The organism is Gemmobacter caeni (genome assembly GCF_003054195.1).
Lineage (GTDB): Bacteria > Pseudomonadota > Alphaproteobacteria > Rhodobacterales > Rhodobacteraceae > Gemmobacter > Gemmobacter caeni.
Genome location: NZ_QBKP01000013.1, coordinates 1 through 112,150, shown reverse-complemented (window position 1 = coordinate 112,150; position 112,150 = coordinate 1). Strand labels below are relative to the sequence as shown.

General features: G+C 62.7%; 109 protein-coding genes and 2 pseudogenes (1 of these 111 cut by a window edge). 58 read left to right on the top strand and 53 right to left on the bottom strand.

What is annotated here, in order from left to right; all coding sequences use genetic code 11:
• From moaC to C8N34_RS18215, 6 genes are all read right to left on the bottom strand, one after another.
• Positions 1–248, bottom strand: partial view of a cyclic pyranopterin monophosphate synthase MoaC gene (moaC, locus tag C8N34_RS18240; RefSeq protein ID WP_108129965.1) — the 5' portion only. It extends 238 nt beyond the left edge of the window; 248 of the gene's 486 nt are visible here — the first part of the coding sequence; the start codon lies at positions 246–248; its stop codon lies off the left edge, out of view.
• On the bottom strand, positions 245–1,024 hold the full coding sequence (locus C8N34_RS18235) for a HesA/MoeB/ThiF family protein (protein WP_242013845.1): 780 nt from the start codon (positions 1,022–1,024) through the stop codon (positions 245–247). The genes moaC and C8N34_RS18235 overlap by 4 nt, the downstream gene beginning before the upstream one ends.
• 10 nt (positions 1,025–1,034) lie before the next feature.
• Positions 1,035–1,280, bottom strand: coding sequence for a molybdopterin converting factor subunit 1 (gene moaD / locus C8N34_RS18230; protein WP_108129993.1), 246 nt, complete (start codon positions 1,278–1,280; stop codon positions 1,035–1,037).
• Positions 1,281–1,292: 12 nt separating this feature from the next.
• The gene (gene moaA / locus C8N34_RS18225; RefSeq protein ID WP_108129963.1) at positions 1,293–2,339 is read right to left on the bottom strand and encodes a GTP 3',8-cyclase MoaA; all 1,047 of its coding nucleotides are present in this window, start codon (positions 2,337–2,339) and stop codon (positions 1,293–1,295) included.
• Between the two features lie 4 nt (positions 2,340–2,343).
• Positions 2,344–3,582 (bottom strand): molybdopterin molybdotransferase MoeA, encoded by a 1,239-nt coding sequence (locus C8N34_RS18220; RefSeq protein WP_108129962.1) that lies wholly within the window; start codon positions 3,580–3,582, stop codon positions 2,344–2,346.
• Between the two features lie 62 nt (positions 3,583–3,644).
• Entirely contained in the window at positions 3,645–6,332 is a 2,688-nt protein-coding gene (locus tag C8N34_RS18215; protein WP_108129961.1) for a molybdopterin-dependent oxidoreductase, read from the bottom strand.
• A 112-nt stretch (positions 6,333–6,444) separates the two neighbouring features.
• Here C8N34_RS18215 and C8N34_RS18210 point away from each other — a divergent pair, with 112 nt between their 5' ends.
• Positions 6,445–7,149, top strand: a complete 705-nt coding sequence (locus C8N34_RS18210) for a response regulator (protein ID WP_108129960.1) — start codon at positions 6,445–6,447, stop codon at positions 7,147–7,149.
• Here C8N34_RS18210 and C8N34_RS18205 read toward each other — a convergent pair.
• Positions 7,119–9,854 (bottom strand): ATP-binding protein, encoded by a 2,736-nt coding sequence (locus C8N34_RS18205; RefSeq protein ID WP_158640728.1) that lies wholly within the window; start codon positions 9,852–9,854, stop codon positions 7,119–7,121. The two genes, C8N34_RS18210 and C8N34_RS18205, sit on opposite strands and share 31 nt — an antisense overlap.
• Here C8N34_RS18205 and torT point away from each other — a divergent pair.
• Entirely contained in the window at positions 9,853–10,854 is a 1,002-nt protein-coding gene (gene torT, locus C8N34_RS18200; protein WP_158640727.1) for a TMAO reductase system periplasmic protein TorT, read from the top strand. The genes C8N34_RS18205 and torT overlap by 2 nt on opposite strands.
• Before the next feature lie 144 nt (positions 10,855–10,998).
• Complete coding sequence (locus tag C8N34_RS18195) at positions 10,999–12,066, top strand: IS110 family RNA-guided transposase (protein ID WP_108129958.1); 1,068 nt, start codon at positions 10,999–11,001, stop codon at positions 12,064–12,066.
• A gap of 303 nt (positions 12,067–12,369) precedes the next feature.
• Here C8N34_RS18195 and C8N34_RS18190 read toward each other — a convergent pair whose 3' ends face one another.
• Positions 12,370–12,774, bottom strand: coding sequence for a single-stranded DNA-binding protein (locus C8N34_RS18190; RefSeq protein WP_028030787.1), 405 nt, complete (start codon positions 12,772–12,774; stop codon positions 12,370–12,372).
• A gap of 440 nt (positions 12,775–13,214) precedes the next feature.
• On the opposite strand from C8N34_RS18190, the gene C8N34_RS18185 reads away from it, so the two are divergent.
• The gene (locus C8N34_RS18185) at positions 13,215–13,532 is read left to right on the top strand and encodes an H-NS histone family protein (RefSeq protein WP_108129957.1); all 318 of its coding nucleotides are present in this window, start codon (positions 13,215–13,217) and stop codon (positions 13,530–13,532) included.
• Positions 13,533–13,728: 196 nt separating this feature from the next.
• Here the strand turns inward: C8N34_RS18185 and C8N34_RS26430 are convergent, their stop codons facing one another.
• The 6 genes from C8N34_RS26430 to repA all read right to left on the bottom strand — a co-directional run bounded on the left by C8N34_RS26430 (position 13,729) and on the right by repA (position 20,728).
• Entirely contained in the window at positions 13,729–13,893 is a 165-nt protein-coding gene (locus C8N34_RS26430) for a hypothetical protein (protein WP_165496653.1), read from the bottom strand.
• Positions 13,894–14,284: 391 nt separating this feature from the next.
• A complete protein-coding gene (locus C8N34_RS18180) occupies positions 14,285–14,758 on the bottom strand; it encodes a hypothetical protein (RefSeq protein WP_108129956.1) in 474 nt (157 codons plus the stop codon).
• Between the two features lie 101 nt (positions 14,759–14,859).
• On the bottom strand, positions 14,860–17,025 hold the full coding sequence (locus C8N34_RS18175; RefSeq protein ID WP_108129955.1) for a ParB/RepB/Spo0J family partition protein: 2,166 nt from the start codon (positions 17,023–17,025) through the stop codon (positions 14,860–14,862).
• Between the two features lie 168 nt (positions 17,026–17,193).
• Complete coding sequence (repC, locus tag C8N34_RS18170; protein ID WP_108129954.1) at positions 17,194–18,405, bottom strand: plasmid replication protein RepC; 1,212 nt, start codon at positions 18,403–18,405, stop codon at positions 17,194–17,196.
• 213 nt (positions 18,406–18,618) lie between these two features.
• A complete protein-coding gene (gene repB, locus C8N34_RS18165) occupies positions 18,619–19,551 on the bottom strand; it encodes a plasmid partitioning protein RepB (protein WP_108129953.1) in 933 nt (310 codons plus the stop codon).
• Positions 19,535–20,728, bottom strand: coding sequence for a plasmid partitioning protein RepA (gene repA, locus C8N34_RS18160; protein WP_108129952.1), 1,194 nt, complete (start codon positions 20,726–20,728; stop codon positions 19,535–19,537). Before repA ends, repB begins: the two co-directional genes overlap by 17 nt.
• Positions 20,729–20,937: 209 nt before the next feature.
• On the opposite strand from repA, the gene C8N34_RS18155 reads away from it, so the two are divergent.
• The gene (locus tag C8N34_RS18155; protein WP_108129951.1) at positions 20,938–21,165 is read left to right on the top strand and encodes an AbrB/MazE/SpoVT family DNA-binding domain-containing protein; all 228 of its coding nucleotides are present in this window, start codon (positions 20,938–20,940) and stop codon (positions 21,163–21,165) included.
• Positions 21,155–21,550: a PIN domain-containing protein gene (locus C8N34_RS18150; RefSeq protein WP_108129950.1), complete on the top strand. Its 396-nt coding sequence runs from the start codon at positions 21,155–21,157 to the stop codon at positions 21,548–21,550. The genes C8N34_RS18155 and C8N34_RS18150 overlap by 11 nt, the downstream gene beginning before the upstream one ends.
• A gap of 21 nt (positions 21,551–21,571) precedes the next feature.
• On the opposite strand, the gene C8N34_RS18145 is transcribed toward C8N34_RS18150, so the two are convergent.
• The gene (locus C8N34_RS18145) at positions 21,572–22,456 is read right to left on the bottom strand and encodes a recombinase family protein (RefSeq protein WP_108129949.1); all 885 of its coding nucleotides are present in this window, start codon (positions 22,454–22,456) and stop codon (positions 21,572–21,574) included.
• Positions 22,457–22,681: 225 nt separating this feature from the next.
• Here C8N34_RS18145 and C8N34_RS18140 point away from each other — a divergent pair, with 225 nt between their 5' ends.
• The 4 genes from C8N34_RS18140 to C8N34_RS18125 all read left to right on the top strand — a co-directional run bounded on the left by C8N34_RS18140 (position 22,682) and on the right by C8N34_RS18125 (position 29,230).
• Positions 22,682–23,830, top strand: a complete 1,149-nt coding sequence (locus C8N34_RS18140; protein ID WP_242013843.1) for a hypothetical protein — start codon at positions 22,682–22,684, stop codon at positions 23,828–23,830.
• A gap of 143 nt (positions 23,831–23,973) precedes the next feature.
• Positions 23,974–25,203, top strand: a complete 1,230-nt coding sequence (gene sbcD / locus C8N34_RS18135) for an exonuclease subunit SbcD (RefSeq protein ID WP_108129948.1) — start codon at positions 23,974–23,976, stop codon at positions 25,201–25,203.
• Between the two features lie 3 nt (positions 25,204–25,206).
• Positions 25,207–28,938, top strand: coding sequence for an AAA family ATPase (locus C8N34_RS18130; RefSeq protein ID WP_108129947.1), 3,732 nt, complete (start codon positions 25,207–25,209; stop codon positions 28,936–28,938).
• A gap of 16 nt (positions 28,939–28,954) precedes the next feature.
• A complete protein-coding gene (locus C8N34_RS18125) occupies positions 28,955–29,230 on the top strand; it encodes an oxidoreductase C-terminal domain-containing protein (RefSeq protein ID WP_242013842.1) in 276 nt (91 codons plus the stop codon).
• Positions 29,231–29,546: 316 nt separating this feature from the next.
• Here the strand turns inward: C8N34_RS18125 and C8N34_RS18120 are convergent, their stop codons facing one another.
• From C8N34_RS18120 to C8N34_RS18095, 6 genes are read right to left on the bottom strand one after another with little or no spacing between them, the layout of a single operon-like run.
• Positions 29,547–29,906: a RidA family protein gene (locus C8N34_RS18120; protein ID WP_108129945.1), complete on the bottom strand. Its 360-nt coding sequence runs from the start codon at positions 29,904–29,906 to the stop codon at positions 29,547–29,549.
• A 16-nt stretch (positions 29,907–29,922) separates the two neighbouring features.
• Complete coding sequence (locus tag C8N34_RS18115) at positions 29,923–30,639, bottom strand: DUF3726 domain-containing protein (protein ID WP_108129944.1); 717 nt, start codon at positions 30,637–30,639, stop codon at positions 29,923–29,925.
• Positions 30,639–32,312, bottom strand: a complete 1,674-nt coding sequence (locus C8N34_RS18110; RefSeq protein WP_211317737.1) for a hypothetical protein — start codon at positions 32,310–32,312, stop codon at positions 30,639–30,641. Before C8N34_RS18110 ends, C8N34_RS18115 begins: the two co-directional genes overlap by 1 nt.
• Positions 32,313–32,363: 51 nt before the next feature.
• On the bottom strand, positions 32,364–33,911 hold the full coding sequence (locus tag C8N34_RS18105; RefSeq protein WP_108129943.1) for a BCCT family transporter: 1,548 nt from the start codon (positions 33,909–33,911) through the stop codon (positions 32,364–32,366).
• Between the two features lie 37 nt (positions 33,912–33,948).
• The gene (locus C8N34_RS18100) at positions 33,949–34,962 is read right to left on the bottom strand and encodes a membrane dipeptidase (protein ID WP_108129942.1); all 1,014 of its coding nucleotides are present in this window, start codon (positions 34,960–34,962) and stop codon (positions 33,949–33,951) included.
• The gene (locus C8N34_RS18095) at positions 34,959–36,410 is read right to left on the bottom strand and encodes an aldehyde dehydrogenase family protein (protein ID WP_108129941.1); all 1,452 of its coding nucleotides are present in this window, start codon (positions 36,408–36,410) and stop codon (positions 34,959–34,961) included. The genes C8N34_RS18100 and C8N34_RS18095 overlap by 4 nt, the downstream gene beginning before the upstream one ends.
• Positions 36,411–36,500: 90 nt before the next feature.
• Here C8N34_RS18095 and C8N34_RS18090 point away from each other — a divergent pair, with 90 nt between their 5' ends.
• Positions 36,501–37,373, top strand: a complete 873-nt coding sequence (locus C8N34_RS18090) for a LysR family transcriptional regulator (RefSeq protein WP_108129940.1) — start codon at positions 36,501–36,503, stop codon at positions 37,371–37,373.
• Here C8N34_RS18090 and C8N34_RS18085 read toward each other — a convergent pair.
• Positions 37,349–38,278: a LysR substrate-binding domain-containing protein gene (locus tag C8N34_RS18085; RefSeq protein WP_158640726.1), complete on the bottom strand. Its 930-nt coding sequence runs from the start codon at positions 38,276–38,278 to the stop codon at positions 37,349–37,351. The two genes, C8N34_RS18090 and C8N34_RS18085, sit on opposite strands and share 25 nt — an antisense overlap.
• Positions 38,279–38,374: 96 nt before the next feature.
• On the opposite strand from C8N34_RS18085, the gene C8N34_RS18080 reads away from it, so the two are divergent.
• The 11 genes from C8N34_RS18080 to C8N34_RS18030 all read left to right on the top strand — a co-directional run bounded on the left by C8N34_RS18080 (position 38,375) and on the right by C8N34_RS18030 (position 47,605).
• Positions 38,375–39,481, top strand: a complete 1,107-nt coding sequence (locus tag C8N34_RS18080) for an NAD(P)/FAD-dependent oxidoreductase (RefSeq protein ID WP_108129938.1) — start codon at positions 38,375–38,377, stop codon at positions 39,479–39,481.
• Entirely contained in the window at positions 39,456–39,773 is a 318-nt protein-coding gene (locus tag C8N34_RS18075; protein WP_108129937.1) for a (2Fe-2S)-binding protein, read from the top strand. The genes C8N34_RS18080 and C8N34_RS18075 overlap by 26 nt, the downstream gene beginning before the upstream one ends.
• The gene (locus tag C8N34_RS18070; RefSeq protein WP_108129936.1) at positions 39,770–41,149 is read left to right on the top strand and encodes an FAD/NAD(P)-dependent oxidoreductase; all 1,380 of its coding nucleotides are present in this window, start codon (positions 39,770–39,772) and stop codon (positions 41,147–41,149) included. The genes C8N34_RS18075 and C8N34_RS18070 overlap by 4 nt, the downstream gene beginning before the upstream one ends.
• Positions 41,146–41,910: an ABC transporter ATP-binding protein gene (locus tag C8N34_RS18065; protein ID WP_108129935.1), complete on the top strand. Its 765-nt coding sequence runs from the start codon at positions 41,146–41,148 to the stop codon at positions 41,908–41,910. The genes C8N34_RS18070 and C8N34_RS18065 overlap by 4 nt, the downstream gene beginning before the upstream one ends.
• A gap of 21 nt (positions 41,911–41,931) precedes the next feature.
• On the top strand, positions 41,932–42,714 hold the full coding sequence (locus C8N34_RS18060; protein WP_108129934.1) for an ABC transporter substrate-binding protein: 783 nt from the start codon (positions 41,932–41,934) through the stop codon (positions 42,712–42,714).
• Between the two features lie 51 nt (positions 42,715–42,765).
• On the top strand, positions 42,766–43,455 hold the full coding sequence (locus tag C8N34_RS18055; RefSeq protein WP_108129933.1) for an ABC transporter permease: 690 nt from the start codon (positions 42,766–42,768) through the stop codon (positions 43,453–43,455).
• A gap of 3 nt (positions 43,456–43,458) precedes the next feature.
• On the top strand, positions 43,459–44,220 hold the full coding sequence (locus tag C8N34_RS18050; RefSeq protein WP_108129932.1) for an ABC transporter permease: 762 nt from the start codon (positions 43,459–43,461) through the stop codon (positions 44,218–44,220).
• Complete coding sequence (locus C8N34_RS18045; RefSeq protein ID WP_108129931.1) at positions 44,217–44,561, top strand: RidA family protein; 345 nt, start codon at positions 44,217–44,219, stop codon at positions 44,559–44,561. Before C8N34_RS18050 ends, C8N34_RS18045 begins: the two co-directional genes overlap by 4 nt.
• Positions 44,558–45,484, top strand: coding sequence for an arginase (gene rocF, locus C8N34_RS18040; RefSeq protein WP_108129930.1), 927 nt, complete (start codon positions 44,558–44,560; stop codon positions 45,482–45,484). Before C8N34_RS18045 ends, rocF begins: the two co-directional genes overlap by 4 nt.
• A 9-nt stretch (positions 45,485–45,493) precedes the next feature.
• Entirely contained in the window at positions 45,494–46,549 is a 1,056-nt protein-coding gene (locus tag C8N34_RS18035; RefSeq protein WP_108129929.1) for an ornithine cyclodeaminase, read from the top strand.
• Positions 46,550–46,711: 162 nt separating this feature from the next.
• A complete protein-coding gene (locus C8N34_RS18030) occupies positions 46,712–47,605 on the top strand; it encodes a DMT family transporter (RefSeq protein ID WP_145693644.1) in 894 nt (297 codons plus the stop codon).
• A 269-nt stretch (positions 47,606–47,874) separates the two neighbouring features.
• On the opposite strand, the gene C8N34_RS18025 is transcribed toward C8N34_RS18030, so the two are convergent.
• Positions 47,875–48,492, bottom strand: a complete 618-nt coding sequence (locus C8N34_RS18025; protein ID WP_242013841.1) for a hypothetical protein — start codon at positions 48,490–48,492, stop codon at positions 47,875–47,877.
• Between the two features lie 55 nt (positions 48,493–48,547).
• Here C8N34_RS18025 and C8N34_RS18020 point away from each other — a divergent pair, with 55 nt between their 5' ends.
• Positions 48,548–50,167, top strand: coding sequence for an ISL3 family transposase (locus tag C8N34_RS18020; RefSeq protein WP_422387669.1), 1,620 nt, complete (start codon positions 48,548–48,550; stop codon positions 50,165–50,167).
• Between the two features lie 8 nt (positions 50,168–50,175).
• Here C8N34_RS18020 and C8N34_RS18015 read toward each other — a convergent pair whose 3' ends face one another.
• From C8N34_RS18015 to C8N34_RS17985, 7 genes and pseudogenes are all read right to left on the bottom strand, one after another.
• The gene (locus C8N34_RS18015) at positions 50,176–50,511 is read right to left on the bottom strand and encodes an RBBP9/YdeN family alpha/beta hydrolase (RefSeq protein ID WP_108129927.1); all 336 of its coding nucleotides are present in this window, start codon (positions 50,509–50,511) and stop codon (positions 50,176–50,178) included.
• 167 nt (positions 50,512–50,678) lie between these two features.
• On the bottom strand, positions 50,679–52,307 hold the full coding sequence (locus tag C8N34_RS18010) for a Na/Pi cotransporter family protein (protein ID WP_108129926.1): 1,629 nt from the start codon (positions 52,305–52,307) through the stop codon (positions 50,679–50,681).
• Positions 52,308–52,419: 112 nt separating this feature from the next.
• Positions 52,420–52,716: a hypothetical protein gene (locus tag C8N34_RS18005; protein ID WP_108129925.1), complete on the bottom strand. Its 297-nt coding sequence runs from the start codon at positions 52,714–52,716 to the stop codon at positions 52,420–52,422.
• Positions 52,716–52,832: pseudogene (locus tag C8N34_RS18000) on the bottom strand (transposase domain-containing protein); the annotation flags it as partial. The pseudogene C8N34_RS18000 and the gene C8N34_RS18005, both read right to left, overlap by 1 nt.
• 464 nt (positions 52,833–53,296) lie before the next feature.
• Positions 53,297–54,139 carry a hypothetical protein gene (locus C8N34_RS17995; RefSeq protein ID WP_108129924.1) on the bottom strand — a complete coding sequence of 281 codons (843 nt, stop codon included), beginning with the start codon at positions 54,137–54,139 and terminating at the stop codon, positions 53,297–53,299.
• Positions 54,140–54,354: 215 nt separating this feature from the next.
• The gene (locus tag C8N34_RS17990; RefSeq protein ID WP_242013840.1) at positions 54,355–54,993 is read right to left on the bottom strand and encodes a hypothetical protein; all 639 of its coding nucleotides are present in this window, start codon (positions 54,991–54,993) and stop codon (positions 54,355–54,357) included.
• On the bottom strand, positions 54,990–55,190 hold the full coding sequence (locus C8N34_RS17985) for a hypothetical protein (RefSeq protein WP_108129923.1): 201 nt from the start codon (positions 55,188–55,190) through the stop codon (positions 54,990–54,992). The genes C8N34_RS17990 and C8N34_RS17985 overlap by 4 nt, the downstream gene beginning before the upstream one ends.
• Positions 55,191–55,591: 401 nt before the next feature.
• Here C8N34_RS17985 and C8N34_RS17980 point away from each other — a divergent pair, with 401 nt between their 5' ends.
• The 16 genes from C8N34_RS17980 (at position 55,592) to C8N34_RS17905 (ending at position 71,899) form a co-directional block, all read left to right on the top strand.
• A complete protein-coding gene (locus C8N34_RS17980; protein ID WP_108129922.1) occupies positions 55,592–55,930 on the top strand; it encodes a hypothetical protein in 339 nt (112 codons plus the stop codon).
• Positions 55,839–56,528: a lytic transglycosylase domain-containing protein gene (locus C8N34_RS17975; protein WP_242013839.1), complete on the top strand. Its 690-nt coding sequence runs from the start codon at positions 55,839–55,841 to the stop codon at positions 56,526–56,528. The genes C8N34_RS17980 and C8N34_RS17975 overlap by 92 nt, the downstream gene beginning before the upstream one ends.
• A 12-nt stretch (positions 56,529–56,540) precedes the next feature.
• Positions 56,541–56,840 (top strand): TrbC/VirB2 family protein, encoded by a 300-nt coding sequence (locus C8N34_RS17970; protein WP_108129920.1) that lies wholly within the window; start codon positions 56,541–56,543, stop codon positions 56,838–56,840.
• A gap of 15 nt (positions 56,841–56,855) precedes the next feature.
• Positions 56,856–57,122: a VirB3 family type IV secretion system protein gene (locus C8N34_RS17965; RefSeq protein WP_108129919.1), complete on the top strand. Its 267-nt coding sequence runs from the start codon at positions 56,856–56,858 to the stop codon at positions 57,120–57,122.
• 136 nt (positions 57,123–57,258) lie between these two features.
• Positions 57,259–59,454, top strand: coding sequence for a VirB4 family type IV secretion system protein (locus C8N34_RS17960; protein ID WP_158640725.1), 2,196 nt, complete (start codon positions 57,259–57,261; stop codon positions 59,452–59,454).
• Between the two features lie 242 nt (positions 59,455–59,696).
• The gene (locus C8N34_RS27180) at positions 59,697–60,788 is read left to right on the top strand and encodes a lytic transglycosylase domain-containing protein (protein ID WP_277878302.1); all 1,092 of its coding nucleotides are present in this window, start codon (positions 59,697–59,699) and stop codon (positions 60,786–60,788) included.
• Complete coding sequence (locus tag C8N34_RS17950; protein WP_108129916.1) at positions 60,785–61,582, top strand: type IV secretion system protein; 798 nt, start codon at positions 60,785–60,787, stop codon at positions 61,580–61,582. Before C8N34_RS27180 ends, C8N34_RS17950 begins: the two co-directional genes overlap by 4 nt.
• Before the next feature lie 2 nt (positions 61,583–61,584).
• Positions 61,585–62,064 carry a hypothetical protein gene (locus tag C8N34_RS17945; protein WP_108129915.1) on the top strand — a complete coding sequence of 160 codons (480 nt, stop codon included), beginning with the start codon at positions 61,585–61,587 and terminating at the stop codon, positions 62,062–62,064.
• A complete protein-coding gene (locus tag C8N34_RS17940; RefSeq protein WP_108129914.1) occupies positions 62,046–63,062 on the top strand; it encodes a TrbL/VirB6 family protein in 1,017 nt (338 codons plus the stop codon). Before C8N34_RS17945 ends, C8N34_RS17940 begins: the two co-directional genes overlap by 19 nt.
• A gap of 48 nt (positions 63,063–63,110) precedes the next feature.
• Positions 63,111–63,791, top strand: a complete 681-nt coding sequence (locus tag C8N34_RS17935; RefSeq protein WP_108129913.1) for a VirB8 family type IV secretion system protein — start codon at positions 63,111–63,113, stop codon at positions 63,789–63,791.
• A 1-nt stretch (position 63,792) separates the two neighbouring features.
• A complete protein-coding gene (locus C8N34_RS17930; protein WP_108129912.1) occupies positions 63,793–64,509 on the top strand; it encodes a TrbG/VirB9 family P-type conjugative transfer protein in 717 nt (238 codons plus the stop codon).
• Entirely contained in the window at positions 64,506–65,825 is a 1,320-nt protein-coding gene (locus C8N34_RS17925) for a TraB/TrbI/VirB10 family type IV secretion system protein (RefSeq protein ID WP_108129911.1), read from the top strand. Before C8N34_RS17930 ends, C8N34_RS17925 begins: the two co-directional genes overlap by 4 nt.
• On the top strand, positions 65,825–66,811 hold the full coding sequence (locus C8N34_RS17920; RefSeq protein ID WP_108129910.1) for an ATPase, T2SS/T4P/T4SS family: 987 nt from the start codon (positions 65,825–65,827) through the stop codon (positions 66,809–66,811). The genes C8N34_RS17925 and C8N34_RS17920 overlap by 1 nt, the downstream gene beginning before the upstream one ends.
• Before the next feature lie 64 nt (positions 66,812–66,875).
• The gene (locus C8N34_RS17915; RefSeq protein WP_108129909.1) at positions 66,876–69,035 is read left to right on the top strand and encodes a hypothetical protein; all 2,160 of its coding nucleotides are present in this window, start codon (positions 66,876–66,878) and stop codon (positions 69,033–69,035) included.
• Between the two features lie 2 nt (positions 69,036–69,037).
• A complete protein-coding gene (locus C8N34_RS17910) occupies positions 69,038–71,008 on the top strand; it encodes a type IV secretory system conjugative DNA transfer family protein (protein ID WP_108129908.1) in 1,971 nt (656 codons plus the stop codon).
• 645 nt (positions 71,009–71,653) lie between these two features.
• Positions 71,654–71,899 (top strand): helix-turn-helix domain-containing protein, encoded by a 246-nt coding sequence (locus C8N34_RS17905; protein WP_108129907.1) that lies wholly within the window; start codon positions 71,654–71,656, stop codon positions 71,897–71,899.
• 202 nt (positions 71,900–72,101) lie between these two features.
• Here the strand turns inward: C8N34_RS17905 and C8N34_RS17900 are convergent, their stop codons facing one another.
• Genes C8N34_RS17900 through C8N34_RS17870 form a run of 7 tightly spaced genes read right to left on the bottom strand, consistent with a single transcriptional unit; the run spans position 72,102 to position 75,759 of the window.
• Entirely contained in the window at positions 72,102–72,917 is an 816-nt protein-coding gene (locus tag C8N34_RS17900) for a hypothetical protein (protein WP_145693643.1), read from the bottom strand.
• A 20-nt stretch (positions 72,918–72,937) separates the two neighbouring features.
• Entirely contained in the window at positions 72,938–73,255 is a 318-nt protein-coding gene (locus tag C8N34_RS17895) for a hypothetical protein (RefSeq protein WP_108129905.1), read from the bottom strand.
• A 53-nt stretch (positions 73,256–73,308) separates the two neighbouring features.
• Positions 73,309–73,944: a hypothetical protein gene (locus tag C8N34_RS17890; RefSeq protein WP_108129904.1), complete on the bottom strand. Its 636-nt coding sequence runs from the start codon at positions 73,942–73,944 to the stop codon at positions 73,309–73,311.
• Positions 73,945–74,247: a Dabb family protein gene (locus tag C8N34_RS17885; RefSeq protein ID WP_407645609.1), complete on the bottom strand. Its 303-nt coding sequence runs from the start codon at positions 74,245–74,247 to the stop codon at positions 73,945–73,947.
• On the bottom strand, positions 74,247–74,867 hold the full coding sequence (locus C8N34_RS17880; RefSeq protein WP_199725330.1) for a LysE family translocator: 621 nt from the start codon (positions 74,865–74,867) through the stop codon (positions 74,247–74,249). Before C8N34_RS17880 ends, C8N34_RS17885 begins: the two co-directional genes overlap by 1 nt.
• Positions 74,864–75,391, bottom strand: coding sequence for an anthrone oxygenase family protein (locus C8N34_RS17875; protein WP_145693642.1), 528 nt, complete (start codon positions 75,389–75,391; stop codon positions 74,864–74,866). The genes C8N34_RS17880 and C8N34_RS17875 overlap by 4 nt, the downstream gene beginning before the upstream one ends.
• The gene (locus C8N34_RS17870) at positions 75,388–75,759 is read right to left on the bottom strand and encodes a hypothetical protein (protein WP_233557346.1); all 372 of its coding nucleotides are present in this window, start codon (positions 75,757–75,759) and stop codon (positions 75,388–75,390) included. Before C8N34_RS17870 ends, C8N34_RS17875 begins: the two co-directional genes overlap by 4 nt.
• A gap of 105 nt (positions 75,760–75,864) precedes the next feature.
• Between C8N34_RS17870 and C8N34_RS17865 the strand changes: the two genes are divergently transcribed.
• Together C8N34_RS17865 and C8N34_RS17860 are read left to right on the top strand one after the other, a co-directional pair.
• Positions 75,865–76,491 carry a TetR/AcrR family transcriptional regulator gene (locus C8N34_RS17865; RefSeq protein WP_108129901.1) on the top strand — a complete coding sequence of 209 codons (627 nt, stop codon included), beginning with the start codon at positions 75,865–75,867 and terminating at the stop codon, positions 76,489–76,491.
• Positions 76,492–76,861: 370 nt separating this feature from the next.
• Positions 76,862–78,574 (top strand): patatin-like phospholipase family protein, encoded by a 1,713-nt coding sequence (locus C8N34_RS17860; protein WP_338419722.1) that lies wholly within the window; start codon positions 76,862–76,864, stop codon positions 78,572–78,574.
• Between the two features lie 459 nt (positions 78,575–79,033).
• Here C8N34_RS17860 and C8N34_RS17855 read toward each other — a convergent pair whose 3' ends face one another.
• From C8N34_RS17855 to mobC, 4 genes are all read right to left on the bottom strand, one after another.
• Positions 79,034–82,897 carry an SIR2 family protein gene (locus C8N34_RS17855; RefSeq protein ID WP_108129899.1) on the bottom strand — a complete coding sequence of 1,288 codons (3,864 nt, stop codon included), beginning with the start codon at positions 82,895–82,897 and terminating at the stop codon, positions 79,034–79,036.
• A gap of 182 nt (positions 82,898–83,079) precedes the next feature.
• Positions 83,080–85,173 carry a UPF0149 family protein gene (locus C8N34_RS17850; RefSeq protein WP_145693641.1) on the bottom strand — a complete coding sequence of 698 codons (2,094 nt, stop codon included), beginning with the start codon at positions 85,171–85,173 and terminating at the stop codon, positions 83,080–83,082.
• A 161-nt stretch (positions 85,174–85,334) separates the two neighbouring features.
• Positions 85,335–87,161: a relaxase/mobilization nuclease domain-containing protein gene (locus C8N34_RS17845; RefSeq protein ID WP_146177483.1), complete on the bottom strand. Its 1,827-nt coding sequence runs from the start codon at positions 87,159–87,161 to the stop codon at positions 85,335–85,337.
• On the bottom strand, positions 87,154–87,597 hold the full coding sequence (gene mobC, locus C8N34_RS26930; RefSeq protein ID WP_233557371.1) for a plasmid mobilization relaxosome protein MobC: 444 nt from the start codon (positions 87,595–87,597) through the stop codon (positions 87,154–87,156). The genes C8N34_RS17845 and mobC overlap by 8 nt, the downstream gene beginning before the upstream one ends.
• Before the next feature lie 644 nt (positions 87,598–88,241).
• Between mobC and C8N34_RS17835 the strand changes: the two genes are divergently transcribed.
• The 6 genes from C8N34_RS17835 (at position 88,242) to C8N34_RS17810 (ending at position 91,054) form a co-directional block, all read left to right on the top strand.
• Positions 88,242–88,967, top strand: a complete 726-nt coding sequence (locus C8N34_RS17835) for a nucleotide-binding protein (RefSeq protein WP_158640730.1) — start codon at positions 88,242–88,244, stop codon at positions 88,965–88,967.
• Positions 88,967–89,677 carry a hypothetical protein gene (locus tag C8N34_RS17830; RefSeq protein WP_108129894.1) on the top strand — a complete coding sequence of 237 codons (711 nt, stop codon included), beginning with the start codon at positions 88,967–88,969 and terminating at the stop codon, positions 89,675–89,677. Before C8N34_RS17835 ends, C8N34_RS17830 begins: the two co-directional genes overlap by 1 nt.
• Complete coding sequence (locus tag C8N34_RS17825; protein WP_108129893.1) at positions 89,674–89,910, top strand: hypothetical protein; 237 nt, start codon at positions 89,674–89,676, stop codon at positions 89,908–89,910. The genes C8N34_RS17830 and C8N34_RS17825 overlap by 4 nt, the downstream gene beginning before the upstream one ends.
• 102 nt (positions 89,911–90,012) lie before the next feature.
• Positions 90,013–90,306 (top strand): WGR domain-containing protein, encoded by a 294-nt coding sequence (locus C8N34_RS17820; RefSeq protein ID WP_325048525.1) that lies wholly within the window; start codon positions 90,013–90,015, stop codon positions 90,304–90,306.
• Between the two features lie 125 nt (positions 90,307–90,431).
• Positions 90,432–90,722 carry a hypothetical protein gene (locus C8N34_RS17815; RefSeq protein WP_108129985.1) on the top strand — a complete coding sequence of 97 codons (291 nt, stop codon included), beginning with the start codon at positions 90,432–90,434 and terminating at the stop codon, positions 90,720–90,722.
• A 44-nt stretch (positions 90,723–90,766) separates the two neighbouring features.
• On the top strand, positions 90,767–91,054 hold the full coding sequence (locus C8N34_RS17810; protein ID WP_235858286.1) for a type II toxin-antitoxin system RelE/ParE family toxin: 288 nt from the start codon (positions 90,767–90,769) through the stop codon (positions 91,052–91,054).
• A gap of 206 nt (positions 91,055–91,260) precedes the next feature.
• On the opposite strand, the gene C8N34_RS17805 is transcribed toward C8N34_RS17810, so the two are convergent.
• Both C8N34_RS17805 and C8N34_RS17800 read right to left on the bottom strand, forming a co-directional pair.
• Entirely contained in the window at positions 91,261–91,974 is a 714-nt protein-coding gene (locus tag C8N34_RS17805; protein ID WP_108129891.1) for a lysophospholipid acyltransferase family protein, read from the bottom strand.
• A gap of 45 nt (positions 91,975–92,019) precedes the next feature.
• Entirely contained in the window at positions 92,020–92,262 is a 243-nt protein-coding gene (locus tag C8N34_RS17800) for a DUF982 domain-containing protein (protein ID WP_108129984.1), read from the bottom strand.
• 857 nt (positions 92,263–93,119) lie between these two features.
• On the opposite strand from C8N34_RS17800, the gene C8N34_RS26420 reads away from it, so the two are divergent.
• The 5 genes from C8N34_RS26420 to C8N34_RS26415 all read left to right on the top strand — a co-directional run bounded on the left by C8N34_RS26420 (position 93,120) and on the right by C8N34_RS26415 (position 95,094).
• Positions 93,120–93,296 (top strand): hypothetical protein, encoded by a 177-nt coding sequence (locus C8N34_RS26420; protein ID WP_158589906.1) that lies wholly within the window; start codon positions 93,120–93,122, stop codon positions 93,294–93,296.
• A 120-nt stretch (positions 93,297–93,416) separates the two neighbouring features.
• On the top strand, positions 93,417–94,169 hold the full coding sequence (locus C8N34_RS17795; RefSeq protein ID WP_108129983.1) for a transglutaminase-like domain-containing protein: 753 nt from the start codon (positions 93,417–93,419) through the stop codon (positions 94,167–94,169).
• Between the two features lie 215 nt (positions 94,170–94,384).
• Positions 94,385–94,591: a cold-shock protein gene (locus C8N34_RS17790; protein WP_068768037.1), complete on the top strand. Its 207-nt coding sequence runs from the start codon at positions 94,385–94,387 to the stop codon at positions 94,589–94,591.
• Between the two features lie 56 nt (positions 94,592–94,647).
• Positions 94,648–94,866, top strand: coding sequence for a hypothetical protein (locus C8N34_RS17785; protein WP_108129890.1), 219 nt, complete (start codon positions 94,648–94,650; stop codon positions 94,864–94,866).
• Positions 94,867–94,932: 66 nt separating this feature from the next.
• Positions 94,933–95,094, top strand: coding sequence for a hypothetical protein (locus C8N34_RS26415; RefSeq protein WP_158589905.1), 162 nt, complete (start codon positions 94,933–94,935; stop codon positions 95,092–95,094).
• Positions 95,095–95,526: 432 nt separating this feature from the next.
• Here C8N34_RS26415 and C8N34_RS17780 read toward each other — a convergent pair whose 3' ends face one another.
• The gene (locus C8N34_RS17780; protein ID WP_108129889.1) at positions 95,527–95,931 is read right to left on the bottom strand and encodes a single-stranded DNA-binding protein; all 405 of its coding nucleotides are present in this window, start codon (positions 95,929–95,931) and stop codon (positions 95,527–95,529) included.
• A gap of 767 nt (positions 95,932–96,698) precedes the next feature.
• Between C8N34_RS17780 and C8N34_RS17775 the strand changes: the two genes are divergently transcribed.
• The gene (locus C8N34_RS17775) at positions 96,699–98,087 is read left to right on the top strand and encodes an SNIPE associated domain-containing protein (protein ID WP_108129888.1); all 1,389 of its coding nucleotides are present in this window, start codon (positions 96,699–96,701) and stop codon (positions 98,085–98,087) included.
• Positions 98,088–98,136: 49 nt separating this feature from the next.
• Here C8N34_RS17775 and C8N34_RS17770 read toward each other — a convergent pair whose 3' ends face one another.
• The 4 genes from C8N34_RS17770 to C8N34_RS17755 all read right to left on the bottom strand — a co-directional run bounded on the left by C8N34_RS17770 (position 98,137) and on the right by C8N34_RS17755 (position 105,782).
• On the bottom strand, positions 98,137–99,072 hold the full coding sequence (locus tag C8N34_RS17770) for a DUF2493 domain-containing protein (RefSeq protein ID WP_108129887.1): 936 nt from the start codon (positions 99,070–99,072) through the stop codon (positions 98,137–98,139).
• A 384-nt stretch (positions 99,073–99,456) separates the two neighbouring features.
• The gene (locus tag C8N34_RS17765) at positions 99,457–100,488 is read right to left on the bottom strand and encodes a DUF7146 domain-containing protein (RefSeq protein WP_108129982.1); all 1,032 of its coding nucleotides are present in this window, start codon (positions 100,486–100,488) and stop codon (positions 99,457–99,459) included.
• Positions 100,489–100,499: 11 nt separating this feature from the next.
• A complete protein-coding gene (locus C8N34_RS17760; protein ID WP_108129886.1) occupies positions 100,500–104,870 on the bottom strand; it encodes a strawberry notch family protein in 4,371 nt (1,456 codons plus the stop codon).
• 489 nt (positions 104,871–105,359) lie between these two features.
• Positions 105,360–105,782 carry an antirestriction protein gene (locus C8N34_RS17755; protein WP_108129885.1) on the bottom strand — a complete coding sequence of 141 codons (423 nt, stop codon included), beginning with the start codon at positions 105,780–105,782 and terminating at the stop codon, positions 105,360–105,362.
• A gap of 164 nt (positions 105,783–105,946) precedes the next feature.
• Between C8N34_RS17755 and C8N34_RS17750 the strand changes: the two genes are divergently transcribed.
• From C8N34_RS17750 to C8N34_RS17740, 3 genes are all read left to right on the top strand, one after another.
• On the top strand, positions 105,947–106,243 hold the full coding sequence (locus C8N34_RS17750; RefSeq protein ID WP_108129884.1) for a hypothetical protein: 297 nt from the start codon (positions 105,947–105,949) through the stop codon (positions 106,241–106,243).
• Between the two features lie 83 nt (positions 106,244–106,326).
• Entirely contained in the window at positions 106,327–106,590 is a 264-nt protein-coding gene (locus tag C8N34_RS17745; protein ID WP_108129883.1) for a hypothetical protein, read from the top strand.
• 48 nt (positions 106,591–106,638) lie between these two features.
• Positions 106,639–107,268: a nucleotidyl transferase AbiEii/AbiGii toxin family protein gene (locus C8N34_RS17740; RefSeq protein ID WP_108129981.1), complete on the top strand. Its 630-nt coding sequence runs from the start codon at positions 106,639–106,641 to the stop codon at positions 107,266–107,268.
• 80 nt (positions 107,269–107,348) lie between these two features.
• Here the strand turns inward: C8N34_RS17740 and C8N34_RS26925 are convergent, their stop codons facing one another.
• From C8N34_RS26925 to C8N34_RS17715, 5 genes and pseudogenes are all read right to left on the bottom strand, one after another.
• Positions 107,349–107,954, bottom strand: coding sequence for a DUF433 domain-containing protein (locus C8N34_RS26925; RefSeq protein ID WP_233557363.1), 606 nt, complete (start codon positions 107,952–107,954; stop codon positions 107,349–107,351).
• Between the two features lie 97 nt (positions 107,955–108,051).
• Complete coding sequence (locus C8N34_RS17730) at positions 108,052–108,696, bottom strand: antitoxin of toxin-antitoxin stability system (protein WP_108129882.1); 645 nt, start codon at positions 108,694–108,696, stop codon at positions 108,052–108,054.
• A complete protein-coding gene (locus C8N34_RS17725; RefSeq protein WP_108129881.1) occupies positions 108,689–109,111 on the bottom strand; it encodes a hypothetical protein in 423 nt (140 codons plus the stop codon). The genes C8N34_RS17730 and C8N34_RS17725 overlap by 8 nt, the downstream gene beginning before the upstream one ends.
• 68 nt (positions 109,112–109,179) lie before the next feature.
• A complete protein-coding gene (locus C8N34_RS17720; RefSeq protein ID WP_108129880.1) occupies positions 109,180–109,374 on the bottom strand; it encodes a hypothetical protein in 195 nt (64 codons plus the stop codon).
• A 1-nt stretch (position 109,375) separates the two neighbouring features.
• Positions 109,376–109,681: pseudogene (locus C8N34_RS17715) on the bottom strand (DUF6915 family protein); the annotation flags it as partial.
• Here C8N34_RS17715 and C8N34_RS17710 point away from each other — a divergent pair.
• Positions 109,673–110,905 (top strand): tyrosine-type recombinase/integrase, encoded by a 1,233-nt coding sequence (locus C8N34_RS17710; RefSeq protein ID WP_233557365.1) that lies wholly within the window; start codon positions 109,673–109,675, stop codon positions 110,903–110,905. The pseudogene C8N34_RS17715 and the gene C8N34_RS17710 sit on opposite strands and share 9 nt — an antisense overlap.
• The gene (locus C8N34_RS17705; protein WP_108129878.1) at positions 110,902–112,122 is read left to right on the top strand and encodes a hypothetical protein; all 1,221 of its coding nucleotides are present in this window, start codon (positions 110,902–110,904) and stop codon (positions 112,120–112,122) included. Before C8N34_RS17710 ends, C8N34_RS17705 begins: the two co-directional genes overlap by 4 nt.
• Positions 112,123–112,150 lie beyond the last annotated feature (28 nt).

Below are 112,150 nucleotides of genomic sequence, written 5' to 3'. Positions count from 1 at the left end.
GCGCGGGTCAACGGCAGCGGATGGCAGAGAGGGATGAGGTCGGCCGTGCGCTTGGCCGCCATGATGCCCGCAAGCCGCGCGACGCCCAGCACATCGCCCTTCCGTGCGCGGCCTTCGGTCACGAGGGCCAGCGTTTCGGACTGCATCGTGACCGTTGCCTCGGCCACGGCGATGCGGTCAGTCGCGGGCTTGTCGGAGACGTCCACCATATGGGCGCGGCCTTCGGCGTCGAAATGGGTCAGGGTCATGCAGTCTCCTCTTCGATGGCGGCGCAAACGGGGCAGTCGGGGCGGCGGCGGACGGCGATCTCGCGGCCTTCGCCCCAGAGGATGTCCTGCATCAGAAGCCGACCCCGCAGACTTCTACCCGCGCCGGTGAGCAGCTTGATCGCCTCGGCGGCCATCATCGAACCGACGATGCCGGGCAGCGCGCCCATGACGCCCGCAGCGGCGCAGCTTGGCACCAGATCGTCGGGCGGGATCGTCGGGAAGACGCAGGACAGGCAGGGCGCGCCACGGGCCGGGTCATAGACCGTCACCTGTCCTTCCCACTGGCTGATCGCGCCGGAAAGCAGCGGCACCCGCGCCTCCACGCAGGCGGCATTCAACAGATGGCGCGTGGGCAGGTTGTCGGTCGCATCAATCGCAAGATCGTGGCCCGCGACGGTTGCGGGGGCGGTTCCGGCGTCCAGCCGCGCCCTGACGGGCGTCACCGCGACGAAGGGGTTTATCCCCGCAAGCGAGATGCTGGCGGAGGTTACCTTGTCCATCCCCAGCCGGTCCTGCGCATGGATCACCTGACGTTGCAGGTTGGACAGCGATACGGTGTCGTCGTCGATGACGGTGATGCGCCCCACTCCCGCCGCCGCAAGGTACATTAGAACGGGCGCACCCAGACCGCCCGCCCCGACGACCAGAACCGAGGCACGCTTCATCCGCGCCTGACCCGGGCCTCCGATCTCGCGCAGCGCGATGTGGCGGGCATAGCGGGGCAGTTCCCCTTCGGCATAAAGCGGTCGCGCCATCTCCATCGCCTCAGCCCCCCGTCATCGGCGGGAAGAAGGCGACCTCGGCCACGCCCGCAAGGGGGGCGGCAAAATCGACCAGTTCCTGATCGAGCGCCACGCGAACCGAGGCGGGATCGGCGAAGGCCGCCGCGTGACGGTCGCTGCGGGCGACGAGTTCCGCCACCAGATCGCCCACGGTCGTGGCCGAGGTCTCGATCCGTTCGCGCGGGGTGTCGATGCGCTCGCGCAGCCATGCGAAGTAAAGGACGTTCACGCTTGCCATAACTCACCCGCCCGTATGGTTCATGCCGCGCGGCATTACGCCTTGCGGAACACCGCGCGAATAGTCGAAGTCATGCCCGCGCGGCTTCAGCGCGATGGCGGCGCGGATCGCGCTCTCCAGCGCGGTCGCGTCCGGCGTGTCGCGCAAGGCCGACCGCAGGTCGGATGCGCCTTCCTGTCCCAGACAGGTGTAAAGCTCGCCCGTGCAGGTCAGCCGCACGCGATTGCAGCTTTCGCAGAAATTGTGGCTGAGCGGGGTGATGAAGCCGATCTTCTGCCCCGTCTCGGCCAGCCTAACATAGCGCGCGGGTCCGCCCGTCGTTTCGGTCAGGGGCTCAAGCGTGAACCGCTCGGCCAGCCGCGCGCGCAGGTCCGACAGCGGCAGGAACTGCCCGATCCGCGCCTCGGCCCCCTCTTCGCCCATGGGCATCAGTTCGATCAACGTCAGGTCATGCCCTTCGCTGGCGCACCAGTCGACCAGCGGAAAAAGCTCGTCCTCGGTGAAGCCGTGCAGGGCCACCGTGTTGATCTTGACGCGCAGGCCCGCCGCCCGTGCGGCGGCGATGCCCTCCAGCACGGGGGCAAGCTGGCCCCGCCGCGTCAACGTCGCGAAGCGGCCCGCATCCAGCGTGTCGAGCGAGACATTGACCCGCCGCACCCCACAGGCGGCAAGGTCGGCCGCATGACGGGACAGCTGGCTGCCGTTGGTGGTCAGGGTCAGCTCCCGCAGCGCCCCGCTGGCCAGATGCCGCGACATGGCACGGAAAAATCCCATGATGTCGCGCCGCACCAACGGCTCGCCCCCCGTGACGCGCAGTTTCGTGACGCCCATCCCGATGAAGGCGGAACAGAGACGGTCGAGTTCTTCCAAGGACAGAAGGTCCTTGCGCGGCAGGAACTGCACGCGGTCGGCCATGCAGTAGCTGCAGCGGAAATCGCAGCGGTCGGTGACCGACACCCGCAGGTAGCAGACGGATCGACAAAAGCCGTCCCGAAGCGGCGCGCGGACGGGACTTGCATCGGCGTCGAAGGCGGACGGGGATTGCAGCATGGGCTCAGCCTCCCATGCCGAAGGGTTGCCATTCGATCAGGTCGCCTTCGGTCACGCCTTCGGACAGGGCGGCAACCGTGGCAAGGCCATCCGCCTGCGACAGCGGAAAGAGCGTGGCCGACACACCGTTGCCCAGCCGTTCCAAGAGGGGAAGGCCCGTCCCGTCCGTTCCGAGGCAACGGACGGGAAAGACCTCTTGACGGCCGGGACGGTGCCGCCAGGAAAAGGCCGCGCGCGCCTTGCGGGCGGCGAAGGGGTCGGGGGACCTGCCGGAGAGGCGGTCGATCTGCTGCTTAACGAAAAGGTGGAAACCCACGAAGGCCGCCATCGGATTGCCCGGCAGGCCGGTGAAGGCGGTATCCCCGATGCGGCCGAACATCACGGGCTTTCCCGGTTTCACCGCCACGCGCCAGCCCGCAATTTCGCCGCCCGCCATTGCGAAAGCGGGCCGGATCGGATCGCGCCCGCCCAACGACACCCCGCCCGAGGAAAGCACAAGATCGGCGGTCCCCGCCAAATCGGCCAGCCGGTGCGCCAGTGGCACCACCGCATCGGGCATGGTGCCGCCATCGACGGCCTCACATCCGGCCAATTGGGCGAGGGCAAGAAGCATCGGCCGGTTGGCGTCGAAGATCTGCCCTGCTCCGCGCTGCCCGCCCTGGGCCAGTTCGTCGCCGGTCGACAGCACCACGGCTCGCGGTCTGCGGATCACCGGAACGCGCCCGATTCCGTTGGCGGCCAGAAGGCCGACATGCTGCGGCGCGATACGCGTACCCCGCGGCAGCAGGACCGCGCCAAGGGGTTGGTCGCTACCCCGCATGCGGATGTTCGCACCAGTCTGCGGCAGGAAATCCAGATGGATGCGCCCGTTTGCCTCGGTCACCGCTTCCAGCGCGACGACGCAATCTGCCCCTTCAGGCAAGGGCGCGCCGGTATAGATGCGAAGCGCGGCCCCGTCGGGCAGGGTGTCAGGATAACCGACGCCGGCCGCGACGGTCCCTGCAACGGGCAGGACATGGGGTGTTTCGGCAAGGTCGGCCAGCCGCAGGGCAAAGCCATCCACGGCGGAATTCGTGAAGAAGGGCATCGCGCTGGTCGCAAGGATGTCACGCGCGCAGACATGGCCCAAAGCGGCCGCCAGCGGCAGGTCGCGCAGCGTTCTGATCCCCTCAACCTGTGCGATGGCAATCTCGCACGCTGTGGCGAGATCGATCAGGGACGGAACATCGAGGGCGGCAGTCATGGTCAGGGAACTTTCGGAAGAAGGGTCCGCGGCCGGCTTGATCCGGCCGCGGACAGGTTAGGTCAGTTTGCCGCGTCGGAGGCATTTTCCATCAGGAAGTCCATGATGAGCGCGGCCTCCGCGTCATCCAGACCGGCGCGCGGGAACATGGACGGCGTGATCGCCTTCCATTGCAACTTCGTGAAGGCCCCCACGTCGCGCGGCCCGTGGCAGACGGTGCAGCGTTCGTAGAACATCTTTTCGCCCGGGCTCATATCGTCATAAAGCGCCTCGATAACCGCATCCAGCCGGTCCAGCGCCAGATCGGCATCGTCGATCGCGGCCAGTTCCACGCCTTCCAAGATCGGCGGCTTTTCATAGGCCATGTTCGGACCTTCGGGGTCCTCGCACTTGCGGATCGAGGCAAGGCAGGTGTTCGCCGTGGTCGCCTGGCTCAGGCCCGAGGATTTCTGCGTTGAGGTCAGGAAATTCACCAGACCCGAGTTGCAGCGGCCTTTGCTGTCAAGGCTGGGCCAGCAACCCTCATAGATCGAAATGACGCCTGGCATGATCTCGTCCGACACAACTGCACCGGCGATAACCGTGCCGCGGTCGTTGTAGATTTCGACGAGGTCGCCGTCGGCGATGCCGCGCGCCGCCGCATCCTCGGCATTGATCCGCACGGGTTCGCGGCCCTGCACCTTGTAGAGGTCGCGCAGGCTGGCGGACTGGTCCATCTGGCTGTGCAGGCGATACCAGGGGTGCGGGCTGACGACGTGCAGCTGGCCTTCCTTGGCGTTGCCCAGATATTCGGCGGGCTCCAGCCACATCGGCATGCCGGGACAGTCTTCCAGATTCATCTCCGCGATGGTCTCGCAGAACATCTCGATCTTGCCTGATTTGGTGTGCAGCGGATTGGCTGCGGGATCGCTGTAGAAGTCGCCGTGGCGAACCCACTGCCGCGCTTCCTTCGGCGCGGGTTGCAGGGCATAGCCGCGTTCCCAGAACTCTTCGAACGGCGTGTGTTCGGCGGCCCCGGTCTTGGCATAGGCGAACTTCATGATTTCGATGTATTCGGGGAACTGCTGGTCCTCGACATAGGGCGACATCTTGTAGAACAGATCGGCAAGGCCCGCGAAGATTTCAAAGTCGCTACGGCTTTCGCCGACCGGTTCGATCACCTTCTTCATCGCGTAGATCTTGTCGTTCGAATAGGTGCCGCCGACCGAGATGTCGTCGCGTTCCAGAGGGGAGGAGGCGGGCAGCACGATGTCGGCCCAACGGGTCGCTGCCGTCCACCAGACATCCTGGCTGACGATGGTCTTCACCTTCTGCAACGCCTTGATCAGCCGGTTGGTGTCCTGCTGGTGCGACATGAAGTTGTTGCCGGCGTTGTAGATCATGTGCACGTCCGGGTATTTGCGGACGTTGCCGTTGTAGACAACTTCGGCGCCCGGATTTTCCAGCGCCTCCGTGATGCGCGAGGCCGGAACGATGTAGTCGGTGACAAAGTTCTTGCCCTGGCTCAGGCCCGAAGGCGTGCCCTTGCCCGATTGCGGCATGCCACCGTTGCCATAGTGCCAGCTGAAGCCGACGCCTTCGCCCGGCTTGCCGATCTTGCCGGTCAGCGCGGCAAAGTTGATGATGGCCCAGTGCGTCATCTCGCCGTGGTGGGCGCGCTGCAGCGACCAGGCCCCTGCAATCTCGGTCCTGGACTTGGCCAGCAGCCCGGCCAGCTCGCGGATCTTCGCTGCGTCGATGCCGGTGATGGCCGAGGCCCATTCCGGCGTCTTCGCCGTCTTGTCCTCGCCTTCGCCTTTCACATAGGCGATCCACTTGTCCGAACCGACAGTGTACTTCGCCAGATAATCCTTGTCCTCCAGCCCGTTCTCAAGAACGTGGTAGGCCATGCCCAGGAACAGCGCGACGTCGGTGTTTGGGACGATCCGGACCCAGTCGGCGTTCAGATAGGCATCCGAGGCAGTCTTCTGCGGGTTGATCGAGATGAACTTGCAGCCGTTGTCGCGGATCTGCTCCCAAGGGCCATACATGCCGTGGTCGGCCACCGTGTATTCGATCCGGTTGTTCTTGATCGGGTCGCAGCCGACCAGGACGAAGACCTCGGTGTTGTCGCGGATCACTTCCCACGCGGTCTGCGCGGAATAGACCTCCATGTCGCCGATCACGTGTGGCAGCGAGATCTGGCTGGCACCACCGGACCAGTCGCCCACCGTGTTGGTGCAGCCGCCGATCATGTTGAAGAACTTGCCCTGCAGGACGTTCGGCCGCATGATGCCGGCGTGGCTCCACCCACCATAGGACGTGGACAGGATCGCCTGATGCCCGTGTTCGACGATGGTGTCGGTGATGGCCTTGGCCGTCAGCTTCAGCGCGGTATCCCAATCAACGCGGACATATTCTTCCTTGCCGCGCAGTTCGGGTTTCACATCGCCCGACTTCCAGCCTTCCAGATAGGATTTGCGGACCATCGGATAATCGATGCGCGACTTGTCATAGACCCGGTCCAAGACGCCATGCATCAGCATCTCGGTCGGGCGCTGGTCGAGTTCGATCATGGGCGAGATGCCGACGATCTGGCCGTCGCGCACCACGGCTTCGAAGGGGCCATAGTGGCTGGCGCTGAAGATGCGGCCAGAGAAGGAGTTGGGGTCGATGGCCGCCATGGCCGTAGAGTTCATCAGCCAGCCCGATCCCAACAGGGCGGCGCTGCCCTGAAGGAAATGACGTCTGGTGGGTTGCATCACTTTCATCGCGGACCTCCATCCGATTTCTGCCGCGACCGTGCCGGTTTACCCCGCCGGAAGCCTTGACAGCCGTCAAACCATGTGGTGAAGAGATGTGAAGACATGTAAAGACGCAGCCATGACCGCACATGTTCTGATTGTCGAAGATGATCGCGTCACGCGCATGCGCCTTGCAGCCTATCTGCGCGGCCTCGGCCACCGCGTCACCGAGGTCGAGGATGCCGAGGCGATGCAGGAGGTGATCGACACCGACCCGCCCGAGATCCTGCTTCTCGACATCGGGCTGGAGGGCAAGGACGGGCTGACCATCACGCGCGAACAGCGGGCGAAGTCGCGGGTGGGCATCATCCTGCTGACCTCGCGCGACGAACAGGTGGACCGCATCATAGGGCTAGAGATGGGGGCGGATGACTATGTCACCAAGCCGTTCGACCGCCGCGAACTTGCCGCCCGGATCAAGAATTTGCTCTACCGCATCACCGAGATCGGACGCCGCGCTCCCGTCGCCGATGTGGTCGAGGAGTTCGGACCTTGGCATTTCGACCGCATTCGCCGCCGTCTGGTCTCGGCCGCGCGGGTAGAGACGCTCAGCGCGCAGGAATTCGATCTGCTCGACACGCTGACCCGCAATCCCGGCGTCACCTTCGGCCGCGCGAGGCTGAGCGAGATTGTCGGACGCGGCGAACTGCGGCCCGGCGACCGGACCATAGACGTTCTGATCGGGCGGCTGCGCAAGAAGATCGAGGCGGACCCGGCCCAGCCGGAATTCCTGTTGACGCGAATGGGCGAAGGCTATGTCTTCGCGGGCTTTGCGAAGGGCTGAAGATCAAGGCCTGCGCGGCGCGCGGCAGAGGCCAGTTCATTGATCGCGTTGGAAGCCACGCTGTTCAACGTCTCAAGCGCGGAAGGCTCGCCCGCCTCGATGCGCTGCATCAGGTTGCAGAACGGCTCGAGCCGGAAGTTCGACGCGGCCCCCTTCAGCCGGTGCGCCAGCTTGCGCCTCGTTTCCGGATCGGGAAAGTCCCGCAATAGAGGAACCGCAGCCAAAATGTCGGCCATCAGGGCCGCCACGATCTCGGCCGTCTGCTCGGCACCCAACCCAGCGATGTCGTCGCGCAGGGCGACATCGACAACCGATCCAGGCGCGGTTTCCGCCGCGGGCAGTGGCTCGCCCCCTTCCAGGAACGATGCCAGCGCACGGGGCGAGATCGGTTTGGTCAGCACCCGGTCCACGCCGAACCTCTCCCGCGTTTCGGCATCATCCCGCACGAGGTCGGCGGTCAGGACTGCCACCCGCGCCCCCTTGCGCACGATCTGCGATACGACGGCATCGCCGCTAAGGTCCGGCAGGTTCAGGTCGACGAGCATCGCGTCGAAATCCCCGTCCCGCGCCGCCGCAAGCGCCGCCTGTCCAGTCGCGGCCTCGGTCACTCTGCATCCCATGCGTTCCAGATAGCCGCGCGCCACCAGCCGGTTGACGGGGTGGTCATCCACCACAAGCACTCGCCGGCCTGCCCCTGCTGCCGGCTCGGGCGGCAGGGCGGAGATTGCGTCAGGGTCGGCCTCAGGCAGGCTCAGGACCAGCGTGAAACTGCTGCCGCGTCCCGGCAGGGTGGAGATCCGCAGTTCCGCCCCCATCGCATCGGTCAATTGCCTGACGATGGCCAGACCTAGCCCCACGCCCTTGACCCCGCTCTGACGGGCCGAGCGGCTGCGGCCGTAGATGTCGAAGGCCTGCCGCGTCTCGTCCGCAGTCATGCCGGGCCCCGTGTCGCGCACGCAGAGGCTGAGCTCCTGCTTGCCCGGTGGTATGGGCCTTGCACCAACGCTCAGTGTCACACTACCCCGCGCGGTGTATTTGACGGCATTGGACAGCAGGTTCATCATCACTTGCCGGATCTTGGTAGGCTCGCCCACAAGCGCTGGGGGCAAATCCGGATCGATCCTGACTACGGCTTGCAGCCCCTTTGCCGCCGCGATCACGTCCAGATGCGCAGCAAGACCCTGCGCGACCACGGTCGGGTCGAACGCTGCAAGGCGCTTCTGGTCCTGCCCGTCCTCGCCAACCGAGAAGGTCAGGATTTCCTCGGTCAACTCCTGCAGGTCGCGCGCCGACGTCAGCGCCACCTCCAGCCGCGCGCGCCGCCCCGCGTCTGCTTCATCGGCGCCCAGCAAGTCCAGAAGCCCGATCAGCCCATTCAGGGGCGTGCGGATCTCGTGGCTCATGCGGGCCATGAAGTGGGTCTTGGCTCGGCTCTGCTCTTCGGCATCGGCGCGGGCCGCATTGGCAGACTGCATTTCGGCCACCACTTCGGCAGTGCGATCGAGTACTGCCGCTTCCAGCCGACCACGCAGGGTCATGGCCTCTTCGGCGCGGTCCCGCAGGATGTTCAGCGCCGCTTCCAGTCGCCCGATCTCGTCCGCGCCGCTGATCGTGAGCGCCTGACCCAGATCCCCGTCCGCCATGGCCACCATACGGTCGGCCACGCCTTCCAGTCGCAGGACGACCCGGCGTCGGATGCGCGTCCAGACCATATAGCCGGCAAACAGCGCCAGAAGGATCACACCCGCAAGCGCAGCGGACAAGAGCGTCGCCTGCCAGCCCGAGGCAGCAACCGCGGTTTGCATTCGTTCCCGCGTCTCGACACGTCCTTGCAGCGCCTCTGCGATCAGCAGGTCGAGCTGGCGGCCAAGCTCCAACGACAGCGCATCGAGTGCCTCTTTTGCCTGCAGCGCCGAACGGCGCTGCGCGATCACTCCATCCACCGTCAGGCCCTGTGCGAGTTCGGCCACAATGTCGGAGGCCATCGCCCGTGACCGGGCCGAAAGCATGAAGGTCACGCGGTCCTGCATCAGCGCCACCTCCGCCTGGTAATCACGCTCCAGAGCGTCCAGTTCGGCATTGCGGCCCGCCATTCCGACCCGCGCCAGCAACTGGCCAAAGGTCGAAACCGCCTCGGCCATCTCCGCCAAACGCTCATAGGCAAAGAAGTTCGCATCGGCCAGACGGTCGAGTTCCGGCCGCGTATCCGCCCCCGATGGCAGGGAGTAGAGTTCCCAGATTCCCGCCGTAACACGCAGGCGCGCCAGATCGGCCTCGGTCGAGATAAGGGCCGAAAGCATCGCGCCCGCTTCCGAAAGCGACGCACGCTCGGTGAGCTCCAGTTCCGTCGCCTCGATCAGCACGGCAACGGTGCTCTCCATCTCGGTCACCACACCGCGCACCGGAGTGGCCGAATCTGGCTCTGGCGCACGTCCGAGAAAGGCGCGGGTAACCTCCAGATCGGCGGCGATGCGGTCGATCCGCAGCTGCAACGCCCGCGCCAGGTCTTCGGACTGACGCAACTCCCGCGCTGCGGCCAGTTGACCCGCCAGAGCCGCCGCGAAATCAGCATCCTGCGCCACCCGCTCGGTTCTTTCGATGATCGCGATGCTTTCCGACAGGACGCGCTGCTGGGTTTGGGCAAGGAAGCGGTTGACGCCGAACGATGCCAGACCGACAACGACCATCAGCCCGAAAAGGACCATGAAGAAGGACTTCAGCTGCGTGTCGAACCGTGTGGAGCGCATCAGGAAGGATTACCGCCGGATCATCGGCGCAGCAATCTTCGCCCTCTGCGGCCTTTTCGGCGGCACGGCATGGGCGGACGGACGCACGCTTTGCGTGCTTGTCCCGCATTTCAAGGATGAATACTGGCTCAGCGTCGCCTACGGTGTCGAACAACGGTCCGAAGACCTTGGTTTCTCGGTGCATTTCTTCGAAGCGGGCGGATACGACGCCCTTGAGAACCAGCTTCGGCAGATCGACGCATGCAGGGCGCTTCAGCCCGTGGCAATCCTGATCGGCGCAGTTTCTTCGGACGCACCGGGCCTGCTTACGGCGGTAGAGGTGGCATCCCGAAGCCATCCGGTGATCGGGCTAGTGAACGAACTGCATTCCGACGCACTTGCCACACAGGTCGGCGTGGATTGGGCGAACATGGGCCGCGCGTTGGGCAGCCATCTTGCCGACCGCTACCCAGGTCGGGGCGCACCGGTCGAGGCTGTCTTGCTGTCCGGGCCGCCAAAGGCCGGATGGGTCGCACCGCTTGAACGGGGACTGATGGAAGGTCTAGTCGGATCGTCGGTGACTATCGTTGCCACCTATGGCGCCGATACGGGCACCGCTGAACAGCTTCGCCTGGTTGAAAAAGCCCGCGCAGAGCATCCTCAGGCCGGTCTGGTGATCGGGACCGCCCCCGCCATAGAGGCCGCGATGGCCCTCGAAACGGGCGACGACGGACCGGCGCTCGCGGCCACCTATTCAAGCCACAGCATCGCGCGCGGACTTGTCGGACGACAGGTCCTCGCAGCCCCCTTCGATGATCCGGTGCAGCAGGGTAGGCTCGCAGTCGATGCCGCCGAAGCCATCCTGGGCGGCGCAGCAATCGACAAAGATATCCGCACGGAAATCAGGGTGCTGACCGGAGGACTGGACCCAAGCGACATCGCCCTGTCACCCGCAGATTATTTCCCGCATCTGGACTGAGCCGCTCAACATTTCGCGGGGGGACACGGCGAGCAGGCTCGCGAATGCTCCGCCTCAGAGTCCGCTAATGGGATGTGTCGGCTGCTTCCCCAGCGTTGGGTTATCCTGAAGCAGGATGCCCCCTCATCTGCAGGAGAAGCAGCGATGCATGCGAAGAAGAAAGGAAGCACTGAAGAACTCGCCGTGGTCGGGATCGACATCGGCAAGGAGACTTTCCATCTGGTTGGGTTTGACCGATCCGGTCAGCTGGTCATGCGCAAGCAGATCAAGCGGCTAGCCCTGTCCGCGACGTTCGAACATCTCCCTCGTTGCGTTGTCGGAATGGAGGCGTGCCTCAGCGCCCATTTCGTCAGCCGGACGCTCCGCGGCATGGGCTTCGAACCGCGGATTATTCCGGCGATCTACGTGAAGCCTTTCAACAAGGGCCAGAAGAATGACTACAACGATGCCGAGGCCATCGCAGAAGCAGCACTTCGGCCCAACTTGCGGACCGTTGCCGAGAAGGATCAGGACCAGCTCGATCTGCAAGCCCTGCATCGGGTGCGGGCGCGACTGGTCTCGCGGCGCACAGCGACAATCAACCAGATCCGCGCCTTCCTGATCGAGCAAGGGATTACTGTCCGCTCCGGCCTCCGCGCATTGAAGAACTCCTTCGAAGCGATCCTCGATCAGCGTCGCGAGGAGATTTCGCCACGGATCCGCGGCATCCTGATGGGCCTCTATGGAGACTGGCTCTGGCTGGACCGACGGATCGAAGACGTGTTGACCGAGATCGAAGAGATCAGCCGTACCGAAGAGAACTGCGCAAACATCATGAGCATTCCGGGGATCGGCCCGATGATCTCGACCGCGATGGTGGCAGCGATCGGCAAAGGCGAAGCCTTCGACAGAGGGCGCGACTTCGCAGCTTGGGTGGGGTTGGTGCCCACACAATACAGCACCGGTGGGCGCACGATCCTCGGACGGATCACGAAACGCGGCAGTCGCTACCTGCGCATGCTGTTCGTGCAGGCGGCGAAGGTGATCATGATGCGCCAGCACAGGTGGGCCGACTTCAGCTTCGGTCCATGGCTGACGGGGGCAGTCGCACGAACGCCGCGCAACAAGGCCGCCATCGCCTTTGCCAACAAGATCGCCCGAACCGCCTGGAGCGTTCTCCACCACGGCACTCGGTTCGATGCAAAACAAGATCCGGCTCTGGAAGCGATCTGAAGCAACCAAGGCCGAAACGGAGTTCGCGACGGAGAAGACAGCATGGAACGGAGAAGATACGCCCCCAGAGTCTGACGGCCCAAAAGGTCATCATCGACCTTTCCGCTAATGAGACCACGGCGCGTGCGTAACCCCATCAAGGCCACGGCCCGCGAGCCGATCAACAGGCCGGATACATATGAGCGATTTCCGAAGCCGCGCAGAAACTCAGTTGCGAACAGCAGCCGACACATACATATGGGCCGAAAACGACGGAGCCCGGCGGGTTTCCCCGCCGGGCCCTAGGGGGAGACCCCGTTCTTTTCAGAACGGGATCTCGTCGTCGCGGTCGACCAGCTCGGGGTTTTCGTTCTCGGCCGACTTCGGGCGGCTCAGGAAGTCGACCTTCTCGGCGATGATCTCGCAGCCGTAACGGTCGGTGCCGGTTGCGTCGGTCCACTTGGTGTAGTGGATGCGGCCGTGGACGAGGACCTTCATGCCCTTCTCGCAGTGCTCTGCGACGGTCTTGCCGAGACCGTTGAAGCAGGTGATGCGGTGCCATTCGGTGTCCATGACCCGGTAGCCGTTCTCGTCGCGCATCACGCGACCTTCCGAGAGGCGCGGCCGGGATGTGGCCAGGGTGAAGTTGGTGATCTTCGTGCCGCTTTGGGTCGAGCGCACTTCGGGCTTTTGACCGATGTTGCCGGCGAGGATGACGATGTTCTGCATTTTGTAGTTCCTGTGTTTTCTGTCCCTGGGACCGTCCCTTCGACAAGACCCGGAAAAGCCTGTCGGCTGAGGCGTGCACGGGAGACGGAACGTCGACCGGAAACCTCCAGAGGGCCGGGGTGGAGCGGGCAGGTGACGCGATCCTTCAGGATCGCTAGCCAACACGGCCCGGACTGACGCGGGGTTGCGCGCCAGAGGCCGAACAGGCTTAGGGGATTGTCAGTCGAAGGAATGGCACCGGTGATAGGAGGGGCCCGGGGGCTCTCGCTGAACTCGGCCTTCCTGGCCAAGGCAACGGAGTCAAAGCATTTTCGAAACCGCCGACCCGGCAGCTCAAGCCAACCTTATCCCCCTGCCCTACCCGCAGCAACTTCCATGGGAGTTGCGATGTTGCGACCTGACGGCTATCCCGGACGCATCACTCAGGACACGAGGGACCAATGGCTGATTTCAATCTCGAGGCGACGTCACTTAAGGAACTGCGGCAATTGCAGAAGGACCTCGCCAAGGCGATTTCCACCTATGAGGACCGTCATAAGGCCGAAGCCCGCACCAAGCTGGAAGCCATCGCCAAGGAGATGGGCTACTCCCTCGCCGACCTGATCGGTATTGAGGTGAAAGCCACTCGTGCGCCGGCCCTCGCGAAGTATAGGCACCCTGAGAACGCGGCCCTCACCTGGTCGGGCCGGGGCCGGAAACCGCACTGGTTCGCCGATCACGTCAATGCCGGCAAAGACCCGGCTGAGCTCGCGGTCTAAAGACAGCAAAGTGGGAACGGCCAATTCACCTTTGAAAGTCAGGTGATCACAGCTCCCGTGGGGCAGCGGTGATCGCCCATTTCGCTTGCCGACCGTCGTCGCCTCACTCTGCTGGTCGGCACAGGATGGCAGACAGGCGAAAGGCCCGGATCGGAGCCTTCGCTCCGCCTCCGAGCCCCAGGAGAATCCGTGGGCCTTACGCCCACGGGTCGACCTCAGCGATCACTTGAACCTCGTCGCCGTCGATTTCATCGGCGGGGACGGCGCCGAAGGTACCATCGCCTGCCTGGAAGACGACGATCGAGACCATGAGCGTGGCGGCAAGGGAGGCGGCGAAAGCGTAAGCATCTTTGCGGGACATCTGTTTGGCTCCTGTCTTGGAGGCGGGGGACCATCCCCCGCGCGACAGGACCCCGCAGGCCCGAAGACTGGCTGACATCACCGGGTGCGTTCGGCTTGCCCGAATGCACCCGGCGGCACGGGCATGCCCGTAGTCCGACCCCTCGCGGGTTGATCTCGAAGACGGGATTCGGGGCAAGGAAGGGAATGGCGAGCGGGGGATGGTGCCCCAACGTCAGGAGCCGGTTGTCCCGCTCATGCTTGGAACGCCGCCAGCCTCCCGGGGAGACTCGTGGTTGAAGACTTCCGCCTTTGGGGATGGATCCTTTGGTGCCCCGCGATTTCGCGGGACGAGGTTCAAGTGGTCGGCGAGAGGCCGGCCGGTGAGCAGGCCCCTCACGCATTTTCTGGGCTCAGGCGGCCAGGTCCGCGCCCCCTGCCCTATCGCCGTCCTCGGCACCGACGATCTCGAGCCGCGCGTTGCGATAACCTTCCCGCGCGATCCAGAGCTCCGCTGCGGTGACGGACTCCGCCAGATGCAGCAGTTCGCTGTTGCCGCCAAAGTCCAGCAGCACGCGCACCTGCCCGGGCTTCGGTTCCTCGGCCACTTCGAAGATCAGTCGGCTGTCTGCCGAATGGCTACGCATGATGGTGACGAGAATGACCCCGTCCGAGGAGAAGTTCCCTTCGTGAAGCGTGAAGGAGGGCGGAGCGGTCCAGGTTGGATAAGCCCTTGGCGGTTCCTTCTTCACAAGACGGCCGACGCCGTTCGATCGCTCCCAAGCCGCCAGCTTCTTCTTGAACCGTGCCGGCGGCTTGGGACTGCCGTCGGTGTAACGGATCAGCGCCCCGAGGGGGGCTGTTTCGATTATGGTCGTTGCGGACATGTTTCCTCATCCCGAATGCAAGCGTTCGCATTCATCATATTGATATTGCTGTATTTTGTGGGGTGTGGGGGCGGGTTTTCCCGCCCCCCCGATGGCTCAGATCACTCCGCCGCCATCATCGACGTGGCGTTCTCCGGCAGATCGGCCGTCAGGAAGGCCGGGAGATCGGCATTTTCGGGCTGGCCCGCGTCCTCTTCCTGCCCTTCTGCGATCGCCCCACCGTCCAGTGCGACCAGATCGGCCCGGCGCAGGACCTCGGGCAACCACCCGCTTCCCTTGAGGAGCCGCTCGGCTTCCGTGGCCATCTCGCCCTTCTTCAGGTGATCGAGCAGCTGCGCGGTCCCCTCGCCCTTCGCCTCGCGCACAGCCTCGAGGATCCGGGCCTTGGGCACGCGGTTGAGATAGCCATCGACCGTCGGCTCCCAACCCGCCTCCACCATGTCGAGTTCGACTGCGCGGGCCACGAGATCGGCATGCGCCATGCGACGGGTCAGACCGCTGGCGGAGATACCCGCTCCATAGGGGTTCACCTTCTCATGGAGCGCGTTGATGCCGAAGCTGAGGCAATGCGCCAGGAGCGCCAGACGGCTGCCCTGGTCGAGCACGGCCAGACAGTCCCAGAGCGCGGCATCATCGCCGAGAGGCAGATCAGCCTCCCAGGCCGCGTGCCGCTCGTCGACCAGCTTCGCCACGACGCTGTCCTTGAGATCGGGCGCCTGCGCGGACATGTAGACGTGACGCACGGAGGCCTCGAGACAGCTGCCCGAAGCAGAGGAGGTGCGGAAGGTGTCCGTCACCAGTTTCAGAAGCAGGAGTGTCAGCGCCACGTCAGGCGAGCGCCCGATGGCTTCGCGGAGCGCGAGGGTCCGGTGGGCCGTCAGTTCCATGACCAGCCGCTCGGGCAACGGCTTCAGCGCTCCGTCGTCGTCCTCCTCGGACGGGTCCGCACCGATCGGCTGACCACCCGAGGTGATGATGGTGCCGCCAGCGGGCGTCGCCGATGGTTTCCAACTGGAACCGCCGACATCACCCCCCTGCCCCATGGCATCCACACCATCCTGGACCGCGGTCTCCTCATGCGGCTCGTCTTCGGCCCGGACATAGCCTCGATAGATCGCAAGACTGCCGTCCCGATCCAGTGTCACGAAGACACCCGCGTGCGCAACCTCGGCCGGGTCGTAGTTCAGCGGCCGCTGTTCGAGCGCCTCCATCGCCATCTCGAGCTGCCCAAGCCGGGCATCGATCTCCTCCGGGTACTCGTCCTCGCCGGAGTATTGCTCCTCCAGCGCACGATACTCGGCGAGGAGCGTCGCATGGGCTGCGCTCTCCTCGTCGGTCATCGGCGCTGGATCACCGGCCAGACGCCGCAGGCCGTGGCTGTAGCCATAGGGCAGGTCGGTCGCCACCTCGATCCACTTCCAGCCCTCCGAGACCAGCGCCTCGGCTTCGGCCTGAAGCTTCTCGGAGACCAGCCGGTCGAGCAGTGCAGGGTCCTCGAGCCAGCCACCGTCATCGCCCTGGAAGAGATCGCGCAACACTACACCGCCTGCAGCCTCATAGGCATCGACACCGACGAAGACAGCACGACGATCCGAGGCCCGGACCGAGGTTTCCGTCAGCATGCGCCGGATGGCATAGGGCTCCTTGTTCCAGGAGTTCTTCACCGCGTCCCAGACCTGGTTCTGACGCACATGATCCGGGTTCACAGTGAACGCCATCAGCTGTTCCAGCGTCATGCCATCGTCGGCATAGACTTCGAGCAGGGCAGGGGCCACGGAGGCCAATTTCAGGCGCTGCTTGACGATCTGCGGCGTGACGAAGAAGGCCGCCGCAATCGCTTCCTCGCCCTGACCTTTCTCGCGCAGGGCATGGAAAGCGCGGAACTGGTCGAGAGGGTGCAGGGCAACGCGCTGCATGTTCTCCGCCAGCGAGTCATCCTCAGCCAGGATCTCCGACGCAGCATCCCGCACGATGCAAGGGATCGGCGCGGTCTTCGCCATCCGCTTTTGCTTCACGAGGAGCGACAGCGCCTGGAAACGACGACCACCGGCCGGGATCTCGAACGTCCCGGTCTCGACACCATCGGCATCGAGCACGGGCCGCACGTTCAGGCTCTGCAGGAGCCCGCGCCGCGCGATGTCTTCGGCCAGCTCTTCCACCGAGACGCCGGCCTTAATGCGTCGCACGTTGGACTGGCTCAGGACGAGCTTGTCGAAGGGGATGTCCCGCGAAGGGGACAGGGTGACTTTCTGGGCAGATTTCGCCATCAGATCTTCTCCACGACGGGCGCCGGAAGCCACTCTCCCGATCTCACTCACCGTCACACCTCAAACCCCCAACCTTTTCCTCTCTGTGCTACTGACCCAGCGACGCGTGACTTTACAGCTGTTAAGTCTTGTCGAACTTGGTGATCGCCCCAATAGACTTAACAGCTGTTATGCAGCACTTCGGCGGGAAACCAGCGCCATGACCATCGGCCCGCAAGAGAACTCGCCCGTCGCAGCTTTGGATGTGAGCGCGCGCAGGTACCCCCCAGGCGATCGGATATCGGAGAAGCGTTCCAAGATGGCGGCCAGGACGATGGACGCCTGCTCTGGACCCATGAACCGCTGCGCTTCTTCCCACGCGGATGCACTGATCCCCATTGCGGGCCGGACGTGGCATGCCGCATCGAAAAGCTGATGCCAGTGTCGGATATCGCCCTGGTAGAAAGTCTTGAGGGAAGGGCAGGCCGCAATCACCAGATGGAGTGGAATCTTTGGCAAACTTCTCGTCTCTGCTTCTTCCACATCTGCACCGGGCGCCTCACTATCATCATCTGGCCCGCCGCCCGCCGCCCCGCCTTTTTTCAAGGCAGGTTCAAGATCGATAGTGTCTGTATTTGAATTATGATGGTGACGCTCAAAACGGTCATCATTGGTGTTCATTTCTTCTGTTTCAGGACCATCGATGAGGTTCCGTGCCTGATCCAGGAGGGCTTCGAGTTCACCACGGCAGGCCACGAGGTCATCAAGCGACAACTTGCGGCGCAGAGCGCGCGCTGTGAGGGCCGCCGTGTCGCGAAGCTGATCCCAGAAGCCAAAGCCCGGCTGGATATCCTCTCCAAAGTCCGCTAGGGCCGCGAGATCGCGCCGCATGAGGCTCACGACCTCCCTCAACCGTCTGACACGCTCCTCGGCCTCACGCACGGCCTCAGCGGCCCGCGCAATCTCCTCGGACCGACAGTAGAGCGGCGAGAGGTCGAAGCCGAAGGCCACACGCTCTTCGCCGCTCTTGCGGACATAGCGCTTCCCGTTGGGGCTATCCCGCCGCATGAGCAAGCCTGCCTCGACCAGGCGCGCGAGGTGACGGCGCATCGTGGAGCAGGGCATGCCATTCAGCCGCTCGCAGATCGCCTTGTTGGAAGGGAAGACGACCATCTCGGCGTTCCCACCAAGCGCATCATCGGGAAAGAAGCTAAGCAGCCCCTGCAGAACCGTCAGATCGCGCTCGGAAACCCCAAAGGCAGCTTGCGCCTTGGACAACTCGCGCAAAAGTTCCCACTTGTTGACGGGCTTGCCCGGAACGGATGCCTCGGGCCGCTCGATCACGCGCAGATGGGCATGCGAGATCGGCCGCATAAACGGCGAAATCGGTGTGTACTCCATGATGTCAGTTCACGAAGGCAAAATTTCCCTGGCCCGCGAATCGCTTTGCGCTTGCGGGAAAAGGGCCAGATCGCTACATTCAGAGGTGCGAAAACTGAGTTTTGTAGCGGGCTGGTCCCGTGCGAAACCTAATAAAGGTCTCGTGAAGCTTGCTTCTCGGGGCCTTTTTCTTTTCTGCCTGTCTCGTGCCTCCTTTTTGGTTGTCGCTCTTCCTCAGTCTTCCTTGCGCTTCCAGCGCTCGTGAAGCTCGGCGATCAGCTGCGGGGCCTTGCCCTCAAGCCAGCTGACGAAATCTCTGTCCTCAGCCTTCAGTTCGAGCTTGAACTGTCGGCCGCGGCCGCCTGTCGCGATGGTTGCAGCCCCGACACCCGGAATGGCCACACTTGGCGTCCCTCGGGGACCTGATGGACGGGTCGGCCGCTCTACCTGCACCACTGCTGCGAGGACGGCAAGGAACGCGGCGTCCGACTTTTCGTCAGGGCCACCAGAATGAGAAGACCTGGCCTCTGCCGCCACTGCAGCGAGGTTCTCGCGGTCCACGGATGCATCGCCCAGTGACTTCTTGAGCTCCTCCCAACGAGGCCGGCCGATGCCAGGTGCCGTACCGATCGCTAGGACGAGGCTTTCACCAACCGCGCGGACGACGCTTAACAGCTGCGACACACCGGCTTCGGTAAGGCCCAAAACCTCTGCCACACCCTTGTTGGTGCGTTCCGCCTCTCCCAGATGATCGCCATTGAGCAAGGCCGCCGCGACCAAGGCCCGTTCGATGAAGCTCAAGTCACGTCGTTCTTGGTTCTCGAGCAGCTGATCCCGAAGCGCCTGATCTCCGTCCATTTCAGTGACAATCGCACGGACCTTGATCCCGAGATCCCGGCAGGCTTCAAGCCGACGACGCCCGTAGATCAGGCTGTAGCGATCCCCTTCGAGAGGTCGCACGAGGATCGGCACCCGTTGGCCGCTTCTGGAGATCGATGCCTTCAGCCCAGCAATCTCGATTTGCAGACGGTCATCCAGCCTGCCCACGGTCTCGATGTGGTCAGGCTCGATCTCGAACACGCCGCCCCGCAGCCTGCGCCCCTCAAGAGCGTCGGGGGCATTGCGCAAGGTCTGCAATGGCAGTCCTAGTTTAGGTTTTCTTGCCATTGCGTCCCCACGTGCTCTGGATGATCGCGGCGATCTCGTCGTTCACGGCATTCATGGACTCGATGGCGCGATCAAAGGTCTGGCGCGTGAAGTCCTTTTTGTCCGCCTCATACAAGGTCTGCTTGGTCAGCCCGGCATCCGATATCGCCGTCGACTCGACCATGTGGTTGGTCAGCACCGAACGCCCGAAGAGCCCGCGGATGAAGGCGATCACCTCGGTCTGTGGGGCGTCGCCCACCTTGTAGCGGGTCGGCAGGAACCGGAGCCAATCGAACCGCAGGTTGGCGCCTGCATCGCGGATCACGCCCAACAGGTCGGCCGTCATCCGCAGGAACTGCGACATGGACATGAGGTCAAGCATCTGCGGGTGGACCGTAACCAGAACCCCCGAGGACGCGGAGAGGGCAGACATGGTCAGGAAGCCCAGTTGCGGAGGGCAGTCGATCACGACGACATCGTAGTCGCTTTCGACGCTGTCGAGTGCGTCACGGACTCTCGCGAAAAAAGCGCGGGCGCCACCACGCTGGATCGCGGCCGGGGTCTCATGTTCGAACTCCATGAGCTCGAGATTGCCCGGAATGAGATCCAGGCCACGGATGTATGTCTTCCTGATGACCTCGGAAACAGGGACAGGGTCGTCATAACGGACCGCGTCGTACAGCGTCCCGCCCTCCATGAGGTCCAGTTCAGGCTGGATCCCGTGCAAGGCGGACAACGACGCCTGCGGATCCAGATCAATGGCCAGCACCCGATAACCCTTGAACGCAAGTCTCTGTGCAAGATGTGCAGATGTGGTGGTCTTGCCGGACCCACCCTTGAAATTCACAACAGAAATGACTTGCAGCTCGTCGCCTTTGCGCCGACCCGGCACGTAGGTTCCAGGCTTCTTGGCATTGGCCTCGAGACTTTTTCTGATTTCCCAGACATCGTCGAGGGTGTAGCGGCGATGGCTACCGGCCGTCGTTTCGACGTCTGCGATCTTGCCTTCCCGATGAAGTTTGCGAAGGTAGGTGTGATCGACACCGAGCAACTCGGCCGCCTCACCGCTCGTCAAGCTACGCATCACCTTCTTCGCATCGGGCGGAAAGTGTGCTGCGCGTTGCGCATGCAGGTTCGAAGCCAGGAGTTCGGCGTAGTGGCCAATGGCAACGTCCAGGTCTTTGTCTATCTCGGTCATGCCCCGCTCGATCCGTGGGCGCGATTTTTATGTGACCGCGCGTTATTTTTCGAGACTATTGCCTGACCAACCAGATTCGCGCAAGCTGTTTCTAAATCTGGTGTCAGCCTCTGCGTGACGCACAAGAGTAGCCCGCGCTCGCGGACAGGCTTGCCCATGCAGCCAGCATGATATACATTCTTGCGCGTATATCCACGCAGGAGACCACGATGCAGGTCGCAAAATGGGGCAACTCGCTCGCCGTCCGTCTGCCCGCGGAGCTTGTCCGGGAACTTGGCCTCAAGGAAGGCGATCAGATCGACCTGGTCAAGGACGACGGCCAGGTCAGAGTTCGTCGCCTGCCACGTGCGGACGAGGTGCTGAAGGGTCTGCGCCGCTTCCGAAGGAAGCTGCCCGCTGCGGAACGCCTGAGCCGCGACGAAGCACATGAGCGCTGAGTTCGCAGACACGAACGTTGTCCTCTACCTGCTGGACGAGGGCTCGAAAGCCGACCTGGCTGAGGCCATCATGGGGCAGGGACCCCGGATCAGCGTCCAGGTCCTGAACGAGACGCTGGTGAACTGTCGGCGCAAAGCCGGGCTCAGTTGGGAGGAGACGGGGGCGTTTCTCGCAGGCGTGCGCGCATTGTGTCCCGTCGAGGATCTGACGCTGCACACACATGACGTCGGTAGAGCCTTGGCGGAGCGCTACGGCTTCTCGATTTACGATGCAATGATCGTGGCAAGCGCGCTGGTCGCGGGCTGCACCAAGTTGTGGAGCGAGGACATGCAAGATGGCCTGCTCGTTGAAAACCAGCTGCGGATTGTGAACCCGTTTGCGTAACGGGGTGGCTCTCCGCCACATCTACCCGAGCAGCCCCAACCTCTCAGCCCGCTCCAGCAGCATCTTTACCGACGAAGGCTGCCAGCTGGTCCGCCCACGGGGCGTCCGCTCCCGCATCTTCTCGAGCCTGTTGCAGATCTCCTGCAGCGTAATTTCCGGGTTCGCGCCCTTGATGCCGGCCACGATGGCGGGAAGGCGGTCGTCGGTCTCACGGCGGCCGGCTCGGGCCAGCACTGTCTTGGGCAGGAAGCCGTCGCGGACGTAGGCATTCACGGCGCGCAGCAGGCGGCTTTGCGTCCATTGGCGCTCGCGGGGAAGGGGGCCGTTGACGATCCGCAGCACGTCTTCCCAGGCCATGTCGGGCCGCAGGCGGCGCACATGGGGCACCCAGTCCTGTGCCGTCTCGTTCAGCCGTTCCATATAGCCGTCCTGTCGGGCCAGCCGCACCTTGCGAAGCGCCGCCGGATCGCGGGCCCGCAGACCGGGGTTGCCGCCGATTCGGCCCTTGCTGCGCGCCGAGGCCAGCCCCGCCTTGGTGCGTTCGCGGATCAGGGCGCGCTCGAACTCGGCGGCGGCGCCCAGGACCTGTAGCGTGAACTTGCCCTGCGGCGAGGACGTGTCGATCGGGTCCATGAGCGAGCGGAAGAACGCACCCTTCGCCTCCAGCCGCTCGATCACCTCCAGCAGATGCGAGAGGGACCGCGCCAGACGGTCGATGCGGACGACGACCAGCGTGTCGCCCTTGCCAATCCGCTCGAGCACACGGGCCAGCACGGGCCGCGCGCGGTTGCCGCCCGAGGCTTGTTCCTCATGGATCTCGGCGCAGCCTGCGGATTTCAGTGCCTGCGACTGGGGCAGGGGGGTCTGATCCTCGGTCGAGACGCGCGCATAGCCGATCAGAGGCATCAAAACAGGCCGTTTGCAGTTTCATACACCACTAATAAACGACCGTTTGTGAACAGAAGCAAGAGCACTCTCCATGGCCGAGGTCAGCGAAATGCCCTTAGTTTCCTATGGCTGCGCGCGTTCAGAGTGATCTCGCGAGCAGTCGCGCGCGCGTGCTATTTAGGAAGTAAAGACGCACCCCGAAAAACCCTTGGGTAAAGTGCAAAACTGACTTATTTTGCACATATGACGCCTCAAGCATTTGCTCCACATAATAGTTTTGACGACCCTCTGACCGGGGTGGAAGAGGCCGCGGAGAGATCCGAAGACGATCTGTGGTTCCTGCCCGGTCCAATCGAAGACGAGCCCGACGATCTGCCGCCCATCCCCAGGGCCGAACCCCACGAGACTGCAATCCTTGACAACTGGCGCAAAGCCGAGGCGGACAATGCCGCGCGGCTCGCCCGTGTCGCAGGTCGGCTCGGTGGGCTGGACGAGCGGTTGCGGAGGGGGCCTGAGGGCTGGCGCCACAGGCTCGCCCTGATCGAAGCGGCCGACCTAAGCTGGTTCGCAGGCGACCGCATCGGACCGGATCGACTGGCTCTCTGGATCGCCCTGCGCCTGTCTGGAGTTCAAGACGACACTGCCGCCCTGGCACGGGTCGGATGGACGGTCCGGCGACTGACAGGAGGGCCAGTGCCAGAGGTGGACCTCGCTGCTTTTTTGGGTCGCCGTGACCCCGAGAACTTGGCTGATGAAGCGGAGCCCTTCACGGATCGCGCGGGCGGTTGGCTGGATTTGATGGCGCAAGCTGCCGATCTCCACCCGATTAGCCGCGCCTGCATGGGCTTCCACCTTTGGAGCTTGGCCGGTCTCGGGCAGCACGGAGACAGGATGGAAGCGGCAGTCACGGCTGCCCGGATCGCAGCCAGTGAGGGAAAAGGGGCAGTCTTTGCGCCACTGGCCATGGGCGGGGTAGGGGGCCTTCGTGCCTATGGCCGACCCGCCGACCGTTTGACGCGCTGGCTAGACGGGATGGAAACGGCTTGCCTGAGCGCGATCCGGCACCTCGACGACGTTGAGGTATGGGCTGCGCGAGCGGAGGCAGAGATGACCTCACTCTCAGGCAGAACGCCCAAAGCCTTGCGCGCGTTACTTACTGAATGGCCACTCGTCTCTGCCCCAATGGCCGAGACAATGACCGGCGCCAGTCGCGCCGCCGTTCAGCGTAACCTCGCTTGGATGGAGGCGCGACACCTTATCCGCGAAGTGACCGGGCAGGGTCGATACCGGATGTGGCGTATCGCTGAAGCGCGCGAAATCGAAAGACGGTCAATCGCAAACAGGCCTAGGAAAGTTTCGCCGAATAGCTCTTTCGAGAAGAAGGCCGGATAAAGATGCGCAGCGCAGTGGTATTGAGTCTTGCTCGCAGCTTCCAAGAGATAGATCGTGACAAGAGATGGCCAAGGTACGCTGTACTCTCGTGATTTCTTGCGACGCAGGTTGCGTCGAATAACTGCTTTGGTTTTGAGGATTTGATGCGCGCACTGCACACCGCCGACTGGCATATTGGTCAAACCCTGAACGGCTGGTCCCGTGAGCGCGAGCACGAAGTGTTCTTCGCCCGGCTCGCCGACGTCCTGGAAGAGGAGGACATCGATCTCCTCCTCGTCGCTGGTGACATATTTGACAACACCAACCCATCAGGCGAAAGCCAGCGACTCCTCTATCGGTCCCTCGCAGAGTTCAAGCGTCGGCGCCCACGACTTGTCACCGTGATCTCGGGCGGCAATCATGATCCCGCCCTGCGTCTAGAAGCACCCGCCGATCTGTTTGAGAGCCTTGATATCCACGCGATCGGGACCGTGCGCCGACAAGCTGGCGTTCTGGATGCACGAGAGCATCTCGTCGCCATCCCAGGTCCAAACGGCAATCCCGCTCTTTACGTTCTGGCGATCCCTTTCCTCCGTGCGGCCGACCTCACGGGCGTTACCTTTTCAGACACAGAGACCGGGCTCAGCATTGAGGCCGCAGCACGGTCCTTCCATGCCGAAATCGTTGCAGCCGTCGAACAGATCGTGGATGATCTGCCCCTTATCGCCACTGGGCACCTCCACTGCATGGGTGGCATTGAGAGTGAAGGCGCCGAGCGCCGGATTCTGATCGGCGGCTCGCACGCGGTACCGCCGGACATCTTTCCTCCTCGCCTTGACTATGTTGCCCTCGGCCATCTCCACGGGCCACAGAGCCTCGACGGCGGCCGCGTCCGATATTCCGGAAGTTGCTTTCCGCTCTCGGCTTCCGAAATCCGTTACAGTCACGGCGTCACGATCCTTGAGATCGATGGACGCAGTATCACGACACGCCATCGCGATATCCCCTGGCCGGCTCTGGTCCTCCGATTGCCCAAGTCAGGGACGATGAACCTCAACGACTTGGAAGTCGCGCTTCTGGAAGTCGTCGCTGTCCCAGACATGGGACTGCGACCCCTCGTCTATGTCGAACTTGCGGCCGGGCCCGACGCGCCTGCCGTGATCATAGGCAAAGCCGAAGCGCTGTTGCGCGCGCTGCCCGTCCGTCCAGCAGGCATTCGAATCCATCGTGCCGTGGATGCGGATCCAGAGAGTGCCGCCTCGGCAGCCCCAGTGATCTCCCTCAAGGACACGCAACCCGAGGACCTCTTCGTGCAAGCGTTCAGCCGCAGGCACGGCATAGCTCCTGACGATCGCCACCTTGCGGGGTTCCGCGATATTCTGGGGAGCCTGTGAGCCATGCAGATTCTCTCGATCAGCGGGGAAAACATTGCGAGCCTCGCAGAGCCTTTTGCGATCCGACTCAATGAAGGACCTCTTTCATCTGCCGGCCTCTTTGCCATCACGGGAGAGACCGGTGCAGGGAAATCGAGCCTTCTCGATGCGATGTGTCTGGCCCTCTATGGCGACTGTCCTCGCCTTTCGGGTGCTGGCACTCGGGAAAGCGTCGAGGACGTCGATGGTCAAGAACTGAAGTCCAACGACCCCCGCATGGCACTTCGCCGTGGAGCTTCCAACGGTTTTGCCCGCGTAGTGTTCCGGGCAGTCGATGGAGAGGACTATGCAGCGGAATGGATGGCTCGCCGGGCGCGGGGAAGACTGGATGGGCGGCTGCAGGCAGTAGAGCGGAGCGTGATGCGGCTGTCGGACAAGCAGGTTCTCGCGACGCAAACCTCCATCGTGAACGAGCGCATCGTCGAGCTGACCGGTCTGACATATGATGAGTTCCGGCGGACAGTGCTCCTTGCTCAGGGCGATTTCGATGCCTTTCTCGTTGCAAAGACGGGTGACCGGGCTGCGATCCTCGAAAAGGTGACAGGCACCGAGATCTATCGAGCGATCTCGCGGAAGGTCTTCGAGCGTCATGCGGAGGCTCGGCGCTCGCTCGACTCGCTCGAAACGCGGCGCGGCGAGCACAGGCTTTTGTCCGGCGATGAGCGCGAAGCCCTGTCCGCGCAGATTGGGGAACTGCGGGACCTCCAAACCCTGGATGGCAAGGAACTTCAGCGGATCTCGGTCGAGATCGCCGTGTATGCATCGCGGGACGAAGCCCATACGAAAGTCACCAAGGCGAGGCAGCGGGTGGCAACAGCGCAAACAGCGCTTGAAGACTGTGCAGAGAACCAAGCTTGGCTCAGGGAATGGGAAGGCGCGCGCGGCCTGCGCGGCGAGATTAAGGAACGGGAAATCGCGGTCAAAGCTCTCGGCGATGCTGCAGCATCACGCGATGACCTCATCATCAAACATGATCAGCAGGATGCGCTGGTGAAGGAAGTGAACGTCGCGGTGCAGACGGCAAAGGCCGATCACGACGCGGCGGAAGAGCTGTTCAAGAAGCTCGGCCCGGACTGGACACGCGCGACGACCCTCGATGGGAACATGAGGACCGCAGAGGGCGAATTACGGGATGCCGAGGCGAAACTCGCCGATGCGGCCGAACAGGCAAGACAGGCGGATGCTGTTTCGCAGGACCTGGAGAGGGACAAGACGGCGCTCGAGGCGGCTGTTGCGCGGGAGAGCGCCCCCCTCGAAGCCGTCGTCGGCCACGAGACGTTGTTGGCGAACTGGACGATGCTCGAGGGTCGCCTTCAGGATCGTATCGAGGCGGCCACCAGCCTGGCAGCATGGTTGGTCGAGAAAGCGGACCTGACAGACTCGATAGCGATCGACGTCAAGACGAAGACGACCGCGCAGGACGCGATTAGGAGGGCCGACACTACCATCACGGCTGCCCGCGAGAGGCAGGATCAGGTTGCGGGTGAGCGCGAGGCGTTGAGGTCCGCTAACCCGTCCGCCAGATTGGTGCGTCTGTCACAAGCGGCGACGGACCTGCGCGCTGTGCAGGGCGCTGATCGAGAGGTGGGCGCTGCACGAAGCGTGATCTCCGGGAGTGAAAGGAAGATCGCAGATGCGCGCGCACAGCTTGCCTTTGCGGTCGCGGCGAAGGCGATTGCGACCACAGAGGTCGAGGCCGCCCGGCAAAGGGTCGAAACGCTCAGGCGTCCGGTCGCCAGTGCTGCTGCCGCAGTCTCGGTCGAAGCTGCGCGCCTGCGGCAGCATCTCCGGGATGGAGAACCGTGCCCTGTCTGTCAGTCGCTCTCTCATCCTGTGATGGAGGACAGCGCCTTGGCGCAGCTTGCGGCCGGGCTCCGCTTGCAGCTTGAGACCGAAGAGAAAGCGTACTCTGCGGCGATGGACGCACTCCGAAACGCCGACGGAACAGCAGCCGAAGCCGAGAAAATCAGCGCCGAGCAGACGGCGATCAGGCCAGAGCTCGACAGTCGCCTCGCGAAGGCCATCGAGGCTTTCACCGAAGCGCGCGGCCTTCTGGACGGCACCGCTCTCGACAACCGGCTCCCGCGCGAGCCCGGTGTCGGTGATGTCGTATACGCGCAGATTGTCGTGACGATCGGCGAGTGGCGCAAGAAGCTGGAGCAAGACCGGGACCGCCTCGAGGAGGTCGACAGGATTCATGACGACGCGGCCAGGGTGATCGATGCACAAGGGCGTGAGATCGCACGCCTTGAGGCACAGATCCGCGATCTTGATCAAAGGATGGCGGGATCCGGGTCAAGGATCGAGAAGCTGTCCGCGAATATCGAGACTGCAAGAACAGCGGTCGAGCAGATCGACACCCGGGTCGGAACAATCCTCGCGGCGCTTGGCCGCGATGTTGAAGCGTTCGGCGAGGGCGCAGAGGACGTGCTAAGCGAGCTGCAAAGGGCCGTCTCCGACCTGACGGAGGCGCAGCGTCGCCTCACCGACTATCGGGCCCGGCTTGCAGAGCTGGGGCCCGACATCGCCCGAGCTGCGGCTGAGCTCGCAGTCGCAAGGCGTGCAGAGGCGGATGCCACGGCTCAAAGGGATGCGCGGACCAAGAACCTAAAGGCTCTCAGAGAAGAAAGGGCATCGCTGCTGGGAGGTGAGCCTACGGAGGTGCACCGGACGCGGCATAACGATGCGCGAAAAGATGCGCTACTCGCACTCCAGCGCGTTGAAGCCACGGCCAGGCGCGAAGCGATCGTTCTCGCCGGCTTTGAAAGTGCGCTAGCCGCCGCTCGCCAGACCGTTGGTCAGGCTGAAATCGGTGCAAAGACCGCTGAGGAGGCGCTTTCGGCCGCGTGCGCTGCCGCGGGTCTGTCTTTTGAGCGCGTGATCGCACTTCACGCAGCCTCCGACGCAGAGGTCACTTCCCTCCGCGAACAGGTCCAAAAAGCACAAACTGAAAAGACCGAAGCCGACGGCGCGCTCAAGGAGCTTGAGTCTGCCTTGATTGCCATCGAAGAAAAGGGGCTTCCAGACAAACCTCGGGATGAGCTCGAGGCCCGCAAAGACGAGGTCAATGCCGCGGTCGAGAAACGGGCCCAAGAGATCGGCGGGTTGATCGAGCAGCAGTCAGCAGACCTTCAAGCGCAGGAAAGGTTGAAGGGCCTTGAGACCGAGATCAAGGAGGCCAGCGCGACCGCCGATACATGGCTCGCGATCAATGACGCCATCGGCTCTGCAAGCGGAGATCGCTTTGCCCAGATCGCGCAGGCCGTAACCCTTGGCCTTCTCGTGGAGCGTGCGAATCTGCACCTAAGGGACCTCAAGCCACGGTACCAGTTGGAGGTCGCTGCGTCTGACCTAGCGCTTCTCGTCATTGATCTCGACATGGCCGGTGATCGACGCACGACGCGCTCTTTGTCGGGTGGCGAGAGATTCCTTGTTTCTCTGGCGCTCGCTCTGGCCCTTTCGGGCATGGGTACACGTCGTGCCTTGGCCGGTACCTTATTCATTGACGAAGGCTTTGGGTCGCTGGACTCCGATAGCCTCGATCTTGCCATTGATGCCTTGGAGCGACTGCAAGCGGAGGGGCGAACCGTGGGCGTGATCAGCCATGTACAGGCAATGAAAGACAGGATCCCGGTTCAGGTCGAGGTGATCAAGACAGGCGGTGGGGCCAGCGAGGTTCGATTGAAGGTGGCGTAAAGAAAATGTTTGAAACGTGAAGATTCTTTTGATGGTCTTCGCCAGATTGGGGCAGTGTGCCTACAACCAGGTGGTTGAACGGCGCGGCCAAGGTCGCTCTGCCTCAGTTTGGTACTTCGGGGGAAAACGGCTATTGGCCGTCGACGCCATGAACGACCCGCGGGCCTACATGGTCGGCAAGCGGATCATCGAGGCGGGCCAAACTGTTCAGCCCAATCTGGTGCGGGACCCAACCACGGATTTGAGAACGCTGGCTCCGTCAGCCATTGGCAGTTCATGGCATCCACTGTGACTTGATCTCCCTGCAGACCGGTAACGATCTGCAAACTGCGGCACCTTTGGGTGCCGCTTCTTTTTGAGCGTGGCGATCAATCCTGTTTATCGATTCCGGTCGTAGACGCATGCGCGTTAGTGCGGCTTGGATCATTGCCAGCCACCCGAGCACTCACAAGCCTTGAGTGATGCTTTGACGGCCTATCCATGCGCAGCCGTTGGAGATACAAGGGCTGACCCGGCGCATCTGCCGGGTCTGTTCTATCTCGCGGCAGAGACTAAGCTGCCAAATCGGCATCGACCAGCAGCCGAGCGGAGATCAACCGGAAGTGAGCCTAAAGACGCCTAGGATTACGGGCGACGACGATCATTTCGACGCGCATACCTGCACGCGCCAGAGCAACGCCACCTGTCGCCCGGGCCGGAGGGTTGCCCAGATCGACCCAGGCGTCCCAGACGGCGTTCATCCCAGCGAAATCCGCCATGTCGGCCAGCCAGACCTGGACCGACGCGATGTCGGCCTTGCTGCCGCCCAGTTCTGCCATCACGGCATCGACATTCGCTAGAACCTGCCGGGTCTGGGTCGTGATGTCCGCCGTCAGATCGTCGGGCACCTGCCCGGCCAGAAAGACGATGTCGCCGACCGTGACGGCCTCGCTCATGCGGGGGCCGGGATTGAGGTGGGTCAATGTCATGATTCTTCCTTCGGTTTCAGTCATTGTCGCTGACCATCGCGCCAGCGCCCCGGCGCGAGGTTTCGGATGCCGGAACTGTCGTGCGCATTGACAGCGCGTTGAGTCCGGCCAGCGTCTCTGCCGAGAGAGGGCACATGTCGGGGGCAGGGGGCGCGATCTTGTGTTCCGCCCGGCAGGTCACCAGCACAACCTGTGCTTCCTGCAGCTTGGAAAGCGCGGTCAGCTTTGCCGGATCCACCTCACCGTCGGCCGAAATAACGGCCTTTTCGCCGTTCCAACCGATTTCGATCGCCGCATTGATCGCCTTGGCGATTCGCGCCAGATGTGGAACGGCAAGCACCGGATGACGCAACGCCCCGACCATGACAGGCGCGGCAGAAACGCCTTCCGGCAGGCCCGCGTGGTCGTCAAGCGACGCGCCGGCCGTGATCGGGCAAAGCGCGCGCCCGTCCTGCGCCGCCCAGATCCGGCCAGAGATGGTCAGGGCACCACCTCCCGCAGGCCGCGCCGCAAGATGGGCCAGCAGGGCCGCCGGACCATCAATGCCGCGGGCAGCCAACCAGCCTGCCGCGAAGCCGGCTTCTTCGGCCAGCCCCCATGGCATGCCGGCGCCGCGTGCGGCCTTCAGGCACAGGGTTTCCACTTCGTTGCGCGACAAGCGGGTCAGCGGCACGGGATGTTCGGAAAAGGTCGTCGCCGAGGCTGTCGGATCATGGGCTTCCGTCAAGGACATCACCGGTTCCTCCCGGCCATTTCATCGGGATAGGGCATGTCTTGGAACATGCTGATACGGACCCATTTGTCGGACCGCGGATCAAAGCGGCTGGCGCCGAAGAAGGCCAGCTTGCAGCGCATCAGGTCGATGGGCAGCATGTCCTTGCCGATCAAGTTGTCACGCACTTCGGCGAAGGGGTGGCCTTCGGCAATCTGCACCCGCCGAGCAGCATAGCGCTGGCCGGGGTCGCGCATCAGGAAGGCGGCGACGGTCGTGTCACCGTCTTCGCCTTGAAGTGCGATGTGCAGCTCCTGCACCAGCCGGGCGATGCAGAGTGGTTGTTCCAATTCGGCACCGTCTTCGCTGTGACGTTCGCCCAACCGCGGTTCGAGCTTTTCCTCAGACACATACCAGAAGCGGGCATCGTTCGCGGAATCACGGAAGTCGATATCCAGCGCCCAGCGGAAATGCTCGCGGATCAGCCGACGCAGGGTCTCGACGGTCATTGCACCATCGATGCGCGCTGCAATGGCCTCGTCGGCGGACATGGTGGGGCCGAGATCGTCGATGAGCTTTCCATGCGGTTCAAGCATCAGGGACAGAAGCGCCTCTTGCCCCTCCAGCGTCAGCGTGACCTCGCCCCAGTGCCAAAGATCGTCCCAAGGATAGGGTGAAGTTCGGGGCCAGTTCGTAAGCTTGTTTGCTATCAGGTCAAGATCGGCATCGAGATCCTTCAGCTTTGCAACCTGGATGGGGTGCTCGGACTGCCACAGTCCGGCGTTGCGACGGGCCTCGGCCAGCGCAGCATTCAGGGACTGAAGGCTGTCGGCATCGGCTGTCGGCAGGGCGCGGACGCGGGCTAGCGCTTCTTCCCGTGCGCGCATCCAGTTGTTCATGAGAACCGGATGGCGCACAAGGAACGGCGCCATGCCGAGGCCGGTGGAATTGCCAACGCCAAGGCTGCGGCGGGTGGCAGGATCCAGCCGCGCCGCGCGCTCGCCGCCCCTCGATGCCGCCAGATGTTCAACAAGGTCGGTGGTGAACTGGCGGGTAAGCCAGACGCTGAGCATCTCGGCCTGGAAAGGGGCCGCCATTTCCGGCCGGTCGGCGATGATCGAACGGTCGGCAGCGCCGAACTTGCCCGCGCCATAGACGGCGGTGGTGCGCATCAGATAGCCGACGGCGGCGACCTCGGCCGGGTCGGGCTGTTCGCCCTGCGCCAGCCGGTCAACCACATGTGCAAACAGCCGGACGGAGCGGTTGGCGCGGCTGAGCGACAGCTCGTGCGGGGTGATCCGGCCCGCCTCCTGCAGGGGGACATTGGCTTCGAGCCGCGCAATATCCTCGCGCGTGGGGTTACCATCGAACAGGGCAAAGGTCGCGTCCCAGGCGGTGGCAATCACTCTGTCGGACCGCATCTCGTCAGGCAGGTCATGGGCAAAGGCCACCAGGCTGTAGGTGCGGACGGGGCCGATGGCGCGATAGACCGCGCGGCCGACACCCTTCGCATTGATGTCCCACAGCGGGCGGTCAAAGCGCCAGCCTTCGCTTTCCATTCGGCGCAGCAACTGGCGCAGGAACGAAAGCCGCGTCGGATGGGCGGCCCCCATGCGAGCAAGCGTCATCACTTGATCTGGCGAACGGCGGAACCGGGCCAGATCGCCGGTCGGTTGGGGCAACATGCGGTTCATCTTCTTCTCCGGTTCCGTATGGCCCGGGGGCTGGCGCCCCTGGACGAAGACTCAGGCCTTGCGGCCCAGCATCAGGGTGATTCGCAGCGCGTCCCATAGCGATGGCAGCAGGATGATCGATACCGGAACTGCCGTCACGACGATGAAGCTTTGCAGCTTGCCAATGCCGCCCGACCCGGTCGAGATCAGGATTAGCGCCATCACCCCCATGGCAATCCCCCAAAAGGCGCGCAGCGCAACTGAGGGTTCGCCCTCGGACATCGCCGCCGAGATCACATAGCTCATCGAATCGCTGGTGGTGGCCACAAAGATCATGGTCAGGATCAGAAACAGGATCGACAGGATGAACCCGGCCGGCATGGCGCTGGTGATTGCCAGCAGCGCGGCGGGCAGGTTGAAGCCCTCGAACGGTCCGGCAATGACCCCGGGCGAGGCCATTTCGAAGGCGATGCCCGACCCGCCGATAATGGTGAACCAGAAATTGGTGATCAGCGGTGCCGCAATTGACAGCATGAGGACGATCTGGCGGATCGACCGGCCACGGCTGACCCGGGCGATGAAGATCGCCATCAGCGGACCATAGCCCATGAACCAGCCCCAGAAGAACACGGTCCACCAGCCCAGCCAGCCGGGTTCGCCGAACATCCCCGCCTCGCCGCGATACATCGACATCTGGAAGAAGTTCTCAAGATAGACGCCCATGCCGCCGAAGAAGCTGGTCAGCATGGCCGTGGTCGGCCCGAATACCAGAAGGAAGACCAGAAGGCCGAGCGCCAGGATCACGTTCAGCGTGGACAGCATCTGGATACCCTTGGCCAGGCCCGAAATGGCCGACAGCGTATAGACCGCGACCAGCGCCATGATCACCACGGCCTGCGTGGCGAAGGTATCGGGAATGCCGGTCAGGGCATTGATGCCATAAGACATCTGCAGACCAAGGAAACCGATCGGCCCGACCGTGCCCGCAACCACGGCGACGATGCAGGTGGCGTCCGCAATCAGGCCGATGGGACCGTTGATCGCCCGGTCGCCGAACACGGGATAGAGCAGCGTGCGCGGCGCCAGCGGCAGGCCTTTGTCATAGTGGTAATGCATCAGCATGACGCCCGAAAGCGAACCGAGGATCGCCCAGGCCAGAAAGCCCCAATGCAGAAAGCTTTGCGCCATTGCAATATTGGCGCGGGCCTGAAGATCGGCCGGCGCCTCGCCGAACAGCGGCGGGGTGGACAGGAAATGCGCGATCGGCTCCCCTGCGGCCCAGAACACGCCGCCACCAGCCAGCAGCGTGCACATGATCATCGACGCCCAGTTGAAGGTCTTGAACTCGGGCATCGACAGCCCGCCAAGGCGCGTGCGGCCGCCAGGCAGCACGCAAAGGACAAGGCTGATCAAGAATGTGGCCAGCATCAGGATCTGCCAGTAAAGGCCGAAGTACTTGGCCGAAACGGCAAAGCCCCAGTCAACCGCCGCCGAAAGCCCGTCAAGGTCCACAAGCGCGTATAGACAAAACAGCAGGATAAACCCACCCGACAGCGCGAACAGCGGTCTGTTGATCCGCTGCAAGGCGCTGCGGCCTCCCTCCATCGAAATATCTGCCATGTCGTTCCTCCCTGAACGTTGTGTCATGGGGCCGCCGTCAACCGACAGCGCGCCTCGATAGTGTTTGTGGCATCTCAGCGGGACCGAAACTGATCTCAAAAAAGCGATGCCAATTGCCGCCCATCACGCCGTCGATAGCAGCGAGATCCAGCCCTGCCGCCTTGAGCCCCGCGCGGAGGCTGCCGAAATCGCGGTTGTCGTGGAACCATGCGGGCATCGGCGGAAACCCCGGCGCATCGGCACTGCCTTCGCCGTAATCCACCGTCTTGGTCCAACGCCCGGTTCGCATCCATTCGACGATGCTGTCGGGCTGGTCTTGGCACAGATCGGTACCGATCCCAACCTGACGGGGACCGACCAGATCCAGCGCGCGGGCCACCATGTCGCACCAGTCCTGAAGCGTGCAGGCGCTGCCGCCCTTGAGGTGATGCGGATACACCGACAGACCCAGAAACCCGCCGGATTGGCCAAGCGCGCGCAGCAGCGTATCCGACTTGTTGCGCAGCGCCGGGTGCCAGCTGTGCAGATTGGCGTGGCTGATGGTGATCGGCCGCGTCGAGTGCTCAATCGCCTCGAGCGTGGAACGTTCGGCCGAATGGCTCATGTCCACGACCATGCCGACGCGGTTCATCTCGGAAACCACGGCGCGGCCCATGCGGGTCAACCCGCTGTCGGTGTCTTCGTAGCAGCCCGAGGCCAGCAGCGACTGATTGTTGTAGGTCAGTTGCATGAACCTCAGGCCTAGCGTGTGCAGCACCTCGACCAGGCCGATGTCGTCCTCGATGCAGGACGGATTCTGCGAGCCGAAGAAGATCGCGGTGCGCCCGGTGTCGCGGGCGCGGCTCACATCGGCGGCTGTCCGCCCCTGAAAGATCAGGTCGGGGAACAGCTCGAACCATCGGTTCCAGCGTTCGATCACCTGCACCGTCTCGCGGAAGGTCTCGTGATAGGTGATGGTGACATGCACCGCATCCACGCCACCGGCGCGCATCTGGCGAAAGATCTTTTCCGACCAGTTGGCGTATTGCAGGCCGTCGATCAGCGGCGTCATTCCGGCGCCCCCGCGGCGACATAGGCGGTCTTCACGCTGGTGTAGAACTCGGCTGCGTAGCGTCCCTGTTCGCGCGAACCAAAGCTGGACGCGCCGCGTCCGCCAAAGGGCACATGGTAATCGGTGCCGGCGGTGGGCAGGTTCACCATGACGCAGCCCGCCCGCATGTTGGCGCGGAAATGACTGGCGCGCGAGAGGCTGCGGGTCATGATCCCGGCGGTCAGGCCGAACTGGCTGTCATTGGCGATGGACAGCGCCTCCGCATAGTTGTCGGCCTTGATCAGGCAGGTAATCGGTGCGAACATTTCCTCGCGGTTGACGGTCATGTCATTGCGGGTTCCGGCCAGCACGGCAGGGGCCATGAAATAGCCCTGGGTCTCGCGTTCCACACGGTCGCCGCCGCACAGCAGCTCTGCGCCCTCGGCGCGGCCCTTTTCGACATAGGCGAGGTTCTGGGCAAGCTGGCTTTCGCTGACCACCGGGCCAATCTGGGTGCCGTCTTGCAGCGCGTGGCCGACCTTGAACGCCTTGGCCGCCGCGACCAGACGCTCGGCGAACTGGTCATGGATCGTGGAATGCACGATCAGCCGGCTGGCTGCGGTGCATTTCTGCCCCGTCCCGCCAAAGGCCGCATTGGCGGCATGAGTGACGGCCAGATCCAGGTCACAATCGTCCATGATGAGCATGGGGTTCTTGGACCCCATCTCCATCTGCACCTTGGTCATGTTGGCCACGGCTGCGGCCGCGATGCCGCGCCCGACGCCCACCGAGCCGGTAAAGCTGATCGCATCCACCTTGGGGCTTTCGACCAGCCGCTGCCCGACCTCGCGGCCCGAACCCAGCACCAGGTTGAACAAGCCCGGCGGAATATCCTGCCGCGCGATGATTTCGGCCAGCGCCACCGCACTGGCGGGGGTCAGGTTGGCGGGCTTCCAGACCACGGCATTGCCAAAGGCCAGCGCGGGCGCGATCTTCCATGCCGGTGTCGCCACCGGGAAATTCCACGGGCTGACGATCGCTACCACGCCCACCGGCTCGCGCCGCACGTCGATCTCGATGCCGGGGCGCACGCTTTCGGCCAGATCACCCTGATTGCGCAGACATTCCGCCGCGTAATAGGTAAAGAACTGGCCGGCGCGATAGGTTTCGCCCTTGCCCTCGGCCAAGGGCTTGCCTTCCTCGCGCGCGATGATGCGGCCGATTTCCCCGGCGCGGGCCATCAGCTCGGTGCCGATGGCCATCAGCACGTCATGGCGTTTCTGGATGCCGGCCGCCCACCAGACCGGCTGGGCCTCCCGCGCCGCGTCCAGCGCCTGATCCAGCTGCTCGGCGCTGGCCTGGTCATAATGGCCGATCAGGTCCGACAGGTCGGACGGGTTGCGGTTCTCGACCGTCGAGATGCCGGACTGCCAGCGGCCCGCGATATGAAGATGCTGATTCTGGGTCATGGCGCCTCACTTTCCTTTGCATCCGGTTTAGGGTGCGCCTATCAATTCAGGCAATCTTGAAGTTCTGAATGAAATTGCAGGAAAACTGAAATGAAACTCGAGATGCTGCGCGTCTTCCAGACCACCGCCGCGCAGGGGTCTCTGGCCCGTGCGGCCGAGGCCCTCGGCAGAACGCCCTCGGCCGTCTCGATGATGCTCTTGCAACTGGAACAGGAGGTCGGAGGCGCGCTGTTCGAGGCTGGCCGCAAGAGCCGCCTGACACCGCTCGGCCTTCTGGTGCTGGAGGAAAGCCGCCGCGCCAACGAGGCGTTCGAGCGCAGCGTCGGCGCGATCCGCCGCTATGCCACCGCGACCGGCGGGCTGGTGCGGATCGCGGCGGTGCCGTCTGCGACCATCGGTCTGTTGCCCCCGGTGATCCTGCGGTTTCGCCGCGAACGCCCGGATGTGCGGTTGGAAATCAACGATGTGGACAGCGCCTCGGTCCGCCGCCGGATCGAGAATGACGAGGCGGATATCGGCATCGTTTCGGCGGCACCGGAAAACGCCGGCGAAGGAACGCTGATCGAACGCACGCCGCTGGGCATCGTCTGCCGGGTGGGTGGCCCCATCGACCGCGCGGCAAGCGAGGGCCGCAGGGATTGGGCACTGACGGAACTGGAGCCGATGATCGTCAACCCGCTCTGCGGGATGGTGAAGAACCCTGCCGTCGAAGGGCTGGTGCTGCGCTCAGGCCTTGAATCGCGCAATACCACGGCCCTTCTGGCTTTCGTTCATGCCGGGCTGGGCGCCACGATCCTGCCCGAAAGCGCGATGCGTGCAACGGGCGGCGCGCTCTCCTTCTTGCAGCCCGACGACCCTGGCGCCTTTCGGCACCTGTTGAAGATCCGCCAGACCACGCGGCCCGCACCCCCGGTGGTCGAGACGTTCTGGCAAAGCCTTCACGCCCTGTCGCCGGGGGATTGAGCCTCTGTCGCGGCAAGCCCGGCAAACCGCTGGCGGACCCGCTGCACCAGATCGCTGACCAGCCGCGAAGCGGGGCGCAGGGCCGGGGTGAGGATGTCATAGGTGAAGGGCTGAACCGGGCGGATCGGACGGGCCACGACCATGCCGAGATGCGCGCAATGCTGCGCCGTCACCGGCTCGACGATCGAAACGCCCGCGCCTCCGGCGACCATGGCGCAGATGGCGAAGGACAGTTGCGCCTCGGCGACCACGCGGGGCTTGATGCCATGATCGGCAAAGAAGCGGTCGGTGTCGGACCTTGTGCTGATCTCGCTGCCAAGGGCGATGAAGGGCCGTTGGTGGAAATCCTGCGGTTCCAGCACCGTCTTGTCACAGAGCGCATGGCCGGGCGGCAGCACCGCCAGCATGGGCATTGTTCCCAGCGGTTCGCGCCGGATCGCCGGCAGATCGAAGTCCAGCGCGCTGAAACCCACGTCGAATTGCTGCGAACTGAGGTGCTGCACCACGGCATGCGAACTGCGCACCCGAAGCGAGACGGCGATGCCGGGCCGCTCAGCGGTGAAGTCGGCTATGGCGCCAGGCAGGAACTGCAATCCAAGGGCCGGCATCGCCGCGATCTTCAGGCTGCCGCTGCGGTATTGCCGGATGTCATCGGCCACGCGGGAGATTTCCTGAAGCCCGACGAACGACCGCCGCACCTCCTCATATAGCGCGTCGGCCTCGGGCGTGGGCGTCAGGCTGCGGCCGATGCGGGCGAACAGCGCAAAGCCGAGTTCGGCCTCAAGATCGGCCAGCAGGCGGCTGACCGAGGGTTGGGTTAGGAACAGCAGATCGGCGGCGGCCGTGACCGAGCCGCTTTCGATGATGGCGCGGAAGGCCTCGATCTGCCGATGGGAAAGCCGCATGTCAGACTCATAGCATTGACGTATGGATAGCGCGATTCTTCGGATTTTACATATTCGCCCCTGATCTGTCATCCCTGCAGCAAGGGGAGATCGGCCATGTCAGCGCAAGCAGGCACAGCAATCATTGGCGGGGGCATCGTAGGGCTGTGCGTGGCCCTCGGGCTTGCGGCGCGCGGGCATGAGGTGCTGGTGCTGGACGGGCGCGACGGCGACATGCGCGCTTCGCAGGGGAATTTCGGGCTGGTCTGGTTGCAGGGCAAGGGCGCAGGCTATGCGCCCTATGCGCGCTGGTCTTTTCAGGCGGTGCAGGCCTGGCCCGACTTTGCGAAACGCCTGTCAGGGCTGGTCGACGTCGATCTGGCGCTGTGTCAGCAGGGCGGCTACGAGTTCTTCACCGACGCTGCGGAATATGAGGCTTTCGGCCACGACCTGCACCGGCAGGCCAACGCGCTGGACGACCGCTTATCTTTTGAACTCCTGAACCACGCCGATCTTGCGGCGCGCCTGCCCGGCATCGGTCAGCGCGTGGTCGGGGCGAGTTTCTGCCCGCTTGATGGCCATGTGAACCCGCTGCGCCTGCATTTCGCGTTGCGGCAGGCCTGCCTTGCCAGCGGGGTCCGCATCACTTGCGGCGCCAGCGTCGTATCCGTGCGCCCAGCGGGCGCTGGTTTCGCCCTTTTGGACGAGACCGGCCGTCAGACCCGCGCCAGCCGCGTGGTTCTGTGCGCGGGCCTGGGGGCGGCGCATCTTGGCCCGCAGCTGGGGTTCCGGGCGCCGATCCGGGCGCAGCGGGGCGAGCTGATGATCACCGAGCGGGTGGCCGACCGCCTGCCCTTCCTCTCCAGCACGATCCGGCAGGTCGATGAGGGCGGTTTTCAGATCGGCGGCACCAAGGCCGAGACCGACTGCGACACCGAGACGACCACCACGATGGTGGGACTAGCGCAGCACGCCGTCGCGGTCTGGCCCCGGCTGGCCGATCTGCGCGTGCTGCGCTCCTGGGCGGCGCTGCGCGTCATGACGCCGGACGGCTATCCGATCTACCAGCGTTCCGCCGATCATCCGGGCGCCTTCCTTGTCACCTGTCACAGCGGGGTCACGCTGGCACCCCTGCACGCAACACGGCTGGCCGAATGGATCGACGGCGATCCCGCCGCCCCGGATCTGGAGGCTTTCGATGAACGCCGCTTCGCGCTTTCGTGACGCCCCCGGCGCCGCCCCGCGCAGCCTGCGCCTGATGCTGGACGGGGTGCCCGTGCTGGCCCGGCCGGGCGAAAGCGTCGCCGCGGCGCTGCTGGCGCACAGCGGGGGCGCCACGCGCCAGACGCCTGTCACCGGCGCGGGGCGCGCGCCCTATTGCATGATGGGGGTGTGTTTCGACTGCCTTGTCACCATCGACGGGCACCCGAATGTGCAGGCCTGCATGGTGAGCGCGCGCGAGGGCATGGTGATCCAGCGCCAGATCGGCGCGCGCCGGCTGGGGGACCAGCCATGAGCGCCGATCTGGTCATCATCGGCGCCGGTCCAGCCGGGATGGCGGCGGCCCGGGTGGCGGCGGAGGGCGGGTTGTCGGTCACGCTTCTGGACGAACAGGAGCGGGCGGGCGGGCAGATCTACCGGAATGTCGGCGCGGTAGCGGGGCGCGGCTGGCTGGGGGCCGATTACGCGCGCGGCGGCGCTCTGGTGCAGGGCCTCGATCATCCCGGCATCACGCATCAGCCCCGCGCAACCGTCTGGCGCATCGACGCAAGGCGCGGCGTGATCTGGTTGCGCGACGGGCAAAGTCATGTCAGCCCGGCCGCGCATGTCCTGATCGCCACCGGCGCGCAGGAGCGGCCCGTGCCTTTTCCGGGCTGGACCCTGCCGGGGCTGATGCCCGCAGGTGCGGCGCAAATCCTGATGAAACAGTCGGGTATGGTGCCGGATGAGGCCATCCTCGCCGGGGCGGGGCCGCTGCTCTATCTGGTCGCGGCGCAGATGATCGCGGCAGGTGCGCCGCCGGTCGCGCTGGTCGAGACGCCGACGGCGATCACCCATGCCCTGCCGAAACTGCCGCGCGCGCTGTTCGGCCTGCCGACCCTGATCAAGGGCCTTGGTCTGATCGCCCGCATCCGCGCGGCCGGCATCCCGTGGTATCGGGGCGCCGCCGACTTCCGGGCAGAGACGACGGAGGACGGCCGGATCCGCTTTGACTTCACCACCGGAAAGCAGAGCCACAGCCTGACGTGCGGCCTGTTGCTGACCCATCTGGGCGTGATCCCGCAAAGCCACCTGACCCGCTCGATGGGTCTGGCGCATGAATATGACGCGGAGCAAGGCGCCTGGCGGCCGACGCTGGACCCCTGGGGGCAGTCGTCCGAGCCCCATGTGTTCGTTGCAGGCGACGGCGGCGGGATCGGCGGCGCCGAGGCTGCGCGGGCAAAGGGCGCGCTGGCCGCGCTGGCGATCCTGCACCAGGCCGGAAAGCTGGATGCAGCCGGGCGCGACCGGCGGGCCGCTCCGCTCCGCCGCGCTTTGTCGCGCGCGCTTTCCCTGCGGCCGTTCCTCGATGCAGCTTATTCCGTGCCCTCCGCCTTCCTAGCCCCGCCGGACGAGACCATCGTCTGCCGCTGCGAGGAGGTTACCGCCGGTTCCATCCGCAAGGCCGCCTGCACCGGCGCCGAGGGCCTGCGCCTGATGCGCACCAGCCTGCGCACAGGAATGGGCCCCTGTCAGGGCCGGATGTGCGAGACCACCGTCATCGGGCTGATCGCCGAAGCGACCGACCGCCCCGCGTCCACCCTCGGGCCGGGCCGCATCCGCACCCCCGTCAAGCCCGTCACCCTGGCCGAGATTGCAGCCCTCGGTCCCCAGCCAGAGGAAACCACATGACCGAACCCGCGCTCCGTGTCGAAAACATCCGCAAGAGCTTTGGTGGGCATGAGGTGTTGAAGGGCATCTCGATGAGTGCCGCCAAGGGCGATGTCGTGGCGATCCTTGGCGCCTCAGGCTCGGGCAAAAGCACCTTCCTGCGCTGCATCAACCTGCTGGAGACCCCCACCGACGGCAAGGTCTGGCTGAAGGGCGAGGAGATGCGGATGACCAGCCGCCAAGGCGAACGCCGCCCCGCCGACTTGCGCCAGGTCGAACGGATGCGGGCAAGGCTGGCGATGGTGTTTCAGGGCTTCAACCTCTGGTCGCACATGACCGTGATGGAGAACATCACCGAAGGCCCGGTGCATGTGCTTGGCACCCCGCGCCGCGAGGCGCGCGAGAAGGCCGCGGCACTTCTGGCCAAGGTCGGCCTGTCGGACCGCGCCGACTATTACCCCGCGCATCTGTCGGGCGGCCAGCAGCAGCGCGTGGCCATCGCCCGCGCGCTGGCGATGGAACCCGACGTGATGCTGTTCGACGAGCCGACCTCGGCCCTTGACCCCGAACTGGTGGGCGAGGTTCTGGCCGTCATGCGCGCGCTGGCTGACGAGGGGCGCACCATGCTTGTCGTCACGCATGAGATGGCCTTTGCCCGCGATGTCTCATCCCGGACCGTGTTCCTGCATCAGGGACAGATCTGCGAGGAAGGCCCGCCCGACCAGCTTTTCCGCAACCCGCAGACCGACCAATTCCGGGCCTTCCTGTCCCGGATGAACTGATCACCCAGAGGAGGAACCACCATGATCAGAAAGACCCTCATCGCCGCAGCCACCCTTGCGACCCTTGCCACCGGCGCCTTTGCGCAGGACAAGCTGCGCATCGGCGTCGAAGGCGCCTATCCGCCCTTCTCGTTCAAGCAGGCGGACGGCAGCCTTGCGGGCTTTGACATCGACATCGCCATGGCGCTGTGCGCCGAGATGAAGCGCGACTGCGAGCTGGTCGAACAGGACTGGGACGGGATGATCCCGGCGCTGAAGGCGAAGAAGTTCGACGCCATCGTCGCCTCGATGTCGATCACCGAGGAACGCAAGCGCCAGATCGACTTTTCGGCGAAGTATTACAAGACCCCGGCGCGGGTGGTGGCGAAGAAGGACTCCGGCCTTGAAGGCACGGCGACAGGGCTGGCTGGCAAGCGTCTGGGCGTGCAGCGCGGCTCGACCCACCAGTGCTATGCCGAAAAGATGTTCCCCGAGGCGGAAATCGTCCTTTACGGCACGCAGGAAGAAGTGTTCAGCGACCTTGCCCTTGGCCGGATCGACGCGCAACTGTCGGATTCGCTGATCTCGCAGGAAAGCTTCCTGTCCAAACCCGAGGGCGCGGATTTTGCCTTCCTTGCCGGCGATCATACCGATGTCGATTGCTATGGCGAAGGCGTGGGCATTGCCGTGCGCCAGGGTGAGGAAGAACTGCGCGACGCCTTCAGCGCGGCGATCACCGCGATCCGCGACAACGGCACCTACAAGACCGTCAACGACAAGTATTTCCCCTTCGACATCTACGGCGGCCGTCCCGACGGGATGTAACCGGACCCCGGGGGCGCATCCCGCGCCCCCGGCCTTTGCGTGAGGTCAGGCATGGATCTTCTTATCGAATACCGATCACAGCTTTGGGCCGGGCTGGTGACAACGGTTCAGATTGCGCTGGCCTCGCTGTTCTTTTCGGTGGCTCTGGGGCTGATCGGCGCCTGGGCGAAACTATCGGCCAACCGCACCGCAAGGGCGCTGGCCGGCGCCTATACGACGCTGGTGCGCGGCGTGCCGGACCTTGTGCTGATCATGCTGGTCTTCTTCGGCGGGCAGGTCACGCTGAACGCCATCGGCGCTGCCACCGGCCTCTGGGATTATCTCGAGGTCAGCCAGTTCGCCGCCGGCGCCCTGACCATCGGCGTGATCTTCGGCGCCTACTTCACCGAAACCTTCCGCGGTGCGATCCTTGCCATCCCGCGAGGCCAGATCGAAGCCGGAATCAGCATCGGCATGTCGCGCCCGCTTCTGTTCCGCCGCATCGTCTGGCCGCAGATGGTGCGCTATGCCCTGCCCGGTTTCGGCAACAACTGGCTGGTGCAGCTGAAGACGACGGCGCTGGTCTCGGTCATCGGCTTGCAGGATCTGGTCTACAACGCCTTTGCGGCGGGCCGGTCGACTGACGCGCTGTTCACCTTCATGGCGGCGGCCTTCGTGATCTATCTTGGCCTGACGGCGCTGTCGGACCTGGGCCTGCGTGCACTGGAACGGCGCTACAGCCGCGGCGTGCAAAGGGCCTGAGCGATGGAAACCTTTCTGAACTGGTTCCCGCTGGACCTGCCGCTGATCGCCCAGAATTTCGACCGTTTCCTGGTCGGCGTGCGGGTGACGCTGGGCCTGACCTTCCTGTCGCTGGCGCTTGGCGCCGCGCTTGCCGTGCCGCTGGCCATTGCCCGTGCGTCGCGACACCGGGTGCTGAACCCGCTGGTCTGGACCTATACCTATGTCTTTCGCGGCACGCCGCTGTTGGTGCAGACCTATCTGCTTTATTACGGCGCGGGCCAATTTGCCTTCATCCGCGACTCGTGGCTGTGGGATCCCGTACTGTCGCAGGCCTGGTGGTGCGCGCTGATTGCCTTCACCCTGAACACCGCCGCCTATTCGACCGAGCTGTTGCGCGGCGCCATCGTCGATACGCCCGCAGGCGAGGTCGAGGCGGCGATCGCCACCGGCCATTCCTACTGCGGACGCTTGCGCCGCATCATCCTGCCGTCGGCCTTTCGCCGCGCCATTCCTGCCTACTCCAATGAGGTGATCTTCATGCTGCACGGCTCGGTCGTGGCCAGTACCATCACCCTGCAGGACATACTTGGCGTCGGCCGCTGGCTGAACGGGCGCTACTACCTGGCCTATGAGGGGCTGATCACCGCGGCCGTCCTCTACTTCATCATCGTCTTTGCCATCACCCGGGTCTTCCGTTGGCTGGAGCGGCGCTATCTGCGCCATCTGGAACGCCGCCGCGAACCCGCCGCCGCCGCCGTCGCACCACCCATGGGGATCAAATGATCGAGCGTTTCCACACCACCGCCCGGATGAGCCGCATCGTCCGCCACAACGGCACAATCTGGCTGTGCGGACAGGTCGGCGCAGGCGCCACCGTGGCCGAGCAGACCCGCGACTGCCTGTCCCGCGTCGATGCCTTGCTGACCGAAGCCGGATCCTCGCGCCGCGACATCCTGCAAGCGACGATCTGGCTTGCCCATATGGCCGACTATGACGCGATGAATGCGGTGTGGGACGAGTGGATGCCCGAAGGCTGCGCCCCTGCACGGGCCTGCGGTGAGGCGCGGCTGGCCGGATCGGACCTGCTGGTCGAGGTGATCGTGACGGCGGCGGTGTCGGCATGAGCGGCGGCACCTGCATCCTGATCGGCGCGCCGCTTGATTGCGGCAAGCGCCGCCGCGGCTGTTCGATGGGGCCAGAAGCCTATCGCGTCGCGGGCCTTGCCGAGACGCTGGCCGATCTTGGCTGGCGGGTCGAGGACCGGGGCGACGTGCCCGGCCCCAAGGCGCCGCCGCCCGCGCCCGCCGGGCAGGTCCATGCCCGGTCCGAAAACATCGAATGGACGAGGCTTCTGTCGAATGCTGCCCGTGACGCGATGGCCACCGGCTTTCCGATCTTCCTCGGCGGCGATCATGCGCTGTCGCTGGGCACCGTGGCGGGCGTGGCCGATCACGCCGCGGCGAAAGGCCGACCGCTGTTCGTCCTGTGGCTGGATGCCCATCCCGACATCCACAGCCCGGCCACCTCGGCCTCGGGCAACCTGCACGGCACGCCCATCGGCTATGTCACCGGGCAGCCCGGCTTTGACGGGTTTCCGCCGATGGCGAATCCGGTGCCGCCGCGAAACATCTGCTTCATCGGCCTGCGCTCGGTCGACGGGCCGGAACGCGCGGCGATTCAGTCGGCGGGCATGCGTGCCATCGACATGCGCCAGATCGACGAACGCGGCATCGCCGCCCCGCTGGCCGAGTTCATCGCCGCAGTGAGGGCCGCGAACGGCATGCTGCACCTGTCGCTGGATGTCGATTTCCTCGACCCCGCCATCGCGCCCGCCGTCGGCACCACCGTGCCGGGCGGCGCCACCTTCCGCGAGGCGCATCTGGCGATGGAGATGCTGCACGACAGCGGGCTTGTCACCTCGCTGGACCTTGTGGAACTGAACCCGTTTCTCGACGATCGCGGGCGAACCGCCGCTCTGATGGTCGATCTGACCGCCTCGCTGTTCGGCCGCTGCGTCTTTGACCGGCCCACCCGCAGCCATTCCTGAAGGACCGCCATGACCGCCCCCAAACCCTCGGACCTTGCCTTCATTCGCTTTGTCAGCGTGGAAAACATGATGCGGCTGGTCAACAGCATCGGCGTCGAGACCGCGCTGCGCGACCTTGCCCGCTATATCGAGGACGACTTCCGCCGCTGGACCCTGTTCGACAAGACGCCGCGCGTGGCCAGCCATTCGGCCGAAGGTGTGATCGAGCTGATGCCGACATCGGATGGGGTCAGCTACGGTTTCAAATATGTGAACGGCCACCCGAAGAACACGAAATCGGGCTTGCAGACGGTCACCGCCTTCGGCCTTCTGGCGCGTGTCGACACCGGCTATCCTGAACTCTTGACCGAAATGACGCTGTTGACGGCGCTGCGCACCGCCGCGACAAGCGCCATGGTCGCGCGCCATCTGGCGCCCAAAGGCGCCACGACCATGGCGATGATCGGCAATGGCGCGCAATCCGAGTTTCAGGCCCTTGCGATGCGCGCAATCTGCGGGATCAGCGAGCTGCGGCTCTACGACATCGACCCCGCCGCGACGGCCAAACTGATGCGGAACTTGTCTGATCGGGGCATCGGGTTGACCGCCTGCAAGACCGCGCAAGAGGCCATCGAAGGGGCGCAGATCGTCACCACCTGTACCGCAGACAAGCAGTATGCCACGATCCTGACTGACAACATGGTGGGGGCCGGTGTCCACATCAACGCCATAGGCGGCGACTGCCCCGGCAAGACAGAGTTGCACGGCGACATCTTGCGCCGGTCCGATGTCTTCGTGGAATACACCCCGCAAACCCGGATCGAGGGCGAGATCCAGCAGATGCCCGAGGACTTCCCCGTCACCGAGATGTGGCAAGTCATCGCCGGCACCGCGCCCGGCCGCACTTCGGACCGCCAGATCACGCTGTTCGACGGTGTGGGCTTTGCCATCGAGGATTTCTCGGCGCTCTGCTATATCCGCGACCGGCTGGAAGGGACCGACCTGTTCCAGCGGCTTGACATCATCGCGGACCCCGACGATCCGCGCGATCTGTTCGGAATGCTCTCGCGGGCGGTCCAGGGCTAGACGCGGCCGGCGCCCGGCCTGATACGACCCGATTGCCGCCCCGGCCGATCATCCCGCATTTCCGGCACCGCCAGCTTTCGATCAAAGCTGTCGCGATCAGGCGATCCAGATCAATGCGCCGGGCTATCTTCCAAATGTGGTCCTGTCCGTGAGTTGCTGCAATTGAAACCAGTTCACATTCTGATTGCCGTCCTGCCGCCTTTGCTTTGGGCAGCCGGTTATTCTTTCGGAAAAGGAGCGCTGGTTCACTTTCAGCCTTTGTTCACGACGGCGATGATGTATGCCATTGCTGGTACAACTCTTTTTCGGCCTGGTTCTCCCATCCTGACCCCTTGGCGCTGGCTCATCCTCATCTCTGTCCTGGGGTGCGGCCTGCAAAGTGCCCTTATCTTCTCGGGGGTGGCGCTGGTTGATACGTCGTTGGCCAATCTGGTCGTTCAGGCACAGGTACCCTTCGCAATTATTGCTGCGTCTCTCTTCGGTCTCGAGAAGCTCAGCCCCTTCCGAATGATCGGCGTCGCCGTCTCAATCCTCGGGATTGCTGTGGTCCTCGGGTCGCCGGGTTCTGGCAGCAGCCTGTCCGGGCTGTTGCTGATACTTTCGGGAACCGCCAGTTGGGGCCTCGGCCAAGCACTGATACGGCGGTACTCACGCGATGATACCAGGCAGCTGATCGGGGTGACGTCCCTGATGGCGACGCCCCAGTTGCTGATCGTGTCGTTTGCCGTTGAGCGGAACCATCTCCATCTTCTGGCGACGGGTTCGGCCTACGAATGGTTTGGAGTGGCACTACTTGGCTTCGGGTCCTTCGTGGCGGCCTATCTGATCTGGTACTGGTTGCTGGAACGCAACCGTATGGATCAGGTTGCCCCATTTGCGCTCTTGATGCCGCTGCTCGGCATGTTCATCGGAGTGACCTTCTTTGATGAGACCCTGACATCCGGGTTCCTCATGGGCTCGATACTCGTACTTTTCGGATTGGTGATCACCTTGATACCTACTGCGCGTCCGATTTTGGGAACCTCAGATAGTCAGAGTGAAACTCCTGCGACGTGATCCAGAAGACTGGCAAGGAATGGGATGAGATGATACCCGAGCGCTCCTTCTATCTTGCCAGATGCACCGCAAGAGTGAACTCTGCCATCCCACCCTCACGCTGCTTGTAGCGGCCCGTCCAGGCACACCCAATCGTGGTCGATATGCTCGCGATCGTTTCCCGCTACCACGAGGAAATCAGTGCGGCGTCGGGCCTACGGTCTGGCGTCGTTTCTGTTTCTGGAGGTTGCGTCTTTCGATCGTTCGGGGGGATGCGGTCCTTCATTTCCTCAGTAGTGAACCTCCTCATGGCCGTAGCTTCCTTCATAGTCACGCCACTCGACAAAGACTGACCGGTGCCGATAGTCGCGGCAGTCCGCCGGCACAGCGAGATCTGACGCAGCTGGAACAGCAGAAACACTGCTCCGGCGACGGCTGTAGTCGCCCTGAGCGCCATAGGTGCCCATGTAGACGCTGCCCCAGCTGTTGCAGTCGCCATCCCGGTTCCTTCGTTGTTGGTACGTGATCTCGAACACGCGGATCGAACGGACGAAGTCAAACGCCGGATCGGAGATGTCGACATCCGCCCGATCCTGGACAAGCTTAAGCGCCAGCGGTGTTTCCGGGATCGAGATGAGCGGCACCGGTTCACCGCGAACAGCGATGTCGAACAGGCGCTCGATCGGTTTCGCCTCACCATGGAAACTCGCCCGCATTGGACAGTTCCAGATCTGCAGCGGCGGCTCGATAGGCCAGGGTGTGATGCGCCGGATGAAGACCGCCCGCGCGTGGGCGCATTCGGCAGAGGCCGGCCAGCCCCCTGCGAGACAGAGCAAAATCGCGCAGTCGACCGGATAGGCAGCGGCGGGTAGGACGGCGGCTGTCGCGTAGCCCTTAAATGGGGTCATCCTCAATTTGTGTGTCACGATCTGACCGAGTTTCACAGATTGAAGGGATCAGGCCGTGGTATCGAACAAGCATTGGGCTCCAACCGCCAGCGTCGAGGTTGGTGAGGTCCGCCAGTCTGAGACGGGTGCATGGGTCGTATCTGGCAGACTGGCTCCGAATGGCACCTGCCCTGAGTGCGGGACGTCCTCAAGACAACGACATGGTTGGCGGCGCCGGCGGATCGAGGATTTTCCTGCTCAGGGCCAAGCGGTTTGGATCGAGCTCAGGGTTTGTCGATGGCGATGTTTGAACTCGGATTGCCGCCGCCGCACGTTCTCCGATCGCGAGGGGGCGGTGGCGACCCCTTATGCGCGCCGGACGTCGCGACAGGCACAACTCTTAGGCCATATGGCGCACGCCGCTGGCGGCACCCCAGCTGAACGGCTCTTGCGGCGACTGGGTATCCGGGTCAGTGACGATACTATTCTCCGACAGTTGCTACGCGCAGCTCAAGTTGTTCCACCACGCGCACGGATCATCGGGATCGATGATTGGAGTTGGCGAAAGTCGCAGAACTACGGGACGATCATCATCGACCTCGAGCGTCGCGCTGTCATCGATGTTCTCGAAGATCGTGATGTCGTCACATGCACCGACTGGCTAAGGCGTCATCCTGAGGTGGAAGTCATAAGCCGGGATCGCTGCGGTCTCTACGCCCCAGCCGCCCGACAAGGAGCGCCGCAGGCGGAACAGGTCGCCGACCGGTTTCATATCGTGCAGAACCTTCGCATGGCAATCGAGGAGCAAATGAACCTGCACGGTCGTGCAACTGGAAGGGCCTTGCTCTCCGATGCAGACAACATCAGCACAGCTCAGAACCTTCTGAAATCACGTCTTGCCCATCGCAAATCCCGAGAAGAGATTTTCAAGACCATTTCGGTACTTAGGCAGCAAGGGCTGACGTGCAGCGAGATCGGACGGCGAACGGGGTTTCCCCGGCGTAGCGTCGCGAAATGGCTGCAGTTCGAAACGCCACCTGACCGAAAGCGCGCCGTCCTCAAGCGCTCCTCCGCATGGTATTTTGAAGAGTACCTGAAGCAACGCTGGGAGAACGGTATTCGCAGCGGCAATGCGCTGCTCCCTTTGATCCAAGAACGTGGTTATGAGGGCAGCCTGTCAAACTTGCAGCGGCTCTTGGCCGGATGGCGCAGAGCCGAAAAAGAGGAACAGGAGGGACCCACCAAGGAAGATCAGGTCCTTGCACCGGTCCGGGACCCGGAAACGGGGCACGCGATTTCCCCGGTTATCGCGGCCGCACTCTGCATCAAACCAAGAGGAAGATTTACCTTGGAGCAGGCGAGAAAAGTCGAAGTTCTCAAGGAAGGCTCGCCTGCCTTCACAACAATGCGGCGCCTCGCCATGCGTTTCAATGGCATCTTGCGTGGTCGAAAAGCAGACCCGCTGCCCGCCTGGATCGACGATGCGATCGAAACGGACCTAGCGCCCATCGTGCGGTTCGCCCGAACCTTGAACAGAGACATTGATGCGGTCAGGAATGCGATCGAAATGGAGTGGAGCAATGGTCAAGCCGAAGGCCAGATCAACCGATTGAAGACCTTGAAGCGCGCGATGTATGGGCGAGCCGGCCCGAACTTGCTCAGGGCCCGAATGCTCCCTCTGCACCACACAAATTGAGGATGACCCTATTTAACGGCAACGCGACACGAACCGAAGGACGCAATGCGGCTGCACCTCGACGGTTCCGCCGGGGCGACCATCAGAGCCCCCGCGACGTTGATTTGTGGCCAAGAGGAGAGAAGCCTTGCGATCGCGATCGCGCCAAGGGAATGGCCGACAAGCACCGAGCCCGGGTGAATCATCGTCGCTGCGGCGATCTCCGTGAGCCAGGCTTCGGGCGTGGGCTCAGACCATGAGTGCTGTTCCACGATCTTTGCAGTCGGATCGGTGGCGGCCCACCAATGCTGCCAATGCGGGGCGGGGGAGCCGTCGAGGCCGGGGACGAGGAGTGTTCTGATCATCTCGGATCTCCTTGCCCTGAAAGACTACCAAGTTAATCGTGTATTTGGATTCCAAAGTTTGCCGTTTCAGGAGAAGGATCTTCTTTCGCGCGAGGCCTCGCCAAGGGCAGCAGATGTGAGAGCGGGCCGGGAACGTGGCCAACCTGTGCCGGCCTGTGGGCCGCCCGTTATCCGTTGCGCAGGCGGCTTTCGATAAGGAGCCCTTCCTCGTCCAGGATCGGGTGGGCGACGGCGACCAGATGCGCGGTGATCCGCTTCAGGTCACGCAGGATGTCGAGATGGAGGGACGACGTCTCCTGCGTTTGTGGATGCCCTTCGCGTAGCCGCACAAGGTGGCGTTGCGCCGATTGATGCTCCCTGTGGCGGATTTCAACTTTCTGTTCGATCAACTGCCGGGCAAGCTCCATGTCGTGTGTCATGAAGATCGTCTGTGCCATTCGCAGGGTCTCGGCCGTCATCAGGAACATGGCGTCCAGTTCCTGATAGCCCTCATCCGAAAACAGGAGCTGCAATCCGACCTTCTTGCGCACGTTGGCCGCAAGACCCTTCTCGATGATATCGCCGACATGTTCGAGATTGATCACATAGTCGAGGATGGTGATCGCGCGGCGCCTGTCGTGCTCGTCCGCATCCCGACCGAGGCGGGACAGATAGCTCTTCACCTGTCCCTGGCGCAGGTCCACCCGGTCTTCGAGAGTGGCCACCTCCGATAGCGGGCTTCCGTCATTCTTGCGGAAGGCCAGACGGGTCAGGTCGAGCATCCGCGCAATGTCGTCGCCGATGGCGAGGGCTTGCCGGCTTGCGCCGGCCAGGGCCAGAGTCGGCGCCTCGAGGGCCTGCTCATCCAGCCATTGCGGTGGTCCTTCGCCTTCCGGTTCGGTCTCGGGCATGAGACGCTCCAGGCCGTGCGACAACCGGCCGGCGAAAGGGAGGACGCAGAGAGACAGGAGGATGTTGAAGGCGAGATGGGCCTCGACGGCCAATCCGGTGAACGGCAGCGGCAACCTTTCGAGGATAGTTCCGAAGTAACCGGCCACCGGAAGAACCAGAAGGCACCCCGCCGCGCGCACGACCAGATTTCCGAGGGTCAGCCGTCGCGCGGCCATCCCGGATTTGGCCGTCACGAGAACCGGTGGGATCGCTCCGCCCAGGTTAGCGCCCAGCACGAGCACGACACAGAGGCCGGACGGGACGTCGAGCGCCGCCACGAGCATGACCGCGGCCAGAGAGGACGAGCAGACCGCGGCGATACAGGCCGCGAAGACCAGCGCGACGGGCCACGCCTCCCCCAGCATCGAAAGGAACGCGGCCATCTCCGATGACTCGCGCAGCGGCGTCGTGCCCGCTTCGAGGAGCGAGAGCGAAACGAGCATCAGCCCCAGACCGATGAGGGCGCGACCGCTGCCGCTCACGACCGGTGGTTCGCGACGGCTCGCCGCAAAGCCGATCAACAGGAGTGCCGGCGCGATGGCGCCCAGCCCGATCGAAATGACCAGCGCGGTGAGCGCGGTGCCGACATTCGCGCCAAGCAATACGATCTGCGACATGCGCCCGCCGATGAGGTGCCGCTCGAGGAAGGATGCGGTGAGAAGGGCCGTCGATGTGGAGGATTGAAGCCCCAGCGTGGCGACGAGACCTGTCAGAAACGCGCGAAAGGTCGTTCGTGTGCCGAGGCCAAGCGCTGTCTTCAACCGGATGCCGAAGGCCACCGTGACCCCGTCGCGCACGAAGCCGAGACCGACGAGCAGCAGCGCGACCGCGCCGCCGATCTGGACGAAGACAACAAATGAAGCCATCACATACTCCGATGCGTGTCACCTTGGACCTGCCGAGATCTGGTTGGTCTCGGAGGATGAACCCCATTTGAAGGGACATCAATATGGTCGTCTCTCCGTAAGCGGCCGGTTGCTACCGCGGCGATTGGGCCTTGATGCGGGCGACGAGTTCTGCGTCGTGGACGAAGTCGTCGAGGAACTCATGCCAAGTGTCGGGGGTCATGCGTGCGGCCCGGAGCATGTCTCCGAGTTCTTCGATGCCGCGGTCCGTGAGAGCCGTAATGGCTTCCTCCGAACTGGTGTAGACGCTGATGATGTTACCGTAGGTCAGATTGTCGTCGTTGGAGACGATGGCCTCAAGCAACTCGGGGTCTTCGCAGAGCATCTTCGCGACATAGTCGATGGTGCAGACGTGCGTGACGGTCGCCATCAGGCAGCCTCGGCCTGAGCGGTGGCCATTGGCGCCCAGTTCCACGGCAGGAGTTCGTTGAGCCGGTTGATCTTATGATCGTGGATGCGGCCGAGCACGTCGGCGAGATAGGCTTGGGTGAGAAACCGGACCCCCAGCGGACGCCCGCCTCACGGCAGGCCTTCGAGGTCCCCCCAGGGACGCGGTTCCGATGATGCCGTGGTCCGGACTGTTGCCGACACCGATCGAGCACGCCAATGAGATGGGCACATCGGAATTGCATTGAACTAGCATCATGTTGGCGGCCGCCGCGCCGACCACGGACCGAAGCATGCACCCGGGGTGATCTCAAACGAAGGCCGGCCCGAGATGGGCGACAAAAAGATTGCCTCAACCCGTCCGCTCCTCTGCGGGTGAAAGCTCACGCCCAAAAGGGCTTGACCGGGACAGCCCCGTTACCGAAGTCCTGAGCCTAGAAAGGTCGAGAGTGTCCGCGCAAATCGTGGTCACCCCATGTCTGCAGGCTTTAGCGCAACGTTTCGGACTGTGATGCCCGGCCGCAAGCGGCGCATCCGCCGAGCAGGGACGACCTGTTCCACAGTCATCGCGAGATCTCGCCGGCAATCACTGCGCGTCCATGCACTACGAGAATGGCCGCGAACCGTGGGCATCCGAAGCGCTGGACAACATCCGAGACGCGCGCGTCGTAGGCGGCGTGCCCGATGAGGCGACACAGGTCTGAGGCGTGAAACTGCCAGTTCTTGCTCGGGGCAGCCGAAATCAGCCTGTGCAGCTCCAGGTCTTTCGGCGTCAAGGCACGCGTCGGGGTTGCATATGCATCGCGTTTCAGTGGGGCATCCAGCGAAGTCCGCCACCGCCGCATAAATCCGAGCAGGAATCCTGCTGGCACCGCCGCGTTCCCTCGCGATCGGTTGAAGGCAATGAACCGCTCCCAGATGACCTGGGTGTCGATGTTCCAGCAAGCCAGCGACGCCTTCGCGGCTTTGATCAGATCGGCCCAAGGCGTATGGTAGACGTTGCTTTCGTCACAAATCTCGATCCGCCCTGTAAAGACAGTTTTGTTCTTAGTTTCTCTAGATAGTGATGTGTCGCTTGAGCCTGACACGACATCTGGCTGGGCATCAACATCAGCGTGCCCCCCGAAACGGAACAGCCAAGGTGCAAACTTGCCGTTCGGCTTCCACCGGACCAATGCCAGACTGGACGCAGCGAGTTCGGTCAGGAGCACCGACAGATGCTGCCGCGAAACCCCCATCTTTTCGGCGAGATGCGCCAGCGTAAACGCGGCCGTTCCGCGCTCGAGCCCGTTGTAACCGTCCTTCCAGGCGATCCCGTCCAGGATGATCGTTGCAAGCTTGTGCGCAGCCGTGGAGAGCGGCGTTTCGGTGATGCGGCGCAGAATTGCGCCGGTCGTGAGTTCCATGATGTGTCGTTCCGTCTTGGGGCGACACCAGACCGCAAGGTACAAAAATTCGATCCGTCAAAAGTGTTTGCCGGTTGAACGGACCCAAAGCTCGCGCTAGATTCCCACTACCATGAGGAAATCATTGCGGCGTCGGGCCTATGGTCTGGCGTCGTTTCCGTTTCTGGGGAGGGCGGTCTTTCGATCGTTGCAGGAGCGGAAGGTCGTTAAGGGTCTCAGTAGTGAACCTCCTCATGTCCGTAGCTGCCTTTGGCATCGCGCCATTCGACAAATACGGACCGGTGTCGGTAGCCGAGGCAATCTGCCGGGACAGAGAGGTCTGACGCTGACGGCACAGCAGTGGCACTGCTTCGGCGACGGCGGTATTTGCCTTGTGCGCCATAGGAGCCCAGGTAGACGCTTTCTGAACTTTTACAGCCGCCATCCCGATTTCGGTGTTGCTGATAGGTAATTTCGAAGACGCGGATCGAGCGGACGAAATCAAACGCGGGGCCAGAGATATCAACATCCGCCCGCCCCTGGACGAGTTGATGCGCCCACGGCGTTTCCGGAACTGAGTTGATCGGCACGGGTCCACCACGAACAGCGATGTCGAACAGGCGCTCCAACGGCTTCGCCTCCCCACGGAAACTTGCCCGCATCGGACAGTTCCAGATCTGTAGCGGCGGCTCGATCGGCCAGGGTGTGATGCGCCGGATGAATACCGCCCGGGCATGGGCGCATTCGGCCGAGGCGGGAAAGCCGCCCGCGAGGCAGAGCAGAATTGCACAGTCGACCGGATAGGCGGCGGCTGGCGAGACGACGGCGGTCGAAAGCCCGATACCGAGAAGCAGGGCAGGGAAGTGACGTTTCACGGAAGGTCCTTTCCGGCGGGGATGGTGCTGATGAGACGGGCGTAGGCCTCGGTCGCGGCGCGAGCCTCGTGCAGGACGCGGCCGCGCTCTTTATCGAGGCAGGCGATGTGTTCCGTGATCGACGAGAAATACGCCTCGAACTCTGCGGCAATCTCCATGCGGTACTCGGCCAGGACGTCTACCGGCAGCTCGGTCATCGGTGCTTCGGGCGACAGACAGCGAATCACTTGAGGTTGTGCGGTGGCGGGAACTACACCGACCAAGGCGCAGGTTGCGACGGCGAATGCGACACGCAGCACGCCCACCTGACGTAAGAGCCACCCTCGGATCAGCACTCGAAACGGCGCGGGATTTCCCTTGTTTCGCGGGCCGTGCGACGCATGCCGGTCATCTATATATGTAGGCACCTTTGATCGTTCCCCAGTCATCCGCCGCGTGATCGCCCAGACCGCGGAGGTCTTGGGTCATTCACCATTCATACTTATTTCATCGTGTTTGTCATTTTTACGTTGTGTGCGCCATACTTTCTGTTAGGCATCGCTGCACGGAAAACTTTCCGCTACAACGATCCCCGAGAGATCGAACCCGAGGGGACCCCATGACGACGAAACGGCGTGCGCTGCCCGTCTTGCTGGAACGTGATTTCCGCAAGATGGCGGCCACTGAGGGAGCGACAGTTGAGATCGAGTGTGTTTCGGCGCCGGACCCTGAGGGGCGATTTTCCGGCGAATGGCTATTCTATGTGGTCAACAGTGCCGGTGAGCGTTTCATGCTGGTCACGGCTCTGGCCCGGGAACGGATCGTCAACTCGCCGATCGGCATGTTCGGCCTCGCTTTCGGGAAGCTTGCGCTCGATCATCTCGACGTGCCTGCTGTCGCTGGCGATGTGCGGCGCGGCATGCGGAGCCTCGCAGGCGGACGTCATCCGGTGGAATGAACCGGAAGGGCAGGGAACGGAGATCGAATTCGCCTCCCTTGAGGCATCAGTCCTGCGCTATGACGGCCAAGGAAAGCTGATTGTTCCGGCGCATCCGGATACGGAAGAAGAAGTCCGGGAAGGGGCAGGGGCGACGACTGAGGTCTCCTATAGCTCCAAGGGCGTTGCGGCGCCAGCCGAGGTGCTGCCCGCAATCCGGCTTGTCGCGGCCCGGTATCAGGATCATCCCGCCCTGGCTAAGATTGATCTTTCTCCCAGGGAATGGACCGCGTTCTTTCAGGCGATGATCAAGGTCGAAAGCAACTATTCACAGAGAGCTGTCAGCTCCGCCGGAGCAATCGGTCTTGCCCAATTGATGCCCGGCACCGCACGTTCTCTTGGCGTCGATGCGGGCCAGCCGATCGAGAACCTTGACGGCGGTGCCCGCTACCTTCTGGAGCAACTGGCTGCATTCGGCCGCCTCGACCTTGCCCTGGCCGCTTATAATGCCGGGCCGGAGGCGGTCCGGAAGCATGATGGCATTCCCCCTTATCGCGAGACCCGGACCCATGTCCGACGGGTATTCGCGACCTATGACCGCATTCTTGCGGAAACCTGACGGAAGGACCCCATGCAGAAATCACATCTCGTTCTCCTCGCGCTGGCCGCGGGGCTGGCTTTGGCCATCCATGCGGAACCTGCCTTGGCGCAGGTAAAGTTCGCAAAGGCCGAAAAGGTGGCGACCGGCTTGCTGGATTCGTTCCGGGGCACGCTGTCGACAGCCTTTTTCGGCATCGCCTTTGTGGTGACCGGCTTTCTCGCGGCCTTCAACCGGATCAGCTGGGCCTGGGTGGCGCTGGTCGTGGTCGGCGCCTTCCTTGTGTTCGCGGGGCCTGCCATCGTCGCCAACCTGCGCTCGTCCTTCAGCTGAGGCGGGGCAGGATTCATGGAGAAAAGCGCGGTCATCCTCGGGCTCTCGCGGCAAGCCAGGTTTCTCGGCCTGCCGATGCCCTATGCCATGGCGGTGGGCGCGATGACCGTGCTGCCCTTCATCCTGTTCAAACCGGTCTGGTGGTTCCTGACCGCCCCCGTCTGGTACGGGTTTGCCCGTGTTGCCACCAAGTTGAACCCGAACGGGCACCATGTCTTTGCCGTCATGATGCAGGTGACGCCGCTGGCCATCCTGAACCGGAGGCGGCGCCATGTTTCTTGAGCGCACGACGCCGCGGGGCAGGGCAGGACGGTTGATCCCGGCCAACCCAAAGATCTACGCCCATCTACCTTACGTCATCGAGCTTGATGACGAGGTCGTCCGCACAAGGGACAATGCGCTGATGCTGTCGCTTGAGGTGACCGGCATCGACGGGGTTACGTCAGGCGCGGCTTCGGTCGCAGCCCTTCGGGCAGGCTTCGCGCATCTCCTCGACACGCTCGATGAGCGTTTCACCTTCTATCTGCACCGGATGATGCGTCCTGCAGAGACCGGCATCGCGCCGATCCATGGGCTGAGCTTTGCAGCCGACATCGACAGGGCCTGGCGGCATGAGCTTAGCCGCCGCAACCTGCAGGACTCGGTGTTGATCCTGACCGTCGTCCGGCGACAAGTGACCCCGCTGGCTGTTCCGCTCTTTGGCAAGGCTGCGGCCCGGGTCTGGGGCGAAGACACCGCGCGGCGTCTGGAAGAGCTGCGTGAGGTGGTCTCCATCCTTGAGACCGGTCTTGGCATCAAGACCCGCAGGATGAAGATCAGTGATGGAAGCCTGATCGGCTTTTACGCCTCGCTTCTGACCGGTGAGTTGCGGGCGCACCCGCGCAGCCCGTACTGCCTCCTTGCGGAAGACGCCGCCGGTGCCTCCGTGCAGTTTGGCAAGGGCGTGGTCGAGATCGAAGAGGGGACGTCCACCCCGAAACTCGCCACCGTTCTCTATGTCAAATCCTATGCCAATGCGACCTGGCCCGGCATGCTCGATGCGCTCGGGGCCACGCAGGATACAATCATCACCCACAGCTACACGCCGATTGAACGGGGCAGCATCGCCGAGCGGGTGAAGCGCCGCGTGGCCCAAATGCGGTCGGCGGAAGACATCGCCGCCACTGTCGAAGCCCAGCTTTTCGAGGCAGCGGACAAGGCCGAAAGCGGCGCGCTTGGCTTTGGCGTGCATCAGATGACAATCACGGTCTTTGCGGAAACCGAAACCGCGCTCGACTCTCAGGTGGCCCGCATCCGCGGTATCGCGCATCAGAACGGCATGCGGCTTGTGCGCGAAGTCACAGCGCTCGAAGCGTCCTTCTTCGCCATGCATCCCGGCAACATGGATTACCGGGCGCGCGACATGACGGTGTCGTCAATCAATTTTGCAGACATGGCGGCCCTCCACGCCGCCGCTACCGGGACGGAGAAGCCGCGTCTGCCTTGGGCGACGCCGATCACGGCGTTTCAGACGCTACAGGGTTCGCTGCATCGCTTCAGCTTCCACGAACCGTGCGACCCGACGGCAGAGCCGACCAACGGCCACACCCTCGTTCTCGGCAAATCCGGCGGCGGCAAGACGACGACCGTCGCCTTCCTCGCGGCCCAGGCCCAAAGGGCGGGCGGCCGGACCATCATCTTCGACAAGGAAGCTGGTCTCAAGATGGCCGTGCTTGCCCTTGATGGCCGCTATGCCGAAGTCCGCGCTGGACGCCCGACGGGCTTGAACCCGCTCGCGACCGAGGCCGGAGAGCGCGGGGAAGCCTGGCTTCTCGACTGGCTGGTGGCCCTTCTGGAATCCCGCTCCGGGCCAATGACGCCGCTGCAATCGGAGGCGCTCAAATCTGCCATCGCCCAGAATGGCAAGGCACGCGAGGGGCTCAGGAATTTCCAATCGTTTCAGGAGCTCTTCGGGGATGTCGGCGATGGCCTCGATCTCGCGCAGCGTCTCCGGGAATGGGGACCGGACGGCCGCTACGGTTGGGTGTTCGGCGAAGCCAAGGAGCCGGTGGTCGACTTCACCAGCCATGATGTGACGGCCGTCGACCTGACGGAAATCCTTGATCTCGGCACCGAGCGCACCGCGATCCTCGGCTATCTCTTCCGCCGCATCGAGATGATGATCGAGGAAAAACGCCCGACACTGATCCTGATCGACGAGGCCTGGAAGGTCCTTGACGACGAATACTTCGCCAGAAAGCTCGCCGAATGGCTTGTGACGGCCCGGAAGAAGAACGTGGTCGTCGTGATGATGACCCAGTTCCCGAGCCAGATCCGGGGATCGAAAGCCCGGTCGATCCTGGAAGCGCTGCCGAACCAGCTTCTCTTCCCGAACGGTGAAGCAGCCTCGGCCGACTACGACAGCTTCCGGCTGACCGATGGCGAGCTGGATTTCGTCCTGAACCCGATCCCGGGTCAACGGCTGGTCCTGTCACGTTCCCCACGCGGCTCGACGGTGCTGAACGTCGATCTGAAGGCACTCGGGCCTCTGCTGACGGCCCTCGGCGGCGGTCAGGCCGGACTCAATGCCTTCGGTGCTGACTACGCCGCGCGGTCCAAATTCTGGAAGGAATGATTACTCAATGAACTCAATACATTACATAAGTATCCTTATGGGCTTTCTTGGTGTTGCGCTCGCGGGCTGTGGAGACGTGCCGATCCGGAAAACCAATTGCTGGGCGCAATCTGGTTCCACTGTGACCAGTTCCACAAAGGGCGCAAGCCCGACTTCGTATCCTGCCTCGCGCGTGGACAGCTCGCTGGCCGATGTCATTCCTTGCCGTTAGATCACCAGCCTCAGTCAGGGCGCTTGTCTTGATGATCACTGTGCTGCCTCTTGCGGCGCTCGCACGTGGCGTGCCGATTGCCGATAGCAAGTCGATCATCCAGCACGGCCTCGAGATCGCGCAGATGAACCGTTTGTCCATAGCGCGGGAGTTTGAGACCGACAAGAAGGCGCGGATTGCAGAGCTGCATCAGGAACAGCTTAATGCGCTCGACGCCACGCTCTCGATGATGACCGGCACCACGCCATGGATCGGCGATCTGGAAGTGATCCCGGGAGCCGAGGCGGAAGTCCTCTATGATGTCGAGCATGACAGCCCCTATGCGGCGCGTCTTTTCGGGGATGGCAAGACCGGTATCGAAGAGATGATCATCGCCACTGCGAAGAAATACGCGGGCCACCCGGGGCTCGCGCGGGCTGGCCTCAATCCGGTCGAATTCCGCATCTGGTTCCAGAGCCTTGTGAAGCAGGAATCCGGGTTTTCCATCGGGGCACGCTCGCCTGTCGGCGCTTTCGGCCTGACGCAGGTGATGCCGGATACGGCAAAGGACCTCGGCATCTATCCGGCCTACTATGACGATCCGATGCTGCAGCTTGACGGTGGTGCCCGGTATTTCCTGACCCAGCTCAACAAGTTTGGCTCAGTCCCGCTGGCGCTCGCCGCCTACAACGCCGGTCCCGGCAATGTCTCGAAATACGGCGGCATCCCGCCCTTCAAGGAAACTCAGGACTACGTGGTCCGCATCACCGGGTTCTTCAACTCCTATGCGGCCAAGATCAGCGGCATTGATCAGGTTGGCACGTTCGATCCGCGCGACATGGCGATTGCCACGGCCTCCAATGTCGCGGACGCCGGGCTGCACTATGGCATGGAAGCGAGCCTAGAGATCGAAGCCTCGCTGAAGCGACTCCGCGTCCTCATCGAGAAGATCCCGACCACCAGTTCGGCCAAGGAGGCGCTGGATCTCAACACCTATGCCCGGGCCGAGGCCGTGCGGATCGCGCTGATGGCCGACCGGGTCAAGGCCGCAAGGGTCAAGGTCGACCAGGCGCGATACGCGCTCTGGATCGAGGCCTACGCCCGCGACGCAACATTCATCAAGGTAAAGGCTGGTTCGGAATGATCCCCAAGCGCATCCGGGGCGTCAGTGCCCTTCTCCTCACCGCATCCCTGGCGCTCCCGATGACAGCGTCCGCCCAAGGCGTGCCGACCATCGACCTCACCAGCATCGCCAAGATCGGCGAGGTGCTGGCGCAAGCCAAACTCCAGGTGCGCGAGATGATCGCCTCGAATCTGAAGCTCGACGAACAGATCCTGAAGCAGATCGAACAGATCGCCACCCTGAAGGCACAGCTCGATGCGCTGAGGAACGGGCTGACACTGGAAGCACTTGGCATTCCGGATCCCGACACCTTCTTTGATGACATTCTGCCGGACGTCGCTGACCTGACCGGCGGGCTTATCGCCGCGAAGGACGGGAAGTATTCGCTCATGACCACCTCGGGGAAGGTCGGCGACAAGCCAGCCGGACAATATGTATCTGATTTCTTCGCCTCGGTCGGTTTGGACACCGCCACCGTCGACACGCTTTCGAAAAGCGAGGATCCGGGTGCGGCGCGGATCGGCACGCAGGCCAACACGGCCGCCTTCCTGTCGGCCGCGGCGGAAACATCCTCGGTCAAGGCGTCCGAAAGCCTCGAACGGGTGCACGAACTGGTCCAGGAGATCCCGGACACCGAGGGGCTGAAGGAAGCCATCGACCTCAACACGAGGGTCACGGCAGAGCTGTCCATCGCCATGGCCAATATCTGGAACATGGAGTCCGCCCAGCTCATGGGCATGGGGGAAGCCGGCGTCATGGATGCCGCAACGGCCGCCGAGGAAGAGAAGTTCATCAAAGTGATCAGAAAGGAATGAAAATGGGCAAGTTCCAAAGGAAGCCCTTCAGTGCGGCGCTGATCCTGGCGACCCTCATGACGGGAATAGCCACGGCCGAGACCCCTGCCCCGGCCGATCTGGCTCAGGAAGAGGCCTATCTCGATGTCCTGCCGAAGGTCGAGGTGCCGGACGATGTCCAGCCGATCCCGGGCGCGGTGAACGAAGAGTTCCGGAACTGTGAGGCCCAGTGGCCGATGGGGTACAAGGACGCGCAATCCGGTCCCGAGGCGCGCGCGCTGAGAGACATTTATGGGTTTTTTCAGGCACGAAATGTCGTGGCGTCTGAAGACTGCACTTGCCCCGGGAAGGTCGCAAACTGGGAAGACGTAGACCGAATTGCAGCAGCGTTGCGCGAGCGAAGCGGCATCGAGCGCTTGGGCTGGCAGAACACAAAAGAGGTCGCTGCGGAAGCTGACCGCTTGACGGCAATCGCAGAAACCATGTGCGGCGGTTCCTTCTGATGGACAGCGTCTCGACCATTCTGACGACGCTGGACGGGGCCATCACGGCAGCAGGAAGGCAGTTCTTTCAGGCAACTGCCAGCGCCGTCGGCCCGATTTACACGAGCTTCCTTGCGCTCCTTCTCGTCATGGTCGGGATCAACGCCGCCCTCAACGTCTACCGCATCGCCATGCGCGATGCGGTGCAACTCGCTTTCCGCATCGTGATGGTGCTGATGTTCGGTCTGACTTGGTCGAACTTCAGCCAGATCTATCAGGCTGCGAGCAACGGGCTCAGCGATCTTGCGCTGGAATATTTCCGCCTCGGCGGCGGCGGTGTCGCGACATCGGCAACCGCAGCGATGGATGACATGGCCAACATGATGGCCGGCAACGTCGACTCTGTCTCCTCCGCCATGTCCTCGATCATGCGCGGCTTCGTTGCCGCGATCCTTTATGTCATCCTCGGCGTGCTGATGGCAGTCTATGTCTTCATCGTCGGTTTCGCCAAGCTGATGATTGCCTTCCTTCTCGGTGTCGCCCCGCTCGCCATCGGGGCTACGATCTTCGAAAAGACCAAGGGCGTCTTCGAGGCCTGGCTCTCGGCGATGATCGGGTATCTGATGTACCCGGTCGCCTCCGCGGGGATCATTGTCGCGGTGGTTACTGTCGCACATGATGTCTTCCGCGAAGAGAAACACGTCACCGATCTCGGCTCAATCCTCGGCTTTTTCGTAATCGTCTTCGTGGGCATCTTCGCCCTGATGGCCATCCCGAATGCCGTGACGCACATCACCGGCCAGATCAGCCTCGCCAGCATCGCGCCCCAGGCCCTGCGGATTGCGGGCAAGCCTTTGGAAAAGGCCAGCGACTATTCCGCCCGGCGCATGAACGAGTTCCGCTCTGGCTTCATGACCGGCAAGACCGAACATCACCATTTGCGCGATCAGGCGCGGTCAGACGCTGAGCGGGGCCATGCCGCCCGTATGCGGCTCGGCCAGTTCATCCGCGACAGCTGATCCAGCCGCCCGACAGCCGCGCAAAACCCCTTTCACCGGAGCAAGATCATGACAGGTTCACCCCCTGAATTGAGAAGTTTTCTCGAGGCCGAGATGTTCTTCGGCGTGAAGAAGCGCGAGCGCATCGCCTACGCGGTGGCCGGCGGCGGTCTCGCGATCGGCCTCATGGGGATGATTGCCGTCGCGACGATGCTGCCCCTGAAGCAGACCGAGGCCTTCCTCGCCATCGTCGACAAGGACACCGGTGTGGCCGAACGCGTGGTCGCCGTTGAGAAGGCGGGAATGGAACAGGCCGAGGCCATCCGGCAAAGTTTGCTCTTCGCCTATGTCACCGACCGCGAAACCTATGACCAGCATGACAACGAGGCCCGGATCCTCCGCGCCTATACCTGGTCCGAGGGCAATGCGAAGTCGTCGCTCGTGGCGCTCTGGACCGAGGGGCACCCGAACTATCCGCCGAAGCTTTATGGCGAAAGCTCCAGGGTCTTGGTCGACATCCTCTCGATCACGCCGGTGACCGAGACCACCGCACAGGTTCGTTTCACCAAGACCTGGGTCTCGGATGGCGAGGGTATCCCGGACCGGATCGGCAAGTTCACCGCGACCGTCACCTTCCGGTTTGAGCCCACGAAACAGACCGCACTCAATCTCGTCTGGCAGAACCCGACCGGGTTCCTCGTCACCGATTACCGCCTCACATCCGAGGCCCTCACCCCTTCGGGAGGCTGACATGACGCCAGGTTTGACAATTTTCGCGGCGGGTCTTGTGGCCTCCTTCACAGCCCTGCCCGCTCTTGCCGAGACCGCCCCGAAATCCGGTCGTCATGACGCAAGGGTGACCTATGCCAGTTATCAGGAGGGTCAGGTCTACCGGATCACCACGCGGCTTAGGACAGTGACCCTCGTCGAGCTTGGTGACGGCGAGAAAATCCAGTCCATCGCCATCGGCGATCTCGAAAGTTTCAAGATCGACAAGCTCGAGCGGTCGAACCTTTTCATCATCAAGCCCGTGGTCGCCGGTGCCACAACCAACCTGACGGTCGAGACCCAGAAGAACATCTACTTCATGCAAGTGACGGAAAGCGCCAAGGGCAGTCCAAATTATTCGGTGAAGTTCACCGTGCCCGGCAGTTCCCGTGGCACCTCGCCCGGAACGGATATCCCAGCGGCCCTGCCGATGACCTATAAGGTCATGAAAAAGGGCAAGCGGCTCTCCGACTTCGCTCCGGTGTCGATCTCGGATGATGGGCGGAAGACCACCTTTGTCATCCCGCCCGGTGCCCCGATGCCGGTGATCTTCCGGGCCGATGCCAGGGGGCAGGAATATTCGGTCAACTCCGCCGTGCGCGGCACTGCGATCACCGTCAGCTCCCGCTCCGAACGCTGGGTCCTGCGTTACGGCGACGACTATGTCTGCGTGACCGCGGTCGAGGGGACCGGCCAATGAGCGAAGACGATCAGGACGGCAAACTCGCAGCGCGCATGGCCCGCATGAAACCTGCCGAGGCCCCAAAACGCCGTCGCGGCGTGAACCCTTATGCCCTCTCGGCCGTCACCGCCGTGGCGGGCGCCGGCGTCGGGGCATGGCTTGTCCTCGCCGCCCCGGAGGCCCCAGCCCCGGCACCCGCGCTGGAAACCGCTTCGGTCAGCGATTTCCAGGGGGATGGCGGCGCCGACGGGTTTTCGATCACGAAAGAAAAGCCGCAGATCGTGCCAACCGCTCCGGACCCTTCCGAAGCCGAGCGGCTGCAGGCCGAGATCGAGGCCCTGAATGCCCAGATCGCCGATCTGAAAGCCAATCCGGTGACGGTCACGGATGAGGCGGCTCTTGCCGATCTGAAAGCACAAATGGCGGCGCTCGATGCGGATGCCAAAGCACGCGAGGCCGCCCTCTCCGACCTCGAACGCGAGAACATCCGGCTTCAGACCGAACTTGAGACCAAGGCGCTCGTCGAGGGTGATGCCGAGGCCGAAGCGGCCCGGGCCCGCGAAGAGGAACTGGCCCGCAAGCGTCAGGAAGCCGAGATGCGGAAAGAAGCCCAGATCCATTCCGACATGGTCGCGATGCGCTCTTCCATGGATTTGGGCGGGGAGACGGGAGGTGCCGCCCCGACCGGTCCCGGAGGTGGAGCTGCCGCTGCCACGGGAGATGAGGCCTTCCGGCGCGCGGGGGCAAAGTCGGCCGAGGTCCGGCAGGTGGAGGTGATCGCCAATCCCGCCTATACCGTGATGCAGGGCACCCTGATCGAGGCCTCGCTCGAAACCGCTGTCAGCACCAATCTTTCCGGCAATGTCGCCGCCATCGTCAGCCACGATGTCTGGTCTTTCGACATGTCCCGCGTCCTCATCCCGCGCGGCTCCCGTCTCTTTGGCCGCTACGACTCCGACGTTGATGCCGGTCAGCGCCGGGTGCTGATCGCCTGGGACCGGATCGTGACCACCGATGGCCAATCCGTCGAACTCGCGGCTTACGGCACGGACCGCATCGGGCGCTCCGGCCTGCCCGGCAAGGTGCGCAATCACTTCCTGCAGCGCTTCGGCACCGCCGCCCTGATCTCGGTGATCGGAGCGGCGCCCGCCATCGCCGCCGCGAAATACGCCGATGACGAAGTGGCATCTGATACCGCCGAAAATGTCGGCAATGATCTCGGCGAGGCGGTGAATGAGGTGATGGCCGACTACCTGCGCATCCCGCCGACGATCAGCGTCAATCAGGGGGCTGTCGTCATGGTCCGGGTCGACGCCGACATCGAGTTCTACTGATGAGCTACCTCGACACCTATCTCGGGCAGCTCGACACGGCGCTCTCTGACCCGGCCGTCATGGAACTTGCGATCAACGCCGATGGCACGATCTGGGTCGAGAGATCAGGCCAGATCCACATGGGGCCGAGCGGGCTTGCGCCCCTGCCCGCGCGCTCGGTGCGCGATCTCGCCGCCCAGATCGCCAATTCCACCTCGAACACCTTTACCGAAGCCGCACCCCTCATCTCGGCCACTGTGCCCTACCGCGATCTGATGCTGCGCTGTCAGGTGGTCGGCACGCCCGCCGTTTCGGGTGGCACCGTCATTGGTATCCGGGTGTTTCGGTCCCGGCAGGGGGACACGAGGCGCGCGCCGCGTTCCTTCAGTTTCTTGCGCGGACAGGAAAAGTCCCTCGAAGAGGAGCGGCGGGCCATGGTTGCGGAAATCCGCGCCGAGTCTGAGGGGGCGGATGTCGATGCCTTCCTCGCGCGGCTCGTCAGCGAACGGCTGAACGTCATCGTCTCGGGCGGCACCTCGACCGGCAAGACCGAGCTTGGCCGCAAGCTTCTGGAGATGGTCGCCCCGGACGAGCGCATCGTCACCATCGAGGATTCCCTCGAACTCCTGCCGGGCCAGCCCAATACCGTAAGCCTGATCGCGCAGCGGGACGAGGCCTCCCCCCGCTCGGCAGACAAGCTTTTGCAGGCGACCCTGCGCCTTCGGCCCGACCGGATCATCCTCGGCGAATTGCGCGGGTCTGAGGCTGCGACGTTTCTCGATGCGATCAACACCGGCCATTCCGGCTCCTTTACGACGCTCCACGCCCATTCGGCGCGAAAAGCCATGGACCGGCTGGCGCTTCTCGTCATGGCGCAAGGCACAAAGCTCAGCTTCGCAGAGGTGATCCGTTACCTCGAGACCTCGATCGACGTGATCCTGCAGATGGGCCGCCAGGGCGACCGCCGCGGGATCACGGAGATGTATTTCCCCGGGCTCGAGGACTGACAGACTGCGGTCTTTGCCCTCCCTTTCCACTTTTGATTGGCCTGCTGGCTGAAAGGTTGCATTCATGGACCAAGACATTGACGGCCTGCAGACGAAAGTGGCCGAAGAGCGGAAGAAGGAATACTTCTCCGTCCGCTCGGCCTTCTCCGGGACTTCGCAGGAGTTCGAAGATCCGCGTCTTGCCGGCGAGGCCTTCTTCCGGGCCGATCCGGCCGAGCGGCCTTCGGTGACCCATATCGACGGCAACTCCGCCCGGACCATGGCTCATACGGAAACCCACGGGACACACGAGAGGGGAGAGACACGTTATTTCAAATCGCTGCCGGACTCGCATGCCCCCGATGCGGAATTCCGGGCCGGGTTTGTGGCGGCAATGGAGGCTTCGATCTCTGAGCGCCTGGAGAGGGTCGAGTTTGGCAAGGACGGGGCGAAGGCCGTCGAGAGGCTGGATGCCGGGCTGAAGGACGATCTGGAAGCCTTCGCGCGGCGGGAACCGGAAAAGGCGGCCGCGCTCTGGAATGAGCATACAGGTGAAGTTCCGCCGGGGCCGACCCTGCGCGCGGCCGTCGAAGCCCGCGAAGCTGACGCGGACCGCGAGCAGCAGGCTGAGTTCGCGTCGCGTGCAGAAGGGCCGAAAGTCGTCGCTTCAGGGGACTGGGTCACGACGGACCGGAACGTGGAGCTGCGCCCCGTCGCGGTCGCAACCGAGCGCGGCGTCCACGCAGGCTATGACGCGTCCGAAAGCGGTGGTGAGGGGGTGATCAGCTTTTCGGAGCGGACCTTCGCGAACAGCTGGGAGGCACTGCGGCATGCCTGGGATTTTTACGAAGGCGGCGAAGAAGGGCTGGAGCTTGCCGTCAGCCGGGCCGCCGCGGTGGATCGTGACGCTGGCGAAGAGATGGACCGCGGACCCTCGGGCCTCGTGCTCGAACATCGCGAACAGCCGGAATTCCCCCGCCCTGAGACTGCGATTTATGCGGGCGAAGACGCCCAACTGGTCCTCACCCTCGGCCGTGACACCGAGGCCTCCCGCGATATTGCGGAACGCCTGGTTGCCGATCCTGCGTTTCGGCAAGTGGTGGCCGAGCATATTCCCGATGCCGAGGCCACCCTTGGCACCGGCCGGTTTGTCGACGGCCAAGGCTCCGCAGGGTTTCTGCCCGATGAACTCCTGGCCATCACCTCCTATGGTCGTGATGGCAGTGCCGAGGTGCTGGCCAAGTTCCCGGACGAAGGGCCGCTGAGCGAAGCCCTGGCCAGGCATCTGGCTGAAAGCCCGGTTCTCACGGCCCATGTCGAAGAAGAACGGCTGCGCAGCGACTTCACGGCTGATCCAGCGCGGGCCATCTCCACCTGGGTGGCGCAGTCGAGCGCCCGGATTGATCGGTTGCCGTCGGACCGACAAGAAGACCTTCGTGCCGAAATGCAGAGCATCGCCAAGGAAGCTGCAGCAGCCTTTGGCCTGGATCGGGAGCAGACTGGCCACGAGGTCTCTCCCCGCTCGACCCTCTACAGCACGGCGATCAGCCCGACGATCTTGACCGTTGGCGGCGAAGAGACGGGGCTTCAATCCGGCGGTGCCGAAAGCCTGCAGGGAAGCCTGACCCTCAACGCCCGCCTCGCAGGCATCGACGCCGAAAAGCTTGGCAAGCGTCTCGAAACTGGTGCCGCCAACGCCCGTGAAGAGGAAGCTTGGGTGAAATCCGATCTCGCCGACGTCGCCAGGCGTCACGGCTATGACCTCGACAACACGCAAGGCCGCAACGCGGCCGCAGAACGCCTGGATCGCTTCTACCAACGCGCCGCCGAGATGATCCAGTCCGCCCGTAGCATCGACGCTTCGAGAGCCCCGGACCCGATGGTCGAGGCCCTGGACAAGATGGCGAAACTCCATGTCCGGCAAGGCTCAGTCGCCTTCCGCAACGAGGCCCAAGCACGGGATTTCGCGGAAGAGATGAAAGAAAGGTACGGTGCTAATGTGCTGAAAGATATCGCCGCCGGACGCACTGACGCCTTGGCCAAGGATGTCCCCGAGGCCAGTGCCTGCCAAGCCATGGCTGCGGCCGTCATCTCAGCGGCAAAAGAACACCCCTCTCTCGGCCTCAGTGCCCATGAGGTGGAAAGCGCCGAACGTCGCATGACGGCCGAGGCCGGTCCCAGGCCGCCGGAGCACACGCGCGCGTCTGGTCATGACCGAGCGCATGCCCAGGACAGGGAGTTCTGATCATGCAACGTATCGCGCTTCTCCTCCCGATCGGTCTGTCGGCCGGCCTGCTCGTGGGCCTTATTGCCGGCGGCCTCGCGCTGAACCTGATCCTGGGGCGCGACCCGAACGCGACCGGCATATTCGTCCTGATCGAGGAATTCCCCGGCTTCGCACGGCTGACCTCCGTGCCTTGGGTTCTGCCCTGGCAGATTGTCGGTGCCTCGACTGTGGTCTTCACGATCGCCGCGGTCGCCCTGACCTTCCGCCAACAACTGACGGGCTATGGCCAGGCCAAATTCCAGGCTCGCGCCGAGATGAAGGCGAATGGCCTCTTGCAGCCCTTGGGCGCAGGCATGGTCTTCGGCAAACTCGGGACACCTTCAAAACGCGCGCCTTACGTCAGCGCCACGTTCCAGAAGTTCCCGCATTGTCTCGTCGTCGCACCCACGCGCGCCGGGAAAGGTGTGGGCTATGTTATCCCGAACACCCTCCTCTTCAACGGCAGCATCGTCGTTCTCGACGTGAAAGGGGAGATATTCGAGGCCACCTCGCGGCACCGGCAGGCCGAAGGCGATGCGGTCTATCGCTTCTCGCCTTTCGACTTCGAGCACCCGACCCATCGCTACAACCCGCTCGAGCGCGTCTCCCGCATTGAAAATCCCGAACAGCGCTACACGGAGCTTGCCAAGATCTCGGACTACTTCCTCACGGTTTCGGACAAAGGGACGGCTGGTGATTTCCTGACCGAGGGGCGCGAACTGTTCGTAGCTGCAGGGCTTCTGGCGATCGAGCGGGGCAAGCCGACCATCGGCGAGATCAGCCGCATCCTCTTCGGCCGTGGTGCCACGCAGGAGGTTTACGGCGAGCATGCCGAGGAGGTGAAACACCCCAATGCTGCCCAAACCTTCCGCAAGTTTGCAGGCTACTCCGACCGGACCCTGTCGTCCCACGCCTCGGTCCTGGGCGGTGCGGGCATGACACTTTGGAACAACCCGGCGGTGGATCGGGCAACCTCCGGTAACGACTTTTCCTTCACGGATCTGCGCAAGCGCCCGATGTCGATCTATGTCGTTGTCAACGCCGATGACATCCGCACCCTGTCACCGCTGGTGCGGCTCTTCTTCGGCGAGCTCATTGCGACAATGCGCTCGACCCTCCCCGACCCGAAATCTGAGCCTTGGCCGGTCATGGTCATGCTCGACGAATTCGACCAGCTCGGGCCAATGCCCATCGTCGAACAAGCCCTGAAACAGCTCGCGGGCCACGGCGCGCGCGTCTCGATCATCACCCAGTCGATCCCCGGCCTCGACAACATCTATGGCGAGAACGTCCGCATGTCGCTCGAATCTGCCGCCGGGATGAAGCTCTACCTCGCGGCCAACGACAAGAAGACCGCCGGAGAGATCTCGGACGCCTTGGGCAAGACGACCAAGCTTTCGGTGTCGGACAGCGTGTCGCGGGATCGGGACTTCATGCAGCGGCGATCGGTCAGCCGACGGTTGGAGGAGCGGCCCCTCCTGACACCCGACGAGGTGCGGAGGCTGAACCCGGATCAGGCCATCCTTGTCCCGGAACGGCAGAATCCGCTTTTGGTCCATCGGATCGTTTATTTCCAGGATACGACCTTCAAGACCCTTTTCGAAGCGCAGGCGGGACCCCTGCCCTATCCGCCGAAGGAGGCTGCCGCGGTTCAGGTTTTAACCGCGCGAATGGAAGCGCTGGAGCGGCGGCTGGCCGAAAAAATGGTGGTGGATTTCGTGCGAGCGGAAAAACCGGGATCGGCTTCGGCCATGGCCGAACCAAAACTGGCGGCGGAACTCATGGCGGCGGAAAAGCCAATCCTCGCGCAGAATGGCCAGTCCGGCGAAGGTGCCAACCTGCCAGATTCGTCAGGACCGGACGCAAATCTTGCGGCCTTCCGGCCAGACCAGATCGTTGCTGTGGCGCGCATGCGCAGGTTCACCAGGAAAATACAGGAAATGGGAGCATGAGATCTCTTCTGGTGAACCACGGGCACTTTCTACGACAGAGGCACCCCGGCAAGCGTTCCTGGAGCTCTCAGATCGTAGCTCACCGGGATAGGGACGGGCTTTCCGGCGCACTGCCGGATCAGCTGTCTACAGCTCCTCACCTATCTCAAGCGCAGCGAGACTTCGCAGCATCATGGTCAGGGCTTCAAACGTCATAGCTTCGCTTCGAACAACAGTTGTTCCGATCACCCCCCTGCAATCATATCCTCCTCGCAAACCGATGGTGATTTCGAACCTTGATCCGTTCTTCGGCGCGCAGAGAACCCGCGGAAGCGACCAGTTGCAGGAATCCTGTGGCAGGGATGGCGCGGCTTCCAGTCCAAGACCAGCATCGAGCAGGATTTCAAGGACAATATCCAGGGTCCTGGCCGCCGCGGACCGATCACATCGCCTCTGGGATGTGACTGTCGGAACAACTGATTGCGGCGCCGTAAACATTGCAAGAAACGCGGCAAGTCTCCTCTGAACAACCTTGTCGTTTGAAAGCTTTGAAACTGTCACCCCGATACCCTCAACTCGGACACTGCGGCCGCAACCATCGCGTGGCCCACGAATGTATCTTAAAACAGGTAGAGTTAAAAGCGGTGATGCACAATAGCATCCCGCATGAAAACCACGCCCCGGAGCCCGCTGCGCGACGTCCTCGCCCGCAACATGCGACTGTTGCGCGCCGAGAAAGGCTGGTCACAGGAGTTTCTGGCACATGAAGCGGGCCTGAACCGCACCTATCTCAGCGCCGTCGAGCGCGGTGAGCAAAACATCTCACTCGACAACCTCCATCGCATCGCTCAAGGACTGAACGTCGATGCCTGGTCGCTGTTGAAGGAAGAAAACCCGAGGGGCGTTTCATAAACCTCTCTGCGCGCTCAATGAAAGTTATGTCCCGCTAACATGCTCATCCTGAGAAGAGTGAGCCCCCATCGTTTGGACAGTTTCCGGGACGATTCAAGCGACTCTCTGCCTCAGTTGGCCTGTCAGATCGCCCCCGTCACATTGAATTTGCAAGATCATCAGAGCTCGGGGCGCGCCGGAATTGGCCCCTTTTTCGGTACTCTCAATCATCCGGGACAAAACCCGCAACATCGACAAACTGGCCATCGGTGAGGCAATGCTCCAGCGAAACGGGAATAATTAGATTGACCGCCAGCCGCGTGACGCTGGCTGCAAGATCGCCAAGCAGCACCTCGCTGGCGCGCGGCGAGAGACCCGCCACGGTAATTTCGAGTCCCTCCTTCACGCCACAGCCCCGCCGCCTGGGCGTCAGGTGTAGCTCGCAGCCTTTCACCTCTCCGGCGATCGTGGAGCACCACCGCCATCCGACGATGGTCACTCCGAGATCATCCCTGAGCCAGATCAGATCCTGATTTGCACCCATTCTGATGCTCGGGGAATAGTGGACCTGGCACGCTTTGGCTGCCCCCTCGACGCGCTGCAGCCAAGCCGTTCCGGTCGCCTTTTGACCTACCCAAACTGCCGCCCGCGACAGATCGCCCGCGAATGTCTCCAGCTGGCAGAGATCCGGGTCGGTTTGGGAAAATGAGAACGCCGTATTGAAGCGCGCTCCGGGCAGGTTGCTCAGCGCCGGGGGCAAACCCTCCTCCGGACGCCCCTTCATTCGCGGCGAGTGCGCTCCGATGAACAGCGGATAGGCGCAGCTCCCCGCCGGCAGATCCGCGCATTGCGGCAATATGGTCTCGGCGGCGATCAGGATCTTCGAATAAAGCACCTTCTTCGCCTGCACGGCAGAAGAGAGCAGCAGCACCGCAGCAATCGAGTAAACGGGAACAGCCAGTATCCGCAATCGCCTGGATCGGGTGCGGCGATCATTCTGGTGGACAGGCAATATGTTGCGCTGTGCTGATCTTGACATTCTCGTCCCTCAAGCCGTCGTCACATAGCCGCCAGCACGAAGCCCATCCAAAGTGTGAAGCATGCGGCGAGGATGATGAGTATCTCAAGTTCTACAGCCGCAGTCAGGCCCCTTCGGCGACGATGTAGCGTCACGGGATAAAGCAGAAAAGCGGCGAACCCCGGCAAAAACGCGGTGCTGAACAAGAACACCAGTCCCTTTGGCGGGCCAGGCGGAGCGTTTGACGCCGCCCTCGTCCCCTCGGGCAATACCAGAACATCCGCCACCACCACACAAAAAACCCCAAGGATCAGGGCGGCGGCGCAGCCAGCAAGAACCCCTGACAGACGGGCCAGCATCCGCGGGCGCGATGTTTCCCTGTCTGTGGCCGCGCTTCTCTTGGCGTCTCGTGTCATATTTCAGTGCATTCCCCGAAACCCAGCCCCAGTGTGCCACCTAGGACCTTGGCTCGCTTGCGGAAATCCTCGGTGCAGAAGATCGCCCCGGTCACCTCATCCGCCCAGAGGCTGCGCCCCAAGGCGGTATCCGTGCGAACGACCCTTTGAACGGGATATATAGCCGACAGTCGGACCGCCGTCTTTTGCAGATGAGGCAAGAATTGGCGCATTATCCGCGACTTTTCCAGATCGACGGTCGGTGCATAATCCATGATCAGCGCGGCCAGATAGCGGCCCGGCGAGGGCTCCTTGGCTTTGTAGAACCAGACATCCGACAGCGGCACGAATTGGTGCCTGCCCGGTGCCATTTCCTCGGCCATGGCGGCGAATTCGGTGCTGACGATCATCAGGTTGTGATGGATCCCGGCACTGTGCAGCGGGCGCACGGGCTTTTGCATCAGCTCAATCCGGCTGCGCTGCAATACCGACACCTCGGCATCATTCAAGGCGCGGGCGCCATCAAGGCTTGGCGAGAACCAGACCCCCTCCGCATCTTCGTCGTCACACAGATTCTTGCCATCCGGGGGCAGGATATGTGCCCCGATGCGGTGCGCAGCCACGAGGGAGACATCGACACAGTAAATCGTCACTCAGGCACCTTCCGCAAGACCCGCGTGGAAATCTGCCACAACCCGCAGCTCGCGCAAGGGGCGAGCGATGGATATCGAGGCGGCATAGGCCGGATGCGCCTTGTAGCGAGCCAACTCTGCTTCATCCGCGAACTCACCATAAACAACGAAATCGACAGGGGCGGACAGGGTGTCGATCCCGAGGTTGCGCCCGATCTCCACGCGGCCATGGGGGATCTGGGTCAGGAGAAGCAAGCCTTCGTAAAGCCGCTCTACATCCGCGCGATTCCGGGCGGAGAAGAACACGACATGGCGCAGCAGCATCACACCCCCACGCGCCGAAGCATGGCCAATCCCCCCGCCAGCGCAAGGAAGACGCCACCGCAGACCCGGTCCATCCGGGTGATCAGCCTCGTACCAAAGCGTCCCGCGCAACGCCTGCCTGCCGCCGCATAGGCCAGCAGGACCGCCAGGTCGATCAGTGAGAAAGTCACCGCCAGAAGCAGGTATTGCGGCAGGACTGGCGCGGCGGCATCGATGAACTGGGGGAGAAGCGCTGTGAAGAACAGGTAACCTTTGGGATTTGTGACGGCGACAAGGAAACTGCGCGAGAACAGGCGGCGCACCTCTGTGACCTGAGCCGTCGGTGCTTCGGCAGAGGCGGCCTTGCTGAAAAGCAGCCGCAGACCGATATAGGCCAGATAGGCCACCCCCAGCCATTTCACGGCCGAGAACAAAAGCTGCGAGGTGGAGAGCAGCACACCCAGACCGGCCGAGACAGCGGCGATCAGAACCAGGTCTGAAAACACCGCCCCCGCGATTCCGAAACCGGCATCGCGCAGCCCGTGGCGGGCCCCGTTGGAGAAGGCCAACAGGGAGGTCGGCCCCGGCATTGCGACGGTTAACAAAGCCGCAAGCGCAAAGGTCAGAAGGGTAATGCTCATGATCTTCTCCGGTTCTGGACAGCAGCAGTGAGTGTGGCGGCAACCAGCATCAGGCTGCCACCGGCGGCGATCATCCGGCTCAGGTTGGCCGACTGCCAGCGCGTGGAATAGGCCCGCCAGATTGTGTCGCCGCCCGGCGCCCGGGCATCGACTGCGGCAAGTTCCCGATTCAGCGGCACATTGGGCGCGACAATGCCCCCAAAGACTCCGATCATATGCACGGCAAGCCCGAGACCCAGCACCGCGGCGGCGACTCTTGCCCGCAGAACGGCCATCATGACGACCGCCAATGTCAGAGCAAAAGGCGTTCCGAAGTAGACGGCGCCGAAAAGCGGATTACGGAGAGAGGCGTTCATCACCTGCATGGCCTCGATGGCCCTGGCCGGGTTGATCATGTCCAGATCGCGCAGGGCTGAACTTTGCCGGGCAGATAAGAAGTCGAAACATGCCTCGCTGAAACTAACTGAAACTAGCAGCGGCAGGGTGAGTAATGCCGATGCCTTGAGCGGCGCAAACCACGTCATCTTGCCGAACGATGCCCCTGACGGATCAGCACTCCAATGAAAATCGCGATGACGGCGACCTGTGCCGTCAGAACGGCGGGCCATATCAGCGGAAACTGCAGGTCCAGATATTTCTGGGGGCCAAAGGACAGCATGGCCATCAGCGCGGCAAGCAGGCTGAGCACCTTGCCCGTCCGGCTGGCAAGGGGACCGATGATCAAAGCAGCAGCCGCAGTCGCAAGGGCGACAGCGAGGAACGGGGCGATTGCGAAAAGCGGAATCGTCGCGGGCGGATGCGGCGGCACCTGCGCGTAAAGGGCGCCCAGCATGACCAGTTGAAGGATGATCAGCACGCTCAGCGCGGCGGAGATCGAACGGGATTCGGACAAGATGGGCCCTCCGGCCAAAGATATGTGTAACTTATATTACGGTTGCGATAATCCGTAACTACAATTACTGATCCTGTCAACGCGGACATTCAGGAGCGAAGGTACATGCGGCAAGAAGCACAGAAGGCGCGGCGAAAAGAGATCGAGCAGGCTGCGCTGGCGCTGCTTGTCCAGCATGGTTATGCCGCGACAACGATGGCCTCTGTTGCCAAGGCAGTTGGAGCCTCGCTTGAAACGCTTTACAAATGGTATGGCGACAAGCCGGGCCTGTTCCGCGCGATGGTGCAGGCCAATATCGAGGAACTGCGTGACGGGCTGTTGATGTCGGCCGCCACATTCCGTGATCCGATTGCCGCCCTGCAGGAGTTCGGCCCCCGGTTAATCGCGGTTCTCACCAGCGAGGAAGTTGTTGCCCTGAACCGGGCGGCGGCGGCCGACCCCAGCGGCGATCTCGGTCGGATCATTGCCGAAACTGGGCGCGGCTCTATTGCGCCACAGTTGACCGGCTTGTTCGACCGGGCAATGGAGAGCGACGACCCTGCGCAGATCACCGAGATCTATCTCGGGCTACTGCTGGGTGATCTGCAGATCCGCCGGGTGATCGGCCGAATGCCGCCCCCTGACGCCACAGAAATCCGGCAACGTTCCGACAGAGCTCTGGAGTTGCTTTGCCGCCTGTTTCCAGCCTGTCCCTCAAAGCTCCCATCCGAGATTTCAGTCGCGTTCGCGTAGGGGCCGTGACTTCCCGTGATCGAGACCGGCCCATAGCCGCCGGTCGACCTCGACTTGTGCTGCCTTCCCGCGCTCTCGGAAGCTGCCGTTCATCTTGCTACGCAGCAAACACTCGGCCACGATAGTAGCGATGAGGGACTGGACAGGCCACGGACTCCGCTCCGAGCAGAAAACGCTTGTCTAGCGCACAAGGTCGGGTCACCTTCATCACAAATGGAACGCCGCATGGGGAATCTCTGCTAGAGCAGTTTCTTCATACCAAAAAGCGGAAATTTGGGCACAGACATGACGCTTCTCCTTATCTTTGCCTGCATTAGATATGGGGGCTTTGCCATCTGACAAAGGCTAGGGTAACGGGAGTAAACAAATAGTGACTGAGCCTCTAGATTTTAGAGTGGCCTTCCAAGGAGGGGGGGCAAAATTCGTGACCTTGTTGGCCGCAGTTGAGGCGCTCCAAAACATGCGAAGCGCGGGTCACATTAAGTACTCCCAAGTAGTAGGTTCATCTGCGGGAGGATTGGCGGCAGTCCTTCTCGGATTGGATTGTGACATGAAAAAGCTACGAGCTTACCTCGGCAGTCAGGAGGCTAAATCGGCTCTTTCAGAAATAATGTCATTTGACTTGGGATTTTGGGGGTTGGTTAAACTTGCCAGGGGTGGTTCGCTCGCTGATGAGCATCGCGTTCGAGCGTTATTCCAAAGAATACTTATTGAAACCACTGGCTATCGGGACAATCAGACTCCAAATTTTACCTGCAAGACTTCGGTGATCGTGACAAACATCAATACCTCGCAGGCTGAGGTGATAGAACTGAACGGAAAGCTCATTCGTGACATTGCCGGAAATTTAGTTGACACTTGTGCTATACCTCTCGCCTTTCGCGGCTTTAAATCCAAACCTAACGCCCATCTCCTTGATGGCGGTCTGTTTGAAAATTTCCCCACAGGTTGTCTGTCTTCCGACAGCTACCCTGGGGGCCGAATACTCGGCGTTACATTCGACAAGAGAACACATGAAGAGCAGAATTCAGGCTTTAGCTTAAAGGAATATGCTTCACGAATTCTTTCTTCAGCGATAGACGGAAACATGGCGCCTGCCATGAAAAGCATTCATGGTGAAAATATTGTAAATTTACCAGACAGGTGGGGAACGCTCGAGATTCTGCAAGCAGTTAATGCTATTGGATCGAATAAAGACGATCATGAGATAATTAGAAATAATGTCATAGCAAAGCTTCATGAAATCAAACTCAGAGAAAGCCAGATTAGCAATCTAGCCAAAATCAAAGCTCGCGCCACGATTCCGCAAAGCTATGACCAAGTTCGCGACTCAGCAACGATCTTGGCCAGCATGAGAATGAGTAAGCAGCTTTCCAAGAGGACGTATGCGTACCTTGAGCTTCAAAGCCTCTCGAGAAGTTCAGTGGGTGATCGTGGGCGATTGTCTGATTATTACTTTCATAAGACGTTCTATAGAGTGCCCACCGACGGAATTGAATGTATTCATCTCGTGATCAGTGAGTTTGTCGACGAAAGTGACTTCGCCCTGTATGCTGACTTTTCTATTATTGATGATAAGGCAAATAGTATCGATCATACAGTATTTCCCCTGCGGCGCATTGAAGGGACAAGTAATTTTCGATCCATAGCACTGTTCTTCAAGCAGCGGTTGTATCCCAGCGACACCGAATGGATCTGCCTTACGCAGCGGGAAATGTTGCCCAATCAATTTGAGGGATTGAGAACGCGTGGTTGGGAGTATTTGGAGTTTGCAAACATGCATGATGGAATTTATGAGGAGTTAGAGGTTTTTGTGGGGGTTCCGATTGGGATGGACAGTCAAATCCAGGTCAAGGTGGCCGACCGCCAGTATGATCATGAGAGTACTGTTGGAAGACTTGTGACGGGTGTCCATGCACATGCTTCACCAGCCATTTCCGATGCCATAAATCCGGGCTTTCGGGTAACTGGCTTCAAGATCGATAGCCAGATGACTGGTGATGGTCTTTTTTCTGTGTTCATAATTGATCAAAAACTTTGCCCTAATTTTGACGGATTGGATATTGTTTCTGAGAGTCATTGATTCAATCCCATGGCTGTTAATTTCCACTCAAAAATGACCCTAGTGGGCACATAATTTCCATTGAGAATTGACCCACGTGACCCTTCCCGCGCGCGTTGAGCGATGGGGGGCGACGAAACGATTCACATGGGACTAATGAACATCATCCGGAAGCTTCGGCTGCGGCACGGGCTTCCGATCCGCGAGATTGCCCGACGGACTGGCCTGTCTCGCTGTGATGGGCCGAAGGGAGCGACTGCTCTGCGTGGTGCCTGAATGACCGCTACTCAAGCTCGCTGTGAGTGCCATGCTGCATCACTTACCAACCGCTTTCCGCCCAATGCGACCATAGCCGCTCCCGGCCCAAACCAGCCACTCAGCCAAAGTCTTTGATGCTGCTGTCGCAGCCCGAATCGCGGACGTTCGCCAAAATGAAATGGTGCTGCCAGTTATCCGGAGAAGCCGACTTTCAAAGATTAGTCATCTTGAATTCCAGCGCCTGTTCAACTCCACCCACCTAGGATCCACTCGGAGTGATGAATCCGCAACGGCAATGCGCCCGATGGTTGCGTCTATCTCGTAGGGCCAAATGTTCGCGTCTTCGGGAAGGGCTAAGTGCAGGATTTCCAGTACGCGCTCTGGGTACTTGTCGACTATGTTCCCTTCACCACGCCGGATAGAAGGTAACATGATTTGATCGCGTTCGATCTTGCTTATCAAAGGCAATATTGCGTCTGAAATGGCGATGAAGCTATCTTCATCAGAGAATGCAAGTTCGATCAAGCGAGCCGAATTGTGGGGTGTCCGGGCCGCTTTTTGAATGGGCCAGACTCGGCGTAAGAAACGTTCTCGGAGAGGCTTCCAAAACTCCCCACTCTCGCCATCCTCTTCGCTCCACCGCTCAAGCTGCCACAATACTCGAGACCGAAAACGATCTCCCGCATCGAACAAAACTTTGCGGAATTCGTCGTCAGAAATGCGTTCGGCACCAGTCTTCGGGTCAGGGCGCCCCCAGCTTGCCAGCACCAGTCCGGCTAGCTTGTCGCGGTTGCTCCGTTCCTCGTAGGTCTGACCAGCAGCTTTCGCCAGCAAGTGTGGCTTCAAGACTTGAAACAGGTCAATGCTAGGGAGGTTACGCGCACCCCAAAGATAGCCGGTCCACCAGGCCTCCAAGGTTTCAGCGTCGTTTGTTCGCAGGACAGACAGGAGCTCTTCTTGCGTCCAGTTGGAATCGACGTAGTGGAACCAGTTCAAGAGGTAGCTACAAAAGACTAGGGCGAAGCGGCCATTGTCTCCGGGCAACGCCAACGCACCCTCAACCATTGTACGCCATTCTGCGGGTAGTCCTTGGTTTTTTTCAAGGTCTTGGCGGCGCGGATCGTGGTACAATGCTTGGGTAATTTTGCCCGCAGGCGAGTTTAGAGCTTCTGTCGCCCAATCAGGGTCGCGATTGCCGCGAACAACGCCGGAGCCGCCCGCGTCTGGATTGCCGGCCAGGAAGCCGAGTAGGCGCGTAGTCAACCGCTCGAAAGTGGGAACGCATTCGTCGGGAAGCTTTTCAGTGTTTGAAAGAAACCACTCGGACACAGGGTATACGATGCCCTTTAAGGCTTCATCGTCCGCCGAAATGACAAGTTCGGCTACGAAATTCTTTAAGCGGCCATTGTCATCTTTTCGGATCTCTGAACGCAGAAAACGCCGCCAAGCCCATTCCGGGTACTCGCCGCGCTTGGCTTCTAGCCGCAAGGCAGAAAGCGCCATGATAGGGTGCCTCGCGCACAAGCCCGAGAATGGGTCGTAGTCAACGAGTGCCAGCCCGGTTCGTCCGCCGATCTCCTGTGCTTTTGCAAGTACATTTGACAGTGGCTCAGATAGAAGGCCGCTATGCTCTGTTTCGGTACGTACCGTTCCACCACGGCTTTCCCATGACCGGTCGGCATTTTCGGCATGTTCTGGCGACCAATCAGGTGCAGCGTTTTGAAGCCGTTTAATTTCTTCGTCGTAATTGACGTTCAGGTTGCATCCCCTCGAACGAAGCCAATGAAGGCGTTCGGCGATGTCCCAAGCGCACCGCTGAACGAATTCGTGCTCTGCCTCGTTTTCCCACCGTTCCCGGCCTCTGAGGATGCGCTCTTCTATCCGTCTCGTTGCGGGTATTGGCAGTGTTGCCCAGCGTTCGAGCAAAGTAAGCAACAGGTCGCGCTGGTGTCGTATGTTCCAAAACGCATCGCGACTAACCAACTCAAAAAAGTCGTTGAAGTCTTCGTTGGGAACCAGCGTTTCGAACCGGCTCGCCCATATCCGCAACCGGGCAAACACGTTGTCGTCGTCTGTGGGCCATGTCGAGGCTTCCCTTCGTGCTTTCTCAACGTCCAGTTCCACCAGACGTTCGAACAGGGCGGCATAGGACAACACAGCACCAGTAAACCCCTCATTGCGTGCATAGTCGCTTATGTCGGGGTCGTCCGAAGGCATGATTGGCGGAATGTTCAGCCATCTGTAGTGCCCACGCTCAGTCTCTAGCTGTATTCCAATATCCAGATTCCGTTTCAGGGCCGAAACAACATCGGGTAACCATTGGTCCGGTATCGCGATTTCGGGGCTGTCTTCTGTGTAGGCCAAATCCAGAAGGATCAAGTCGCCAAGGCTCGTTTCATCATCGACCTGTGGTGCCAGTTTAGAGCGGAAATAGTTGTGTTGTGCTGTCATTCGTGGCCGCGAAAGCTTCTCGTACTTTCGAACCGTTGTACTGTTCCAGCCTAAAACTCTGATTTCATCCGCAAAGCGGTACCAATCAAGGCGGTCTGTGTCTGTTCCAGCTCGCCAGTGGTCGAAAAGATAGTGCCAAGCTTGGAGAATGTGCGGGGCGCAATTGGCGTCGGCCCTTTCCAAGTTCCATCGAATCCGTTGCTGAATGCCGCCATGCAAGCCGCCTTGCCGTGCGCCCCACCATACGGCGGCATTTTGGTTGGCGACCTTTCCAACCCAAAGCCCGAGAATATTGATCCTATCTGGCAGTTGCCCCGAGTATAGGGACTGGCCGCCACGCATAGTTGTAATGTGTTCGTCCCGCAGTTCCTTGCGGTCCCGACGGTTAAGTTCGAACGCGTCCCACACCGTTGTTGGCGTCTCACGTTTCGGGTGGAAGTCTTCCGGACTTATCGGTGTGGGAGTGGGGTCACTTGCCAATCCGTAGAAGGAAAATGGGTCAATTATTTTTCCTTCGTCTTGGCCGGATCGAACGACGTCCGGCCTTGAATAGCGAATTGAGCTATCAAAGACACAAAGCCACGTGGCTGGCGCAGGCGGATCACTTTCAAGAAATTTGCGTGCGCCCTCTTTAGTCGAAACCAAGTGGGCGACTTGTTCGCGTTCGAAGGGGGAAAGGGCTTCTGGGCCGTTCTGGGCCATCGCTATGGTCTTTACCTGCCAACCTTCCGGGTCTTTGGCGCGCCGAGCCCATTCCTCAAGGGTATCCCACAAGTTTGCGTAGTCGTCCTTGGAGAACGGGATTGCGGTCACACCCTTGTGCTCCCAGCGGGACGTCGCATCGTCCGCATCACCCGACTGAAAGGCGTAGGCCTCATCCAACCGTCCGTATGATTTGTTCAGGGCCTCCAGCAGATATTGTACTGGAGGGTCGTCCGCGTTGTAGCCAACGAACACCACGGAATAGCGATCGATCACATCTTTGAAAAAGCGGGTTGCCCAACCTTCTGCAAGGTATGCACGCCCGAATTCAGCGCTCGACAAAACGAACCCATCGCCCTCAGCCCCATCGTAGTCACCCGTAGCACGGCCATGCAGATAGACGATCCCATGCAAGTCCCCCGGTCTTGCCGGGTCGGGTAGCCTTGGCGGCTGCCACGCCTCCAATCCTCGCCCGCAATCATCAAACAATCGGTCAAAGTTGGTCGTGACTAGCTTCGTTACACCATCCTTGGTCGTAGCAAGGTCCAGCAGAATTTCATGTGCCGACAGGTCCACACCCTTCTCAGGGTCGAAATCCTTCACCTTGTGCGGGTCAAGGGCTTGCGCAACGGCAGACTCAATGTCTCTTTCAAGAAAGTCGCGCTCAAGCAGACCGAAAACTCGGTCGGCTGAAATCAAACCCGGCACGCCGGTTCGCCCTTCTATCTCGCGGGCCTCAGACAAAATCTTGACCGCCGCGGAGTCGTCAGGAACGCCAAGTGTCTTTAGGATCTGATCTGCTAGGCCGAAGAAGTCAGGCAACTTAGCTTTAGCCCGTGAGACGCCAGCGCCACAGAAGAATACGACTCGGCCTTCATCCAGGGCCAGAAGCAATTCATCTGGTATGTCCGGGCCATGCTCAATGAATTGCACTAGTCAACCAGCCCCATTTCTCTTTTAGATTGCTTATCAAAGCGTGCCTCCGCTTGCAATTGAGATTGACTCCCAGTGAAAAAAACAAAGCTGTCATGTCCGCTTTTCCATGGGCTGTTCTTCACTTTGCAAATGCAGCGAATGTCCGCAATCCGCCCTTCGCGACGCCTCTCGCCCTATCTTCACCCTGAGTTTTTCGCCTGCCGTTCCGCGATCAAAGCCGCGAGTTCAGGCAGATCGGCACCGGCCAGGCCAGTCGCTCCAATCTCAATCAATCTTCGGTTCTCCTTGGTCATGCCCTTCTTCGGCCATGCCGACTGGAACCTGTCCAGGGCCTCAGAAAACCCGGATGCCCAATCGCCCTGCGCCTTCTTCGATCGACTGGATATCGAGGCCGCGAACTCGGCGGGCTCGGACGCTCTTTCGGCAACCGCCTGGGCACGCATCATCAGAAGGTCCATGAACCGCTGGAAGCGGGACGGGTCGATCCGGGGAAGGACGGCGTCCAGAATCCGGGGCAGCCACTGGTTCGGCATGATGATTTTCGGCGCGATGACGATCCCGGTCAGGTAGCCATCAAGCCAGTCAGACGAAAGGCCCGTTCCGCGCAGCAGCGCGGCAACTTCACCCTTCTTCTCGGGCTCGGGGGCCGCTTCGGCCAGATCCTCAAGCGATGCCTCCGGATCGAAATCCGGATCATCCCGCACCCAGGCCTCAATCGTTTGCTCATGGATGTCGAGCATGACCGGGATCTTCTTCAGCTCCCGGCCTTCGAGAAGCGCGGTGGCGCAAGCCACAAAACCGGTCGCATCCGGATGAAGGCTTTTCTCCAGCACATCGGCGCTGCGGGCCATGATACGGGCCCACCAGTCGCGCCGGGTCTCGAGCCATTTCCAGAGCGCGACCTCTGCCGAGCGAGCGCTGCGCGCCTTGTCGAGGACCGCATGGGCTTCATCGCTGTCCTCGAACCAGCTTTCGATGATCTCGTGCCGATCCCACCAGTCTTCGCTGGCCATGATCAGGGCACCCTGCTGACGTGAGGGAAGCGCCTTGACTGCCGCGAACGATCCCATGTCGGCAATAAGATCCGGCGTCGATCTGGGCTCCGGGCGCAGCCCGTCGAGGCCGCAGAGGCGCGCCACCTCGATCAACCCCGGCACTGGCGGCAGATCGCGGGCAAGACCATCGGCCAACGCGAGAGACACGGCCCGGCGCAAACAGTCGGTCGTCCCGGTCAATGCGCCAACCTCTTCCGACATGCGCTCAATGATCGACTTCTGCTCCCGGGCGGTAGCACAGGGGATGGTATAGGCATCCTTTACGCCTTGCCCCTGCTTCAGGAGCAGCATCGCCATCTTGCGTTGCGATCCTGCTTGCAGCGCGACACCGATGCTCTGCGCCCCACCCCCATCCGGCAGGGTCATGCGGATGCCATGAATCTTCCATGGGGTCACGTCCGGGTCAGCAACAACGCCTTTGCGCATGGCCTCTTTGAGAACCTGATCGACGCTTCTCCGTGCCGCATCCTCGGGCATCCAGCTGCGCAGAACGACCAATGTCGCCAGAATGCGCCCCGGAAGGTCGCCGCGCGCAAGACGATCAGCCAGGCCTTGCGCTGCGGCAAGGCGGATATGTGGAGCCGGGTCAAGCAGCCAGAAACAGGCCAGATCGGCATGGAGCGCATCGCTTCGACCCACCGAATAGGCCACCACATGATCGCGCATCTCCGGGGGCATGGCCGGGAAACTTTCGGTCAGCGCATGGTGCAATGCGAGTGGATCGCCCTCTGCCTGCTGGATCAGTTCGGTGAAGAGTCCTTCAAGCAGGGCTTCGCCTTCGACGGGATTGGCCGTACGTCGCCCATTTTCTAAAATGACGCCCTGGCGGTGCAACTCCAGAGAAGCCGGGGCGGTCAGGCCATTGCGCGTCCAGAGTTGGGCGAAGATGAGGTTGTGAGCAGGCGTCATCCGCCCCTGTCGCCGCGCAAGATCAAGCGTGTCTTCGACAGTCTTGAGAAAGGTCTGGCCGCGCGCCTTGCCGTTTTCCCTGGCGATACGGGCGGCATCGAGGCCTGCGCCAAGCAGATCCAGAAGGCCCTCGTCATTCGGCGAAGGCGTTTCGATAGCACAGAGCTGCGCGACGATCTGGCCGCCCAGGGCCGGACGATGCAAGAGGTCGAAACTCATGCGCTCCAGAACATCGCGACGCGCGCCAAAGCCATCGTCGCCCGCAGCCGCAAGGGCGGCCAATGCCTCATCGATCCGACTCTTTGCCACGTCTCACCCGCCGAGCAGTACTGTTTTGACGACCAGCCTATCGAAGCGGCTGTGGCTTGTCAGGAAGATATGGCAGCCGTGCCTGGCGACAAAATGGCGGGCACGCTGACCGTGGCCAGAGCCGAAGGAGAAAACCGGGGGCGGCGCGCACCTGGACCGGATCACAGGTCCCAGTCCGCCACGCCCTTGCGCTCCGATTGTCTGGCCAAATCGCGCTCTGCCTTTGCCACCTCACGCAAAGTCAGTCCCAAGGCGACATGCGATTTCGCGGCTGAGACCACTGCGCGGGCGATCCGGTGGCGTTCGGCCTGATCCCCGACATCCTGCGCCAGCGCATCTGTCCGGCCTGCGGCGAGGTCTGTCACGATGCCCGCCCCATATCGCGCCCGCAATTCCCCCGCGAAGCGCTCCGCATGAGCATCCCCCCGGAACTCAACCTTGCCCTCGGCCTGCATGATGCGTCCCATGGACCGCAGCGCGCGCACAAGCCGGTCGTTCTCAGGCGCGGTTTCATGGGTAACGGTATGGTCAATCGCCGCCGCCGCTCGGTCATAAAACCCCTGCAGCTCCCCGGCCATGCGCCGTCCCTGCTCCGGGTCGCGCAGGTCCAGTCGTTCCCGTCCGGCGAGGAGCAGAAGATCGCTGCGCACCCAATCCCGCTCTTCCCAGGCGTTCGCTGCACCCGTTTCCAGACGGCTGGCGATGTGATCACGGCTGAGGCCAATCGCGGCGGCACCCGCCAGGATATCGTCCCGCAGCCGCTCCGTTGCCCCGGGCTGCAGGGTCGTCTCCAGCTTGCCCCGCATCAGGACATCGCCATCGAGCGCCATGCCGTAAATCACCGACTGCGGCATCATCTGCAGAAGCTGCGCGCCGCGGGCATCACCGAGGCCACGGGCGATGTCGACGGCATAGCCATAAAGCTCATCCCGCAGGTCCTTCCGCTCGGCCATGGGTGCCTTGCGGATCCTGGCTTCTGTCTCCGTCATCCACCCGCTGAAATGCTGCTCCAGATCAGCGCGCTCGAGCGTCGCCGCCTCGGCCGGAAAGGGATGCAGCACCCCGCCCCGCCGCAGCACCTCCTCCGCTTCGGCGATCTTTTCCCCGATCTCCGGCAACCCGGTCAGCGCTGCCACATGGTGCAGGCTGCGCATGGTGTCGGCCGTACGCGCCAGAGTGGCCAGCGCATCCTCCAGCGCCCGGCCCTCGCGCGGTCGTTCTTCCGGCGCCCGGCCTTCCGTCCGTGCCCGCTCGATCTCTGCCCGCGACGGGCCATAGCTCAGCAGCCCCCGCTCCGCCCGGGACGTGGCATCGAGGAACACGCCTTCCTCGGCCGCGATGGCCACCATGCGCTCCTTCATCCTGTCGAGGTTGAACGCATGCTCCCTGGCCATGAAGAACCAGCTGTCGTTCAACATGCCCCGGTTGTTCACCACGATATGGACATGCGGATGCGCCCGGTCGGTATGCAGCGCCGCGACATAGGACCAGACATCGTCCTGATGTTCGCCCGACTGGAACATCTCGAAGGCCCAGGCCTCGGCAATCAGCGTGGCCTTCTCGGCCCGCACATGGGACGGAAAGCTCAGCAGCAGATGACTGGTGTGCCCGTTCTTGGGAGACCCTCGCCAATCCTCCACCCAGTCGCCCACGATCTCCCTGCGCTCTTCCCGGGTCAGCCCCCTGGCCTTGTCATCCAGCACCACGCCATTGCCGAAGATCGCGGCCGATTTCGAGAACAGGTAATCCATCTGCGTCGCCAGCTCCTTCGCATTGGCCGTGCCGCCCCTGCCGATCTTCTTGATGACCGCGGCATGCGAGCCGAGGGCAAAGCGCCACAGCTGGCTGGCCCGGGCTGAGAACCGGAAGCCCTGCCGGGAGGGGGAGGATGACCTCGCCTTCACCCGCCCCTGCCGAGGCCGCAGGAAATCGAGATCGCCCAGAACCGCCTGAGCGAGGCCAACAGGCCGCGAACCAGGCTTAACCACGGCGCGCGCCTGCCTGACCTTCGGCAAACTTCAGGAACAGCGCCACGCCCTGCCGCCGACGTTCCGCGATGATCTGGCTCAGCGCCTTCGCCACCATCGGCAGTGACCGGCGCAATTCTTCGACCGATGCCCATTGCGCCCGCACCATCGGCGCCCGGCCCCGGTTCGCCGCCAGCGCGATCTGGTTCACGTTGGTGCCGATCTTCGCCAGCTCGTAGCGGATCTCCTCCAGACGCGCGCTGTCCTCCCGGCTGAATTCGAGGAAGCCCGAGGCCATCCGCACGACCGACCGCACCCCGTCCGAGCGGGATTTCGCGCCAAGCTGCACGCAAAGCGCATCGAAGGCCCGCAGCTCTTCAGCCGGCAGACGGCAGCTGACGACCTGTCCCCGATCCGCCGACCGGGGGCGCCCGCGCCCGGCGGATTTCCGGGGCACCGGATCAGCGGCATTCCTCGCCACCCCAGCCGAATTTCGGTCTTTTCCATGCGCGTCATATTTTACCACAGACCTCATCCACCGAATATTTGTAGACACATCGCATTTCCTGCCACCTTCTCTATCCCCTTCTTTCGCCCCTTGATCAAGCACAATCTATGCGCGATATGACCCCTTGCAGGTTGTGCTCCCCTTGGGTAACTCACCTGACACCGAGTGCACTTCGCTGTTCGCTGAATGCACAAGGCGCAACCGGAGAAGGTGCCCCTCCAAGCCCTTGGCAGGAGGGCATTTCCCGGGAAGAAGTGGTGGTAACGCCCTGTTTTTATTGATGTGAGGACCCAACCGTTCAGTGTTGCGGGTTCGAAGAAAGGATGTTTAGGATGCGTGTTATGGCATCAGCGACGTGTGATCAGGGCTACGCCTTATGATACACGCATTGCGCGATCAGATAAAAGATATACGCATCCAGTAATCAGACAAATGATTAAAGAAATACGCCTTGCGCAATAGGGTTTGCGCGAGATGGTTTCTGATATACGCAGTCCGGCTTCAGATTAAAGAGATGTGATTTAAGATAAATGATTTTGGCGATCTGCATTCAGACAAATGGGATCGGCGATACGCGAAGTGAGGAAGATGGTATGGGTTACGGAATACGGGTTGTGCTGGTGATGAACAGGAAGGGCGGATCGGGCAAAAGCACGCTCTGCCGCGCCCTCGCCTCTGCCGCAGCAAGTCGCGGCGAGACGGTCACGATCTTCGACACGGATGCCTCGAAGTCTTGCCTCAAGTGGATGCAGGCGGGGCAAGCAGCCGGAAACTGGTCGCCGCTGGTCGAGGTGATCCACACACTTGACGCGCACCGGGTCGTCGAGGCGATTGACCAGATCTATGAACAGCCGGACCAGGAGCATCTGATCCTGATCGACACCTTCGGCGGCGGGTCTGAGGCGCAAGACGTGCTTGCCGTTGCCGCCCACCGGATCATCTGCCCGATGATGCTGTCACGCGGTGATCTCAGCGAGACCCTTGAGACGGCCAGCTGGTATCTGAAGCTCCGGGGCCGGGTCGACAATCCGGATGAGCTTGCCGGCTTCTCCGTTGTGTTCAGCCGGGTGCAGGTCCGGCTCTCTGAAGCCGAGCGCGCGGTGGCGGATGAACTCTTCCGGTCGTTGCCCGCGTGCGAAGCCTGGTTGTCCAGTCGCAGCGCCTATGTCCGGATGGACAAGGAAGGGCTCCTCGGCCCGATCGCGGACAAAACGCCAAACCGCGGGCTGGCGGCGCATCTTCAGACTGCCGTGAAGGAAGCCGGTGAACTTCTCGACGAGATTGATCAGTTGATCGCGGCACCGGCGGAGGTCGCATAATGGCACCGCGTAAGGATCAGATGCGGATCATCCGGCAGGACGCAGGTTTTTCGGCAAAGCTTGGGTTTGGTGGGATGGTCGCGCCACCGGCAGAGGCCCACAGGCCAAGCATGGCGCCGCTGTCTTCGGTCAATGTCATGTCGGGGGTGAAGCCTGAAGAACCTCTGACCGGGGCAGCCTCCACACATGTCATTCCTCAACACGATGATGGCGGATTGCCCATCTACGGCCAAGAAGAAGCCCGGAAAGAGGAGGGTGAACCGCAGACACCACCGCACTTGGCGCAACGCCATGCGGTGCCTGCCCCTTCCGCAACGGCCCGAGGTCAGGTCGTCTATGTCGCGGTGTCGCTCACTGCCCGGCAAGCCTGTCTGGCAGAAGCCTGGGCCGCAGTGGCGCGGTGCTCGGTCCAGTTCCTGATCCGTCGCGTGGCCCAGGGCCTGCGTGACCAGCTCTTTGACGATTGGGAGCGCGATGGCATGCCCGAAGTCAGTGAGCCTCGCGGCGCGCGGGGCAAGCATCCGACCAGCGTGACATTGACCCTGCGACCGCCTTTTGCAGCCGACTTGGCCGCCCGGCACGACCCGCTTGGAATCTTAGGATTGGCGCGGGTCATGGGCCCGGCCTTCCGCGCACGGTTCCAGGAGGCGTTCGACTTGGCCCTGGACAAAGCGCCGCTGCACACGACACCCGAGGGAGAAGAGAAATGACTGATCAGAAATCGAATGCCCTCCACTACGTCACGCCGACAGCCGAACTTGATGTTGGTCGGCCTGTGGAATGGATGGTTGACCCGGATCACCGTGAGACGATCCTCGGCGTCACCTATGAGTTCAGCCACACGGGCGAGCGCAAGACGGTCTGGTACACTGCCAACAAACGCCGCCCGAGAAAGCTCGCCGTCGTGGCAGTGACCCACCTTCAGCAGTTTGAAGCCTCCTGATCAAGGCAGGCCGCCGGTAGGCGGCCGCGCTCATAGCCAAGGGCGACCCGAAGGTTGCCATCCATCAAGTTTCTGAATCGGATCGTACTATCCGATTCAGAAATGCCATTGGACTTCCTACGCACCGGAGCAGATTCTGAGCCGAGGAGGATAGCAATGGCATTAGCACATCTGCACCGCACCGATCCCAAGGCCAACATGGCCCGGTTCTATTGCATTGAAGTCGCACCGACACTGTTCGGCGAGGTCTCCGTTCTTCGGACCTGGGGCAGGATCGGGACGCGCGGTCGGACAAGTGTCGAAACTTGCCTGTCTGCCGCAGAGGCGGAGAAGGCTGCAGTCCGAACGCTTCGCCAGAAGGAGCGGCGTGGGTATCTGCCTACCCGGCAAATGTAGCCCTAAGTTACAGGCTTTCCGCCCGCCGCTCGTGGATGGCCTGCGCAAAGTCAGCCGCATGCGATCGTTGAAAGGAACTTGGGGAAAGTTTATGGTGCTCCAATGGACCACCGGCGGAGAAGATGATGAGCGTTCACAAGCAGAGTGTCAGCTTCACAGATGCTGCTTTCAACTTCGCTCGCGAGCTCGTCGAGAGCGGGGAATATCCAAACATCAGCGCTGCGGTCTCTGGCGAAATGGCGCGTGCGCGCGCGGCGCGGGAGAGGGAGCGCCTTATCTTCGAAGCCGAAGTCCAGAGGCGTCTCGCCCTCCCCCTTGATGCATGGGAACCCGTCCGAACGGGCGAATCCATCACATCTGGTGCGCGTGCCCAACTGGCACGGCTCGCCGAGTCCGGCGGTGGCACCGCCGCCTGATGCACCTCGTTCGACATCCGTTAGTTGACCAAGACCTCGCCGCGTTGGTTGATCACATCGTCGAGGTCACCGGTGGGGACTTCGACGCTGCCGGACGACGCCTTGATGAGGTCGACGAGCTTATCGCCGACATCTCAGCCAATCCGCTGTCCGGTGTTCGATTGGCGCCACCACTCGATGGATGGCTCGTCCGCCATGGCGGGCGGGGTCACCGACTTACCGTCGTGTTCCGTGCGGATCTCGCCCAGGACCGCCTCTTTGTTGCACTTGTTGCCTTCGGTGGTCGGGACTGGATGACGGAAGGCAAGACTCGGAAATCTTTCGGCAGGTGACCAACATTTACCGTGACCGTCAGGGCGGATGGGCCTGTCCGGTTTAGCCGCCGGTCCATGTCGCGTAGCGAAGATTATGTAACACAAATTGACACAGAGGGCGGGAAGCTGTCGGTCAGCTCGGATCATCTGGCCGCCCATCCAGGCTGGAAAGCGGACGGTCGCATGTCTTCAGGGCCGCTTGGGCACAAGGCAACGAAACTGTCTCAGGACATGGCCGCGACGAGGCGGCTCTTTTCGGTGTTCAGAAGCTGCTCGACCTGCGCCATCACCTCGGCGGGGGGCAGGCCGGGCGGGATCGGTGGGAAATAAGAGGCGACGATCGTGCCGCCCCGCTTTGCGCCTTTGCCCCAGAAGCAGCCGGCATTGTGCACTACCGGAACCACCGGCAGATCGAGCTTGCGATAGAGCGCAATCAGCCCGGGCTGGAACTTGCGTTGCTCATGCACGCCGATGCGGGTGCCTTCGGGGAAGATCAGGATCGAGCGGCCGCGCGCCACCTCCTGCCGCGCCTCGGAAATCATCGCCGCCATTGCCCGGCCGCCGCCGCTGCGGTCGACTAGGATCATCGGCGCATGGCGCAGGAACCAGCCGAAGACCGGGATCTTGCGCAGCTCCTGCTTGGCGATTATGCAGACATCGGGCACCAGCTGGTTGAACGCGAGGGTTTCCCAGGTGGACTGGTGGTTGCAGACATAGATGCAGGGGGCATCGAGATGCTTGTTCTCGACGCCCTCTTCGCGCAGGCGCAGCCCGAGGATGCGGTGCGACAGGCCCAGCACGCCGCGGGTCCAGAAGCGGATCGCGGCGCGGGTCAGGCCCGGGCGGTGCAGCACGGCCAAGGCCGGGATGAAGAGGCTTTGCAGCAAGGTCCAAAGCCCGAAAAACACGTCGAAAAGTCTGGATCGGACGCTCAGCATCCTTGGCCTCGTGCGCGGTGGTGCAAGCCTGTGGTCGGGGCGCGCTCAGGCGGCGCGGGGCAGGTCGGGGGAGTGTTGCGGCACGAAGCCCGCGCTGCGGGCCGCGCCGAGGAAGGCGTGGCGCGCCTCGCCGACCGAGCCCAGACAGTCCATCGCGGCCTCAAGCCGGCCAAGCGCATGTAGGCGCGCCGCGTCGGCAACGGGCCATTTCTTGCGCAGCCAGTATTGCGCCTGTTCGATCGTGCTGAATTTCTTCACGTCGCCCTCGGGCGAGATGACAAGAGACATGGGTACACCCCAGTAGATTTCGATCAAAGTATTGGTCTTTCTTGGAAAACGCGAGGGTACCCGGCCGGGCCGGTTCCGCTCGCCGAGGGCGCCCCGGCCAAAGGGCCGTTCGCGCCAGGTTGATGTCTGGGCCTCGGCTCTGGCCGCGCGGGTCGCGCACCGGAAAGCCTGCCAGTTTGGTCATTCGCGAGGTCGCGCGGCGCCATCCGAGCCGTGCCCGCGGGCAGGTTCGGCCTGACGGCATTCCCCGGTATGGGCGCGCCCATCGTGTCCCCAGGCCGCCGGCGCGGCGCGCCCAAGGTCTCTGGTCTGGTCGAGCTGTTTTACGTGGCCGGTATCGGTCATCGTGTGTCCCTTTCTGAAGTGCCGCCCGCAGGATGCAGGGGCAGAGCACGGCTCATGGTCGTCGCTGAGCCAGAAGGAACAGGGTCCGAGAAGAAGAAATGCCTGACCTAGATAGGGGCTCGCAGACTGGATTGCGAGAAAATAAAGCACTCCCGCGCCGCATATCCGTCAACCCGTTGCTGCGGAAAGATAATATTCCGACAGCTTGGGCCGTCCGAACCATCCGAAGGCGGTTTTCTGTCGCCCGGCGACGGTTTCGCGACGGTTCGCCGGAAACAGGGCTCGCAATTGGGCCGAGATCGGCCCATATCATGAGGATCTGCAGTGTTCATCCCGGGGTCGGACGACGACCTCTGCGGGCGCCGTGGCGCCGATCGGGGAACCGGGCAGTGATCCGTGCCCTCCGATCTTCCAGACCTGCAGTCCGAAGGCCTGATCGCGACGGCGCCCTGTGTTCCTTGCGACGCGGCATCAGACCCCAAAGACCGTGTTGCCTGAAAGGATGCTGACCCATGAAGAGACCTGACACCAAGGCGCCCAAAGCCGCCGAGGCCCCCCGGACCCTCACCTCGCACATTCCCGATTCCCCGACGCCGCCCGAGCGCAAGTCGATCTTCGACACCTCTTACGCGCCCGAGGGCGCCGAACGGCGCAAGGCATGGTCGCGTTTCGATCGCAAATCGGAATGAGGGCCGACCCGCCCAGACCCGGTGTCCCGTTCAAACCCAGAGAGGTCCATGATGAGCGCCTCTGACATTCGGATCAAGCTCGGGTGCCGGTTCAATCTGAGCCTGCAGCAGCCAACCCCCATGATCGCTTTGCTCAACGTGCATTTCTCGCGCGCGGGCGATCTGGAGTTCCCCGATCATCTGCGCAGCGTGCCGCCGGTGCCGCTGAGCGCCTATCGCGACGGATTCGGTAACTGGTGCACGCGCCTTGTTGCGCCCGCTGGGGCGTTCAGTATCGGTGCCGAGGCGATCATCGCCGACAGCGGCCTGCCCGATGCGCGCCCGCCCGAGGGCGGTCAGGTGGCGGTCGAGGCCCTGCCCGACGAGGCGCTCGTCTTTCTGCTGGGCAGCCGCTATTGCGAGACGGATGTTCTGTCCGATATCGCCTGGCGGCTCTTTGAGCATACCCCGCCCGGATCGGCCCGGGTGCAGGCGATCTGCGATTTCGTGCATCGCCATATCCGCTTCGACTATCTCGCCGCCCGCGCGACCCGCAGCGCCGCGCAGGCCTATGCCGAGGCGCAGGGCGTGTGCCGCGACTATGCGCATCTCGCGATCGCCTTTTGCCGTTGCATGAACATCCCCGCGCGCTATTGCACCGGTTATCTGGGCGATATCGGCATGGAGCCGCCCTATGCGCCGGGCGATTTCGCGGCTTGGATGGAGGTCTGGCTGGGGGATCGTTGGTGGGTCTACGACCCGCGCAACAACATGCCGCGGATCGGCCGTGTGCTGGTCGCCCGGGGCCGCGATGCCGCCGATGTGCCGCTGATCCATTCCTTCGGGGCCAATGTGCTGACCGGCTTCGAGGTCTGGACCGATCAGATCGACTGAGCCGCACAAACGATCGGGGCAAGGGCCCGCCAGCGGTACGAAGATCCGAAGGCGGGCCTTTTCCTTTGCAAAAGGCCGGCAAACCGTATAGGAAGGCCAAGCTACGTTGTTCCCAACTGCACCTGTCTCCTTTCTCGGCTTCAGTCTGCCTTTTTGAATTGACTGGGCCAAGCCGCCGCATCTTGCGGGCGGTATTCATTTAAGGAGATCTCACGATGGCCAATGGCACCGTGAAATGGTTTAACGCCACCAAAGGCTTCGGATTCATCGAACCGAAAAGCGGCGGGAAGGACATCTTTGTCCATATCTCGGCCCTTGAGCGCGCGGGGATCGCGCAGCTGAATGACGGTCAAGCGGTCACCTTTGAGGTCGAATCCGGCCGCGACGGCCGTGAATCCGCTCGCGATCTGAAAGTCGCCTGATCGGATCGATCCGGGGTCCGGCCGCCTTGGCCGGATCACACGATCAAGGAGGCGTCATGCCCCGCAAGGACAAGACCCGCGGTTTTTTCCGCGATATTGCTCAGCCGCCGTCCACGGCGCAGGAGCGCACCGATGCCGCCGTCAAGCTGATCCGCGAGACCGAGGCAGATACACGCGCCGAGCTGACGGCGCGGCTGCGCGCGGCCCGCATCGCGCGCGAAGGGACTGGAGCGGCATCCGCCGCGTCCCCGGTCAAGGCGAAAGCGCGCGACTGAGCCGCGCACCACGCCGTCAGACGATATTCTCGGGGGTTCTCTCCGGGATGTTACGGAGGGCCAAACATGCCTGCCGACAATATGCCTTCGGGCAAGACACACGGGGCGCACAAGGTGCCCCATCGGGAGGAAGATCCGGGCCTCGGCTGGGATGAGTTCTTCCAGAGCCTCGTGACCGAGAGAACCCCGGACCGGCGGCGCGCGCTGCCGCAGGGGATTCAGGAGTAGCGGCTTTCACCGCCTTGGCGGTGGACGGCTTTCCCGGTGCGCCGGCTGAGCGCGATAGGGCTCCACGTCGGGCCGATCTGTGTTCGTCGAACAACGCACCGGGAGGTGGAGCGGCAGGGGGAAATCCCTGCCGTTTCGCTTTGCAAAGGCGCCTCGAGCCCGCGTGAGTAGGGCGATGTTCGCACTCTATTATGCGTGACACATGTTTGCTTTGCTGCGGGTGCGACCGGGGCTGCGCTGTGTCTCGATCATCACCGTGCATGGGTCCCGCTACTTTTGTTGCGATGCGCATCGACGTCGGCTTCGGTCGGGGCGCGGCGAAGCCAAGCGTTGGGCCTGACCGGCCGGTTTGGGCCGTTTTCCCGTCCTTGGCCTGTCTCGAGGCTTCCCCCGACCCGGCGGGTTTCCCCGCCGGGGAGGTGCTGGTCGGCTTCAGAAGCCGACCTCGTCGTTGTTGTCGATCAGCTCGGGGCCTTCGCCCTCGGCCGTCTTCGGGCGGCTGAGGAAGTCGATCTTCTCGGCGATGATCTCGCAGCCGTAGCGGTCGACACCCGCCGCATCGGTCCACTTCGAGTAGTGGATGCGGCCCTGGACGAGGACCTTCATGCCCTTCTCGCAGTTCTCGGCGACCGACTTGCCGAGGCCGTTGAAGCAGGTGATGCGGTGCCATTCGGTGTCCATCACGCGGTAGCCGTGCTCGTCGCGGATCGGGCGGCCTTCCGACAGGCGGGGGCGCGAGGTGGCGAGGGTGAAGTGGGTGATCTTCGTGCCGCCCTGGGTGGTGAGGGCTTCCGGGGCCTGACCGATGTTGCCGGCGAGGATGACGATGTTCTGCATGGTGTTTCTCCTGTGTCTGGTGCGAGGGACCATCCCTTCGACAAGACCCGGCAGAAGCCTGTCGGGAGACGTCTGCACGGCTGGGCCAAGGACCAGCCGGAAACCCCCGAGGGGACGGGGTGGAGCGGGCAGGACGCTTTGCGGCCAACACGGCCCGGACAAGAGCGGGGTTGCGGGCAGGAAACCGAACAGGCTTAGGGGATTGTCAGTCGAAGAGGAGGTGCCTCAACCAGACCACAGGGGGAGAGGAACCCAAGCTGACAAGTTTAGCCGACCTCATCCGGCAATGTCAGGACCAAGGGGGAACCGTCCCGAGAAGCGAGAATTAGGTCACCGCGCCCACATATTCCCCCTGCCCCCACGTTAGGCTGCCGCCCTACCCCGCGCCGAGATCGCAGAGCATTTGGAACACCGAATGGCACCGCAGCAATGGGCTCAACTTCACGGCCCGGTCGCAGAGGGGCCTGCGATATGGGCAGAGGGTTCAGATCCAGATCCCACACCATCCGAAGAACCCCGCCATACGACAGAGGTGACCGCCACGATCAGGGATCATCGCGGAGAAGGACGGGCTCGCGACCGGCCAGATCGGCACCGAGTTCGCGGATGCCATAGGCGCGACAACAACGAGGACATCGGCTTCAGCCCGAGACCAACATCGGACCGGGGCGGAATGGCAGCGCTGCAACCAGAGGACCGAGATTCAATCTTGAGGTGCAGACGGCGCCCAAGCATTCTACGGTGACAATGTATTTTCAGGGGAACCTATGGATCCGATCGTATTTGTGGCTTTGGTTTGGTTCGTCCTGGCCCCCGTATTTCTGGTGCTCTGGCTGATTGGAAAACGCAAGCTGCGCTCGAGGACGTCCGAGGCAGAGACGGCTGCCGCGATCCACAGAGAAGAGGTCGCCAAGCTGGCAGCCGAGCACGAGGCAACGAAGGCAAAGTATTCCGCAATCATTTCCGAAGAAGCCGAGGTAGCACGTCTCCAGAGCATTGCTTCCGCACTCACTTCGGACATCGACGCGCTCCGCAAATCCTATGCCGAAAAGCGGGCGCATTTCGACCGGCTGGAAAGCCAAGTCGCCATCTATGATGAACGGCTCGCCTTTGCTGAATTAGGCATCTATGAGCCCCATTTCGATTTTACTGACAGCGAGGAGTTCAAGGCCAAGATCGTCGAGGTTCGGGACCGCCAGAAGGCGATGATTTCGGCAAAGCAGGCGGCGCTCTGCCCGACCGAATGGACGGTGGAGGGCAGCAAGGCCAAAGGGGCCACCATGATCAACCGTCAGATGCGATTAACGATGCGGGCCTTCAATAACGAATGCGAAGCTGCGATCGCCAATGTCCGCTGGAACAACGTTGTTGCGATGGAGAAGCGCATCTTGTCGGCAGCGGCCTCGATCGACAAGGAAAACACCTCGATGAACCTGACGCTGAACGACAGGTTCGTCGCCCTCAAGATCGAAGAACTCCGGCTCACCCACGAATACCGCGAACAGTTGAAACGCGAAAAGGACGAGCGGGCCGAAATGGCGCGTGCCGAGAAGGAAGAGAAGAAGCTCCTGGCTGAAGCCGAGGCGGCTGAGCGGGAGGAGGCCAAGTACCAGGCCCTTCTGGAGAAAGCTCGCAAAGAGGCGAATGGTGACGGCAACGCCCAACGGATCGCAGAACTGGAAGCCACTCTGGCTGCGGCCCATCTGGCCAGCGAACGTGCCCGAGCCATGGCCGAAATGACGAAGTCCGGCTACGTCTATATCATCTCGAACGTCGGCTCCTTCGGGGACGATGTGGTGAAGATCGGGCTGACCCGCAGGCTGGATCCGGATGACCGGGTGCGCGAACTTGGGGACGCCAGCGTGCCGTTCAGTTTCGACACCCATGCCATGATCTACAGCGATGCCGCTCCCGCGCTGGAGGCGGCCCTCCAGAAGGAATTCGCCGAAAAACGGATCAACATGTCGAATTTCCGGAAGGAATTTTTTCGGGTCGCGCTGGAGGACGTCGAGGCAGCGGTTGCGCGATTGGCGCCGACGGCTGTTTTCTTCAAAGATCGGGAAGCGCAGGAGTGGCACGAAACCCTCGCGCGCCGGAACGCCAGCTTGCTCGACATGCAATCGGCCGCAGCCAGAGAACTGCCAGCGTCAATCTGAACGGATTGTTTTACGAGGGCCGATCTCCGGCCCTCGAAAGTTGGGGGGCTCACGCCCCCCTCTCGAACTTCACCACCGGGATGCCGAGCTTCTTGGCCTTGTCGGCAAGGTTTTCCTGGATGCCATTGCCCGGGAAGACGAGGACACCCACGGGGAGCACATCAAGCATGGCGTCGTTGCGCTTGAAGGGGGCGGCCTTGGCGTGCTTGGTCCAGTCAGGCTTGAAGGCAACCTGGGTCACACCGCGGGCCTCGGCCCATTTGGCGGCGATGAGTTCGGTGCCCTTGGGGCTTCCCCCATGCAGAAGGACCATGTCGGGATACTTGGTGCGGACCTGATCCAGCTTGCCCCAGATCAGGCGGTGATCGTTGAAGTCGGTCCCCCCGGTGAGGGCGACCTTGGGTCCTGCGGGCAGCATCACTTCGGTCTCGGCCCGGCGCTTGGCGGCGAGGAAGTCGCGGCTGTCGATCAGAGCTGCGGTCAGGTGCTGGTGGTTCACCTTTGACCCAGTGCGGGGCCTCCAGGTGGAGCCCGTGTGATGCCAGAACTCGGTGGCGGCGTGATCGCGCATCATGTCCATGCAGTTCCGCCGTTCGGTGAGGGTCAGGCCCTCGGCCGTCAGACGCTCGAGCTCGGTGGATTTCACTTCGGAGCCGTCCTGCTCGCGCTGGAGGCGGCGCTGGCCCTGTTCGTTGTCGTCGAGCGTCCGTTCGATCCGGGCGGTGGCGCGGTGGAAGAGGTTGACCTGGCCCCAGAGCACTTCTTCGAGGTCGGGTTCCATGCGAGTGTCGGCGAGGCTCGCGACGAGGGCGTCGAAGATATCCGCGACGGCACCCCGAAGGCGGTCTGCATCTGGCATCGGGCGGGGATCGGGCTCGTCCTCGAAGGGGCGGTAGCCGTAGAGCTGCAGCTCCTCCAGCGCATTGGCGGTCTGGGATGCGGTGTGGGCGGGTTCGTAAGCGTCGTCGCGGGTTTGGAACGTCATCTTCTTCTTGCCTCCGGGCCTGTCTGGTCCGCGCGTCATCCCGCGCGGCCTTCATGGGCGTAGATGCGCCGTCACGGGGGAGGACCCTTCACCCCCGCCCCCAAACAACTCAAAAGCGGGGGCCGGAACGCATGTGGAGGAGGACGGGGGGTGGCTGATTTGTGTCGCGATGCAAAGGCGGGGCGTGCCCCGCTGGCGGAAATCAGTTGCCCCCCGTCCTTGAAGGGTCGTCCCCTTTGACGGCCGCTTGCCCATCTCTTGAAGGCCGCTCGGGGGACGGGTGGATAAGCTGCCCCGAGAAGAGGCAGAAGGTGACGGTTCAGACCTGCGATGGCTCCAGTCCGCCTGCCCCGCCGTCTTGAAACGCCCCTTGCGCGGAGAAGCTCAGATTTCCAGGCGCTGCTGATCCTCGGGACCGATCTGCTTTGACAGATGCTGACGCAGCACCGCCGGTCCATCCGCAAGAAGATCGTCGTTAAAGTCCCCGAGCCGCGGTTCGAGCACCCGCACCGAAATCCCGACCTCTGCTGCTCTGGCGGTCAACCTCTCCGCTGCGCGCTGCCCGGCAGGATCGCGGTCGATGGCAATGTAGAGGCGCCGCAACCCCTCCGGCAACAGAACGGCTCCAAGGTGACCCGATGAGAGAGCGGCCCAGACGGGAAGGCCGGGGGCGGCCTCACGAACGGAAAGCATGGTCTCGATGCCTTCGCCGACAACGAGGATGTCATCACATGGGGTCAACCTGACGGCATTGCCAAGAAGGTGACCCATGGCCCGCCGCTGCGTCTCGACTGCCGCCTTGCCTTGGCCGTCAGGCGCGAGCCAGGTGCGATGTACCCCCTGCAAGGCCCCTGCCCCATCGGTGACCGCAGCGATCAGCGCTGGTCGGGGAATGCTCTTGGTCTGACCCTCATCCCGATGCCAGCACTTCGGGTGGAAGCGAAGGGCGCTCGTCTTGCCGCCAAGGATAATGCCCCGGGAGCGGAGATAGGTTTCCGCAAGCGTGCCTGGAACAGGGACCGAGGCCACATACAAGCGCGCTGCCACCTCTGGGGTGCCCCCGGGGGACTTCGATTTTCTCGGGGAAGGGCCATCCGGGGTAACCTGCGCCGGACGGCCAAGATGCGCGCGCGCCTCGGCCAGAAGATCGGGAAAGCGCGTGATCCCCGTCCGCTCGCGGATGATGTCGAGAAGATCGCCATGTTCACCGGTGGCGCCGTCGGTGAACTTGCCGGCGGCACCGGGCCCCGATGTGGGGCCGGTCAGCCGCACGAAGAGCGACCGACCGGGATTGTTCTGCAGATCTCCGACGATCCAGTAGGAGCCTTCCCGCCGTCCAGCGGGAAGGTAATGACGACAAACGCTTTCGGCATTTGCGGAAAGCTCACGCAAGAGGTCTTCTGTTTCCAATGACATGATCACACAATTCAACCATTGCGTGCATGTAGACCAGAGACCGCAAAACGCGCAAGCAGTCGCTCTAGGACCGCGATCCCGGCAGGATCGGTCGGGCAGAAGAGCCGCAGCTTCCAGGCGATGATTTCCGAAAAGAGCCCATCCGCCTTGAGCCGGTCCTTCTGCGCCTCGGTGAACCCCGAAAGCTCGATCCGGTTCACGCCCATAACGCGGGACCGGTGCAACTCCATCTCCTCGACCAGACGCACGACGGTCTTACCCTCCAGAACAAGGGAATGGACCTCTGCAGCCGTGAGCTTCGGCGCGTCAGCTGCCAGCGTGGTCGCGACCCAGGCGGGCGAAACACGGCGGCCGATGATGCGCTGACCGTCATCGGTCTGCAGCCGGTAGACGCGGGTTTCATCCTGGGGGAGCTGCTTCCAGATCGGCAGGAGGAGGCCGGCCACGATGTGCAGCGTGGATTCTGAAAACTCCGGCACCTCGGCCAGTTCCGCTGTCCAGGCGGCGGCGAAGGTCGCCCGATCTGCCTCAAGCCAGTGGGTGTCGTCCATGATCTTCGCTGGAACCGTGCTGGCCTCGGTCGGTCGGATCAGCCGCAGTCGGGGCTCGATGGTGCCGTCGTCCAGCATCAGGCTGGTGGCAGGCACCTGTACCGCCGCCCGGCCCGAGCGGCTGTTGACCAGAAGCCGCGCCTTCGGGTCATCCAGCCAGTCGAGCGCGTCGGCCAGCAAGGTCGGCGCGTTGCGGCGCTTTTCCGCGATGGTCAGAAGTTGCGTTTCCGCGCCGGAGCCGGGATGGGTGTAGATGACGCGAGCGTTCGTGACGCGGAAGCTTTCGGCGCGCAGCGTCTCGAGGCCGAGGTCATAGACACCGGCCGCGATGGCCCCCTCGATCCGCTGGTCGAGCAATTCCTCGAAAGCCGAGAACAGCACGGCCTGCATATCGATCGTCAGCGCCAGCAGGCGATTGAGGAAGGTCGTGATCGGCGGCAGATCGTCCTTCAGACCATTGTCGTCGGTCAGACTGAGACCGGTCGCGTCCTCAAAGGCCCCGAGCGAGCAGCCCGTGACATCGCCGCGGTAGATGCGGCGGTAGAGCTGGCGCAGCGCGTCACGGGCGTAAGGCGACTCGAGATTGTCCTCAGGCCGGAACAGCCCTTGCCCGCCGGTCTGGCGCTGACCCCGCGTGATCGCCCCGAGAGTGTCGAGACGGCGCGCGATGGTCGAGAGGAACCGCTTCTCCGCCTTCACATCGGTGGCCACCGGCCGGAACAGGGGTGGCTGCGCTTGATTGGTACGGTTGGTACGGCCAAGGCCCTGGATCGCCGCATCGGCCTTCCAGCCGGGTTCAAGAAGGTAGTGAACCCGCAGGCGCTGGTTCTTCGCCCCAAGATCGGCGTGATAGCTGCGCCCCGTGCCGCCCGCATCCGAGAAGATCAGGATGCGCTTCTGGTCATCCATGAAGGCGGCGGTTTCCGCGAGATTGGCAGAGCCCGCCCGGCTTTCCACAACAAGCCGCGCCGCTTGACCCTCGCCCCTCCTCACGATGCGACGCGACCGGCCGGTGACCTCGGCCACGAGATCGGTGCCGAAGCGCTGGACGATCTGGTCGAGCGCCCCCGGCACCGGCGGCAGCGAGGCCAGCTTTTCGATCAGCGCGTCACGTCGGCGGACGGCCTCGCGGCACTCAACTGGCTGGCCATCCCGCACAACGGGTCGGGAGGACAGATTGCCCTCGCTGTCGGTGAAGGGCTCGAAGAGTTGTACCGGGAAGGAATGGGCGAGGTAGTCCAGGACATATTCCCGCGGGGTGATGTCGACGCGGATATCGTTCCATTCGTCAGTTGGGATCTCCGACAGGCGTCGCTCCATCAGCGCCTCGCCGGTCGAGACGATCTGGATGACGGCCGCATGGCCTGCCGCCAGATCGGCCTCGATGGCCGCGATCAGCGTGGGGGTTTTCATCGAGGTGAGCAGATGGCCGAAGAAGCGCTGCTTGGCGCTCTCGAAGGCGGAACGCGCGGCGGACTTGGCCTGACGGTTCAGCGTGCCGTTCTCACCCGTGATGTTGGCCGCTTCCATCGCAGCGGCGAGGTTGTTGTGAATGATGGCGAAGGCCCCGGCAAAGGCATCATAGATGCTGCGCTGTTCGGGTGTCAGCGCATGCTCCAGCATCTCGTATTCGACACCGTCATAGGAAAGCGAGCGGGCGGTGTAGAGCCCGAGGGACCGCAGGTCACGGGCGAGGACCTCCATCGCGGCGACGCCGCCAGCTGCAATGGCCTGCACGAACTCGGCGCGGGTGGCGAATGGGAAATCTTCGCCACCCCAAAGTCCGAGGCGTTGCGCATAGGCGAGGTTGTGGACGGTCGTCGCCCCCGTAGCCGAGACATAAACCACGCGGGCATTGGGCAGCTTGTGCTGCAGGCGCAGGCCCGCCCTGCCCTGCTGCGATGCTTCCGTGTCGCCGCGCTCACCCTTGGAGCCTGCAGCATTGGCCATGGCATGGCTTTCGTCAAAAAGGATCACCCCGTCGAAATCCGCCCCGAGCCAATCGACGATCTGATCGACACGGGATTTCTTGGCGCCCCGTTCTTCCGAGCGCAGCGTCGCATAGGTGGTGAAAAGGATGCCCTCGGTCAGCGGGATATCGCGGCCTTGCGCAAAGCGCGACAGCGGCGTGACCAACAGCCGCTCCTGGCCAAGGGCCGACCAGTCGCGCTGTGCGTCCTCCAGCAACTTGTCACTCTTCGAAATCCAGAGCGCCTTGCGTCGGCCTTGGGCCCAGTTGTCGAGCAGTATCCCGGCCGACTGGCGGCCTTTGCCTGCCCCGGTGCCATCGCCGAGGAAGAAGCCACGGCGGAAGCGGATGGCGTCGCTGGCGTTTTCTGGCGCGGCGGAGATCACGTCGCCGGTCTCGTCGACGGTCCAAGACCCGGCAAGGTGCGCGCTATGCGCCTCGCCCGCATAGATCACGGTCTCGAGTTGCGCGTCGGACAACAGGCCGTCGCGGAGGACGGCAGCGGGGAGTTTCGGCCGGTAGGTCGGTTTCGGGGGTGCGACCGAGGCCATGGCCGCCGATTGCACGAGCTTGGTCGGATGCGAAGCCGCGCCGGGGATGTCGAAGGCTTGAAGCCGGAAGGTCTCGTAGATCGCATCCGACAGACGCGCAGCGCTGTCGCCTTCGGCCGCCTCGCGGAGGCTATAGGCGAGGTCTTCGGCGTCGATCTGCGTGCTTGCGGCGGAACACGAGGCCGAGGCGGAAGCTCGCGATATGTCAACGGTGATCTTTGGGGCGCGGGCCGGATTTCCCGGGAAAGGAGAAGTGGATTCTAACCTAGCTGTGGCGATTTTTGCCAGTTCAAGGCGCGGCGGAACTTCGGCGATGATCCGGGCCAAGAGATGCGCCACATCGGGCGATATCGGCGGAGCGAGGTCGGCCGTGATGCCGCCCTGCTCGCTACCACGGCATTTGTCAAAGACCGAAATCCGCGTCTCGAAGCTTGTGCCGTGCTTGGCAAAAGCGCCGCCAGACACCGAGCCGGTGAAGACCAGATGCGCGGACTCGGTCAGCCGAGCGAAGGCATCGGCCCAAGCGGGTGCATCCGGCGCGAAATTGGCGCCAGTGATGGCGACCAACCGCCCGCCCGGCACGAGGCGGGCAAGGGCCGAGCGCAGATGCCGCGCCGTCACCTCGGTGTTGCGGCCACCGACATGGACCGCAGCCGAAAACGGCGGGTTCATCAGGATGACACTCGGGCGCAGGCCGGCACCCAGATGATCGTCGATCTGCGCGGCGTCGAAAGTGGTGACGGGGCGCCCTGGAAACAGGAGCCGCAGAAGATCGGCACGAGTCTCGGCCAGCTCGTTCAGTGCGAGGCTGCCGCCCGCGATCTCGGCGAGGATCGCGAGGAGCCCGGTCCCGGCGGAAGGCTCGAGGACCAGATCACGCTGAGTGATCTGCGCCGCGGAGAGGGCCGCGATCCCCATGGGCACCGGCGTCGAGAATTGCTGTAAGCGCTCCATCTCCTCCGAGCGGCGGGTGTGCGTGGGCAAGAGGCCCGCTACCTTGGCGAGGATCGGCAGCAGCGCCGCAAGCGAGCCGACCCGGGCGAGCAGCGCGCGGCCGAATTTCCGCAGGAAAAGGACGAGCGCCACTTCAACCGCCTCATAGGTGAGTTTCCAGTCCCAGGCGCCATCCGCATCGGAGCCGCCAAAGGCGCGCTCCATCTCCAGCCGCAAGCGCAGGGCGTCGATCTGGAAGCCCTGCGCCAGATCAGGTTGTAGCGCTTCAGCAACGGCCAGGATTCGGGAAGCCGTCGTAGACGGGGACGGCACGGCAGTCGGCGCAGGCGCCAGGGTCGCAGAGGAAAGATCGTTCATCAGGGAAACCTCGAGAGAGCTGGAGGGGCAGTCCCGCGCGGCGCTCTCTCTCACCCGCCGGAACCTGACCCCTTCCGGCTCCGCTCTCCCTCCCCTCCCCTTCCCCGGGCCAGGGACTGTGGCCCGCATGGGGGGAGATGGCCAAGGCTGGCTCCCGTCCGCAGGACCAAGGCCCGGTCCCGGCGGCACGCCGGGAGGTGCCCAAGACCTCCGTAGGCAACCACTGCAGGGCGAAACCCAGCATCGTCGGCTCCCGCCAGCGTAAATCTGGCCATCAACCTCTTTGAAAAATCGCGACTTGGAGCGCTCAGAACGCTGCAAACCATCATCCCTCAAAGAAGCATGTGGTGCGGGGCGGTGCCTGACCGCATAGGTCGGGCAATACCTCGCCCGGTCGAGCCATGGATGCGGCGGGCGACCCTGCTTCTTTTCAAACGGACGGCAGGCCAGCCGGGGAATCCCTGCGATCGGCCCGCCCAGTTTTGACCCTCAGTCGATAGCCGCGAAAATCTCTCCCGCCTCGGCATGATCCCCGGCGAAGGCATAGAGGCGCGCATAGGCGTCAGCGAGTTGGTCGGCTTCGTGCCGGAACGACAGGTGCGAGAGGGCGAACAGGGTCGCTATGATCCCGGCGGCCTCTGCAGAAACCTCGCCCTGATAGCTATTGGTCTCGCAAGAGATGCGGAACCGCTTGTCGGTTTCGGGCGACAGGAACAGCGGCTGGCGACCCTGTTCGTGGAACCGCCACATGCCGCCGGTGTAATCTTCGGGGGCAAGCCAGGACATGAACTGATAGACGGTGCGTTCGCCAACCAGCATCAGCTTGCGGCCGAACAGGCCCGGCAAGAACTCCATGCGACGGGTTTCGGGGACAAGCGTCGCAGGCTTGGCTTCGGTAGCAATTTGATTCATCGGAAATCCTCCAGATCAGGGGTGAAGGACGCGCATCGGCAGCTCTCTCGACTCGCCCGCACGTCCCCCGGATACCGCCCACCTCTGCCTCTTCGGGTCCCGTCGGGTTGATTTTGTTCCTGTTATGTTCTATATTCCGAGGGACCAGCCAAGGGAGATACCCGATGGAAAACACTACCTTTGCCCTGCCCTCCACGCCGAAGCAGATCGCCTATGCGCGCGCTCTGGCGCTGCGCAACCAGACGCTTCTGCCTTGGGAGGTTCAAAAGGACCGACGCACTCTCAGCGCCTGGATCGAAGCCCAGGCTAACCTGAAGCCAGTCTCCGAGCTGGACCGTCTTCCGTCGTCCAAGCAGGTCGCCTTTGCCGAACGCTTGGCCCGCATCAAGCGCCGCGCCGTGCCAGACGAGTGCTTCCGCGACAAGTGCCTGATGTCGAAGTGGATCGACGGGAACAGGTGAAACTTGGTTCAAACGGGGCTTTATTGCTTTGTTGAGGCCCGTGGACTACATTACATGGGCAGTTACCACACAGAGATGATGCAATGGCCTCGGTCGCAGCGAAAGTGATGTCGACAGTCAGCGCGCCTTACGGCGTGCTGGTGACGGCTGCCCAGCTGGCCGAAAAGATCGCCGACATCAAGAGTGTCGATTCCTGCGATTGCAGCGTGTTCGCCTTCCTGTCCGAAGTGTCACCCAAACTGCAGCAGTCGTTTATCGACGAGATGGGTGTCAGCAAGGACGCGGTCACCGTGGTCGCAAAGAAATTCTCCGAGCTCGCCGGATACAAACTCCCGCTTGCGATCTGAATGAACGTCCCGCAGCCAAGCCGCTGGCCAGAGCTTTTTGACGTGGCTATGGCGATCATTGACCAAGCCAACGGCCAAGGTATCGACATGTCGAACTGGAGCTTTGGGGGCGGAACGGCTCTCATGCTCCAGATCAAGCATCGCGAAAGCCACGACATCGACCTCTTCATCGACGATGCCCAGTACATCCCGTATTTGAACCCCGAGACGCAGGGATACGATCTGGCGCTCGCACCGAGCGACTATGAAACCGATGGTACACGCGCCCTGAAGATCGTGTTCAATGGCGTCGGCGAGATCGACTTCATCTGCTGCGACCCGGTCACCGAAGAACCGTATGTCATTTCCGAAATCCGCGGACGACGCGTTAAACTTGAGACGCCCGCTGAAATCCTCGCGAAAAAGGTGGTATTCCGCGGCTCGCACCTCCAGCCCCGGGACATGTTCGACATCGCCGCCGTCGCCCTGGCAATGGGCACCGACTACGTCGTTGAAGCCTGCTCTAAATTTCCTGATGCCTGCCGGGAAGCACTCGCCGTGACCGAGAAGATGAATCCTGATTTGGTTGATGCCGTCACGAGCAAGCTGTTGGTGTCAGAGGGATTCCAGATCCTTCAGGGCCGCGCACAAAAGGTGACGAAGGAAGTCCTGGTTGCAGCGATCATGCGAGCAGGCTGAACGGCCGTATTGCGGTCGGTACCGTTGAGCCGCGCAGCAACCTGCGGCGAGATGCATTCATCGACAAAGAACTGCATCTCTCAGTGCCGGACTGTTGCGTCCGGCACCCAGGGCCGCCCGGACGGGCGCCCGCGCAGCGGGTGGGTTCTTGCATAGGTCGCTGCCGCCAGAAAAGCGGCTTCCGGAATGCCTGGATAATCCTCCACCAAGTCCGCGACCGTATCGCCTCCTTCGAGACGCCCAAGGACCGAATAGACCGTCAGGCGGGTGCCGCGAATGACGGGCGTTCCGCCCAAGATCTCGTCGTCGGAAACGAGGTGGGCATCGCGGGCAGCCCGATAGTCGTAAGCGAGGCGCGTACGCGTGCCAGCCATGCCCTCGAGGTCGAGGGTGATGGTTTCGTTGAGGCGCACTTCGGCGAGCCGGGCCTCGGCTGCAAGACGACTGCGGCTGACAATCGTCCAGATGCGCCGCTTGCGCGCGACGGGAAGATCCCGGAGCCACTCGTCGTTGATCGCCGACAGAAATGGCACCGCTGCAAGCGGCAAGCGGCGGGTCAACCGGCGAGTCAGGACATCGGTCACCTTCTCGGCATGCAAGATTCCTGACTCCACCGATTTCTCGATGAGTTTGGTCGACACACCCGCAAGATGGGCCGCTTCGTTGATGGTCAGTTCTGCTGGCATAATGTTTCCCCGATCAGGAAAGATATATGGATCAGTTCTGGGCCAAAAGCAAGGTTCTGGCCCAGATCACATTAAGGTTGCGGCTTTACCGCAGCCATCACCCGAACCGCCGCCCTGCCTCGGTGAACGTATACTCGTTCGCGATGATCCCTTCCTCGATGGCCTCATCCGAAGTGAGGTGGTCATACTCGGCCTCCAACTGCCGATAGAGCCAGCGGGCAAGATCGCGCAGTGCCTCCACGACGGTCTCCTCACTCCCCCCAGTCGGTGCCTGCCCGGTCGGGCTATCGCGCGCCACATCGATGGTCATGCAGTATTCGTTATAGTAGCGCCCGCGATGGGTCACATCGGCGCTGAGCTGATAGAAATTCTGCCGCTGAGCGCTCTGCAGGCGGTCCGCAATGCCGTGCAACGCGTGATCCTTCGGGGCATAGGCGCGGATTTCGCGCGCGGAGCCCTTGGCATGCCTGACCGTGGCTTCGAAGGATGCGCCGTCCCCCTGAGACGAGAACCCTGAGAACCAGACGCAAGGCCTCTGGCGGATACCGCCGCCCATCAGCCGGACGGGCCGGGTCTTGAGGCTGACCCCGAGGATGTCGCAGATGCGCTCGAAGTCCTCATAGACCGCATCCCACCAATCGTCGGTGACGGCCGCCTCGCGATACCAGCTGCGGGCCTTGTCCTTGGCGGCGGCGGACAGTTCCGGGAACTGATAGACCGTGGTGCAGATCACCTCAGGCATCGAAGTCCTCCCCGCGCAGCGCGGCCTCGAGCCATTCATGCGTGCTGGTCCAGCCGATGGATTTCCGCGCGCCAAGGTCGATGACATGCGCTCCACCGCCGAAGGCGTCCAAGCGGGGCCGGGAACAGGTGTACGCGACTTCGAAACCCCAGAGGCCGGTGAGGTCGATCTCTTCCGCCAGCCGCAGCACGAAGCGGATGACGCCTTCGATATCGCCTTGCCCGTCATCGTCATGGAACCAGAGGATCGAACTGCCGGGACCGTCCTGCTGTGTCATGGCGAAGCCCGCATATTCCGGATCGTCGGCGCCCTCCTCGTCGAGATGCAGGTGGGCCAAGAGACCAAGCGCCGTGGTGGCTTTTTCTGGGGAACCCACGTCAAGGACGCAGGAAAAGTGGGTGAAATAGTCGGCCATAGTGCCTCCAGAATGAAAAGGCCCGGCCAGAAGGCCGGGCTGGTTGGAACTTGGATGGTCAGCCCGGATCACTCGCAGGCGACATGCGCCAGGGCCTGCGCTTCGGCATGGGCCTGCAGGAGTTCGCGGTAATAGCGTTTTCGCGCCGCGCGCCAGCTGCGCACGGCCAGCGTGTCGGGATGAAGGCGACCGATGGCAATGCGCAGCATCGCGAGCGGCGTGATTTCGGGCGAGACGCCGAGATCGCGGTAAGCCCGGCTCATGTCAGCTAACCTCCACAACCGGCGGTGCCAGGTGCGGATCGACCAGCGCCTCGATCTTTTCGGCGCGGCCCATCCAAGGCTCTGGCCGGATCGCCTTGACCCAGTCCGCGAAACTCGGAATGAACCCCAGGTCCTCGCGCACATGCTGCTCGCCGACCCACCGGGTCGGGATGATCCGGCCGGTGGAAAGCGTGATCGTCGGCCCGAAGATGGTCTCGGCGAGCCAGATTCCTGCGGCATGATGAAACATGGCTCGGTGGCGAAAGTCCGCAGAATGGGCTTTTGAGGAGTCGATTATGTGGACAGCACGCCCGCGGCGGCGTTTTGCCCTATGCTGGACGGCATAACCCCGGAATCTCTTGAGGCGCTGATGTTCAAACTGACAACTTCCGCTAACGGCGGCACAATTCTGGTGACAGATTTGAAAGGTAATCCAGTCGATCCGATCTGTCGATTTGCTGCCTACTTGCTGGCGAAAGCATATTCGCCCAACACCGCCCTCGCCTACGCGCGCGACCTCATTCATCTCTGGACCTTTCTCTCAACCCAAGGAATTCATTGGACCGCCTTCTCCCCTGAACTCTCCGTCGCCTTCCTGGGGCACCTTCGATCAGTGCCCGCTAACCGCAAGCGCCGGAGCACTTCGATCAGACTTGTGGTGAGTGAGGGGGCGCCCGTTGCAAAAGGACTGTCGGCCGCCACGATCAATCGCGCCCTTGTGGCGGTCGACGCCTTCTATCGTTGGGCGATTTTCACCGGAGCGTTCAGCGGGGCAAACCCGATCGTGAAGAAACAAGATCAAAAATCCTGGCGGGTGAGCGACAGGCACAGGCCGTTTCTGACAGGGATTTCACGGCAGAGGTCTGAGGTCAGAGAATTGCGCCTCAAGACCATGCAGCGGCTTCCAAGACCGATGAGTCAGCAACAGGTCGAAGGCCTATTGGCCGCCACGCGCAATCTCCGAGATCGCAGCCTAGTATTACTGATGCTGAACGGAGGCCTGCGCCCCGGAGAAGTTCTCGGGTTGCATCTCACCGATATAGGCTACGGGCGCAGACGCATCTTTGTGCGCTGCCGCGATGATCATCCAAAGGGCGCGCGATCAAAGTCTCGCGTCGAGCGCGTAGTCGATTTGCATGATGGCGAGACACTGGAAACGCTGAACACATACGTCATGCACGAACGGCCGGGTGATGCTGACGCTCCTTTCGTGTTCCTGCTCGGCGGCACAGGCGTAAACCGTCAAGAACCGCTGTCCTATTCTTCGCTGGCGCGACTTTTCGCTCGCGCATGTGAGCGCGCCGAGATCCGTGAGCCGTGGATGACACCGCACGCCCTTCGCCACACCCATGCGACGCGCATGTGGGAGGCAGGGATGCGAGAACTGACACTACAGAAGCGATTGGGTCATGCCTCGCCGGAATCGACCAGAATTTACACAAGGGTTTCCGACGCCGTGGTGGTCGCCGAGTATCGACACGCCTTGGGGCTGGATCGTCCTTCACAAACAACGGACGGAGAGGGTCTGTGACCCATGCATCGCCAAAATCGGACGCCGACCGCCCTGTCATATTTGAGCACGCAGACGAAGCTGACTATGCGGCATTTCTGGCGCGCATCCCGATGGCTGAAAGTTTTCGCCGCAAGCGGCTGATATACCGATCCACGTTTATTGAGCGGTGGCCGGATATCAGGGATTGGTTCGCTGCTCCCCTGCCCATCAGAATTGGCTGCCTAAATGGTGACAAGCAGGCCCACCCGACTTATCCGGTCAGCTTTAGGGCACGCAGCTATCTCTATTACGCAGCCATGACCGACCGAATCCGCTTGGACTACGATTTCCTGTTCGCAGTCGGGAACATGCGTGTGGCGGAGACGATGGAGCCATTGAACGCCTATGAGGGGCTCGACGCATTGGTCGCGGACAGTGCGAAGATTGGCTATTCCGCAACCGGCGTGCAAGCAGCGCTCCGCGTGGTTTTGCCACGCCTTGCGATGCACACGGGTGTTCGCTCTTTCGGCGATCTTCGCCAGCATCACCTCGACGAAATGATCGCAGGTGTCGACGCCTTCGCCGCACGGCATGACACTCATATCTTCCGAAACGAGAAAGAAAGCTTCCCGGCAGGCTTTCAGCGCAGCTGGCGGGTTAAAACCCGCGTTCTGCAACTGCTCCTCTTCCAAAACGGGAACGATGTCATCCGACCTCAGATTATCCAAGACAAGCGCAAGCCGATCGCTTCGCCGAGGCCAGACCTGCAGGAATGGGCAAACCGGTGGCTTGAGAGAAAGCGGGTCAGTCTTGCTCGCCCGACGGTAGATCACATGGCCGTTTCGATGAGGCATTTTGTGACTTACTTGTCTACCCGGCAGCCCAGCATTTTGAACTTTGCTGATATCAATCCTGAGCTTTTCAACGATTACCTTCGCCACCTTCAGTTCGACATTGCAACACGCACCGGCGCGCCACTGTCCATAAACGCTCGTCGAGCAAGGGCGGGCACAGTTGCCAAGTTCCTGTCTGATGGCGCGGCATGGGATTGGCCCAATTTTCCGACCCGACCCATTCTTGATCCGAACGATCTGCCGAAGTTGGCACACCGCGTGCCAAGGTTTATTCCAGAGGACCAGCTGTCGCGCCTTATGGCGCAGCTGCCGAGCCTCGAGTGTGAGTTTCAGAATGTCAATCGGCATCCAAACGGGCCCCCCGATCGGCGCCCAAAAGTGACCCCTTTGGCTCGCGGTTGAGCAGGCCCGTGGCGGCGTAGCTTTCCAG

What these genes read in the sequence shown, in the direction of transcription:
- C8N34_RS18010 (WP_108129926.1), bottom strand. Translation starts at nt 52,307, where the DNA reads ATGGCTTCATTTGTTGTCTTCGTCCAGATCGGCGGCGCGGTCGCGCTG.
- C8N34_RS18025 (WP_242013841.1), bottom strand. Translation starts at nt 48,492, where the DNA reads ATGACCCCATTTAAGGGCTACGCGACAGCCGCCGTCCTACCCGCCGCT.
- C8N34_RS26415 (WP_158589905.1), top strand. Translation starts at nt 94,933, where the DNA reads ATGCCTGCCGACAATATGCCTTCGGGCAAGACACACGGGGCGCACAAG.
- C8N34_RS17720 (WP_108129880.1), bottom strand. Translation starts at nt 109,374, where the DNA reads ATGAGCCGGGCTTACCGCGATCTCGGCGTCTCGCCCGAAATCACGCCG.
- C8N34_RS18175 (WP_108129955.1), bottom strand. Translation starts at nt 17,025, where the DNA reads ATGGCGAAATCTGCCCAGAAAGTCACCCTGTCCCCTTCGCGGGACATC.
- C8N34_RS17740 (WP_108129981.1), top strand. Translation starts at nt 106,639, where the DNA reads ATGGCGATCATTGACCAAGCCAACGGCCAAGGTATCGACATGTCGAAC.
- C8N34_RS18055 (WP_108129933.1), top strand. Translation starts at nt 42,766, where the DNA reads ATGGATCTTCTTATCGAATACCGATCACAGCTTTGGGCCGGGCTGGTG.
- C8N34_RS17915 (WP_108129909.1), top strand. Translation starts at nt 66,876, where the DNA reads ATGGACCAAGACATTGACGGCCTGCAGACGAAAGTGGCCGAAGAGCGG.
- C8N34_RS17895 (WP_108129905.1), bottom strand. Translation starts at nt 73,255, where the DNA reads ATGCTGGCCCGTCTGTCAGGGGTTCTTGCTGGCTGCGCCGCCGCCCTG.
- C8N34_RS18105 (WP_108129943.1), bottom strand. Translation starts at nt 33,911, where the DNA reads ATGGCAGATATTTCGATGGAGGGAGGCCGCAGCGCCTTGCAGCGGATC.
- repC (WP_108129954.1), bottom strand. Translation starts at nt 18,405, where the DNA reads ATGGAGTACACACCGATTTCGCCGTTTATGCGGCCGATCTCGCATGCC.
- C8N34_RS17905 (WP_108129907.1), top strand. Translation starts at nt 71,654, where the DNA reads ATGAAAACCACGCCCCGGAGCCCGCTGCGCGACGTCCTCGCCCGCAAC.
- C8N34_RS18035 (WP_108129929.1), top strand. Translation starts at nt 45,494, where the DNA reads ATGACCGCCCCCAAACCCTCGGACCTTGCCTTCATTCGCTTTGTCAGC.
- C8N34_RS17770 (WP_108129887.1), bottom strand. Translation starts at nt 99,072, where the DNA reads ATGACGTTCCAAACCCGCGACGACGCTTACGAACCCGCCCACACCGCA.
- C8N34_RS17950 (WP_108129916.1), top strand. Translation starts at nt 60,785, where the DNA reads ATGATCCCCAAGCGCATCCGGGGCGTCAGTGCCCTTCTCCTCACCGCA.
- C8N34_RS18060 (WP_108129934.1), top strand. Translation starts at nt 41,932, where the DNA reads ATGATCAGAAAGACCCTCATCGCCGCAGCCACCCTTGCGACCCTTGCC.
- C8N34_RS18110 (WP_211317737.1), bottom strand. Translation starts at nt 32,312, where the DNA reads ATGAACCGCATGTTGCCCCAACCGACCGGCGATCTGGCCCGGTTCCGC.
- C8N34_RS17785 (WP_108129890.1), top strand. Translation starts at nt 94,648, where the DNA reads ATGCCCCGCAAGGACAAGACCCGCGGTTTTTTCCGCGATATTGCTCAG.
- C8N34_RS27180 (WP_277878302.1), top strand. Translation starts at nt 59,697, where the DNA reads ATGATCACTGTGCTGCCTCTTGCGGCGCTCGCACGTGGCGTGCCGATT.
- C8N34_RS17830 (WP_108129894.1), top strand. Translation starts at nt 88,967, where the DNA reads ATGGCACCGCGTAAGGATCAGATGCGGATCATCCGGCAGGACGCAGGT.
- C8N34_RS18220 (WP_108129962.1), bottom strand. Translation starts at nt 3,582, where the DNA reads ATGACTGCCGCCCTCGATGTTCCGTCCCTGATCGATCTCGCCACAGCG.
- C8N34_RS18100 (WP_108129942.1), bottom strand. Translation starts at nt 34,962, where the DNA reads ATGACGCCGCTGATCGACGGCCTGCAATACGCCAACTGGTCGGAAAAG.
- C8N34_RS18065 (WP_108129935.1), top strand. Translation starts at nt 41,146, where the DNA reads ATGACCGAACCCGCGCTCCGTGTCGAAAACATCCGCAAGAGCTTTGGT.
- C8N34_RS17880 (WP_199725330.1), bottom strand. Translation starts at nt 74,867, where the DNA reads ATGAGCATTACCCTTCTGACCTTTGCGCTTGCGGCTTTGTTAACCGTC.
- C8N34_RS18115 (WP_108129944.1), bottom strand. Translation starts at nt 30,639, where the DNA reads ATGTCCTTGACGGAAGCCCATGATCCGACAGCCTCGGCGACGACCTTT.
- C8N34_RS18095 (WP_108129941.1), bottom strand. Translation starts at nt 36,410, where the DNA reads ATGACCCAGAATCAGCATCTTCATATCGCGGGCCGCTGGCAGTCCGGC.
- C8N34_RS17820 (WP_325048525.1), top strand. Translation starts at nt 90,013, where the DNA reads ATGCCATTGGACTTCCTACGCACCGGAGCAGATTCTGAGCCGAGGAGG.
- C8N34_RS17875 (WP_145693642.1), bottom strand. Translation starts at nt 75,391, where the DNA reads ATGACGTGGTTTGCGCCGCTCAAGGCATCGGCATTACTCACCCTGCCG.
- C8N34_RS18090 (WP_108129940.1), top strand. Translation starts at nt 36,501, where the DNA reads ATGAAACTCGAGATGCTGCGCGTCTTCCAGACCACCGCCGCGCAGGGG.
- C8N34_RS18235 (WP_242013845.1), bottom strand. Translation starts at nt 1,024, where the DNA reads ATGGCGCGACCGCTTTATGCCGAAGGGGAACTGCCCCGCTATGCCCGC.
- C8N34_RS18050 (WP_108129932.1), top strand. Translation starts at nt 43,459, where the DNA reads ATGGAAACCTTTCTGAACTGGTTCCCGCTGGACCTGCCGCTGATCGCC.
- C8N34_RS17795 (WP_108129983.1), top strand. Translation starts at nt 93,417, where the DNA reads ATGATCGCTTTGCTCAACGTGCATTTCTCGCGCGCGGGCGATCTGGAG.
- C8N34_RS17910 (WP_108129908.1), top strand. Translation starts at nt 69,038, where the DNA reads ATGCAACGTATCGCGCTTCTCCTCCCGATCGGTCTGTCGGCCGGCCTG.
- C8N34_RS18070 (WP_108129936.1), top strand. Translation starts at nt 39,770, where the DNA reads ATGAGCGCCGATCTGGTCATCATCGGCGCCGGTCCAGCCGGGATGGCG.
- repA (WP_108129952.1), bottom strand. Translation starts at nt 20,728, where the DNA reads ATGACCGAGATAGACAAAGACCTGGACGTTGCCATTGGCCACTACGCC.
- C8N34_RS17755 (WP_108129885.1), bottom strand. Translation starts at nt 105,782, where the DNA reads ATGAATCAAATTGCTACCGAAGCCAAGCCTGCGACGCTTGTCCCCGAA.
- C8N34_RS18215 (WP_108129961.1), bottom strand. Translation starts at nt 6,332, where the DNA reads ATGAAAGTGATGCAACCCACCAGACGTCATTTCCTTCAGGGCAGCGCC.
- rocF (WP_108129930.1), top strand. Translation starts at nt 44,558, where the DNA reads ATGAGCGGCGGCACCTGCATCCTGATCGGCGCGCCGCTTGATTGCGGC.
- C8N34_RS17995 (WP_108129924.1), bottom strand. Translation starts at nt 54,139, where the DNA reads ATGGAACTCACGACCGGCGCAATTCTGCGCCGCATCACCGAAACGCCG.
- C8N34_RS17805 (WP_108129891.1), bottom strand. Translation starts at nt 91,974, where the DNA reads ATGCTGAGCGTCCGATCCAGACTTTTCGACGTGTTTTTCGGGCTTTGG.
- C8N34_RS18085 (WP_158640726.1), bottom strand. Translation starts at nt 38,278, where the DNA reads ATGCGGCTTTCCCATCGGCAGATCGAGGCCTTCCGCGCCATCATCGAA.
- C8N34_RS18045 (WP_108129931.1), top strand. Translation starts at nt 44,217, where the DNA reads ATGATCGAGCGTTTCCACACCACCGCCCGGATGAGCCGCATCGTCCGC.
- repB (WP_108129953.1), bottom strand. Translation starts at nt 19,551, where the DNA reads ATGGCAAGAAAACCTAAACTAGGACTGCCATTGCAGACCTTGCGCAAT.
- torT (WP_158640727.1), top strand. Translation starts at nt 9,853, where the DNA reads ATGAAGAAGGACTTCAGCTGCGTGTCGAACCGTGTGGAGCGCATCAGG.
- C8N34_RS17790 (WP_068768037.1), top strand. Translation starts at nt 94,385, where the DNA reads ATGGCCAATGGCACCGTGAAATGGTTTAACGCCACCAAAGGCTTCGGA.
- C8N34_RS18185 (WP_108129957.1), top strand. Translation starts at nt 13,215, where the DNA reads ATGGCTGATTTCAATCTCGAGGCGACGTCACTTAAGGAACTGCGGCAA.
- C8N34_RS18205 (WP_158640728.1), bottom strand. Translation starts at nt 9,854, where the DNA reads ATGGTCCTTTTCGGGCTGATGGTCGTTGTCGGTCTGGCATCGTTCGGC.
- C8N34_RS17945 (WP_108129915.1), top strand. Translation starts at nt 61,585, where the DNA reads ATGGGCAAGTTCCAAAGGAAGCCCTTCAGTGCGGCGCTGATCCTGGCG.
- C8N34_RS17930 (WP_108129912.1), top strand. Translation starts at nt 63,793, where the DNA reads ATGACGCCAGGTTTGACAATTTTCGCGGCGGGTCTTGTGGCCTCCTTC.
- C8N34_RS18140 (WP_242013843.1), top strand. Translation starts at nt 22,682, where the DNA reads ATGACGCCTCAAGCATTTGCTCCACATAATAGTTTTGACGACCCTCTG.
- C8N34_RS18075 (WP_108129937.1), top strand. Translation starts at nt 39,456, where the DNA reads ATGAACGCCGCTTCGCGCTTTCGTGACGCCCCCGGCGCCGCCCCGCGC.
- C8N34_RS17760 (WP_108129886.1), bottom strand. Translation starts at nt 104,870, where the DNA reads ATGAACGATCTTTCCTCTGCGACCCTGGCGCCTGCGCCGACTGCCGTG.
- C8N34_RS18190 (WP_028030787.1), bottom strand. Translation starts at nt 12,774, where the DNA reads ATGCAGAACATCGTCATCCTCGCCGGCAACATCGGTCAAAAGCCCGAA.
- C8N34_RS17765 (WP_108129982.1), bottom strand. Translation starts at nt 100,488, where the DNA reads ATGTCATTGGAAACAGAAGACCTCTTGCGTGAGCTTTCCGCAAATGCC.
- C8N34_RS26420 (WP_158589906.1), top strand. Translation starts at nt 93,120, where the DNA reads ATGAAGAGACCTGACACCAAGGCGCCCAAAGCCGCCGAGGCCCCCCGG.
- C8N34_RS18155 (WP_108129951.1), top strand. Translation starts at nt 20,938, where the DNA reads ATGCAGGTCGCAAAATGGGGCAACTCGCTCGCCGTCCGTCTGCCCGCG.
- C8N34_RS18005 (WP_108129925.1), bottom strand. Translation starts at nt 52,716, where the DNA reads ATGGCGACCGTCACGCACGTCTGCACCATCGACTATGTCGCGAAGATG.
- C8N34_RS18210 (WP_108129960.1), top strand. Translation starts at nt 6,445, where the DNA reads ATGACCGCACATGTTCTGATTGTCGAAGATGATCGCGTCACGCGCATG.
- C8N34_RS17835 (WP_158640730.1), top strand. Translation starts at nt 88,242, where the DNA reads ATGGGTTACGGAATACGGGTTGTGCTGGTGATGAACAGGAAGGGCGGA.
- C8N34_RS17775 (WP_108129888.1), top strand. Translation starts at nt 96,699, where the DNA reads ATGGATCCGATCGTATTTGTGGCTTTGGTTTGGTTCGTCCTGGCCCCC.
- C8N34_RS17730 (WP_108129882.1), bottom strand. Translation starts at nt 108,696, where the DNA reads ATGCCTGAGGTGATCTGCACCACGGTCTATCAGTTCCCGGAACTGTCC.
- C8N34_RS26925 (WP_233557363.1), bottom strand. Translation starts at nt 107,954, where the DNA reads ATGCCAGCAGAACTGACCATCAACGAAGCGGCCCATCTTGCGGGTGTG.
- C8N34_RS18180 (WP_108129956.1), bottom strand. Translation starts at nt 14,758, where the DNA reads ATGTCCGCAACGACCATAATCGAAACAGCCCCCCTCGGGGCGCTGATC.
- C8N34_RS18145 (WP_108129949.1), bottom strand. Translation starts at nt 22,456, where the DNA reads ATGCCTCTGATCGGCTATGCGCGCGTCTCGACCGAGGATCAGACCCCC.
- C8N34_RS17750 (WP_108129884.1), top strand. Translation starts at nt 105,947, where the DNA reads ATGGAAAACACTACCTTTGCCCTGCCCTCCACGCCGAAGCAGATCGCC.
- C8N34_RS17885 (WP_407645609.1), bottom strand. Translation starts at nt 74,247, where the DNA reads ATGCTGCTGCGCCATGTCGTGTTCTTCTCCGCCCGGAATCGCGCGGAT.
- C8N34_RS17800 (WP_108129984.1), bottom strand. Translation starts at nt 92,262, where the DNA reads ATGTCTCTTGTCATCTCGCCCGAGGGCGACGTGAAGAAATTCAGCACG.
- C8N34_RS17985 (WP_108129923.1), bottom strand. Translation starts at nt 55,190, where the DNA reads ATGACCGAGCTGCCGGTAGACGTCCTGGCCGAGTACCGCATGGAGATT.
- C8N34_RS17865 (WP_108129901.1), top strand. Translation starts at nt 75,865, where the DNA reads ATGCGGCAAGAAGCACAGAAGGCGCGGCGAAAAGAGATCGAGCAGGCT.
- sbcD (WP_108129948.1), top strand. Translation starts at nt 23,974, where the DNA reads ATGCGCGCACTGCACACCGCCGACTGGCATATTGGTCAAACCCTGAAC.
- C8N34_RS18130 (WP_108129947.1), top strand. Translation starts at nt 25,207, where the DNA reads ATGCAGATTCTCTCGATCAGCGGGGAAAACATTGCGAGCCTCGCAGAG.
- C8N34_RS18015 (WP_108129927.1), bottom strand. Translation starts at nt 50,511, where the DNA reads ATGATCAGAACACTCCTCGTCCCCGGCCTCGACGGCTCCCCCGCCCCG.
- C8N34_RS26430 (WP_165496653.1), bottom strand. Translation starts at nt 13,893, where the DNA reads ATGTCCCGCAAAGATGCTTACGCTTTCGCCGCCTCCCTTGCCGCCACG.
- C8N34_RS17900 (WP_145693643.1), bottom strand. Translation starts at nt 72,917, where the DNA reads ATGTCAAGATCAGCACAGCGCAACATATTGCCTGTCCACCAGAATGAT.
- C8N34_RS17925 (WP_108129911.1), top strand. Translation starts at nt 64,506, where the DNA reads ATGAGCGAAGACGATCAGGACGGCAAACTCGCAGCGCGCATGGCCCGC.
- C8N34_RS17725 (WP_108129881.1), bottom strand. Translation starts at nt 109,111, where the DNA reads ATGGCCGACTATTTCACCCACTTTTCCTGCGTCCTTGACGTGGGTTCC.
- C8N34_RS18080 (WP_108129938.1), top strand. Translation starts at nt 38,375, where the DNA reads ATGTCAGCGCAAGCAGGCACAGCAATCATTGGCGGGGGCATCGTAGGG.
- C8N34_RS17815 (WP_108129985.1), top strand. Translation starts at nt 90,432, where the DNA reads ATGAGCGTTCACAAGCAGAGTGTCAGCTTCACAGATGCTGCTTTCAAC.
- C8N34_RS17745 (WP_108129883.1), top strand. Translation starts at nt 106,327, where the DNA reads ATGGCCTCGGTCGCAGCGAAAGTGATGTCGACAGTCAGCGCGCCTTAC.
- C8N34_RS17920 (WP_108129910.1), top strand. Translation starts at nt 65,825, where the DNA reads ATGAGCTACCTCGACACCTATCTCGGGCAGCTCGACACGGCGCTCTCT.
- C8N34_RS17965 (WP_108129919.1), top strand. Translation starts at nt 56,856, where the DNA reads ATGGAGAAAAGCGCGGTCATCCTCGGGCTCTCGCGGCAAGCCAGGTTT.
- C8N34_RS17970 (WP_108129920.1), top strand. Translation starts at nt 56,541, where the DNA reads ATGCAGAAATCACATCTCGTTCTCCTCGCGCTGGCCGCGGGGCTGGCT.
- C8N34_RS18150 (WP_108129950.1), top strand. Translation starts at nt 21,155, where the DNA reads ATGAGCGCTGAGTTCGCAGACACGAACGTTGTCCTCTACCTGCTGGAC.
- C8N34_RS17980 (WP_108129922.1), top strand. Translation starts at nt 55,592, where the DNA reads ATGACGACGAAACGGCGTGCGCTGCCCGTCTTGCTGGAACGTGATTTC.
- C8N34_RS17780 (WP_108129889.1), bottom strand. Translation starts at nt 95,931, where the DNA reads ATGCAGAACATCGTCATCCTCGCCGGCAACATCGGTCAGGCCCCGGAA.
- C8N34_RS18195 (WP_108129958.1), top strand. Translation starts at nt 10,999, where the DNA reads ATGCATGCGAAGAAGAAAGGAAGCACTGAAGAACTCGCCGTGGTCGGG.
- C8N34_RS17935 (WP_108129913.1), top strand. Translation starts at nt 63,111, where the DNA reads ATGACAGGTTCACCCCCTGAATTGAGAAGTTTTCTCGAGGCCGAGATG.
- C8N34_RS18120 (WP_108129945.1), bottom strand. Translation starts at nt 29,906, where the DNA reads ATGACATTGACCCACCTCAATCCCGGCCCCCGCATGAGCGAGGCCGTC.
- moaA (WP_108129963.1), bottom strand. Translation starts at nt 2,339, where the DNA reads ATGCTGCAATCCCCGTCCGCCTTCGACGCCGATGCAAGTCCCGTCCGC.
- C8N34_RS17825 (WP_108129893.1), top strand. Translation starts at nt 89,674, where the DNA reads ATGACTGATCAGAAATCGAATGCCCTCCACTACGTCACGCCGACAGCC.